Source organism: Flagellimonas nanhaiensis (assembly GCF_003382275.1).
Classification (GTDB): domain Bacteria; phylum Bacteroidota; class Bacteroidia; order Flavobacteriales; family Flavobacteriaceae; genus Flagellimonas; species Flagellimonas nanhaiensis.
This window is the reverse complement of record NZ_QTJX01000001.1, coordinates 633901-749243: the sequence shown is the minus strand read 5'-3', so window position 1 is coordinate 749243 and position 115343 is coordinate 633901. Positions and strand designations below refer to the sequence as shown.

The window sequence follows — 115343 nt, the reverse complement described above, 5'->3', positions numbered from 1 at the left end:
GGTATGGCCATTTACATGACAAGAAAAACAGGAAACCCCAGCACTGGGCTCTTTGGTCACCCTATGAGGAGTATGGTTGAACCAAGTAGTGGGTGTTGGCCGTAATAGTTCTTTTAAACCCTCCATCTGCTCAGGAGTAATCAAACCATTAAAAATTTCATAGTAATTGGCAATAGTAACCTCCCTGCCATTGGTTACATCTCCCAGCTCTTTATGGGTGGTCAAAAACATAGGTGGTGGAAACTCTGGCAAATATTCAACAGGGTAATCATGGTCCATATCTATTCGGATATGTTCAGGGTGGGCCTGGTTCCAATTATCTGGAAATACCATGTGCGCTGTAGTGGACAATGGGTGCGCCAATGGTTTAAACGGAAACAAGTCCTTTTGTTTTATTTCATTTGCAGAAAGTTTGGCCAACTCTTCATAGGAGCTGAACCCCTTTGGCAATCTGGTTATGGGTCCCTTCATGATTGGTTTTTGGCCACCGGACATGGTCTTCCCTTCATGTATCTCCCCATTGAAATCGTATCGTGAGTCCATATATTTCCTCACGTCCGCCATGAGTTCAGGCTTCTGTTTTTCGTTGAAGGCCAACCATTCATTCCAAGACATCGGAAGCTCAGGAGTCTCAAAAGAACTCTTGCCCTTTCCTCCATATCTCCACAGGTCAAAAGGTGTACGCTCTCCTTTTCCCACATCTGGATAGGGTATCAAAGAATCTATGTGCCCTGAACCTAGATCATAGTCTGGCTCCACATAATCTTCTATGACCACTCCTGGGGACTGTAAAAGATGTAATTGTTTGTTGATTGCCTGAAACCCGAACAGCAGAACGCTGGTGCCAACGGCTAAGATGACCACGTGCTTTTTATTCAATTTCAAATTTTTGGAATTTTAGTTGCTGAAACTTAGCAAAAACAACAACTATTAACCCATGATATATGTCATGGGAAATATCCTTTTATTTTCCTATTGAATAATAGCCCTTATTTGGGATTTCAACTTGATATTTTTTTCTTGAAGCGTTGTTCAAGTGGGGCTCGCGCAGCCATGGATTGTGCCTCTTCAAGATTTTGTAATTGATCTCATAGAGTTTGGCAAAGTCCGCCCAACTGGTCACTGCGGTATCCACCTCAACAGAAAATGTGGGCGCTGTTTTATAAAAATCCGCTTTCTCAACTGCAAAGCCATATTTGTCTGGGTTGGAGAGAATCTCCTTAAGCGCCAAAATCCTAAAAACGTATCGTCCTGTTTCCTGGCCCAACAAAAGATCATAATAATTATCTACTTTTTGGATCTTCATATATTTTTGGATTCCGCCCGGACCCGCATTATAGGATGCAGCAGTAAGCGTCCAAGTACCAAAACGTTTTTTCCATTTTTTTAAATACTCACAAGCGGCTTGGGTTGATTTTTCTATGTGATAGCGTTCATCTACATTGGAATTGACCTCCAGTCCATATTCCCTTCCGGTAGCTTTCATAAAATGCCACATTCCTGCAGCGCCTTTTGGAGATGCAACATCAATAAGTGCACTCTCTGCAACCGCTAAATATTTAAAATCATCTGGAACGCCATTTTTTGCCAGAATTGGTTCAATGATCGGGAAATACTTGTTAGCTCGCTTCATGAGCAACAGCGCATTGGATTGCCAGTAGGTATTCACCAAAAACTCACGATCTACCCTTTCCAATACTTCTGGATCATTAAATGGAACTGGCTCTCCCGCAAAATTTAAATCTTCCGGAATTTCAATTGGGCTGATTTGATAACCGTCAGCAACACTTTTATCCGATTTTTCTGTTTCGGCCACCGCTGGTTCCGTGTCCTTTGCTTCAGTCTGAACGGCAAAAATCAAGGTGCTTACAACTGCTACCAATCCTATTCCCGCCAAGATATTTTTCAAGTGTTTCATGCCAATTCTTTTAAGTAAAGTATTATAAAGATACTATATACAACTCCCCTATTCCAAAATAATTGCCGGAAGGTTTTCATTGAACCACCTGGCCCTATGTATGATCATGGTATGGGTGCCATTAGGCACCTTGATGCAATCTTTGATATTTCCTATTGGGAAAACCGCATCTTTTTCTCCATGGATGTGTACTAAACCCTTAGGAGGCACATCTTGTTTCCAGTTTACTATCTTATCCAGGGCCCAATCAATATAGACCTTATCCCTGATGGAGAGATATTTTTCATAAAGCTCCAATCGTTTCACCACGCTTTCTCCAAAAGCATATTTGGCAAGAAGCTCTACATTATTCACCAAGCTAGTAGGCAATAATTTATGTGCTTTGGTGTATTTGGCAAACAGCATTCTCTTGGGCATCTCAGCGTGCCTTTTCACTGAGGACACCACAATCAGTTTTGTTGTGGGGATATGTTTTGCCATTTCCTGAATCAACATTGCCCCAAAAGAAACACCCAACAATACAGGTCTTTCATGGGTGATATAAGCACACATTTCTTGGGCATAGGCTTCTAATGTCATCCCTTTTTTAGGAACAAACCATTCCAGCTTATGAATTTCAAATTGTTCCTTTGGAAATTTCAGCCCATCAAAAATTGACGAGTTGGCTGCCATTCCCGGCATAAGGTAGACATGGGTTTTATGGTCGGGCATTTCTCACCGAATAACGATTAGCGCTAGGAAATTAACGATTTTTTGACTAATTTTGTGTCCCTTTTTGCAAATAGCCCCGCCATTTTATGACAGTTTAGAAAGGGGATTTAACGATTACCGGTTCGGTAATTACATGGAGTCAATTTAAAACAAAACTATATGACAGAAATGGAAATCAATGACAATAGTTTCCTACGACAGTTCGAAACTAAGGTCAATGGCCATCTAGCCAAAATTGAATATTCTTCCCAAGAACGCAAAGTATTTTTGACCAAATTGGTAATTCCAGAAGAAATTGACAAAGAAGGTTTTAAAGAAACTTTTATCAAAGCCGTTTTGCACGAGATTCAAGAAAAAAACCTAAGGGTTGTACCTACTAGTCCGCACATTGCAGGTTTTTTGAGAAAGAACAGACAGTACAAGGAGATGTTGCCCGTTGGTATCCGTATCTAGTCGGTCAACAAAACAAAATTTAGAAACCTTCCATTTTTGGGAGGTTTTTTTATGCCATAATATTATCGGGGACAAACTCGAAGCGTACCAGCCCATCTTCATCAATAGATGAGAGCGTTACCTTGTGTAACGTATTCACCAAATCCGGATTCCAGGGAGCTTTTACCTTTACATAGTTTTCGGTGAAACCATGAATGTAGCCAGATTTGTTCTCACCTTCGAACAAAACGGTTCTCTCACTACCCAACTGACTTTCATAAAAGGCCCGTCTTTTTTTAACGGATAGCCCTCGGAGCATCTTACTTCTTTTACTCCTAATATTTTTTGGAACCGGACTGCCCATTTCAGCAGCTAAAGTATTGTCCCGTTCAGAATAGGTAAATACATGCAAATACGAAATATCCAACTCATTTAGGAAATGATAGGTCTCCAAAAAGTGCTCATCGGTCTCCCCTGGAAAGCCCACAATAACATCTACACCTATACAGGCGTGCGGCATGGTTTCCTTTATTCTTTTTACTCGGTCAACATAGAGATTGGTCAAATACCTACGTCTCATCTGCTTCAAAATTTCATCGCTCCCACTTTGCAGCGGAATATGAAAATGAGGTACAAAAGCCGTGCTTTCAGCTACAAAATCTATGGTCTCGTTTTTCAACAAGTTAGGTTCTATGGAAGAGATACGAAGCCTATGGATGCCTTCAACGGTATCCAACGCCTTGACCAAATCAAGAAAGGTATGCTCATGTTTTTTGTTTCCAAATTCACCCTTACCGTAGTCTCCAATATTGACCCCGGTAAGCACAATCTCCTTGATATCTTTTGAAGCTATTTCCCGAGCATTGTGCAATACATTCTCCAAGGTATCACTTCGTGATATACCCCGTGCCAATGGAATGGTGCAGTAAGTACACTTGTAATCACATCCATCTTGGACCTTTAAAAAAGCACGCGTACGATCTCCTATGGCGTAGCTTCCTACGTAAAAATCGGCATCTTCAATTTCACAGGAATGGACCTCTCCTTTATCATTTTTAGACAGGTCATTCAAGTAATCGGTCAGCTTAAACTTTTCGGTAGCACCCAATACCAAATCGACCCCATCCACGGCAGCCAATTCTTCTGGCTTCAGTTGAGCATAACATCCAATGGCAGCCACAAAAGCTTCGGGATTGTTTTTTTGGGCTTGTTTGACAATGGTTTTAAACCGCTTATCAGCATTTTCTGTAACGGAACAAGTGTTGATCACATAAATATCCGCTTTCTGGGAAAAGTCCACCCGCTCAAAATCCTCTTTTTCAAAACTTCGTGCTATGGTAGAAGTTTCGGAGAAATTGAGTTTGCAGCCCAGGGTATAAAATGCAACTTTCTTGTTCATGACCAACCTTGCTAAAAAGGGGTGCAAAGATAATGATTTGCTGGGAGTTGGAATCCAAAGGAGGCTCTACTCCTTTTTAATAATTCCTCCATTTTTTGGTCAACGCAAATACGTGGTCCAAGATGTTTTTTTCCTTTTCATCAAAAGTGAAACCTCTTCGTTCCATCATTGCAGTAGCAGCTTCATAAGCTTTTTTGGGCAAATAGGTGGTAAACCCAGATGCACCTCCCCAACTAAAAGCAGGCACAAAGTTTCTTGGGTAACCACTACCAAAAATATTGGCACTGACCCCAACTACAGTCCCAGTGTTGAACATCGCATTTATACCACATTTGCTATGGTCCCCCATCATTAAACCACAAAATTGGAGTCCGGTTTTTGCAAAACCTTCGGTTTTATAGCTCCACAAACGCACGGGGGCATAATTGTTCTTCATGTTTGAGGTATTGGTGTCCGCTCCCATATTACACCACTCTCCCAATACCGAGTTACCCAAAAACCCGTCATGACCTTTGTTGGAATAAGCGAACAACACCGAATTGTTCACTTCCCCTCCCAACTTGCAATAAGGTCCGGCCGTGGTGGGGCCATAAATTTTGGAACCCATTTTAAGAATGGCATTATTACAAAGGGCAAAGCCACCTCGAATGATACAACCTTCCATGACCTCGGCATCTTTTCCAATATAAATTGGGCCGGTAGAAGCATTTAATATACTGAACTCTACTTTAGCCCCTTCCTCCAAGAAAATATTCTCTGGATTGGCCACTTGGTTGGTTTTGGAAATAGCTTGACTTTTCCTTCCAGAGGTCAATAGATCAAAATCAGCTTGAAGGGCCTGTCCATTTTTGGAAAAAATATCCCAGGTGTTTTCCACGGTAAAAAGCTCTCCTTTAAAGGATACGGACCTATAATCTGAAAGACTGAACAGTTGCTCCGGGTCGCTTGTGGCATAGGCCAGGGGCACTCCATTAGAAACCAAGGCCTCGCCCAGTTTCAAAGAAGTGATTGAGTTGACCAACTCCTGAGTGGGCAAATAGCATGCATGTATAATGAGGTTTTCCTTTTCAATTTTTAATGGAAACTTTTCATAAAGGTAGTCCTGGGTCTTACTACTTATGGAAGCGCTCAACCATTTTTCCCATTTCTCCCTAATGGTCAAAATCCCAATACGAATATCGGCAACAGGCCGAGTAAATGTAAAAGGTAAGAGGGACTCACGTTGATTTCCATCAGAAAGGATATAGTTCATGGATATGGTTTTGTGTGATGTAAAAATAAAAAACGCCCCTGAAAACCATCAGGAGCGTTAGTATTATTTCGTTAAAAAGACTGACCTACTCGGCCTTCTTCTCTTCTTTACTGAATTTCTTGTACTTGTTCTTGAACTTATCAATCCTACCAGCAGTATCAACCAATTTGGTCTTACCTGTATAATATGGATGTGAAGTTCTTGAAATTTCCAACTTTACCAAAGGATACTCAACACCATCTACAGTGATAGTTTCTTTTGCTTCGGCAGTAGATTTAGTGATAAAGACATCATCATTGGACATGTCTTTGAAAGCCACTAATCTATAATTCTCTGGATGTATATCTTTTCTCATCGTCTTAAATGCTTGATCTCAGATTTTTCGAGGTGCAAATTTAATGATTTCTTTTTTATCAACAACTTAAAAATCGTAAAAAAGAAAAAACTACTTTTAGCTGTAACAAAAGGACGCTACTTTTTACTTATATAGCACAATCAACACTAAAAATTTGACAAATGGAAGAACAACAACCTAAAACTGGTAAATTTTCCTTGAATTATGGCCTCATACTTGGACTTGTGTCCGTTGCGTTTGGGGTAATGCTCTACACCCAGGATTTGCACACTTCGCAAAGTCCTGCACTTATGGTAATCGGTATTGTACTGGCTGCTGTGGTAACTTTCTTGGCAATAGCCGCATTTAAAAAGGCCAATGGTGGGTATTTAACCCTTGGCCAGGCATTAAAGATTGGGGCAGGTATTGCCTTGATTGCTGGTATTGTGGGTATTCTCTACAATTTTGTACTAGTTAACTACATTGATCCAGATGCTCCTTCCAAAATTATGGATGCCCGACTGACCCCTGCCCTTGAAAGTGGACAGATTACCCAACAGCAGTTCGACATGCAAAAGGAACAGAGTATAAAATTCTGGTGGATGGGTTATCCCGTTATCTTGATCATCAACATCTTGATTGGTCTTGTTTTGGGATTGGTTACCGGACTTATCCTAAAAAAGGCAAAGCCTGCCTACTAATACAAAAAATGCTACTTTTGAAAGGAATTCCAGAGACCAGCAATGCAGATTTCCATTGTAATTCCTTTGCTTAACGAGCAAGAATCCTTAAAAGAACTCCATGATTGGATTGTAAAAGTTATGCAATCCAATCATTTTTTATATGAAATCATCTTTATAGATGACGGAAGTACAGACCACTCTTGGGAGACCATTTCTGAACTTTCAAAGAGCAACGCCAATATCAAGGCGATTCGGTTCTTGAAAAATTATGGGAAATCGCAGGCCCTTCACGCGGGTTTTAAAGCTGCCCAAGGTGAAGTTGTAATTACCATGGATGCCGATTTGCAGGATAACCCGGAGGAAATCCCTGAACTTTATCAAATGATCATGGAAGGTGGACAACACGTCGTTTCGGGATGGAAAAAGAAACGCTACGATTCCGTCATCACCAAAAACATTCCTTCAAAATTGTTTAACTGGGCCGCCCGAAAAACTTCAGGTGTAAAATTGAATGATTTTAATTGCGGACTCAAGGCTTTTAATAAAGAAGTCATCAAGAATATTGAAGTTTCTGGTGAAATGCACCGCTATATCCCTGTGCTCGCCAAAAACGCCGGGTTCTCCAAAATCACAGAAAAAGTAGTGCAGCATCAGGCCAGGAAATATGGTAGCACCAAGTTTGGAGCGGAACGTTTCATCAATGGTTTTCTGGATTTGATCACCATCTGGTTCGTATCAAAGTTCGGACGTCAACCTATGCATTTATTTGGCGCCCTGGGGGTTGTTATGTTTATAGTTGGTTTTGGGTTTTCCTTATATCTAGGAATCGATAAACTATTCTTGAATCCCACTGGTCGATTAATTACGGAAAGACCACAATTCTTCATTGCCTTGACCGCAATGATTATCGGTACTCAGCTTTTCCTGGCTGGATTTCTGGGTGAAATCATGGTTCGTTCTCGGAAAAATGACACCCGGTATTCCATCTCCAATAAAATTAACCTTTAAGCAGGAGCCAACCTATAATCTTTGTAATTTTGGACTCCAAAACAAACACTGATCTATGGATTCCATACTTGCTACAGCCCAATCCTGGTTAACAGATTTTTTTGATGCAGATACCAAAAAAGAAGTTCAGGACCTAATAGATAATAATACAGAAGAGCTTAAAGAGCGTTTCTATAAAGATTTGGAATTTGGCACTGGTGGTATGCGCGGTGTCATGGGAGTTGGCACCAATAGAATCAACAAGTACACTTTGGGGAAAAATACCCAGGGATTAAGCAATTATCTTAAAAAAACATATCCAGGAGAAGAAATCAAGGTTGTGATAGCTTATGATTGCAGACACAATTCTGATACATTGGCCAAAACCGTTTCTGAAGTATTTTCCGCCAATGGAATCAAGGTTTTTTTGTTTTCCGAACTCCGTACTACCCCAGAGCTTTCGTTTTCGGTTCGACATTTAGGGTGCCATGCCGGAATAGTTTTGACCGCTTCACACAATCCTCCAGAATATAACGGATACAAAGTCTATTGGACAGATGGTGGTCAAATAGTTCCTCCCCAAGACGGAGAAATCATAGCAGAGATCAATGCGCTTTCCTTTGAGGATATCAATTTTAATGCAGACAACAATCTTATTCAGTTGATTGATAAAGATGTGGATGAAATCTTCTTTGATGCTTCGGTAGACCGTGGGAACTTCAACGCTAAGAACAAGGACAACTTCAGTATTGTGTTTACCTCATTGCACGGTACTTCAATAACGGCAATACCAGAGGTATTGAAACGTGCCGGATACAAAAATGTTACCATAATTGAGGAGCAAGCAAAGCCAGATGGTGCGTTCCCAACTGTGGAATCTCCAAATCCGGAGGAACCAGAAGCCCTGGCCATGGCCATTGCAAAAGCAGAGGAAATTGGGGCGGATATGGTTGTGGGAACCGACCCTGACAGTGATCGTTTGGGAATTGCAGTCCGTAATCTAGAAGGAGAAATGGAATTGCTCAACGGTAACCAGACCATGGTATTAATGACGAAGTTCCTTCTAGACCAACATCAAAAACAAGGATTTCAAGGCAACGAGTTTATAGCCTCCACTATTGTTTCTACCCCAATGATGCAAGAGTTGGGCAAAGCTTATGGAGTAGAGTATAAAAACGCATTGACCGGTTTTAAATGGATCGGTAAGATGATCAAAGACTTTTCTGACTCAAAATTCATTGGTGGTGGTGAAGAAAGTTTCGGCTTCATGGTCGGTGACTTTGTCCGTGATAAAGATGCGGTAACCTCCACCCTTTTAGCCTGTGAAATAGCTACTGATGCAAAGGCCAATGGAAGCTCCTTTTACCAAGAATTGATAAACTGCTATGTACAGTTTGGTTTTTACAAGGAAAAATTGATTTCCCTTACCAAAAAAGGAATCAGTGGAGCCGAAGAAATCAAGCAAATGCTAAAAGACTTCAAGGACAATCCTGTGGATTCGGTACAGGGCTCAAAAGTTTTATGGATTGAGGATTATAACACTTCCGTGGCCAAAAATGTGCAAACCGGTGAGGAAAAACCAATAGACCTCCCTAAATCCAACGTACTTATCTATGAAACCGAGGATGGCACTCGAATTGCCGCTAGGCCCAGTGGTACGGAGCCCAAGGTCAAGTTTTACATCAGCACAAATGCCCAACTTGAGAAAGCGGAGGATTATAAATCCGTAAATTCGCAATTGGAAGCCAAATTGGAAGGTATCCAATCTGAATTGAATTTGTAGGTGAATGAATTATTTTAAAAAAATTCTCCGATTTGCGGCACCGTATCGCAAATATGGAGCGTTGAATATTTTTTTCAACATTCTGTACGCCCTTTTTAGTGCACTGTCCTTTGCAGCGCTCATTCCCATGTTGGACGTACTTTTTAAGCCTGAGGAAAAGGTCTATGTGGAGCCTACCTATGAAGGAATCTCAAATATTAAGGACTACCTAAAAGATTATATCAGCTACCGGGTGACGGATTATTCAGGTGGAGATGACATGAAAGGGCTTGTGCTTGTAATTGCCTTGGTATTGGTGCTGTTTCTTTTAAAAAACATATTCAATTATCTGGCCATGTACTTCATAACCTTTTTACGAAATGGAGTGCTAAAGGACGTTAGAAATAGAATGTACGAGAAGATTGTGCATTTGCCTGTATCTTATTTTTCAGAAAAAAGAAAAGGAGATGTTATAGCCCGTATCACCTCAGATGTATTGGAAATTCAACACTCTTTTCTCTCCATTCTGGAGCTGATCGTTCGTGAGCCGTTAACCATTTTGTTCACCATTTTAGTCATGTTTGGAATAAGCACCAAACTCACCATCTTCGTTTTTGTCTTTATCCCGGTTGCCGGAATGATCATTAGCCGAATTGGAAAATCGCTTAAGCGTAAATCAGACAGGGTGCAGAAAGAACAAGGGGAATTCCTTTCTATTGTTGAGGAGACCTTGGGTGGATTGCGAGTAATAAAAGCCTTTAATGCGGAATCCAAGTTTTTCAAAACCTTTAAAAATTCCACTTCCCGGTTCTTTAAGTTTTCAAATTCTTTGTTGAACCGACAAAATCTTGCCTCTCCAACAGGGGAGTTCCTGGGAATTCTGGTCATTGGGGTCCTTCTGTGGTTTGGGGGTAAAATGGTATTGGTGGACAAGACCCTGGATGCTTCCTCTTTTATTGCCTATATGGGACTTGCCTATAACATCCTTACACCGGCCAAAGCCATCAGTAAAGCATCTTATGGGGTGCGAAAAGGAAATGCTGCCGCAGAACGTGTCTTGGAAGTACTGGAGTCTGAAAATCCTATAAAGGATGCCGTAGACGCGCATGAAAAAAGTGATTTCATCACAGGTATCAATCTTAGAAACGTAAGCTTTAAATACGAGGAAGATTATGTACTCCAAGACTTCAACCTAAAGGTTGAAAAAGGACATACTGTAGCATTGGTGGGCCAATCTGGTAGTGGAAAAAGTACGATTGCCAACCTTGTGACCCGTTTTTATGATGTGAACGAAGGAGAGATTCTAATTGATGGTGTGAACATCAAAGACATTTCAAAAAAATCCCTACGTGGACTCATGGGCTTGGTAACCCAGGACTCCATTTTGTTCAATGATTCTGTAAAGAACAACATTGCCCTTGGGAAAGAAGACGCTTCGGAGGAAGAAATTATAGCCGCAGCCAAGGTGGCCAATGCCCATGATTTCATTATGGAGCTTCCCAATGGTTATGACACCAATATTGGAGACAGTGGGAACAAACTAAGCGGAGGACAGAAACAAAGACTTTCCATTGCCAGAGCAGTACTGAAAAATCCACCTATCATGATTCTTGACGAAGCAACTTCAGCCTTGGATACAGAAAGTGAGCGTTTGGTACAGGACGCCTTGGAAAAAATGATGCAGAACAGGACCTCCCTCGTTATTGCACACCGACTTTCCACCATTCAAAATGCAGATTCCATTGTGGTATTGAAAAAGGGTAAGATTGTAGAGCAAGGTACCCATGAAGAGCTTATGAAATCCAAAAAAGGATACAAAAAGCTGGTTGAAATGCAGTCTTTTTCCATCTAATTAAACCTTTTACCCTTACCTTAGTCTTAGCACCAAATTGTTAGGACAATTGATTGCTGAGGAAACCTTAGTCAACAAGCTAAAGCAGAAAAAAAGCCAAGCCAAAGCCTTTGAAGTATTGGTCAATACTTACAAAGAACGCTTGTATTGGCATATTCGGAGAATAGTTTTGGACCATGATGATGCTGACGATGTGCTTCAGAATACTTTTATTAAAGTATACAGGAACATTGATGGTTTTAAGGGCGATAGTAAATTATACTCATGGATGTACCGCATTGCCACAAATGAATCTCTGACTTTTTTGAAACAAAAATCAAAAAAGTTGGGGGTAAGCGATGAAGAGCTGAAGAACAGTATGGTCGAAAATTTGCAATCCGACGTGTATTTCGAAGGCACAGAAATACAACTCAAACTGCAAAAGGCGTTGGCCACACTTCCAGACAAGCAAAAATTGGTGTTCAGTATGAAGTATTTTCAAGAAATGAAGTACGATGAAATTTCAGAAGTATTGGAAACCTCGGTAGGAGCCCTAAAAGCTTCCTATCATTTGGCGGTAAAGAAAATTGAAACGTATCTTAAGGACGGTTAAACCTTTGGGCAGATTAATGGTCAAACCTAAACAATGAAAAAGGACAAAGAAAATAATTTCAAAACCCCTGAAGGTTACTTTGATAGTTTCCATGACCGGCTCATGGACAAAATCAAACAAGAGGAAGCCGCTGCCGGGGAATCCATCATCCCCAAAACAGATGGTTTTACTGTACCTGAAGCATATTTTTCCAACCTGACGGATGATGTTCTTTCCAAAACAATTAGCAGTGAAAAAGGCAAGGTTGTTCAACTCAAACCCTATAGAAAATTCTTCTATGGCGCTGCAGCCGCAGCTGCGGTGTTGTTTTTGGTCTTTGTCCCAAACTGGACCACCGAACCCCAAATTGGCTTTGAGGATTTGGCCCACACCGAAATCGATGATTATTTTGATACTGCCCAACTGGATATGAGCAGCTATGAAATAGCGGAAGCTGTGTCTTTGGAAGATATTGAACTAAGCGATGTCATGGATGACAACTTGGAAGTGGAAAATATTTTGGACTATTTGGACGAAAATGTAGAAGATATTGAAGAATTAAATTTAGATTACAGTGATTATGAATAAAAACCGACTCATAATATTACTGGCTTTTTTATTAGGAACCACCTGGTTTTATGCCCAAGGCCCCGCAAGGGAAAGAATAAAGACACTAAAAGTGGCCTTTATTACTGAAAGGATTGGATTGACCAGCCAAGAAGCCCAATCGTTTTGGCCCATCTATAACGAACATGAAGAAAAGTTGGAAGCTATCAGAAGAAAGGAACGGCATGAGCGAATATCTTTCGCTGATAACCTCTCCAATAATGAAGCTTCAGACCTTTTGGATAGATTGATTGCCTTGCAAACCGAGAAACACGAAGCAAATAGATTTTTTCTTTCAAAGATTAGAAAAGTACTCTCTCCCAACAAGACCTTGTTGCTGTTAAAAGCCGAAGAGGATTTCAAAAAACGATTGCTACAACAATATCGAAAACGAAAGGGAGGAGGATAATCACCTAAGTACTTAAAAAATTAGAGGGACCATGAGTCCCTCATTTTTTTGATTAAACCTTTTGGAAAAACTAAGGTCATAGATTCAAATCTAAAAACTACGACTATGAATCTATTGAAGCCCCTACCCTTCCTGTTTGCAATTATCACTTTATCCTGTTCATCCGATGACGGAACCCTGACCAGTGATGATTTAGATATTGAAAACAACGTTGAAGACATAGATTGTTCCAATATTTCCAGTGTTTTCTCCATCAATTTGAATCCAGAGGGATGCGCTGTGGATATTCAGACCCAACTGGGTACTGTTTCACAATATAGCGAGACCATTTTAGGAGATATTAGAACCATTTCAATCAACGGTGTGGCAAACCACTTGGTGGGTGAATTCCCAAATGGTGGGAATCCAAATACCATTTCAGAGGGCTCAGAAACATACACCATGACCACAGACCCTCAATTGGCAACCAATATCACCAGCGGCCAAGGACACACCTTTGGTGTGCTCTTCTCAGGAGTTGCCGTTGACCCTTATACCGCTGAATTTTTTGTGGGCTCCACCGGAACAATGAATATGGAATGGAACATTACTGCGTTACAATCCACCACCGCTTTGGGATTGGATTGCAACAATGCCCACGTACAGCCCACTGGAAGATACCATTATCACGGAACGCCGTCCAACTATCTCGACGGACTAAGTGCTAATGGCACCGAAATGGTCAAAGTGGGTTACGCAGGAGATGGTTTCCCAATTTATTATAAATATGGCTATGCTGATGACGGTAGTACCATTACAGCAATGGAAAGTGGTTATCAACTTAAAACGGAAGCCAGAGGCGGTGATGGTATATCAGCACCGAATGGATGCCCCGATGGTTATTATTTTCAGGATTATGAATATGTAGAGGGTATTTCCGAGCTTGATGAATGCAATGGAAGGTTTGGTAAAACCCCAGAATCTGATAACGAATATTACTACGTAATCACCGATAACTTCCCCTCTTCACCTCTGTGTTTTTCGGGTACCCCAAATCAAAGTTTTAGAATTGGAGGATAATGGTTATGAAAAAATTTCACATCACATTGGCACTTTGGGCCCTAGCTATGGGTATGGCATTTGCACACAACACAGATGAGATAAGCTACTTCATAAAATTGGACTCCAAGGAATTGATCATCCACTTGACTCCAAAATCCGCAGTGGACCTTTTAAAAAATATACACCCCCGATTAAACGAATCTACCACAATCAATCTTCTGGAGTATTCCGATGACTTTGAAATATATTTCAATGATAGACTGGATTTAACCATTTCAGAAGTACCTGCTAGATTTGAACTTATCGACTTAGACTTAGCGAGTCATGATGCTTCTTTCCGTTTTAAACTGGAAAATATTCCTAAACATCCTAAAATCTATCAAATTAAGGTTGAGAGTTTCTTGGACATTTACCAAAAAGGCAAAAACTATGTGTTTCTATCTGCAAATGGACAGAAACATCGCTATGTGCTCAACAACCAGAAAACTGAAGTACACGGAGCTTTTAAAAACATATCAAATCAAGATTCAAACCAAGGTAAAACAGCACTATACCTAAGTTTGGCTTTCGCCTCTTTATCCATAGGGTTTACCATTTATCGAAAAGCCAACTTTGGATTAAACCATTATCCAAAACCCAAGTCTTAAAAGTACAAATCCATAAAAATCTACATTATGAAAGCATTGAAGACAATATTGGTTACCATCGCACTAGTAGGAAGCATTGTAGCAGCAAGTGCACAAAAAACAGTGGTGCGTATATATCCAAAACATGGAACCGTGGTGGCCACCATTTCTAAACCTCGGGTGGTGGTTCATAAAAAGACAAATTTCTACGTTTCCGATGGTATTTGGTACAAGGCACGAGGCAGAAAATATGTGGTATGTGCTGCACCAGTGGGCTTTAAAGTAAGAACATTACCAAGAGCCCACAGAGTGGTCTACGTAAAAGGAAGAAAGTTTTATAAATATCGTGGCGTGTGGTACAAGAAAAGAGGAAGAAATTTTGTAGTGGTAACAGTATAAGATTTAGTCTATAGTTGGTTTGGTTAGTTGTTGAAAAAGAAAGCGGCATGTTATTGTCGCTTTTTTTATGTTTGAATCCCAACTTAGCTATTCTGTTAATCCCCGCCATATAAGCACCTATAAGTGTTTGCCATTGTTATTTTTATCACAGGATAAGGGCATTGACTCCATAAAATCATAATCAGCTTTTTTTGAAAAGGTTGTTCAAGAATCATCCTTTCTCCATGAATTTATATGGTTTGAAGTAAATTAGACCCATGGCAAAAAGAAGAGATTTCATTAAAAAAACGACATTGGCCGCAGCTGCACTGGGAATCACCACAAAATCCATTGCACAGACCGAAACTTATCCTCAACAGACCCTTAAACCTAAACGTCTTCAAAAAGGCAGTATGGTAGGATTGGTGGCCCCTGGTTACGCCTTCTCTCCAGAAACGTTTACAAAGAGCATTCAAACCCTATCTAGTTTGGGCATGAAGCCATATTATACAGACAGGGTCTTAAATCAGAAAGGATATTTGAGCAATACCGATGAGGAAAGGGCGGCAGATTTGATGCACATGTTCAGCAACCCCAAGGTAGATGCCATTTTCTGTATTCGTGGTGGGTATGGCTGTACCCGTATTTTGGATATGCTCGACTATGATATTATTGCCCAAAACCCTAAAATATTGATTGGCTATAGCGACATAACCGCACTTTTACAGGCATTCTATGTGAAGTTAGGCTTAGTAGGTTTTCATGGGGCAATGGGTCCCGAACCCAAATCGTATGCCTACAAACAAATGAAGAGGATGTTGATGAAGCCATGGAAGAACAAGGCCCTTAAGAATTATGAATTTGACCAAGAGATCCAAAAAAATCCAGTTTTTGAACGATATGTCATCACTCCGGGCAAAACTTCGGGAAAATTGGTCGGGGGCAACCTTTCACTCATGGCAGCCATGACCGGCACCACGTATGATATTGATTACACCAATTGTTTGGTATGTATTGAAGATGTGGGCGAAGCTCCATATCGGATTGACAGGATGCTCACCCAATTGTTGTCCACCAAAACATTTAAGAACGCAGCGGGCATTATTTTTGGAGTTTGCAAAGGATGTGATAAAAAAGAAGGTTCAGATTCTTTTTCATTGAAAGAAGTAATCATGGATCGGATAGCTCCGATGAACATCCCCGCGGTATATGGTATGAGCTTCGGACACCTAAAAGAGAATTTTACCTTTCCAATAGGGATTAAAGCCTCTTTGGACGCCACTTCTTTTACATTGGAACTCAATGAGGAGCCACTTACGTAATCATTTAAAGGTAAGCCTCGCGATGCGGTTCTTCCCTGCTGCATAGGCAATCGAGTCATTCAAAAATCGTATCGTATAAAAAGGTTCATCGCTCAGTTTTTTCCATTGATGTCCTCCATCTCCAGAATATGAAATTCCAGTAAAGCCAACAGCGACCAATCCTTCACCTTCAGAATTAGGAACAAACTGCACGCAACTTTTGTAGTTAGGTTCTTGCCCATCCGCAATCAATTTCCAGGTCTTTCCTCCATCATGTGTACTAATTTTGTTTGCCTTGTTCAATTCTGGCTGGGTATAATCTCCTCCAATGGCAAAGCCAATGTCCTCATCATAAAAGTGAAGCGAATAAATCCCCTGAGCTGCTTCCTTACTAATAATCGGGGTGTCAACCACACTCCAGCTTGCCCCTTTATTGCCCGTATGATAAATTCTACCCTCGGTCGTACCAATCCAGGCTTCGTCACCTATTACAGCTATATTGCTGTTACTTGCGGCAAAAGCACCTTCACCTTCAATACCTTTCGGTAAATCAGAACACGGGACCTTTTCCCAGGTTTTGCCACCGTCCCTGGTAATAATCATGGAGAGACATCCATCGACGGTATCACCCACAGCAATTCCTTCCAAATCATTCCAAAAAGTAAGCGAATCATAAAAAACTCCCTCCCCCTCTTCTTTATACACCAATTCCATGGTTCCATTTTCACCCGTTTTATATAAAAGTGCCGGACTTTCAATGGAAAGCATGAAAAAATCCTCAGAAATCTTTCCAACAGCACGAAATTGAGGCGTAATGGAATCGTATTGTTGAACATTGGCCCGAATCTTATGATTTGTAACATCCACAGTTCCGTAGATTCCTTTGCTACCTGCAAAAGCAAGGGTTCTACTATCCAAAAATGTAATGGCCCTTATACTAACGGAATCTTCATAAACCGGAAGCACGGTTACCTTTTCAAATTGTTGCTGACGTTTTTGGTCGGCACATGAAATAAAAACTATGGTCAATAAAAGAAGAATGAAAATTCGCATCGCATTTATTTTCCTTAAAAGTAAGCAGAAATGATACCTTTGCAACCTGATTTTTTATCATGCGTTTACACCGAAATCTTGTTTTTGCCGTAATAGATGCCCTGAACCTTATTTTCAATGAAGGAGAATATGCCGATAAGGTGATTGAAAAAATATTGCGGTATGATAAACGATGGGGAGCAAGGGATCGTGGTTTTATTGCCGAAACTACTTATGATATAGTTCGCTGGAAGCGTTTATATACTGAAATTGCAGAAGCACATGAGCCCTATTCAAGACCACATTTGTTTAGATTATTTGGGGTTTGGTGCGTGTTAAGAGGAATTAGAATTCCAGACTGGAAGCAGCTGGAAGGTACTCCCCAACGGCGCATAAAAGGTAGGTTTGATGAACTTTCCAAAATCAGAAAATACAGAGAGTCCATTCCCGATTGGTTGGATGAATTGGGAGAGAAAGCCCTGGGCGGTTCTCTTTGGACAAGGGAAATCGCCGCATTGAATCAACAGGCAGAGGTCATCCTTCGTGCCAACACCCTCAAAATCCAGAAAAAACAACTGCAAGCGCTGCTTTCTGATGAAGGCATTGAAACTGAAACCTTGAAAGGGTATCCGGACGCCCTCAAATTGAAAGAACGAAAAAATGTTTTCACTACCAAGACCTTCAAGGACGGTCTTTTTGAAGTCCAGGACGCTTCATCCCAACTAGTGGCTCCATTTTTGGAAGTACAACCTGGGCAACGTGTGGTGGATGCCTGCGCTGGGGCCGGTGGAAAGACCCTGCATTTGGCTGCTCAAATGGAAAACAAGGGCCAACTCATCGCCATGGACATCTATGAAAGTAAGTTGAAGAAGCTCAAGGTACGTGCCAGGCGAAATGGGGTGCACAATATGGAAACCCGGGTAATTGAAAATACCAAGGTAATCAAGAAATTGCACAGCAAGGCTGATCGTGTTTTGTTAGATGCACCATGCTCCGGACTTGGGGTTATTCGACGAAACCCTGACAGTAAATGGAAGCTTCAACCTGAATTCTTGGAACGTATCAAAGGAGTTCAACGTGATATTCTAAGAGACTATTCAAAAATGGTAAAGCCGGGCGGAAAATTGGTTTATGCCACCTGTTCCATCCTTCCAGAGGAAAATTCTGAACAGGTTCAGCATTTTTTAGCTTCAGAGGCTGGCCACGAATTCACTTTTGTAAAAGAACAAAGTATCCTCTCATCACAAAGTGGTTTTGATGGGTTCTACATGGCTTTGATGGAAAAGTCCAACTAATTATTTGATTTATGTAACTTTGGGCATGCAAAAAAAGGTGTCCTTAGAAGAGTTTTATCAATCTGCCCATCGCTACGTGCCAGAAAGCGTAAAGTCGGGAATAGGACATTTCAATGTATTTAAGTTGGATGAGTTTGCCGGTCCCAAACCCAAACCCATGCCGTTTAACCGCAGGGATTATTTTAAAATTAGTTTGGTGAAGGGACAAAGCCGGGTTCATTATGCTGACAAAGTGGTTCATGTGGAAAAACAAGCCATTGTTTTCTCCAATCCACAAATTCCTTATAACTGGGAACGGATTGATGAACAGTTGACAGGTTATTTCTGCGTTTTTACAGATACTTTCTTTCATCAGTTTGGCGACTTGACACAATATCCCGTTTTTCAACCCAACGGTAACTTGGTCTTTCAACTGACTGACGAACAAATGGAAGGGATTGTTCCCATTTTCCAAAAAATGTTTGTTGAAATCGATTCTGATTACACCTTTAAATATGATGTTCTGCGCAACATGGTATTTGAATTGATTCATGCAGCATTGAAAATGCAGCCCGCTAACATTTCGGAAAACACACATTCCAACGCCTCAGAACGTATTTCTGGTTTATTCATGGAACTATTGGAGCGTCAATTCCCCATAGAAAGTCCAATGCAACGCATGCAGCTGCGGTCAGCATCCGATTTTGCCCATCAACTTAGCGTTCACGTGAATCACTTAAATCGTGCCTTAAAGGAGACCATGGGCAAGAACACCTCTGGAATGATTACTGAGCGAGTTGTACAGGAAGCTAAAATATTATTGCGCCACACTAATTGGAACGTTTCGGAGATTGCCAATTCCCTAGGTTTCGAGGAAACCGCCCATTTCTCCAATTTCTTTAAGAAACATACCAGCCACTCCCCTATCGCTTTCCGGAAAATAGAAATTATTTGATTTTTACAATTCTTTGATTCCTCTGCGCAAACTATTTGCCAGAATCCCCAAGAACTTTGTGGTGTTGAATTTTTAAAAAGAAAAACATCATGAACAGAAAGAAAATAGCATTGGTTACCGGAGGTAGTCGTGGTTTGGGAAAAGATATGGCCATTAACTTGGCAAAAAAGGGGTTGGATGTGGTAATCACCTATAATTCCAACAAAGAAGCTGCCGAGGGGACCGTTAATGAAATCAAATCTCACGGAGGCCATGGATTAGCACTTCAGTTGGATTCCAGGGATGTAGCTTCCTTCTCTAATTTCAAAAACGAACTGATAAAGCAATTAAATGATGAATTGGACACCTCAACCTTCGATTTTTTAATCAACAATGCCGGGTTTGGATACAACGGTTCCGTTTCAGAAACTACCGAAGAGGCTTTTGATGACTTAATGAATGTACACTTTAAGGGGGTCTATTTTTTGACACAAGTCTTGTTGAACACCTTAAATGATGGTGGCGGAATAGTAAATATTTCTAGCGGACTGGCTCGATTCTCTTTTCCTGGGTACTCAGCCTATGCCTGCATGAAGGGAGCAATTGAGGTCTACACGCGTTACCTGGCCAAGGAGTTGGGAGAGAGGAAAATCAAAGCCAATACTGTTGCTCCTGGAGCCATTAATACGGACTTTAACAAAGATCGGTTTGAACAAGCACCCCAAATTGTGGATATGATCGCTTCCCTTACAGCTTTGGGTAGAGTTGGTGAAAGTGAGGATATCGGTTCAGTGGTTGCATTCCTATGTACTGATGAGGCAGCCTGGATCAACGCTCAACGTATTGAAGCTTCTGGTGGTATGTTTGTTTAAATGATTATCCCTAAAACCAAAAACAATTTGTAATAACGTACATTTGGGTGATTAGATTTCAATTTCTTTTCAATCATCCACTTGATGAAACTATTATTTACCAACCTTCTATCCATTATTCTTTTGTTAGTTCATGGGTTTAGCATAGCCCAATCAACGGAAAGACCCTCATTCGAAGCAGGGCGATTGACAGAACGTATATATTTGGATGGTATGTTGGATGAAGCCAACTGGCAGTCGGCGCCAAAATTGGATTCTTTCAAAACCACCGTTCCAGAAGAGGGTGGGGTACCTTCGCAACGTACAACGGTACAGGTATTGGTAGATGCAAAAATGGTGTACATTGGGATTGTATGTGAAGATTCAAATCCTGGGGAGATTATCCGCTTTTCCAAAATAAGGGATGCTGATATTTCAGAGGAGGATCATGTGAAATTGGTCATTGACCCATTTTTAGATGGTCAATCCGGTTACATTTTTGCCGTAAATTCCTTGGCAGCCCGTTACGACGCTCTGGTATCGAACAGAGGTGAAGATGAAAATGAGGATTGGGATGCTGTTTGGGATGCAAAAACACAAATTACGGAGAACGGATGGTCCGCGGAGATTGTAATTCCCATCCAGAGCATATCATTTAAAAAAGGCCTGGACAAATGGGGTTTCAATATAGAACGGCGAATACAACGGAATCAAGAAACCATTCGTTGGGCCAATGTGAAACGTGATCAATGGTTGATTCAAACCAGTAGGGCCGGTCTTGTTACCGGGCTTCCTGATTTTAATTACGGGCTTGGGCTCAACGTGCGTCCCTCTCTTGTGGGAGAACTCAATAAAATTGGACCTGAAGGTGCAACAGTTTTTGACCCCGATATCAGCCTAGACGCAAGTCAGCGAATAGGTCCCAACGTGGTGGCCACTTTTACGGTGAATACAGACTTTGCGGAAACTGAAGTAGATACGCGCCAGACCAACCTTACTCGTTTTCCCCTATTCTTTCCTGAGAAAAGAACATTTTTCTTAGAAGGCTCGGACATTTTTGAATTTGGCTTTGGAACAGGAAGAAGTACGGTCATTCCATTCTTTAGTAGAAGAATTGGACTTAGGAATAATGTTCAGATACCCATTATTGCAGGGACAAAATTGAACGGAAGAATTGGTAAGACGGCATTTGGAGGTCTCGGTATTCGAACAGATTCCTATGAACTCGAGGGGCAACCTTATGACGCCACCAATATGGGGGTGGTCAGATTAAGAAGAAATGTTCTCAAAGAAAGTACCATAGGCCTTATAGCTTCTTCCGGTGATCCTTTGGGTCGTGAAGATAGCTGGATGACCGGTGCCGATTTCACTTATCAAACTACCAGTTTCAATGGCGATAAGAATTTTTTGGTAGGTGGTTGGGTAATGTTGGCCAACAGAGCTGATTTAACTGATGATCGTTCGGCCGTTGGTTTTAAGGTGGATTATCCCAATGATCGATGGGACATTGCGGCCACCTATGCTCGTATTGGTGAACAATTTGACCCTTCCTTAGGGTTTGTACCAAGAAAAGGAGTGCATTTTTCACGTTTTGGGGCCACTTTTGCCCCCAGACCCAAGATACCTTGGCTTCGACAGATGTTCCATCAATTCTTTGTTACCTATGTCGAAAATATTTCTGGACCTTGGCAGTCCTACAGTGTATTCACCGCACCTATCAATTGGCGGTTGGAAAGCGGTGACCGCGTTGAGGCCAATGTTCGTCCAGTAGGCGAAAACATTCTGGAGCCTTTTGATATTGCAGAGAATGTGACCATTCCAGTAGGCGAGTATAATTTTATGCGCTATCGTTTAGAAGCTGAATTTGCTGCCAAACGTAGGGTAAGTGGAATGGCCACCTGGTGGTTTGGAAGTTTTTATGATGGTACTTTGGACGAGTTTGAGTTAAGCCTGAACTGGAATCCCAGTGCACTTTTGGGTTTTGAATTCAGTGGTGTACGAAATGTGGGGCGATTGCCCTTCGGAGACTTCGATCAAACCTTGGCCGGACTGCGAGTGCGATTCAATGTAACGTCTAACTTACAATTGAACAGTTATCTTCAATACGATACGGATAGCAGGGTTTTGGGCCTAAATGCTCGAATTCATTGGATTTTCTCCCCCTTGGGCGACGTTTTTTTAGTGTTTAACAACAACTCCCTTAATCCTATGAGTCAACCGTGGGAACTGCAAAACAGGCAGATTTTGCTAAAGGTCAGGTATAATTTTAGATTGTGAGGGATCAAACTTGGAGCCATTATTTATAATCTTGGACAAGAAGATTATTCTCTATCAACAATCGTAGTTAAAAACTCATTTTTTACGTATTACAAATTCCACCTCAAAATCGTAAATTTGCACTTTCTTAAACCGCTCAACGCACAAACTGTATGATCCATTTTTTTGGGGACAAGGCGACCAAGGTTTTTGCCGTCCAGACCACTGAAGAAATTACCCAAGAAGACAACAAAAAACTAACGTGGTTGTTTGGCAACCAACCTAAAATACAAGCGGCGTCCCTGGACGCCTTTTTTGTTGGGCCGCGTGCAGCTATGATCACTCCCTGGAGTACCAACGCTACAGAGATTACCCAAAATATGGGAATCACTGGAATTCTTAGAATTGAGGAATACCATGCTGTTTCTGAGGACTTTTTGGATTTTGATCCTATGCTCACCCAAAAATATCAAAGCCTGGACCAAGATATCTTTACTATCAATATTGTTCCTGAAGCCATTCAGGAGATTGATGATATTGCTGCCTACAACCTAAAGGAAGGGTTGGCATTAAACGATGAAGAAGTTGAATATTTAGAAAACCTATCCAAAAAACTGAATCGTAAATTGACCGACTCTGAAGTATTTGGGTTCAGTCAGGTAAACTCAGAGCACTGTCGCCACAAAATATTCAATGGTACTTTTATCATTGATGGGAAAGAGATGCCCTCGTCCCTATTTAAGCTCATTAAAAAGACTTCTCAGGAAAATCCCAACGATATTGTTTCTGCCTACAAAGACAATGTGGCTTTCATCAAGGGTCCTAAAGCAGTACAATTCGCTCCAAAAAGTGCCGATGTTCCTGATTTTTATGAAGAAAAAGAATTCGATTCTGTACTCTCCTTAAAAGCAGAGACACACAATTTCCCAACCACTGTGGAACCCTTCAATGGCGCTGCCACAGGTTCTGGAGGAGAAATTCGAGATCGTTTGGCCGGTGGAAAGGGCTCATTGCCCTTGGCAGGAACCGCGGTGTATATGACTTCCTATTCTCGTCTGGAAGAAAACCGTCCATGGGAAAAAGGAATGAATGAACGGGAGTGGTTGTATCAAACTCCCATGGATATTTTGATCAAGGCTTCCAACGGAGCTTCCGATTTTGGGAACAAATTTGGACAACCTTTGATTGCTGGCTCCGTACTTACCTTTGAACATGAAGAAGAAGCAAGACGGCTGGGCTTTGACAAGGTAATCATGTTGGCCGGAGGCATAGGTTATGGTAAAACAGATCAGGCTTTAAAGGATACTCCCAAAAAAGGAGACAGAATAGTCATTCTAGGTGGAGATAATTATCGTATTGGAATGGGCGGTGCCGCAGTTTCCAGTGCAGATACTGGGGAGTTTAGCTCTGCTATTGAGCTGAATGCTGTTCAACGTTCTAATCCTGAGATGCAAAAACGGGCTTCCAATGCCATCCGTGGACTAGTTGAAAGTCATGACAACCCCATTGTTTCAATTCACGATCATGGTGCGGGCGGACACCTCAACTGTCTATCTGAGTTGGTGGAAGAAACCGGAGGTAACATTAATACGGACAAACTGCCCATCGGAGACCCCACCCTTTCTAAAAAAGAGCTGATCGGAAACGAATCCCAAGAACGTATGGGGCTCGTTATAGGAGAAAAGGATATGGACCTGTTGGAACGGGTAGCCGCCCGGGAGAGATCTCCCATGTACAATGTAGGAGATGTGACAGGCGACCATAAATTCACATTTGAATCCAAATCAACTGGAGAAAAACCTATGGATTTGGAGCTTTCGGATATGTTTGGGAGCTCTCCCAAAACTATCATGGATGACACTTCAGTAGACAGAAAATACGAAACACTATCCTACTCTTTGGAGCATTTTCATGATTATCTGGAGCAGGTATTGCAATTGGAAGCCGTCGCTTGCAAAGATTGGCTTACCAATAAAGTTGACCGTTGCGTTGGAGGTCATGTGGCCAAACAACAGTGTGCTGGCCCCTTACAATTGCCTTTGAACAACTGCGGGGTAATGTCCCTGGATTTTAAAGGTAAAGAAGGAATAGCCACTAGTATTGGGCACTCCCCTATTTCGGGCTTGATCGATCCAGTGGCCGGAAGTCGTAATAGCGTAGCTGAAGCATTGACCAACATGGTCTGGGCTCCACTTAAAGATGGTTTGAAGTCTGTTTCCCTTTCTGCAAACTGGATGTGGCCCTGCCGAAATGAAGGTGAAGATGCTAGATTGTACGAAGCTGTGGAAGCACTGTCCGAATTTGCCATTGCTTTGGGCATCAATGTACCCACGGGCAAAGACTCGCTCTCCATGAAGCAGAAATACAAGGATGGGGAAGTGCTTTCTCCAGGGACTGTAATAGTTTCTGCCGCCGCCAATTGTGATGAAATCACCAAGGTTGTGGAGCCTGTTCTGCAAAAAGATGGTGGGGATATTTTTTATATCAACCTTTCCAAAGATGAACATAAACTAGGAGGAAGTTCCTTTGCACAAATCCTAAACGGAATTGGAAATGAAGCTCCTTCGGTGTTGGATGCAGAATATGTTAAGACGGTGTTCAATACCCTTCAAAAGCTTATTAAGGAAGACCAAATTCTAGCCGGGCACGATGTAGCTTCTGGGGGATTGATCACGACCCTGTTGGAACTCTGCTTTGCAGATAATGATTTGGGAGCCAATTTAGATTTGTCCGGTTTAGGAGAATCAGACAGTATTAAGCTTCTTTTTTCTGAAAACGCCGGACTGGTTCTTCAAGCCAAGGATGATTCCATTGAAGAAGCTTTTGAAAAAGCTGGAATTGATGCAAAACGAATCGGAACGGTTACTTCGGAAAACAACTTGCAGATTAAAAATAACGGTATTGAAATCGGATTGAATATTGCTTCGCTCCGTGACACTTGGTTCAAGACCTCTTATCTCTTGGATGACAAGCAAACCGCCAATGGTTTAGCCAAAGACCGCTATGAAAACTACAAGAATCAACCCCTGCAGTACAGTTTTCCAGAAAGCTTTACCGGCGAATTACCTAAAGTTCCTGCTGTTGGAAGTAGACCTAAGGCTGCCATCTTGCGTGAGAAAGGAAGCAATTCGGAACGGGAAATGGCCAATGCCATGTTCTTGGCCGGCTTTGATGTGAAAGATGTCCATATGACCGACCTCATCACAGGACGCGAAACTCTGGAGGGCATTCAATTTATCGGAGCCGTAGGCGGGTTTTCCAACTCTGATGTGTTGGGAAGTGCCAAAGGCTGGGCCGGAGCATTCAAGTATAATGAAAAAGCCAACAAGGCCCTTAAGAACTTTTTTGCCAGACCCGATACGCTATCCGTAGGTATTTGTAATGGCTGCCAATTGTTCATGGAGCTGGACCTTATCAATCCGGAGCATGATACCCATGGTAGAATGACCTACAATGATTCTGGAAAGCACGAGAGTAATTTCACTTCGGTAAAAATCCAAGAGAACAACTCCGTGATGCTATCAAATATGGCGGGAACCACCCTAGGGGTATGGATTTCCAATGGCGAGGGTAAATTTAGCCTTCCTCATGGTGAAGATCATTATAATATTGTAGCACATTATGGTTATGATGGATATCCTGCAAGTCCCAATGGCAGTGATTACAATACAGCCATGCTTTGCGATAAAACAGGTAGACATTTGGTGACCATGCCGCATATTGAGCGTTCTACTTTTCCATGGAATTGGGCGCACTATCCAAAGGATAGACAAGATGCGGTTTCTCCATGGCTTCAAGCTTTTGTGAATGCCAAAAAATGGATAGAGAACTATAACTCGTAAACTGACAACATAAAACGGCCTTGAAATTCAAGGCCGTTTTTCATTCATTTTGTCTGTACTCTAAGTCTTATTTCATTAGAATACGTCCACTCCAAATTCGTTTACTACTGCTTTCCAGACGGTATAGGTATAAACCGGCATCCAATCCTTTCCTATCAATCTGAATACTATTTTGACCCATTTGAACATTGCCAGTAATTGCATGGGAACCTATGGCCCTACCATTGATATCGAACAATTGAAAAGTGAACTCACCTCCCATTTCATCATAGAAGTACAAGCTAGTGGTTGTTGTCACCGGATTTGGACTTACGACGGAACGGTTTAAGTTCTGATCAATAAATTTGGCCGGTTTACTGGTATTGGTGAATTCCACTGAACTCAGTTCCATGGCTTTTTGCTCAGCAATTCCACTGGCTTTAAGATTGAACTGTATCACCTTCAAATTTGAGAAATCCGTACTGGCTCCATCACTATTTCGAAACAATTCATGATCTAGATAAAAAATTTCTGATTCTTCATTGATGGCTACCTCATGGGTGTAAAACGAACCATCTCCTTTAATCAATTGAATTTCCAAGGTTCCTGTTCCAGAGGCGGTAAAAACCAGATTATTGTAGTCGGACAGGTTCACGGCGGCAAATCTTGGACTTAACGCCCGGTAAACGCCCACATAAGAATCTGTGGTTGCCTTTAGACTGATGTTTCTTTCAATAGGATAACCGTCTCCATAATATGTCTCATCACTCGCCAATACTTCGTATTGTGTGATTTGTGTCCCCGCTTGACTATCGTCTAACCCCCAAGGAGCATCGGCCACAAACAAATCATCAGGAGTGTCACCATTTTCGTTGGAAATCCGGAAACCAAAATCAAAGATATTTCCCGTTTCCACCTTTACTGAGTCAATATAGCCGTCAATCACCGATTCTAAACCAACAAATTGGGAATCGCTTGTTTCACTTCGCTTAAGACCGCCTTCCAAACGGATGTATTCTGTTTTGTTGTTGTTCACCACGTTCATGTACACTGCACCGCGTTCATATTTAGCCGACTTCACGAACACTGGTGGTGGCGTGGATGTTTTATAGTCCACAATCGGAGCACTTGCCTCCAATAAGTTCAAAATCTCATCTGCCAACTTTAAAAGATTGTCCACAGAATTGGACCAAATCTGGAAGTTATAGTAGGATGTATTGGGCGAGTACGCATCAATGTTCCAATGCGATTCCACTACAAAACCATTCTGTTCGTTTAACCTAGCGGAGAAACTCAGGGCAAATTCCTTGGTGCCATCCGCTTGCTTAATAATCGACCTAATAAAATCCTTTTCCCTAAGCTGTAATGTGGACACGGACAACAATTGTGCTCCCAAGAAACGATCGCAGATAAACTTACTGTGTTCATACACCTGTTCCTCCGTCTTAATAATCATTAAAGCGCTCATGGTTTCCGTTCCATTCAAATAATCTACTGCGTAGATATCACTTGCATTGGTTAAATTCAACAAGTCTTCTGGAGCTGATTCTATGGTACTGCTCTCCCCTATGATTCCAAGTGGAACAAGGGCGTTCAATTCGATTGCGGAAGGTGAATAAGCCCCTTTTCTCAAGTAGTTACTGGTTTTCTTGACTCTTTTTGCACTGAGAGCATCAAATTTATAGTTATCCTTTGCTCTTTTATAGTTTCTCTTACTAATCAAGTTGCCCAGACGGTCATTACTTTCCAATCCACCATCATTTCCGCTGGAAGTCAATTCAATTACAGGACAGGAGGCAACACCGGAACACGAAGGATCATCACAATCCACAAGACCGTCCCCGTCATCATCCAAACCATTTATACAATCTTCCTGTGGAACTGGTGCGGAAGGACAACGGGCGCCATCATTACTGGCAGAAGCTGGTCCAAAAGCAAAAACATTGGAGTTCATTTCTCCACTAACTATATTTTGAACGGCTCGAATTACGTAAACCGTCCCGGTTTGATTGGCAGAAACATAAAAGTTACCGTCTACATCAAAATACACAGCGCCATAGGTGTAGTTGTTTCCGGATAAAATAGGTACTACTCCCAGGCTTTCAACATTTCCGGTCTCTACTTCGATTCGATATAAAACATTGGTTTTCTTTTCTACAGTGTACAACATATTATCTGCAGCATTAAAAGCCCAATCGTGAATATTGATGCTCTTGCTCAACGTAGTACTACCCATATATTGCAAATAGTTGGGTGACTCTGGATTTAAATCCACATGATGATAGGTAGAATTCCCTGATCTGAAATAATACTGCCCAAAAAGGTCAATATCCCCAACGTAATTGTTGTTGGTGACCGGAATTTCTGGAATTGTATAAACATCTGTTTCAAAGTTCTTTCCAATTCTTACAATGGTTTTAGGATTACCGGATACATAGCCCCAGAGAAAACCATCAGCAGAGTTATACGCAGCACCATTAATGGAACTTGACAAAATATCCTCCTTGACCAAATAAGAACTCCCTGAGGCCAAATCAATGGCATAAATATCATTGTACTGAAAAAGGTAGGCATTGTAGGTACAATCAAAAGGTTCAGACTGTGCATGAAGAATCCCCGCTGAAGGATGGGTCCCCACAATCAAAAAAGCAGTCAAAATTGTTATTAGATGGTAAAAGTGTTTCATGGTTTTAATATTTGAGACGGGTACAAAATTAAAGTTGAGCTGGAGGCATCTTCTTATTCCTATCTAAAACCAAAAAATGTGTCGACGAATAGAGATTTACTTTAGATGGATGGTTTTGAGCTCAATGGCTCATTCATATAAGCAATTGAATGTGAATTTTTCAGTTTGATAGGGCCTTTGTTAGGGATATCATTTTAAAATCCCGCTCGCTTTCCCTATTTTGCAATTTCTTTACAGAAACTTACTATGCAAAAAGTTACCCGATTATTTGATTTTCCTTATTATCAATTGAAACACCTCCCCCTTGAAAAGTCATTGGTAACCAAACACAATGGCGCTTGGGTAGCAACTTCAACGCAGGAATATATTGATAAGGCCAACGCCGTGAGCAGGGCTCTGCTCAGATTGGGCGTAAAACCTAATGACAAGGTTGCCATAATTTCCATGACCAACAGAACAGAATGGAACATTATGGATATTGGCGTGCTTCAAATTGGAGCCCAAACAGTACCTATTTATCCCACCATCTCAGAAGAAGATTATGAATATGTTCTCAATCATTCTGAAGCCAAATATTGTTTTGTATCGTGTGGCGAAGTCTTGGACAAGGTTTTGGCCATCAGTACTAAACTCAAAAAACTAAAGGACATCTATTCCTTTGACGACCTAGGCAATTGTAAGAATTGGAAAGAGGTCCTGGATATGGGAACAGATGCATCCAATCAGGACGAAGTAGAAAAGCTAAAGGACGCCGTACAACCCGAAAGTCTTGCTACGTTAATCTATACTTCAGGAACAACAGGAAGACCAAAAGGGGTTATGTTGTCCCATGACAATATTGTTTCAAATGTGATTTCCAGTGAAAAAAGGGTGCCTTTTGAATCAGGGGGTAGCGCCTTGAGCTTCCTTCCTGTATGCCACATTTTTGAACGAATGATACTATATCTCTATCAATATTGTGGTATAGAAATCCATTTTGCGGAGGGATTGGACAAAATCAGCGATAACGTAAAAGAGGTCAAACCCAATGTAATGACAGTGGTTCCCCGATTGCTGGAAAAAGTCTATGATGCCATCATTGCCAAAGGTGGATTGCTCACTGGAGTAAAGAAGAAACTTTTCTTTTGGGCGGTTGAACTTGGGTTGAAATATGAGCCCTATGGAAAAAATGGATGGTGGTATGAAAAGCGTTTGGCTATTGCTCGAAAATTAATCTTCAGTAAATGGCAAGAAGGTCTTGGCGGGAATCTGTCCGTGATGGTATCCGGAAGTGCCGCGCTGCAAGCCAGATTGGCCCGGGTATTTGCCGCTGCAGGAATGCCGGTAATGGAGGGCTACGGACTTACCGAAACTTCCCCGGTTATTTCAGTAAACGATGCCCGCAACAAAGGATGGAAAATCGGTACAGTTGGACGCATTATTGAAGGTGTTGAGGTGAAGATTGCTGATGATGGCGAAATTCTGTGTAAGGGTCCCAACATTATGATGGGCTACTACAAAGACCCGGAAAAAACTGCTGAGGTGATGACAGGTGATTACTTTCACACTGGAGATATTGGAGAAGTTGATTCCGAAGGCTTCCTAAAGATTACCGATCGTAAAAAGGAAATGTTCAAGACTTCTGGAGGTAAATATGTAGCACCACAATTGTTGGAAAACCGTTTTAAACAATCCCGTTTCATAGAACAGATCATGGTCGTGGGTGAAGGCGAAAAAATGCCGGCAGCCCTTATACAACCTAATTTTGAGTTCTTACATGAATGGGCAAACAGACATGAAGTCACTATTGGAGCAAACTCGGATATCATTTTAAATGATAAAGTAATTGCCCGTATCCAACAAGAAGTGGACGCCGCCAATGAAGAGTTCGCCAAATGGGAAAAAGTAAAGCAGTTTAGATTAACACCCGATGTCTGGAGCGTGGACGATGGTCACTTGACCCCTACCATGAAACTTCGCCGAAAAATAATTCGGGAGAAGTACCAAAAGCTCTACGATGACATTTATAGGCGTTGAAAAATACTTTCATAAAAAGGGCACCAAGATTGGTGCCCTTTTTGTTATTCTATACCCCAGCATTTACTATTTAACAAAAATGGAATTTACCTCAGCAGACCCATTATCACCGCTGAACTTATAGATCAACTCATTGTTTTTATATACTTTGCCTTCTTTAATGTTACCATTAAATTCGGACCCTCCAACATATAAATCGCTTTGGAAACCAAAAACAGACCTTCCATACGAGGTGCCATTGCCCTCGTTAAAAGTGTAATACTCCTGACCGTTCTCCCATACTTTACCTATACCGCTGGCAAGTCCGGTTGTATAGATATCACCAGTCTCCCCATTAATAGCCATTGAATAAAATTTATTTGCCAGCCCTCCTTCAAACAATGAATATATTTCCTGTCCATTTTTCCAAATAAATCCTATTTGTTCCTCTATCTCAGTAAAACTACTATATCCGGCTACATAGACATCATCGTTCCCATAGACATCAATTGACCTTGCATAGGTATCTGCATGAATACCTTCAGTATCTCCTTTCATACTATATAGTTCTCCACCATTTGACCAAACTTTGGCGACATCTCTATTGGTATCCGTATCTTTCTCTGTACCAGTATAAATAACATCTCCATCAACCCATAGGTCATACGCCTCAGATTCATTTTCATTTAAATATAACTGAGTTCCATTCTTAGTTATCAATGCATGCTTGTCACTATTTTCATCTTCCATATAGCCCGCAGTGAATACATCTCCATTGGAGTCTACAAATATTGAACTTACAGAAACATCAAATGCGTCATCTATACTATAGAGCTCTTCCCCATTTTTCCAGACCATGCCGACATACTTGCCATTACCATTGTCCCAAATTCTTCCTCCAATGAACACATCCCCTTCCTCAGATACAAAAACAGAACTTGCTCGGGACTCAGTGCTACCATCAGTAAGCTCAACAGGCTCTCCATTTTTCCAGCATATAGCGTTATAATCATCTTTACTCCCTGCGGCATATACATTTGGGTTCACCGTAACGGTGCAAGTGGCCGAATTTTCCATAACCTTAGCAGTGATTGTAGCGGAACCTGCTCCCACAGCGGTTACCTTACCATTTTCATCAACCGTAAGAACTGTTTCGTCATCTGAGCTCCATTCAACCGTATTATCTCCTGCCCCCGTGAGAACAAGTGTCTCACTTTCAAAAGTGAACAACTCCAATGTACTCTTATCAAGCTCAATATTTATGATTTCTGTAACCGTAAAATCTTTAGTGCTAGTTGCCGTGTTATCCCCTACCTTAACCGTAATCTTCCCGGTGGTGGCACCATTTGGCACACTGGTGATGATCTGAGTGGCACTTGCACTCGTCACCACTGCCGTTACTCCATTGAATTTTACCAAATTGCCACTGGTAGTAGTGGCAAAGTTGGTTCCGGTAATGGTGACCAATGTGTTCTCTACTCCCAATTCCGGCGAAAAGCTTTCAATGGTTGGGGAATTGCTTTCCGAAGGTTTGTCATCATCCTTGCTGCAGGCCAAGACCATGAGTCCAAGCCCCAGGCACATAAAAAAGTAACTGAGATATTTTTTCATCATATAAAGTTTTACCACTAGTTTATAACAAGGTACCCGGATAGAAGGTTCCCATTTGATAGATGTCCCATTTCAATTGACCAATTCTAGTATATCCATAATAATTTTTGATCATCCCTTTAAATTTATTATGCATGCATAATAAATTTTGCTATATTTGAACACCTCAACCTATGTTCATGAAAGATTTGACGATAGACTATGCGCTCCGGGCCACTTGGCAGGCAGTTATCAAAATGTACAACGAAGAAGCTAAAAACTATGGACTTACCATGGCCATTGGTTTTACCTTGTTGAGCATTGATCCCAAAAAAGGCACTCCCAGTACAGCTCTAGGTCCAAAAATGGGAATGGAAGCCACCAGCCTCTCGCGGATTCTAAAGAACATTGAAGAACGAGGTTATATTCAACGGAAACCCAATCCAAAAGATGGAAGAGGTGTCTTAATCCATCTAACCGCATTAGGATTGGAAAAAAGAAAGGATTCCAAAGATGTGGTACTACGATTCAACGATGTGGTTCGGGAACACGTTTCCGAAGAGGACTTAGTAGGTTTTTATAAAACCGCTGATGTTATCAACAAACTCATTTCAGACAAAAAAATATATATCAAAACAACTAATTAATTGTATTTCATAAATGAAAAGGCATATCAATAAAGTTGCCGTTGTCGGTTCCGGTATTATGGGAAGTGGCATTGCCTGTCACTTTGCCAATATTGGGGTCGAGGTTTTACTGCTGGATATTGTTCCAAGGGAACTCAATGAAAAAGAAAAGGCCAAAGGACTTACCCTTGAGGACAAAGTGGTCAGAAACCGCTTGGTGAACGATTCCCTGACTGCAGCTTTAAAATCAAAACCCTCTCCTATCTACCACAAGAAATTTGCGAGTCGCATTGCAACTGGAAACTTGGACGATGATATCTCTAAGGTAAGCAAGGTTGATTGGATCATTGAGGTGGTCGTGGAGCGTTTGGACATCAAAAAACAAGTGTTCGAAAATCTGGACAAACACCGAACTCCTGGAACATTGATTACTTCCAACACTTCTGGGATTCCCATTAAATTTATGAGTGAAGGAAGAAGTGAGGATTTCCAAAAACATTTTTGCGGAACGCACTTTTTTAATCCTGCTAGATATTTAAAGTTATTCGAGATCATCCCTGGTCCAAATACATCTAAAGATGTACTGGACTTTTTGAACGGGTACGGAGAGCAATATTTAGGGAAGACGTCAGTAGTTGCTAAGGACACCCCTGCATTTATTGGTAACCGAATAGGAATTTTCAGCATTCAAAGTCTGTTTCATGCCGTAAAGGATTTGGGTATGACCGTGGAAGAAGTGGACAAGCTCACCGGGCCGGTAATCGGTAGACCAAAGTCTGCTACTTTCCGCACAGTGGATGTTGTTGGTTTGGACACTTTGGTGCATGTTGCCAATGGAATTAGTGAGAATTGCAAGGACGATGAGCGCCATGAATTATTCCAACTCCCTGATTTCATCAATACCATGATGGAAAATAAATGGCTGGGTAGCAAATCCGGACAAGGATTCTATAAAAAAGTCAAAGGAGACAATGGAAAAAGTGAAATCCTGACTTTGGATTTGGACACCATGGATTATCGTTCCAAGAAAAGCGCCAAATTCGCCACTTTGGAGTTGACAAAGACCATTGACAAGGTCATTGACCGTTTTTCAGTATTGACTGCCGGAAAGGACAAAGCCGGGGAATTTTACAGGAAGAGTTTTGGAGCTTTATTTGCCTATGTTACCCATCGTATTCCAGAAATTACGGATGAACTCTATAAAATAGATGATGCCATGAAGGCCGGATTTGGCTGGGAACACGGTCCATTTCAAATTTGGGATGCTGTTGGTTTGGAAAAAGGATTGGAGTTCATCAAAGCGGAAGGATTGGAAGTCGCTTCTTGGGTTACAGAAATGAAAGATGCTGGAATTGACACCTTCTATTCCGTAAAAGATGGGGCTACCTATTTTTATGACATCCCTAAAAAGGCCATGGAAAAGGTACCAGGACAAGATGCCTTTATCATCCTGGACAACATCAGAAAATCCAATGAAGTCTTCAAAAATAGTGGCGTGGTCATTGAAGATTTGGGCGATGGAATCCTTAACGTGGAATTCCAGTCCAAAATGAACACCATTGGTGGAGATGTTTTGGCCGGACTCAACAAAGGAATTGATTTAGCCGAAAAAGATTTTCAAGGTTTGGTTGTAGGTAACCAAGCTGCCAATTTCTCAGTGGGCGCCAATATCGGAATGATTTTCATGATGTCTGTGGAACAGGAATATGATGAGCTCAACATGGCCATTAAATATTTCCAAGACACGATGATGCGCATGCGTTATTCGTCAATTCCAACCATTTCTGCCCCACACGGCATGTGTTTGGGCGGAGGATGCGAATTGTCCATGCATGCCGATAAAGTTGTGGCCGCTGCCGAAACCTATATAGGTTTAGTGGAGTTTGGAGTCGGTGTGATTCCAGGTGGTGGTGGCTCCAAGGAAATGGCGCTTCGTGCTTCAGATACCTTCAGAAAAAATGATGTGGAGCTCAACGTGCTTCAAGAATATTTCTTGACCATTGGGATGGCAAAAGTATCCACTTCGGCCTATGAAGCTTTTGATTTAGGCATCCTTCAAAAAGGAAAAGATGTAGTGGTTGTCAATAAAGACCGACAAATAGCTACAGCGAAGGCACATGCTAAATTAATGGCAGAAGCTGGGTACACCAAACCACCTAAAAGAAAGGACGTCAAAGTATTGGGCAAACAAGCATTGGGCATGTTCCTAGTAGGGACTGATTCCATGGAAGCTGGGCAATATATTTCGGAACATGATAAAAAAATGGCCAATAAACTGGCCTACGTTATGGCAGGTGGAGATTTGTCCGAAGCCAGTTACGTTACCGAGCAATATCTATTGGATTTGGAAAGGGAAGCATTCCTTTCACTATGTACAGAAAGAAAAACATTGGAACGTATCCAACATATGTTGAAAACAGGTAAACCACTTCGCAACTAGGTTACCATAGAATTGAGACATTAGACATAAGTAGTTAGACATGCATAAAGTAGATGATTTAAAAATATGGCAAAAATCAATTGAATTGACCAAAGCTATTTATCTGCTTGTCTCTGAGTTGCCAAAGGATGAACAGTATGGGTTAATATCGCAAATGAAGAGATGTTCAATCTCAATACCATCAAATATTGCTGAGGGAGCAGGTAGAAATTCCCAAAAAGAATTCAAACACTTTTTAAGCATTGCAAATGGTTCAACCTATGAGTTACAGACCCAACTGATTTTGTCCATGGAATTAAATCTAATTAAAAAAGAAAGAGTACAAACCTTAATTGAGTTGTGTGTTGAAATTCAAAAAATGAATTATAGTCTTCAAAAGTCATTAATGAAAACTGAACTAACTACTCAATACTAAAATCTAGCATCTATTTCAAAATGAAAACAGCATATATCGTAAAAGCATACAGAACTGCAGTAGGAAAAGCTCCTCGAGGCCTGTTCAGATTCAAAAGACCAGACGAACTGGCAGCAGAGACCATTGAGCACATGATGAAGGAAGTACCTCAATTGGACAAAAAGCGCATTGATGATGTCATCGTCGGAAATGCCATGCCAGAAGCCGAACAAGGACTGAACATGGCTAGATTAATTTCTCTCATGGGATTGAACATCGAAGATGTTCCCGGCGTAACCGTTAACCGTTATTGCGCGTCTGGATTGGAGACCATTGGAATCGCAACTGCAAAAATTCAATCTGGAATGGCCGATTGTATTATCGCTGGAGGTTCAGAAAGTATGAGCTTCATTCCAATGGGAGGTTATAAGCCCACCCCCGATTATGCTACGGCCAAAGAAGGTCACGAAGATTATTATTGGGGAATGGGATTAACTGCTGAAGCAGTGGCAAAACAATTCAAGGTTTCCAGGGAAGATCAGGATGTTTTCGCCTACAATTCCCATATGAAAGCCTTAAAAGCCTTGGAAGAAGATAGATTTCAAGAGCAGATTGTTCCCATCGAGGTTGAACACACCTTTGTAAATCCGTCAGGAAAAAAGGAGACCAAAACCTATACGGTAAACAAGGATGAAGGACCAAGAAAAGGCACCAATATTCCTACTTTGAACAAATTGAGGCCTGTTTTTGCCGCTGATGGCAGCGTAACCGCAGGAAACTCTTCCCAAATGAGTGATGGTGCGGCTTTTGTTCTTGTAATGAGCGAGGAAATGGTAAAAGAATTGAACCTTGAACCTATTGCCCGCTTGGTGAACTATGCGGCTGCTGGCGTTGAACCTAGAATAATGGGAATCGGTCCGGTAAAAGCCATCCCAAAAGCACTGAAGCAAGCCGGAATGAAACAAAATGACATTGAACTTATTGAACTGAACGAAGCCTTTGCTTCGCAATCACTAGCGGTGATGCGCGAACTGGATTTGAACCAGGACATTGTTAATGTAAATGGAGGTGCCATTGCTTTGGGACACCCTTTAGGGTGTACTGGAGCAAAATTGTCCGTGCAACTTTTTGATGAGATGCGTAAACGTGACATGAAAGGCAAATACGGAATGGTAACCATGTGCGTCGGAACAGGACAGGGCGCAGCTGGTATTTATGAATTTTTAAACTAAATGAGATATAAGAATTCAGTATTGAGATATGAGATATTCTTTAAAAAAATCTGAACTCAATACTCACTACTAATTACTAAACACTTAACATTATGAGTACCGAAACCCTAAATAAAGATATACTTCGAGGTGGTCAGTTTTTGGTAAAAGAAACCAATTGCGAAGACGTATTTACCCTGGAGGACCTCAATGAGGAGCAAAAGATGATGCGCGAAAGCACCAAGGAATATGTAGACCGTGAACTTTGGGCGCATTGGGAACGTTTTGAGAAAAAGGATTATGCTTATACCGAAGAGTGCATGCGCAAAGCCGGTGAACTTGGTCTTCTTAGTGTAGCAGTACCAGAAGCCTACGGTGGAATGGGAATGGGTTTTGTGTCCACCATGCTGGTATGCGACTACATTTCTGGTGCAACCGGTTCTTTTAGTACAGCATTTGGTGCACATACAGGAATCGGAACGATGCCCATTACTTTGTACGGTACAGAGGAGCAAAAGCAAAAGTATGTTCCCAAATTGGCCTCTGGTGAATGGTTCGGTGCCTATTGTTTGACAGAACCAGGAGCTGGCTCTGATGCTAATTCAGGAAAAACCAAAGCCGTTTTGTCTAAAGATGGAAAGCATTACAATATCACCGGGCAAAAAATGTGGATTTCCAATGCGGGATTCTGCAACCTCTTTATTGTTTTTGCGCGAATCGAAGACGACAAAAACATTACTGGGTTCATTGTAGAAAATGACCCAGAGAACGGCATCACCCTAGGTGATGAGGAAAAGAAATTGGGTATTCACTCCTCCTCTACCCGACAAGTTTTCTTCAATGAGACCAAAGTTCCTGTTGAAAACATGCTTTCTGAAAGGGGCAACGGGTTCAAGATTGCCATGAACGCCCTGAATGTGGGTAGGATAAAGCTGGCCGCCGCCTGTTTGGAAGCACAAAGGAGGGTAATAACCGAGGCAACCAAATATGCAAACGAACGCATTCAGTTCAAGACCCCGATTATGAACTTTGGGGCCATAAAGGCAAAAATTGCGGATATGACCACCAATGCGTATGTGGATGAATCGGCCTGCTATCGCGCAGCAAAAAATATTGAGGATAGAATTGCTATTCGTGAATCCGAGGGCAATTCGCATCAAGAAGCAGAGCTTAAAGGTGTTGAAGAATATGCCATTGAGTGTTCCATCCTGAAAGTGGCGGTTTCAGAACATGTACAGGACACCACAGATGAGGGAATCCAGATTTTTGGTGGAATGGGCTTTAGTGCAGATACACCCATGGAATCTGCCTGGAGGGATGCCCGTATCGCTAGGATCTATGAGGGAACCAATGAAATCAACCGAATGTTGGCCGTGGGTATGTTGGTCAAAAAAGCCATGAAAGGCCATGTGGACCTTCTAGGGCCTGCCACAGCAGTAGGTGAGGAATTAATGGGAATTCCTTCTTTTGACACACCTGATTTTTCTGAACTTTTCTCTGAAGAAAAGGATTTAGTGGCCCGCTTGAAAAAAGTCTTCCTAATGGTTGCTGGAAGTGCTGTTCAAAAGTTTGGTCCGGATTTGGAAAATCACCAGATGCTATTAATGTCGGCAGCAGATATCTTGATTCAGATTTACTTGGCCGAATCTGCCATTCTTCGTACAGAAAAAAATGCAAAACGTTTCGGTGAAGAAGCTCAGGTCTCTCAAATAGCCATGTCCAAATTAAATTTGTACAGAGCGGTAGATATCATCAACCAAAAAGGAAAAGAAGCGATTGTTTCCTTTGCTGAGGGAGATGAACAACGAATGATGCTCATGGGGCTTAAGCGTTTTACGAAATACACAAACCAACCCAATGTCGTGGCACTACGCACACAAATTGCAGATAAAGTAGCCGCGGATAACGGGTATACCTTTGACTAATTCAAATAATGCTGAGACGAAGCTGATTTGGAAACCGCTCCTTTTAGGAGCGGTTTTTTTTATAGTTTGACTCCAACCGAGACTACAAATCTCTTCAAATTGTTGGGGCTATCCAAGTCGTTACGTAAAATACTACCCCCTACAAAATATGTTGTGTTTAGATAATATTTTTGGTCTATTGAAAGTCCAACCCCTCCGAAACCTCCAAAATTGAAGGAACGAATCTCGTACACCGATCTGCGAAACTCAGAATTAGGATTGAAGTTTTTTGTAGTATTATGGTCCAAAGTGGCGCCAAACTGCATAAAAACACTAAGGTTATTGCTAAAAAACATATAGTGCCTTCCACCAAAATTATTTACAATTTGGCTTAGCTCAATGTCCCCTACCTCTAGCTCCACATTGTTTAAAGTTGTTTTCCCTTTTGCCTTATATGAAGCATACTGAGAAGATAAAAATACGGACCATTTGTTGTTACCAAAAGGTAAAATAGCTTCGAGTTCAAGCCCTACGGTAGGGCTAACCTTATTTTCAAAATCAATGTCTCTAATAGAACTTGGGTCGAAACCGTAGTTGGCAACTCCTCCAAATACAATCAAACCTAATTTTGTTTTGGTTTTGAAAGACGCTTTGTCAATCTCCTTTCCTTCATGCAAGGGATCAACACATTTGTTATAGGACAAAATATATGAAACCAGGGATTTTCGTGTATATGCTGTTTTCTGGATATCCTCAACGGTACCACAGTTCAGATGTTCCAACAATTGTCTGCGATAGATATTGTTTTCTTTTATATCGTTGGAATTCACCCTGATATATTGCTTATAGAGCAATATGATAGGGGTTTGCTTGTCCTCTGTTGTAAATAGTACAAAGTTTCGCTCATTTTCATCGTAATACTCATAAAGCGAAGCTTTTCCAGTAATAATCTCTTTTACAAAAACTTCGCGGTCCACCAACTTGGGAGTTGCCTCAATTCCTTTGTCCGTAGTCAAAGCAGTGGTAATGGGGAACTCGCCAGAGACCCGGTGATAATACGGCCCGTTATATACCTGAAATCCTTTGGAGTTTTCAACACTAAAAGACCTCTCATCTCCATTTTCATTCAATTTGTATTGAATCTCCTTAGGGTTGTTGAGCCACCTTAAATTTTTGATAAGGCATTCTACCTTATTGTTTTGATTATCTATAAAATATCCTTTTTCAAATTTTGTTTGGGAAAACATCCCGAGTGTAGAAAATAAAAGTACAAGTGAGGTTAGTTTTTTCATGTAGTTGGCATTTTTATACAATTGCCTAAAATAGCCAATTCTACATCTAATGAGTCACAAACGCGCACCTTTTTTACGAAAATTCCTTCACCTTGAACGGCAATTCTCTTTGCATCAAATCAGCGTACATTGAGAGACACAATCCAAGGTTTCCATAGGAGTTGTAGTTTTCAAGGATAAATTTTGAAGCCTTGATCAGAGCACATAACTTTATCCTATGGATAAGACATTACTTCACTCTCTATACAACAGTCACCGTTTTAAAACCGAAGGATATAAAATCGTAGACCTGCTAGCCAACCATCTGGAAGGCACTATCTCTGGTAAAAATGAAAAAACAATCAATTGGAACAGTCCGGAGAACGAGCTCGATTTTTGGAAGGATTTTCTTCAAAATGGAACAAAAGATGACTTTTATTCTGAAGTCCTGAAAAGAACCACCCATACGCATAATCCAAAATACGTCGGGCACCAAGTAGCTCCCCCAGCTCCCATAACAGCTCTTACTGCAATGATTGGTTCTATGCTGAACAACGGCATGGCCGTCTATGAGATGGGCATGGCCCCAACCGGTATCGAACGCACCGTAACCGATTTGTTGGCAAAAAAAATAGGATATCACAACAAGTCTAGAGGAATTTTGACCTCAGGAGGAACCTTGGCCAATCTTACGGCCCTATTGTCTGCTAGAAAAGCCGTTGCCGAAGAAGATGTGTGGAACAATGGCTACACCCAACCCCTAGGTATCATGGTGAGCGAAGAGGCCCATTACTGCATAGAAAGGGCTGCCAAGATCATGGGTTTAGGTGAACAGGGGATCATCAAAATCCCGGTGACGAATGGGTATGCCATGGATACTTCAAAATTGGAAGAATACTATCAGGGAGCTTTAGACAGAGGCACCAAGGTATTTGCCATAGTTGGAAGCGCACCTTCAACGGCTACCGGTATTTATGATGATCTAGAGGCGATTGGAGACTTTGCCAAAAAAAAGAAACTTTGGTTTCATGTTGACGGAGCGCATGGTGGAGCTGCCATTTTTTCTAAAAAATATAGCCACCTATTAAATGGAATTGCCAACTCCGATTCTGTAGTGATAGATGGCCATAAAATGATGATGATGCCCATAATCACCACAGCTTTAATCTACAAGGATGGGAGGCATTCACACACTACATTTACTCAACAGGCTGATTACCTATTGACCAATGTGGATGAAGAAGACTGGTACAATGGGGGAAAAAGAACCTTTGAATGCACCAAATCCATGATGAGCTTACATTGGTACATTCTCCTTAAGTTTTATGGTGAAGAGGTTTTTAACCAAAACGTAACGACGCTGTTCGATCTTGCCAAGGGTTTTGCACACCTGCTCAAGACAGATTCTGACTTTGAGCTGGCCATAGAACCAGTATCTAACATTCTATGCTTTAGATATTTGGCTCCAAATCTTTCCTTGGAGCAACTGAACACACTTAACCAATCGATAAGACAGGAGTTGTTGGAAGATGGCGAATTTTATTTGGTTCAGACCAAACTAAAAGGTGTCCATTATTTACGGACCACCCTGATGAACCCTTTTACCACAATGGAACATTTATCTATGCTCTTGAAGAAAATCAAAACCATTGGGGAAAAACATTTATCAACCAAAATCAGCCAATAGATTCCAAAATCTTTTCCTCGCTCTTCTTTTTAGAAAAATTGATAGCACATTCTATTAGCGCCAAATGGGAATACGCCTGCGGGAAGTTGCCCAACAACCGTTTGGTTTTAAAGTCGATATCCTCACTAAAAAGACCTAGATGATTACTGTAGCTCAGCAAACGCTCAAAATAGGCTAATGCCTTTTCTTCTTCCCCTATTTTAAAGAGGCTGTTGATGAACCAAAAAGTACAAATGGTGAAGGATGATGAAGGTAGTCCAAAATCATCTTCATTCTTATACCGATACAACAAGCCATCATTGCTAAGGTTTTCCTCAATGGCTCGTACCGTACTAACATATTTGGGGTCCTTAGCATGGATAAAGCCGTAAGACTCCATAAGAAGCACGGATGCATCCAAATGTTTAGAACCATAAGATTGCACAAATGCATTGATCTCACTGTTCCAAGCATTCTCATGGATATCCTTTTTAATTTCTTGTTCCAGAGCGGTCCATTTTTCAATCTTTCGGTGTTTCCCGAACATTTTGGCCACCTTAATGGCTCGATCCAGAGCTACCCAGCATAGCACCTTTGAGAAGGTGAAATGTCGATCCTCTCCACGGAATTCCCAAATACCTTTATCTGGTTCCATCCAGTGTTTTCCTACTATCCACACAATACCTTTGGTAATGCTCCACAATTCTTCTCCATTTTCAATATCGTTGCTAAACTTGGCCAATTGCTCATAGATAACATCCATTAAGATGCCATAGATATCATTCTGACGTTGTTTATAAGCCGCATTACCTATTCTTACAGGTTTGGAACCTTTATAACCTTCCAGATGGTCCAAAGTATGTTCCGTAAGGGTCTTTTCCTTGTTGATGCCATACATGATTTGAAGTTTCTCATCCTTGTCTGGCATCAAATCAATTATGAATTGCAAATAGCGCTTTGCAGAGTTTTTATGTCCAAGTTCAGAAACCACCTTGATTACCATGGAGGCATCTCGAATCCAGCAGAACCGATAGTCCCAATTTCGTACCTCCCCAATGGTCTCTGGCAAGGATGTTGTAGCCGCCGCCAACACTGCTCCGGTTCTGTCATAGGTCAACATTTTTAGGGTTATTGCGCTACGGATGATCTCGTTGTTGAATTGTCGGTATGTAGGGGTTTTGTCCACCCAGTCCAACCAGTAAACCTTTGTCCTTTCAAGTTCCAAGGCCATTTTGTTCGTAGTAGGCTTCAGAATCTTTTCGTTATAGCAAATGGAGAAAAACCCATCCTCTTTAAGAACTATCTCCCCTCCATCCATAACCGTGTTCTTGTTAAAAGATGTGTAGAGAAATAAGGTGTCAAACTTTGATTTTTTGGTAAGGCTGACCACAAAATTTGCCTTTACGTGATGGTCGGTTTGTCCTAGACCATATTCAAGTTTGGGATTATAAATGGCCCTGAATCTTGGTGCTCCGGAAATATGCTTCACATAGCGTACAATTTCGGGGGGAGCATTGTATTTTCCATTGTTGAGTTTAAGATGTCGTGGCATAAAATCATGAACCTCAAAGATGTCTTCGTCCTTGGCGTACCGCGTAACCAATATAGCCGTGTTCTTATGATAATGCTGATGAATGGAATAGTCTTCCTCCACTTTTATTTCAAAGCTTCCTCCATTGTTTTCATCCAATAATTTTGCAAATACCGAAGTAGAATCAAATTGTGGCAAACAGCACCAGTCCAAAGAACCGGTTTTTGATATTAAGGCCGCACTTCTACAATTACCGATAATTCCATAATCCAAGTTCTCCATAAATCAAATATCCATAAAAGGTTTTCAATCAATTGGTTTTGCGCCCGAATTTCACGAATTTTAAAAAAACTTAAAAGTAAAACCCTTTAAAAGCATTCTTTTATGGGCAAAACTATCATAATCTCAAATAGACTACCCATTCAATTGCAAATTAGCAATGGAAATATCGATGCCATACCAAGTGTTGGCGGTTTGGCTACGGGAATGAAATCAGTGCACAGTGGTAATGAAAGCCTGTGGGTGGGTTGGTCCGGACTTACCCAAGAGGATACCCCTCCCGAGCTTGAGAAGGATATTGATGAAGCCCTCGAAAAGAATGGCTGTGCAAAGGTCAATTTATCGGCAGAAGAGGTGGAAGGGTTCTATTTCGGATTTAGCAATAGAACCATATGGCCGTTGTTCCATTATTTCTTGGAGTACTCTGAATTTGAACTTGATTTTTGGAATACATATCGGGAAGTAAACAGAAAATTTGCCGATGCAATCATAGAAAAATCAAGTGAAGATGACGTTATCTGGGTGCACGATTATCAGCTCATGCTGGTACCACAAATGGTACGCGAAAAAAGACCAAATACTTCCATTGGTTTCTTTCTACATATTCCGTTTCCCTCTTATGAAATTTTCAGGACACTACCTTGGCGTGAAGAAGTTTTGCAAGGTCTTTTGGGCTCTGACCTTATCGGTTTCCATACCTATGATTACGAGCGGCATTTTTTGAGTTCCGTAAGAAGACTTCTGGGGTTGGAGGTGAGTTTCAATGACATTTATTTGGACAACCGTGTGATTAAGGTAGATTCTTTTCCCATGGGCATTGATTACAAAAAGTTCAAGACCGCAGCTCAGGACCATGAGCAGAACAAGAATACCCATAAAAGCGATCTTCAAAAAAGACTCGATAGCCATAAAGCATCTGCCCCGGACACCAAATTGATTTTGTCCATCGACCGCTTGGATTACAGTAAGGGCATCGCAAAAAGAATAAACGCATTTGAGTACTTTCTCAACAAATACCCTGAATACAAGGAAAAGGTTAGGCTCATCATACTTGCAGTTCCCTCTAGGTCCAACGTGCCCCAGTACCAATTGCTCAAGAGAGAAATCGATGAACTTGTGGGCCGAATAAACGGAGAATTGGCAACCGTAAACTGGACTCCTATCTGGTACTTTTATCGCTCTTTGCCATTTGAAAACCTCATAGACCTATATACATCTAGTGACATTGCCTGGCTTACACCTTTGCGGGACGGAATGAACTTGGTAGCCAAAGAATATATTGCCACAAGAACGGATAAGACCGGAGTGTTGATCTTAAGTGAAATGGCCGGTTCTGCTTATGAAATGAATGAAGCCTTGTTGATCAATCCCAATAATTTTGAAGAACAGGCCGATACCCTGAAAAGGGCCATAACCATGCCCGAAGAAGAGCAGAAATCTCGCAACACCTTTCTTCAAAATAGGCTGGAACGCTATAATGTGGAGGTATGGGCCAATGAATTTATGAACGCCCTAAAACAAAAAAAGGAAGGTGGGGACGACTTTATCTCCCAAAAACTATCCAAGGATATTTTGCAGGACATTGATAAAAAATACACCAAAGCCAAAAAACGTCTACTGTTCCTAGACTACGATGGTACCCTGGTAGGATTTCACAAAGACCCTCAAAAAGCGTCACCCGATGACGAACTCTACAGTCTTTTGGACCAACTGCAACAACAAGAAAACACTACCCTATTTTTGATAAGTGGACGTGATAAACAGACTTTTGGAAGATGGTTTCTTCCAAAAAAGTACAACATGATCGTGGAACATGGGGTGTGGATTTCTACTGACGGAGATGATTTCAAATTGCTGGAAAAAGTAAAAGACGAATGGATGGAGAAAATAAGACCCGTTTTGGAATCTTTTGTGGACAGGACACCTGGGTCGTTTGTTGAAGAAAAAAATTATTCCCTGGCGTGGCATTACCGGAATACCGACCCCGACTTTGGTGAAAAAAGAGCCAATGAACTGAACACCGTACTCACCAGCCTTATTGGCAATGATGACATTAGTGTACTCAATGGAAACAAAGTAATGGAGGTTAAAAGCAGCAATGTTAACAAAGGTAGGGCTGCCGTAAGAATGTTAGGAGAAGATAGTTATGATTTTGTTATGGCCATTGGAGATGACTGGACCGACGAATTCATGTTCCAGGAACTCCCGGACTCTGCCATTACCATAAAAGTCGGTCTCAAAAAAACCCAGGCCAAATACCATGTGGAAAACACAAAAAGGGTTCGTGAACTTTTAAAACGCTTTGCCTAACCATGACACATCGGCTATTCTTTCTTTTTTGGTTCCTTGGAACCACGCTATTAATTGGACAAACAAATACAGAGGTCTATCTTTTTGATTTGGACATCCAAAATGGTGAACCCACACTTTCAAATCCAAAAAACATCTCAAACAACGAAGGGTATGACAATCAGCCTTCATTTTGGGACGATAACACACTGTTGTTTTCTTCGACTCGCGCTGGTCAAACAGATATTCTGAAGTTCAACATCAATAAGGGAAGTACCTCTTCTTGGATTTCTGACACCCCTTCTGGAAGCGAATATTCCCCATTGAGAATTCCCGAAAAAAATGCAGTTTCAGCTATTAGATTGGACTTGGATGGGCTACAACTACTTTATGAATATGACCTCCGCACGGGAGATTCCAAACCATTGGCAGAATTGAAAATTGGATACCATGTTTGGTACAATGACCACATTCTGGTTTCATCGGTATTGAAGGAAAACAGGTTGGATTTGGTGGTAAGCAATCTCAAGGACAATACCCATCGTACCTTGGAAAAAAATGTAGGAAGGTCGCTTCACAAAATTCCCGGAACCGATTTAATCAGTTTTATCAGTAAGGAAAACAATATTTGGCAGGTAAAGTCAATTGATCCCATTTCCGGAGATTCCGAAAGAATTGCGAACACGTATAACAATGAAGAGGATATATGTTGGTTGAATGAAAGCGTAATTTTAACTGGCTCCGGCAAATCCCTTTTTATGTTTGACGTGGAATCTGGCGTAGCCTGGGAACAAGTAATGCGATTTGAACAGGAAGAAATCAATAATATCACCAGAATCGCTGTAAATTCAAGCCATACCAGATTGGCATTTGTAGCGGATGAATCACCAAAGGTGATTGTCCAGAAACAATTGGATGCCTATAACGCAAGAGATATTGACGCATTCATGGATACTTACTCGGATGATATAAAACTATACAATTTTCCCAACGACTTAATCTCCGAAGGAAAAGATAAAATGAGAGAGCAATACGAATCCTTTTTTGAGACTACTCCAGACCTTCATTGCCAGATAAAGAATCGTATTGTTATTGGAAATAAGGTTATTGACGAAGAATTTGTCACTATCAATGGTGCTCAAATTAATGCTGTGGCCGTTTATGAGGTCCAAAATGGAAAAATAATCAAGGTTACTTTTATAGATTGACCCGATTTGCTACTTTAAAGAAATCAAAACCCTTAAACTATGAAGCATACTATTCTTAGTATTTTATTTTTAACATTGTCCATTACTGTTGGTAGGACACAGACCGAATATGCCAATCCCTCCATATCCATTGGAATAATTGTTTCAGATATCGAAACCTCTTTGGACTTTTATACCAAAATCATGGGAATGAAGGAAACAGGAGGTTTTAGTATTGATGAAACCTTCGGTAAAAGATCTGGATTGAGCGGTGGCACTCCTTTTGATGTGAAAATAATGAAAGTAGTGGACGACCCCAATGCCACAGAATTGAAACTGGTTGCCTTCGGCAATGAAAAAACCGCTCCGGACAAACATATCCAAGATCGGAATGGAATGCAATACACCACTTATTTCATAAAGTCAACAGATAAAATCCTAAAGCGATTAAAAGAGAACAATGTTCCATTACTTGGTGAAACTCCAATAAATTTGTCCGATGGAAGAACTTTTATTCTTTTTCAGGATCCAGACGGAGTATTTATAGAAGTTATTGGCAACTAAATCTTATACATGAAGAAATTTTACGCTTTTTTGGTGATATCATTGTTCACCGCCACTCTATTTTCTCAAACCGAAAGCCGATTATACGAAATTATAGAAGCTGTATCTGCTGACAGAATTGAAAAAGATGTCACTACTTTGGTCAGTTTTGGTACCAGGCACACACTGAGTGACACAATCTCACAAACACGGGGTATTGGTGCCGCAAGAAGATGGATCAAATCCAAGTTCGATAAGATTTCCTCCGATTGCAACAATTGTCTTGATGTATTTTATCAAAAAGACCTTGTAAAAAAAGGTGATGGAAGACGAATAGTAAAAGACGTTTGGGTGGTCAACGTACTAGCGGTTCAAAGAGGAACCAAGTTCCCGAACAGGTTTATCATTATGAGTGGGGATATCGATTCACGCGTAAGTGACCCCAATAACTTTACTTCCGATTCTCCAGGGGCCAATGACAATGCCAGTGGTATGGCCGGTGCAATTGAAGCTGCAAGGGTACTTTCCAAATATCAATTTGAAAGTAGCATTATCTACGTTGGACTTTCCGGGGAAGAGCAAGGACTTTATGGCGGTAAGGGATTGGCAGCATATGCCAAGGAAAAAGGTTGGGATATTGTTGGGGTTCTAAATAATGATATGATTGGAAATATAAAAGGAGTGGATGGAGTTATCAGCAATCGCGATTTCCGAATATTCTCCGAGCCGGTGCCTCCCACCGAAACTGAAGACCAAAGAAGAGCTAGACGATTTTATGGTGGAGAAGTAGATGGAATTTCGCGCCAACTTGCCAGATATGTCCATAAAACCACAAAAACCTATATGCCCGAGATGAACCCGATGCTCATTTATCGTTTAGATAGATTTGGTCGTGGTGGTCATCACAGACCATTTAATGATGCTGGTTTTGCCGGCATTAGAATCATGGAGGCACATGAAAACTATACCCAACAGCATCAAGATATCCGTGTAGAAGATGGAATCGCCTACGGCGATGTTCTGGAACATGTGAATTTTGATTACGCCAAAAAACTTACCGCGGTCAATGCCATTTCCCTTGCTTCAATTGCTTGGGCTCCCCCTGCCCCATCAACTGTTGAAATTGGTGGAATCGTTGAGCCTTCGGCTAAATTAAAATGGAATAAAGTGGATGGAGCCACGGGTTATAAAATCTATTGGAGGGATACCACCTCACCAACTTGGGACCACTATAAATATGTTGGTGATGTAACCGAGCACACCTTGCACGGCATTGTAATAGACAATTACCTTTTTGGGGTAGCTTCCGTTGGCAAAGATGGTCATGAAAGCCCTGTGGTCTTTCCTAACAAAGTATTTAGATAGTCATGAAGTATTTAGTTATAGCTATATTTTTATTCGGGACCTTGGTTGCCTCGGCCCAAAACTTTACACGACAAGATTCGCTCCGGGGAAGTATCACCCCTGAACGTGAATGGTGGGATTTGAATTACTATGATTTAAACCTAAAGGTTCAACCGGACAAGGAGTTTATTGCAGGGTACAATATCATTCGATACAAAGTATTGGAAGAAAATGATGTTATTCAAATAGACCTTCAAGAACCTCTTAAAATTGATGCTGTCTCACAGGATAAAGAAGATTTGGACTTTACTTCGGAGGGAGCCGCACACTTTATCCACCTCAAGAAAAAACAAATTCCCGGAGAGTTCAATGAACTGTACGTACAATACTCTGGAAAACCAAGAAAGGCAATTAGGGCTCCCTGGGATGGAGGTTTTTCTTGGAAGCAAGATAAAAACGGCAACCCATTTGTGGCTACTTCCTGTCAAGGTTTGGGAGCTAGTGTATGGTGGCCAAACAAGGACCATATGTATGATGAAGTTGATAGCATGCGAATCCGTATCGATGTGCCAAAAGATCTTTTTGGCGTTGCAAATGGTAGGCTAAGGGATTCATATTCTTATGGCGACTATACCAATTACGAATGGTTTGTAGCCAACCCAATCAACAACTACGGGGTAAATGTGAATATTGGAAACTATGTTCACTTTGGTGAAAAATATAAAGGTGAAAAAGGAACATTGGACTTGGACTACTATGTTTTGCCCGAAAATCTGGAAAAGGCCAAGGAACAGTTTAAACAAGTCCCCATGATGCTGGATGCCTTTGAGCACTGGTTTGGTCCCTATCCCTTTTATGAAGATAGTTTTAAGTTGGTGGAAGTTCCCTATTTGGGTATGGAGCACCAAAGTTCGGTCACTTACGGAAACGGCTACCAAAATGGTTATTTAGGAAGGGACCTATCTGGTACTGGATGGGGGCTAAAGTTTGATTTCATCATCATTCATGAAGCGGGCCACGAATGGTTTGCCAACAACATAACTTACAAAGACATAGCCGATATGTGGATTCATGAAGGGTTTACCGCTTATTCTGAAAACCTCTACTTGGACTACCATTTTGGCTCCGAAGCTTCGGCCGATTATGTGATTGGAACCCGTAAAAACATTCAGAACGACCGACCAATTATTGGTCCCTACGATGTCAATCAAAGTGGTTCTGGCGATATGTATTATAAAGGTGCCAATATTCTGCATACGCTTCGTCAATTGATTGAAGATGATAAAAAATGGAGGCAAATACTTCGCAAAATGAACAAAACATTTTATCATCAAACCGTTACCTCCCAGCAAATAGAGCAGTTTTTGAGCACGGAGACGGAAAAAGACCTCTCCGCTTTCTTCAATCAATACCTACGAACAACCAAAATACCCATACTAGAGTATAAGTTTGATGGAGAAAACATCGATTATCGATATGTGGATGTAGTTGAAGATTTTGATATGCCAATCCGGATTTTTGCAGATGACAAGGAAATTTGGCTCTTTCCTGAAAAGAATTCAGAATGGAAAACAGAATCCATAAAAGGAAAAGAATTGATGGTTGATCGAAACTTTTATATCGAAACCAAGGCGTTGAAATGAAAGTAAAAGTTGGCGTTGTACAGGATAGCCCTGTCTTTTTTGATAAACAAAAGACCTTGGACAAGTTGGAAAATATCGTAGTGGCTCATGCTGCCCAAGGATGTCAACTTTTGGTTTTTCCTGAGTCTTTTGTGCCCGGGTACCCCAGGGGTTTCGATTTTGGTGCTAAAATTGGAAGCCGGACCGCTGATGGAAAAGCACTTTATGCCCAATATCATGCCAATAGTGTTTCCTTGGACGGCAAGGACATACACCGTCTCATAGAAATCTCAAAAACCAATGGTGTTTATCTCGTGATTGGCATAACCGAAAAGCAAGAGCAAAACGGCAGTCTATACTGCAGCATGGTTTACATATCCCCTACGGATGGCCTCCTTGGGGTACACCGCAAAATAAAACCTACGGGTACAGAACGTGTTGTTTGGGCCGAGGCAGACGGTGGGTCCTTGGTCACTTTTCATACCCAAATTGGAAAGTTGGGCGGTTTAATCTGCTGGGAAAACTATATGCCCCTGGCACGAATGGCCATGTACCAAAAAGCAGTGGAAATCTATATAGCTCCTACGGCAGATTCCCGACCAGAATGGACCACTACTATGCAACAAATTGCGTTGGAAGGAAGGTGTTTTGTATTGGGGTGCAATCAATATTTTGCCAAAACTATGTATCCAGATAAATACCAAGCTCTTTTGAGCGATGACCCGGAAGAAATTTGCCCAGGTGGTAGCATCATCGTTTCACCTCAAGGGAAAATAATTGCAGGGCCTCTGTTTGGAGAAGCAGGTGTATTGACAGCGGAGTTGGATTTACAGGATGTTATCAAAGGTAAAATGGATTTTGATGTTACTGGGCACTACGCTCGAAACGATATCTTCACATTTGAAGTAGCCAATCAACCCGACATCAAAAAAGAAAAGAACATACCCTAATGGTGAACCTACAGCCAACCTTGGAAAACGATTTGGTGCTTGTCAGACCAATTCAAGTTTCAGATTTTGAAGCTCTTTACCAAGTAGCTAAAGACCCCATGATTTGGAAACTTCATCAAAACCCTGATAGATGGGAACTGGAGGTTTTCAAAGATTTTTTTAAAGGAGCTATGGACTCTAAAGGTGCATTTGTTATTATTGATAAGGCTACGCAAACAATCATTGGAAGTTCCAGGTTCAAAAAACCAGACAATTCGGATGAGGCCATCGAAATTGGTTGGACCTTTCTTTCCAGAAACTATTGGGGAGGTGTCTATAACAAATCCTTTAAATCGTTGATGATAGCATACGCGTTCAAACATTTCGATTACATTCTATTTCATGTAGATCAACATAACTATCGATCACAAAAAGCGGTCGAGAAGCTAGGTGGCCGACTGCTGGACAAAAAAGGAAGCCTTGGTCATTTGCATACCTCTGAAGAAACGGGTCTTACCTTTATTTTGATGAAGACAGAAACCGCATAGCCAAAAACCAAAGATTAAATGAGGGCAGCCATTTTTGAAAAATTCCAAGGGAAAATATCAGTTCAAAACGTTCCTGACCCCAAGCCAAAAGATGACGGTGTGGTCCTGAAAGTTACCGCTACCGGCTTGTGCAGAAGTGATTGGCACGGTTGGATGGGACACGACCAAGATATTGTATTACCCCACGTTCCTGGGCATGAACTGGCAGGTGTCATTGTTGAAAAAGGAAAAAAAGTCAAGAATTTTTCTGTTGGGGACCGGGTAACCGTACCTTTTGTTTGCGGTTGCGGAACCTGTGAGCAATGTAATACCAATAACCATCAGGTATGCGATCACCAGTCACAGCCCGGTTTTACACATTGGGGTTCTTTTGCCGAATATGTTGCACTAGATTACGCAGATACCAATCTGGTAAAACTACCTGATAACATTTCAGATGTTACGGCAGCAACCCTAGGCTGCCGATTTATAACCTCTTATCGTGCGGTAGTAGCTCAAGGTGGGGTCAAAAAAGCTACCACTCTGGCCATACATGGCTGCGGTGGTGTTGGTCTTTCTGCCATTATGATTGGCAAAGCTTTAGGTGCAAATATCATTGCGGTGGATATCAATCCAGACAACTTAAAACTGGCAAAAGAGTTAGGAGCCAGCATGACGGTCAATCCTTTAAATGAAAATGTGGTTGAAACGATAAAAGAATATTCTAAAGGAGGTGTAGAAGTTTCCGTGGATGCACTGGGGAGCCAAGAAACCTGTTTCAACTCTATTGCCAATCTCAAAAAAAGAGGACGTCATGTTCAAGTGGGATTGGTAACCGGTGACCACATTCATCCCAAAATACCTATGGACAAGGTAATTGCCAACGAGCTGGAAATTGTGGGCAGTCATGGCATGCAGGCACATAAATATCCTGAAATGCTAAATTTGATTCAGCAAGGAAAGTTACAGCCTGATAAGCTAATCCATCAAACCATATCCTTGGAAGATGCCACTACCCTACTGCCTAAAATGAACGAATTCAATCATACCGGGGTTCTGGTCATAGATTCTTTTTAAACCAATGTACCGATTAGTGAAATAGCGTCATTATCACTAAATTTCGGAAGAACAATCCACACCTAGTTATGAGACTTTCATCTGTTTTTACAATTTTTTCAATATGCTCGGCACTTTTGGTCGGTGCTGATGCTGTAGGTCAAAAACTCAACCAAAAACAACTAAAAGATGCCGCAGAGAAATATGCTGTGGGTTCATTCCCCCTATTAAAGGAGTTATTGAGCATACCCAATGATGCCTTTTATCCAGATGATATTGAAAAAAATGTGAAATGGTGCGAGCAATCTTTTTCGGCAAGAGGTTTTACCACAACAAGAATTGAAACCAAGACAGTTCCCCTGCTTTTAGCAGAACGAAAGCACAAAAAAGCTAAAAAGACTGTTCTTATCTATTTACAAATTGATGGGCAACCTGTAGATTCAACCAGATGGTTCCAGGAAAGCCCCTATATTCCAACACTCAAGAAAAAAAGTGAATCAGGGGATTGGGAAACCGTTTCATGGAATTCAATTACCAATTACGAAGATGATTGGCGGGTTTTTGCTAGATCAGCAAGTGATGCTAAAGGACCTGTTGCCATGTTTTTAGCTGCATTGGATGCTTCAAAAGAACTGGGTATAGAACCTAATTACAACATCAAGGTCATCATGGACTTTGAGGAAGAATTAGGTTCTCCACAACTTCCGCAGGCGGTAACCTCAAATGCCGAACTCTTAAAAGCAGATATGCTCATCATTTTTGATGGACCACGGCATATTACCAATAAACCTACACTTACTTTTGGAGCACGTGGTATAGCTACCCTCCAATTGACAACGTACGGCCCCGCTGTTCCGCAACATAGTGGGCATTTTGGAAACTATGCACCTAATCCGGCATTACGCCTTTCCAAACTTTTGGCTTCCATGAAAGATGATCCTGGCCGAGTGACCATTGAGGGGTTCTACGATGGCATTTCAATTGATGCAGAAACAAAAAAAGTATTAAAAGCCGTACCCGATGATGAAAATCAGATTAAAAATCGGTTACAAATTGCCGAAACAGATAAAGTAGGAAGCTTTTACCAAGAAGCTATTCAATACCCATCTTTGAATATCAGAGGAATGCAATCTGGATGGATCAATGAAAAAGTACGCACCATTGTTCCAGGTTGGGCAAGGGCAGAAATTGATGTGCGTTTGGTGTTGGAGTCAGACCCTGACCGTTTGATGGAGCTCATTAAAAATCATATCAGCAAGCAGGGTTATCATGTTCTCGACAGGGAACCCAGCAAGGAAGAGCGCTTGAAGTATGCAAAAATTGCAACGCTCACCCATGAAATCTCCTACCAATCTTTCAGGACAGATTTTAATTCTGAAGTGGGACTATGGTTGACCCGGGCCCTTAAAAATGCCTTTGGTGAAGATCCAATACGAATCCGAATGAGTGGAGGTTCCATCCCCATATCACCTTTTGTTACTACGCTTGATATTCCTGCCGTAACAGTACCCACAGTTAATCGGGATAATAACCAACACAGTCCCAATGAAAATCTGCGATTGGGAAATTATAAGGAGGGCATACAAACTATGATCGCCATTTTGGCCGAAAAGCTATAACCCTGGTTATGCCCGAACTCAAAGAACATTATTTCAAAAATGACAAAGAGTGGCGCCAATGGCTGCATAAAAACCATAACAGCTCTGAAGGGGTCTATCTCATTTTTTATAAAGTAGCGCACGAAAACGAAAGCATGCGCTGGGAAGAGGCAGTACGTGTTGCTTTGTGTTATGGTTGGATAGATAGCACTGTAAAAAGTCTGGGCGATGGGAAACGCAGGCAATATTTCTGCCCCAGAAAACCGAAAAGTGTTTGGAGCAAGGTGAATAAAGATCATATCAAGGAATTGGCGGAACTCGGGCTAATGCACCAAAGTGGATTGGATTCCATTGAGGTGGCCAAGCAAAATGGTTCTTGGATCGCTCTTGATGATGTAGAAAACGGGGTTATTCCGCCCGATCTTCAAAAAGCATTCAAAAGCAATAAAAAGGCCTTGGAAAATTTTGAGGGTTTTTCCAGAAGCCAACGAAAAAGTTACCTGTACTGGTTAAATCAAGCCAAACGTGAAGAAACTAGACAAAAACGGATCGCAGAAATTATTGACTGCTGTAAAAACAATATAAAATCTAGGAGCACAAGATAAAACCCAAAGGGTTTATAACGAGCTCTTCCCGTATAGTCTCAAATAAATCCAGGCCGTAATTCCTCCTATGAACGCAAAACTGCTCAACATCAAAAAGACATGTTGATGCCCTAACTCCCCAGGATTTTGATCCAGAAGATAACCGTAAGCTGGTCCTGCAAAAATATCCGGGGTGTACCCAATCAATGAAATGAGTCCCACAGCCGTGCCTGTCAACGCCAAGGGAATTTTCCCTAAGCGCATCACGCCAAAATACAAAGCCCTACAGGAGTACACTCCTACTCCAATGACAATCACCGACATAAAAAATAGTAAGCCCGTGCTTGGGGCAATGATTCCGGACGCAAAAAGCAACCCCCCAATGAAGGTGAGGAAAAATCCAAATAGTAGTAACAATGTTATTCTAAGTCGGTCTGCGATCAACCCCAAAACTATACCGGTCGTAGGGCGCAAGAATTGCAACAACGTACCTACTTTAGCTGAAGTTACCTGATTGTAGAGCATTACTTCTTCCGCATACTGCGAAACAACGTCGGTAATCTTGTACCCTACATAGGCACAAAGGATAATGATCATCAACAACCAAACTGATGGCAACCGAAGTACCTGCTTCATCTCAATCCAGGACACCCGTTCCAATTGTACATTATCTGTATCTCTTCCGGACTTCATAAAAAACCATACCAGAATGCCAATGAAAGTGATGATTGCACAAGAAGCATAGATCAAATAGGCAAAGGTCTGTTTTTTGATTTCCAAGGATATAGTTTGGGCTTCCTCTGCCATGAACGTGGAGAAAATGAATACTCCCAATACCCCGAAAAGTGCTCCCGTGAGTCCTCGGCCTCCATCCAAAAAACCAAAAGCTTTGCCCTGGGCATCTGCTCCGCCCCAAACGCGTGTAGCTTTGATCATAGGTGCCCAAAACAGGAAAATGGTGGTAAATCCCCAATATCCATATAACAATTGAAGTGTCTCAAAGGCTGGATACTGTGCATAAAGGATTCCCCCTGCAGCCGTCATCCATAAGGCAACAGCGATTAATTTTCTGGGAGGGTATTTATCCGCCAAAGGACCTCCAAACAAATAGGACACCATTGCTATGAACCCATAAACCGAAACACCAAGATTATAGTCCAAATTGGACATTTCAAAAACGTCTAAAACCGTTGGTCTGAAAATTCTTGGTACTACAAAAGGAAGTACAAACACCGCTTCACCAGCCAAGATAAGCAGAATGAGATAGTACCAGGGTGCTCTTGTATTTTTCTTGAAACCTATAGCGAATGCCTTTGTTTCAAATCTACGCAAAACAAAACTAATCTTGGGTCACACCTTAACACCTCTTTAAGAAATCCACATAACGTTTTCTTTATCTTTAGGCGACTAATTAACTTCCGAAAATGAAAAAGCTTCTTTTCCTATTGATGCTTTCAGCATCTGTCTCTCTATTGTCCCAAGAAAAAAAAGATGAATCCAAATGGGATGTTGCAAATCCCAAAGGAGATTTCGGCTTTAAAGAACATAGTTTTTCTACCGATGAAGGTACGTGGATGAACCTCGATGTTAGTCCTGATGGCAAAACAATTGTTTTTGACCTTTTGGGAGATATCTACAGCATGCCCATCACCGGAGGAAAAGCAACATCTTTAAGAACCGGAATCCCTTTTGAAGTACAGCCACGTTTTAGTCCGGATGGTTCCAAAATTTCTTTTACCAGTGATGCAGGCGGCGGGGACAACATTTGGGTAATGAATGCTGATGGGTCCAACCCGAAACAAATCACCGAAGAAAAGTTCAGGTTGCTGAACAATGCCAATTGGATGCCCAATGGAAACTACTTAGTGGCCCGGAAACACTACACCTCTGGCCGTTCATTGGGAGCTGGGGAAATTTGGCAATATCATATCACCGGAGGTTCTGGCCTTCAACTCACCAAAAGAAAAAATGACCAGCAAGACGTAAACGAACCTTGCATATCTGCTGATGGAAGGTATTTGTATTATAGTGAAGACATGTACCCAGGTGGATTTTTTCAGTATAACAAAGACCCCAACAAACAGATTTACGTTATAAAGCGCTACGATTTTGAAACTGGGGAAACAATCACCGTTACGGGTGGACCTGGTGGTGCGGCAAGACCCCAAGTCTCAAGAGATGGAAAAATGCTGGCTTTCATCAAAAGAATACGAACCAGAACTGTGCTTTATCTCCACGATTTGGAAACTGGTGAGGAATGGCCAATTTTGGACAACCTCAACAAAGACCAACAAGAAGCCTGGGCAATTTTTGGGGTATATCCCAACTTTAGTTGGATGCCTAACAATAAAGAGATCATATTTTGGAATAAGGGTAAAATCCACAAGATTGATATCAACACCCAACAGGTGACCAACATTCCATTTGAAGTAAACGCCAAGATAAAGATTGCCGAAACCCTTAGGGTAGATTCCCCTGTTGCCCCCGACCAATTTACCGCTAAGGTCATTCGCCATGCAGTTACCTCACCCGATCAAAAAACTCTGGTATTCAATGCTCTTGGCCATCTCTGGTCCAAGAAATTGCCCAATGGAAAACCCAAGCGCTTGACCAAGGGGACAGATTTTGAGTTTGAACCCTCTTTCTCTCCAGATGGAAAAAACATAGTTTTTGTTACCTGGAACGATGAAGAACTGGGGGCTATTTACCAAGTACCTGCCGTTGGTGGAGCCATGAGCAAGCTTACCTCGGAAAAAGGTATCTACCGAACCCCTTCATACAGTTCTAATGGGCAAATGATTACATATAGAAAGGAACCTGGGAACAATGATCAAGGACGAAGTTTTTCAAAAAAGACAGGAGTTTATGCCATGAATGCCAATGGCTCTCAGGTAAAGTGGGTTTCAGACGAAGGTGAATATCCTGTTTTTGCAAAGAATAATCAAAGGATTTTCTATCAAACTGGTGGAACTTATTTTGGCAGTCTAACCAAGGAACTCAAATCAGTAGACCTCAATGGAGAAGACAAAAAAGTCCATGTAAAATCAAAGTACGCCAATCGTCTTGTACCCAGTCCCAATAGCGAGTGGATTGCTTATACCATCTTACATAAGGCGTACATAGCCCCCCTAGTTCTCAATGGAAAGGAAATTGATTTAGATAACAACACCAAATCAGTTCCTGTTTCCCAAATTTCCCGTGATGCCGGAATCAATTTACATTGGTCCCAGGATAGTAAAAAAGTCTTTTGGACTTTGGGCGATGAATACTTTGCAAATGAGGTAAAAGACAGATACACTTTTCTTCCTGGATCACCTGAAAAAGTGGCTAAAATGGACAGTTTGGGCATCAAGGTTGGGTTGGTTCAAAAAACGGACAAGCCTTCTGGTAGAATTGCCTTCACTAATGCCCGCATCATAACAATGGAAGGAGACGAGGTTATTGAAAATGGCACCTTGGTTGTCAATGAAAATCGAATCGAATACCTGGGCAATTCTAGCGAAATCAGTGTTCCTTCCAACGCCAAAGTCTATGATGTTGCAGGGAAGACCATTATGCCCGGAATTGTGGACGCCCATGCACACATAGGTGGTTTCCGCTATGGACTGACCACCCAAAAGCACTGGCAACTCTATGCCAATCTGGCCTTCGGGGTTACTACATCACATGACCCCTCAGCAAATACGGAATCCATTTTCGCCATGTCCGAATTAATCAAAAACGGAACCATGGTGGGACCAAGACTGTATTCCACCGGAATCATTCTTTATGGTGCCGATGGAGATTTTAAAGCGGTCATCAACAATCTGGATGATGCACGATCTGCAATCCGAAGAACAAAAGCTTTTGGTGCTAAATCTGTAAAAAGTTACAATCAGCCAAGACGAGACCAACGCCAACAGGTGATTCAGGCTGCTAGAGAACTGGGTATCAATGTTGTGCCTGAAGGTGGTTCAACATTCTACCATAACATGTCCATGATCATGGACGGACATACCGGAGTGGAACATAATATTCCTGTTGCCCCGGTTTACAAGGACATTTTTGAACTATGGACGACCAGTAATTCTGGCTATACCCCTACCCTTGTAGTCAATTATGGAGGTATGAACGGTGAATATTGGTTCTATCAAAAAGATAAGATTTGGGAGAATGAAAAACTACTAAAATACACTCCAAGGGGCTTGGTCGATTCCCGTTCACGTTATCGCACCATGATTCCGGATGAAGAATATGAAAATGGCCATATTTTGGTCTCCAAAACCGCTACCGCATTGGCCAACAAAGGGGTCAAGGTGAATTTGGGTGCACACGGCCAATTACAAGGTTTGGGAGCACACTGGGAGCTATGGTTATTACACCAAGGTGGGTTGACCAACATGCAAGCACTGAAAGCGGCCACAATCAATGGAGCGCAATATATAGGAGCTGGCAATGATATCGGTTCGCTCAAAGTGGGTAAACTTGCGGACTTAATAGTTCTTGATAAAAATCCTTTGGATGACATCCGCAACACCGAAACCGTTCGATTTACTATGGTGAATGGAAGGTTGTTTGATACGGAAACCATGAACGAAATTGGAAATACCGAAGTCCAAAGAAGTAAATTCTGGTGGGAAAACAATAAATACAATGCTGCCTTCCCCTGGCACGAAGAAGCTCAAAGCTTTACAAGACCAGGCTGTGGTTGCCATATTGGACACAATTAATAACTAAAATAACAAGCTAATCCAACTCTAAAAAATGAAGAAACTTTTATTCCTTTTTGCTGTAACGCTACTCTCTGGTTTAAATGCCCAAGAATTTAGCATGGAAATGATGCAGGACATGAAACCCAGAAACATTGGTCCCGCTGGAATGAGCGGACGTGTCACTGCCATTGATGTTGTCCTCTCCAATCCTGATGTGATGTATGTGGGCACAGCTTCCGGAGGATTGTGGAAATCAACATCTGGAGGCATCAAATGGGAACCTATTTTCGATAAAGAAGTTACTGCTTCCATTGGAGCGGTGGCTATTCAACAATCCAACCCCTCTGTAATTTGGGTAGGAACCGGTGAAGGTAACCCAAGAAATAGTCTGAATGGAGGTTACGGAATCTACAAATCCCTTGATGGTGGTAAGAGCTGGAAATCCATGGGATTGGAAAAAACAAGACACATCCATAGAGTTATCATCGATCCTACCAATCCTGATGTAGTCTATGTAGGTGCCATTGGGTCTCCGTGGGGAGAGCATCCCGAAAGAGGTGTGTTTAAAACCACAGATGGCGGTAAAACTTGGGAGAAAATACTTTTTACCAATAACAAGACTGGAATAGCTGACTTGGTTATGGATCCCACAAATCCAAACAAACTAATTGCTGCCATGTGGGAACACAAAAGAGATCCTTGGTTCTTTAAATCCGGAGGAGCTGGAAGTGGCCTGCATATTACACATGACGGAGGTACCACGTGGAAAAAAATAACCGCTGAAGACGGATTGCCCAAAGGAGATTTGGGAAGAATTGGAATTGCCATTGCCAGAAACAAGCCAAACGTAGTCTATGCCCTGGTTGAGGCCAAGAAAAATGCCTTGTACAAATCTGAAGATGGAGGTTTCAAATGGGAAAAGGTCAATGACAAAAATGATATTGGCAATCGCCCATTTTACTATTCTGAAATCTATGTAGATCCAGAAAACGAAAATCGAGTATATTCTATCTACACTTATGTGAATTCCTCCGAAGATGGTGGAAAAAACTTTACCCAGTTGATGCCTGCCTACCAAGTGGACAATGGGGTACACCCTGATCACCATGCCTGGTGGATACATCCAGAGAATGGTCAATTTATGATCGATGGAAATGATGGGGGCTTGAACATTACCAAAGATGGAGGAAAGACCTGGCGTTTTATTGGTAATCTACCCGTAGCGCAGTTTTATCATATCAGCATTGACAATGAATATCCTTACAACGTCTACGGAGGAATGCAAGATAATGGTTCCTGGAGAGGACCTGCTTATGTTTGGCGTGATCAAGGTATCAGAAACAGCTACTGGCAGGAAATTGCTTTTGGCGATGGGTTTGATGTTGTTCCAGATTTGGACAACAGCCAGTTTGGCTATGCTATGAGCCAACAAGGCTTTGTAAGAAGATACGATTGGAAAACTGGTAACAACTATACGGTTCGCCCTACCCCTCCAGATGCAGACACCAAACTAAGGTTCAACTGGAACGCTGGAATTGGGCAAGACCCTTTTGATAACAGCACGGTTTACTTCGGAAGTCAATTTGTACATAAATCATCAGATAAAGGATTGACGTGGGAGGTGATTTCTCCAGATTTGACAACAAACGACAAAGAAAAACAGAAGCAAAGTGAAAGTGGAGGCCTTACCATGGATGCCACCGGAGCAGAAAACCATTGTACTATTCTGGTAGTGGAACCTTCAACTGTTGAAAGAGATATGTTATGGGTAGGTACCGATGATGGAAGGGTACATTATACTCAAAACGGAGGTGTATCTTGGACAGAGGTTACCAATAACATTAAAGGGCTGCCAAAAGGTAGCTGGATTCCACAAATAAAAGCCTCTAAAAGGAATAAAGGCGAGGCCCTGCTAATCGCAAATGATTACCGTAGGTTCAACTACACTCCATATGCTTACAGGACCAGGGATTATGGAAAAACCTGGACCCGTATTGTAGATCAAACCGATGTAGAAAGCTATACACTTTCAATCGTGGAGGACTCTGAAAACCCAAATTTGATGTTTTTAGGAACAGATGATGGGCTTTATGTTTCCTTTGATGCAGGTAGCAAATGGAATAAATGGAACAAAGGGTTCCCAACGGTATCCACTAAAGATCTCGCCATTCATCCAAGGGAGAATGACCTCATTATAGGCACTTTTGGCCGAGCTGCTTGGGTTTTGGATGATATTAGACCGTTACGGGCGTTGGCGCAAGATATGTCTGTCCTGCAGAAAGAAATCAGTTTGTTTAAAAGTCCAGATGCCTATTTGGCCGCCTACCAACAACCCACAGGAACCCGTTTTGGAGGGGATGCCCTGTATAACGCCGAAAACAGAGAATTTGGAGCCATGATCACCTATTATCTTAAAGATGGTGTAGACAATTCAAAAAAGGATGGAGAAGATAAGGATGCTGAAAAAGATAGTAAGGCGAAAAGTAAAGACTCCATCCATTTCAAGTTCTATGACGGAGATAGATTGATTCGGACCCTAAAGTACAAGGCTCCAAAAAAAGCAGGGTTCCATCGAGTTTACTGGGATTTGGATGAAAAAGGCCCGGACAGACCAGCTAGAACAATAAGTAAGAACAACAACGAGCCTGGCGGTATTTCAGTGAAACCTGGAAGCTATAAAGTAAAAGTTCATTTTGGAGATTTTGCGGATTCTACCAATGTGGTTGTGAAAACCGATCCAAGATTACAAGTATCCACAACATCTATCAATGAGGTGTATACCAGTGGCAAGAAATTGGATGGGTTTACACAAAAAGCGGCCGATGCAGTAAAGCAGTTGGTAGAAAGCAAGGAACTCGCCAAAAAGTTTCAAAAAGAATTAAAGGACCTGGATAAAGAAAAGTACAAAGATCAAATAGATTCTTCTAAAGAAATGGTCAAGGCTATTGATTCCGTAATAGCACTTTATATTGGTAAAGAAGATAAACGTCAAGGTATCACCCGAAACCCGGAAACTTCTGTAATGAGACGGATCAATACAGCACGTTTTTATGTAGAAAGCCGAAAAACTGGTATCACTTCAACGGAAAGCAGACTGATTCAATTCACCGAAAACGAATTGAAATCAGCATTGGATAAAACAAATTCCTTTTTTAGCGAAAAGTGGAAACCTTATCAAACATCAATAGAAGCACTACAACTTTCACCCTTTAAAAAAACAGAAACTTTTAGTTTAGATTAATGAAGAGAATTTGGATTTTATTTTTGGTGACCTTATTGGTTCAGGTAAAGTTAAGTGCCCAAAACCCAGGCGAGGACGATTGGGGAGCATGGTACATGTATTTTGGAACCAATAAGGTTGCTGAAAAGTTCAGCATACATACCGAAGCGCAGTTCCGTTTTTATGAGACAACGAGCAATTTTAACCAGTTACTGCTTCGTACCGGCTTAAACTACCATATCAACCCCAATGCCATTGCTACGATGGGATATGGGTTCATAAAAACGGACAATACCTTTGGAGAGCCTTTTGCGGCCAGAGATTCTAGGGAACATCGGATTTTTGAGCAGTTTATTCTAAAGAATAAGGTCTGGGAGTTTCTTTTTGAACACCGGTATAGATTGGAACAACGTTTTCTTAATTTTGGTAATTCAACCGACACACAGCACAGGGCTCGTTATCGAATTCAGGTAACTCTCCCCCTGACGGATACCTTTTTTCTCAATTTTTACGATGAATTGTTCATCAATTTACAAGATGACCTTTTTGGGCAAAATCGATTGTACGGAGCTTTGGGTGTTCACATTACCGAAAACAGTAGTGTCCAGTTTGGCTATTTGAGAAATCAGTTCACCAATTCTGTTTTTGATCGCTTGCAGATAGGATTCTTCTATAATCCCGACTTAAGGGGTATCTTTAAGAAAAACAAGGGAGCTGCGGCATCGGACAAAAATTAGCATATTTGATTTGATGGCTCATTTCCCTAAAACAACTAATAGGGATGAGTCTTCAAAAAGTAAATTTCAAAAATAAAAATGGGGAAAACCTGGTAGGAAGATTAGAGCTTCCAGCAGACAGGCATCCCCATAATTTTGCAATTTTTGCGCACTGTTTTACCTGTACCAAAAACCTTTTGGCCGTTAAGAATATTAGCAAAGCCCTTACTGCAAATGGTTTTGCCGTACTACGGTTCGATTTTACCGGTTTAGGTGAGAGTGAAGGTGATTTTTCTGATACCAATTTCTCCGGAAATGTGGAAGATCTTGTGGCTGCGGCAGATTTCCTAAAGGAAAACTATTCTGCTCCTACTCTATTGATCGGGCACTCATTGGGAGGTGCGGCTGCAATTTTTGCTGCTCAGGATATTCCGTCGATTAGTGCCGTTGCGACTATCGGGGCACCTTCTAATCCTGTACATGTAAAACACTTGTTGCAAAGTGGACTGGACGAAATCCAATCCAAAGGTGAAGCTGTGGTAAACTTGGGTGGGCGGGATTTCAAGATAAAACAGCAGTTTATACAAGACCTTCAGGAACAATCCTTGCCCAAGGTTGCCAAAAATTTGAGAAAACCATTGCTCATTCTCCATTCTCCTCAGGACATAACGGTAGAAATCAAAAATGCTGAAGAGATCTACGTAGCTGCCCATCACCCCAAGAGTTTTGTTTCATTGGATGGGGCAGATCATTTGTTGTCCAACAAAAAAGACTCGGCATATGTTGGGGAAGTCATCTCAGGATGGGCCAAGCGGTATCTGTTAGTCCCGGAGAAGGTAGATTCATCTCTTAGCACCAAACATCAGGTCATTGCAAGTTTAGATGGTGAGGATGGCTATACAACACAAATGAAGGTCGGAAACCACCATATGATTGCTGATGAACCGGAAAGCTTTGGAGGAAGTGACTTTGGTCCCTCTCCTTATGAATTTTTATCGGCTGGATTGTCCGCATGTACGGTTATGACGATTCAAATGTACGCTCGACGCAAAGGCTGGCCTGTGGACAATGTGGAAGTACATACCTCATACGATAAATCGCATGCAGAGGATTGCCAAAATTGCGAAGAAGACAGTGCAAAAATTGACACGTTTCACAGAGAAATTAAGCTGACCGGGAATCTTGATGAAAAGCAAAAGAAAAGAATCATGCAGATTGCGGACAAATGCCCCGTTCACAAAACCTTGCATAGTGAAGTACAGGTTTTGAACAAATTGGTTGACTAAACTTTTACAAACGCATGTGTAGAATGTCAAAATAGTCCAGTTCCAGTTCCAAAGCGGCCCTATGAATTTGCCGTAGGGATTTCACATAACTATGTTGGTCTATATAACCTCGAAACCTGTCCTTTTTTAAACGTTGATATCCTTTGCAAAAAGTTTTTCGCTTGTTGCAATACACCAAAAAGTTATAATAGTTAGATATCATGTAAGAAAATTCGCTCTTTTTCAGCAGGTTACTAATAAATTCTTTAACATGATAACGGAGTAAAAAGGTGATCAGTATTTTTTAACTGAAAAACAGGAACTAATGAAATCTTCTTGAAAACGTAAAACGGTTGTGGTCTCAGCGAATAATGAGTAACTTAGGCCAAAACAAAAAATCATCAGCATGAAAAAAGTAATTGTATTGCCTTTAGCCATTGTTCTTATAACTGCATTTAGTTGTAAAAAGGCCAAAAAGGAAGCAAAACAAGAAGAAACCAAACAGGTATACACCATAGTTGAAGACTCAACCGATATCCGTTTTACAGCATACAAAACCACAGAAAAGAAACCCGTTGGAGGTACTTTCACCAAGATTAGTTACGACTATACTTCTTCAGAAACTGCAATGGAGACGTTGAATGGACTTGAATTTTCCATTCCGGTCAGTAGTCTTTTTACCAATGACACCACGAATACTAGAGATCCTAAAATTCTGCATTTCTTTTTTGGGGTAATGGAGAATACAGAGCTAATCAGTGGTGTCCTCCAGTTTGATGAAAATCAGAACTGTTCTGCAAAACTCACTATGAACGGTGTTTCAGCAGAACTTCCTATGGAATATGAAATGGCCAATGACAGCCACTTTACTTTTTCGGGCACTATGGATTTAACCAAATGGAATGCCTTGGAAGCTTTGGCTTCCTTAAACAAAGCGTGCTTTGACTTGCATACTGGTCCAGATGGAGTTAGTAAAACCTGGGAAGATGTAGCTGTTAAAGCTTCTATCCTTTTAGAAAAGAAATAATCAATATCACTTAAGATATTCAATTTTAAAGCTCCAAATTCTGGAGCTTTTTTTATCTCCAATTTAAAAACGTAACCAGTTACATAATTTAATTATATTTGCGTAACCAATTACACATTGTCATGGATAACGACTTTTTAACCGAATTGGGGCACCTAGGTTTCACGGCACGCATTAAAAGATTAAATGAAAGAATTGTATCAAGCACCGTATCGCATTATGCAAAGTTGGACCTAGAGATAGAGCCCAACTGGCATGTAATCTTTATGTTGTTGAAACAGCGAAAAAAACTCACGGTTACAGAAATAGCGAGTATTCTAGGTTTTTCCCACCCTGCGATGATCAAGATTACCAAAAAAATGAAAACCAAAGGTTTTCTTGAAACCTTTAAGGACACCAAGGATGGTAGAAGAACTTTGATTCAACTTTCTGAAAAAGGGAAAAGACTTCTTCCTGTTTTTGAAGAGGAATGGAATCGGATACGTGAAATTCTAAAAGAATTTGTGTCAGATGATTTTCTTACAAGCCTGGATATTCTAGAGAACAAGTTTTTTTCAGAAAGCTTTTTGGAGAGGTATCAAGCTCGATTTGGTCCAAACCAATTTTCCATAAGAAATGCGAAGCCTTCAGAATTTAAACAAATAGGTCGCTTGATGATAGATGTTTACTCGGGTCTGGAAGGCTTTCCAAAAGCAGACGAACAGCCTGCCTATTATCAAACCCTGGCCAATATTGGGGATTTTACTAAGAACCCGAGTACAGAACTCTTGGTGGCCGTATCCCCAGAAGAAAAAGTTCTTGGAGCTGTATTGTTTTTTAACGATATGCAATTCTACGGCTCCGGTGGAACAGCTCCCAAAGAAAAGAATGCATCTGGATTTAGGTTATTGGCGGTCTCAGATGCTTCTCGTGGTATGGGTCTTGGAAAGGCACTGAGTAAAGCTTGTATTGAAAAAACCATTGAAAATGGCCATGATCAAGTTATTATTCACAGTACCAAATTCATGAAGGTTGCCTGGAAAATGTATAAAACACTTGGATTTGAACGTTCGGAAGATTTGGACTTTAAGCAGGGTGCTTTGCCCGTTTATGGATTCAGATTAAAACTGAAAACGCATAAATAAAAAAGAACGGCTTGGTTTCCCAAGCCGTTCCCTCATCAAATAACCTTAAAACCCATCCTAGAGTTTTACACCTACACCAAATCCAAAAATCCATGGATTGATGTCAACATCTGCAGTTACAGTCGCGCCAAGTGCTGTAGTTGCATTTACTGTGGCATCGGTGTTCAAGAATAGTTTTTTGACGTCAAAGTTCAAGAACCATTTGTCATTGAGCATGAAATCAAAACCACCCTGAAGTGCAAAACCTAAGGCAGTATCGTAATCTACGTCGTCTGCCACTGGACCTTCATCTACTCCGTAGAAAAGTGTAAGATTTACCCCTGCACCCAAATAAGGCACAAAATCTCCACCCGTGAAGTGATATTGACCAGTTAATGTGGGAGGAAGTAGCCATACATGGCCCAAATCGATGTCCCCAGCAGCTGTTCCAACTGCTTCCACATCATGTTTTGTGGTTGCCAATATCAATTCCAGCGACCAATTTTCATTGAAGAAGTAAGAAATGTCAAATTCAGGCACAAATGCGGTGGAAATAGATACATCACCGCCAATTGCCTCAATGTCAGCACTCTCATCTGGGGTTACAACAATTCCTCTTAAGCGGAATTGCCATTTGCTTCCGTCATTATTAGCCGGGGCATCCTGTGCGGTTGCCAAGTTCATGAGCCCCATCAAGGCTGCCATTACAAAAATTACCGTTTTTCTCATTGTGTACTTTTTTTTGATTGAACAAAACTACCATGAGCAATTTTCAAGGAATATGACGTTTATCATTGGATAGAAAATTAAAACCAAAATTTTTTGTCGTTTTTGGCTATAAAAACCAGTCCTATTAAGCAATAAATCAGCTATTTATAGCAAAAAAGTATTTTTCATAAATCCTTAGTTTCGGTCTGTTTTTAGCCACATTTTTTCCCTACTTCAAACACGAATAACATCTTTTTTAAGGTGTGATATATTGAACAAAAAAGTTGATATAAAAGCGCTTTATAGTTCTTGTTAATGTTAGAATTTGTTTTACTTTGAACAGAAAACAGAACCCAATGAACCCTTCTGCTTCTGGATGGATCAGTAAGTTTGGACATTTGGTGGAGAAAGAAACCTCCCACTTTCCAGACTTCGAAAGCTTATATCGTGAGCTCAAAGCAAACGGGTTCATATATGGAATCCATTTAGAAATACCTTCTTTTATTAATGTAGAATATTCGCTGACCGAAGACGAGGTTGCCAAAATCAACCTGCTTACGGCACTCTATTTCACTTTTCAATTTGAAAGAGAAAAACCTGATTTTTCGAATTTTGTAAACACTGTTTTCGATTATTATCAATCCCTGGAAGTGGGGAAAATCTCATTTCTGAACAAAATACTCAGTGGTTCTCACACGGAATCCCAGCTGGAAAAATTAATAGATTCAAGGATTTACCTGGGAGGAAATGCATTCAACCGGGCGTTTGGCAATAGCATCACCAATTCATTGTTATATGTGGACATCCTTATTTTCAGGACTTATCTGCAAAACCCAAAGGTCATTATAGAACATGCCCAACTTCTGGAGTATGTTACCATGAACATCGTTTATCAAGCCTTAAATTCCAAAGAAACACACGAGAACGATGCCAAACTGATTCAACTTTTGGCAGCTTCATTGACTTACGTTAATTTGGATGAAGCTAACTTTGAGGGAACCTATTTGGATATTTTACGGCAAAATTTCACTTCATGTGAAAAGGATTATTTTTTAGATATGGCCTGTTTAACTTTGTGGGAAGATAAATCTATTGACCATACCGAAACGGACTATATTTTTGCCCTAGGAAATGATCTTGAAAAGTCAAATGAAGAGGTGAAATCGTCTCTAAAATTTGTCCAAGATTTCTTCGAAAAAAATGCTTCCAAAGTCTCCTATCTAAATGACAAAAATCTGGCCGTCCAATTCTATGAGGGCATGTCCAAAAATGTGAGCAAATTGATTTTGCGAAATAGCAAAAGGCTTAAAAAAGAGTTGGCAGAAAGCAGGGAATTGATGACACTCTTATCTAAGTCTACCGTAAAAGAACTTAGCCCAAGTGAGCGGAAAAAAGTACAGAATCAATTGATTGATGTTTTTAAAAGTATACCTTCTTTGGCCATTTTTATGTTACCTGGAGGAGCAGTTCTTTTGCCAATTTTTATCAAACTGATTCCAAAATTACTACCTTCGGCTTTTGACGAGAACCGTATTGAAGAATCTTAGCGTTTTTTAGCAGAAAAACCAACTATAAGGAAAACTTATAGCTATTTTTTAATTGGTTTACATTATTGAAATCCAATATTTTATAGTCTTTTATTCCAACCACAACTTAAAGTCTCTGACACGCTCCCTACTAACCACGATTTCTTGCTCATCAAAGCGTTTCATCTTGATTTGAAGCCGTGAATTTGTGTATGAAATAATGTCATTGATGTGGTTTAGGTTCACATAGAATTTTCTACTTACTCTAAAAAAGGTTTCGGGAGAAAGTTCTGTTTCCAGCTGCTCCAACGTTGTGTCCAATAAATAATTTCTTCCCTCGGAAGTTGCGGCATACGTTCCTTTGTTCTCACTATAAAAACATTCCACATCATCGGCATTGACAATTTTTAAATGTTGCCCAACTTTGACCGTAAATCTTTTTTTGTACTCGCGCTCCAGCGGGTTCACTAATAGCTTTTTTATGTCGTTAAAATCTACCGAAATATTCTGCGTTTCCATCTTCAAATCGCGGTACTTATTTACTGCTCTCTCCAGGTCCTCATCATCGATTGGTTTTAACAGGTAATCTATGCTGTTCAACTTGAAGGCCTGAAGTGCATATTCATCAAAAGCAGTGGTAAAAATTATTGCGCTTTTTACTTCGACCATGTCGAAAATTTCAAAAGAAAGACCATCGGACAATTGAATGTCCAAAAAGATTAAATCTGGATGGGGATTGTTTTGGAACCACTCGATGGACTCATCCACGGAGTGGAGCATGGTGGACACCTTAACATTCAACTCGGAAAGCAATCTATTCAGTCTTCTTGCAGCTGGTTTTTCGTCCTCAATAATTATTACGTTCATTTTTTTGCTTTATCTAAGTGCCTTTTCGGTCAATTTTGGGTTCAACGCTAAAATCTTACTTATATCTGTACTTGTCCATTTCACTTTTGTCGCGCTCCATATATTTTCTAATCTGCCTTTCTTCCCATTGCTTTAGGTAAGGAAGTTTGTTTCGATACAAGTAAATAGCATGAAGAGCAAGGATTATTCCCCATATCAGCACATTAATATCCACCCAATCATAGTAGTAAGACTCAAACTGAAACTCTTCTGGGATATAAGGATTCAATATCTGGCTTTTTAGCAAGTAAAATAAGCCGTTTATAATAACAAAAACCTTGATGTGCCTATAAAAGTCTTTCAGTTCCTTGACCCTTTTCCGAGCTTTTTCATATTTAATACCGTCACTTCCCATAGCCTCTACTTATACTTTTTGGCCTCTTCTTTGTCTTTATCAATGTATTTTTGAATCTGGCGCTCCTCCCATTTTCTTCCGAACATAGGATTAAATCCGAAAACCTTGGCTGCATGAAACCCTAATCCCAATCCCCAACCAAACAAGGTGACAAAATGTGGCCACTGCCAAAAATAATCGGTTCTAAGGTAAATATTCACCAAAATAAAGACATTGACCACTACATATACGGCCATATGGATATAGAAACCTTTAAGCTCTTCAACCCGTTTCTTGGCCCTTTCTAATTTATCCGGTTCAAATTCCATAACTACCTCCATTTTTTTGTTTTATCATCTTCTTGCATGAACTCCTTTATCTTACGCTCTTCCCAATCCTTTCCAAAAAATGGATTGAGATGAAAGGTTCCTATGGCATGAAAAACCAAGCCAATACCCCATCCAAATGCAGCCCAGAGGAACCACATGTAGCTAAAGCCGTTAGTCCAGTAATTTATAAGTGCCAGGATGGATATGACCATAATGTACGACCACAGGTTGGCATAGAACTTTTTAAGCTCATCTACTCGCTCCTTGGCCCTAATATATCTGCTATCTTTTTCTTTGTTCTCCATGACGTATGTGTTGATTGGTTGTGTATTTAAATATACTGATTCGTTAGAACTCATTGCTATCCATAAATTGTTTGATCTTACGCTCTTCCCAGTCCCTTCCTAAAAAGTGGATATATCCATAAACATGAAGCCAATGCCCGACAAGTCCTATACCCCATCCAATTGCGGGAAAAATGACCCATGGATAACTACTTGTTCTATAATTTATAAATACCAAAAAAGGAATTACCAGAAAGTAGGTCATCAAATTGGAATAAAAAGATTTTATGCACTCTACTCTTTCCTTTGCCTTTCTATATTTATACTTTTTTAAATCTTCCATTGTTCTACTGTTCAATTTCTATTGTTTTGTTTTATAGGACAAACTTCGTAAGATTAGATCGCCGCTGAAAAAATGGATTCGCGAACTGTAATTTTTTAGGGATGAATTGTGAATTGGGTTGGCCAATTAATGCTCAACCCATCACAAAATCTTAGTATAATTTTTGAATTATGATTCTGATAAAGGAACAGATTAGAAATCCTCCTTATCCATGAGCTCCTGAATCTTGCGTTCTTCCCAACGCTTGCCCCAAAGTGGATTGTAACCATAGGCCTCCATTCCATGGGCCAGCACTCCAAACCCCCAGCCCAATGTTGGGAAAAATGCCCATAAAAAGTCTGTAGTACGGAAATTAAGCCACCATAAAAACGGTATTACAATACAGTAGGCCGTTAAATTGCTGTAGAAATCTTTGATGCCCTTGACCCTTTCCTTGGCCTTCAGGTATCTCTTTTCCTCTAAAAAGGTTTGCTGGACTTCCATTACCGAAACCTGCTTGGTTAGCATAGGTAGAGCTACACTAAAGTCCGACGCGGTTTTGTCAATAACCACTTCCCTATCCGTTAGAATATTATATCGCTGTCTAATATTTTGAAGTCCAACCCCACTGCTCTTTTTGACAACTTGTTTCTCTTGAAGATTATTTTGGACCACCAATGAACCGTTTTCCTCAAACACTTTAATGTGTAAAGGTTTTGAAGCTGTTACCACATTATGCTTCACGGCATTCTCTAAAAGCAGTTGCAATGATAATGGGACAATCTTAGCTTCTGATATGGAGCAGTTTTCAGGAATTTCAAAAACTATGCTATCCTCAAACCGCATCTTTAACAACCTAACATAGGTGCGTGCAAAATTGAGCTCTTCATCCACGGTCACTAAATCCTTGTTCTTCTGTTCCAAGACATAGCGATACACTTTGGACAGCGAAGTAGTGAACTTTTGTGCCTGATCTGGGTCCTCATCAATTAAACTGGTGAGTACATTTAGGCTGTTGAACAAAAAATGGGGGTCCAGTTGGTTTTTTAATGCATCAAACCGGGCGGAGGCAGAACCTGCAATTATCTTTTGCTCTTTTACCTTTTTTTCTTGCCAATGCTTGTAAAAATAAAAGGCATGAAAGAAAATGGAAATCACAACGGTAATCAGCAATGCAATAGCGTAATAAATGAGCCTTTCCCCTGCAATAAACTCTTCCCAACTCTCTCCTTCAAAACCAAGGCTTATCGTAACCCTAATCCAGAAAATGGCCAACATGGTGAGTATAATCGCGCCTAATCCGCTGATAGCTATGCGATACTTCGCAAAGCGTTTCCACACCACCTTGTGATTTAGATAATCATAATAGGCACTATTGACGAATGTCAAAACCAACGAATAAAAGATAGTATACCCAACCTCTTGCAGCAGTCTGTCATCAAATCTTACGGGTTTCCCGGAAAGTGCCTCAAGACCTTTAAAAATTCCAGAGATAACCAGACCTATTGATACTGCGATCAACAACAATCTGCCAATATACCTTAATGTGTTTTTCATTCACTGCATTGCTTGTGGACCATTTCAGCCCGTTCTTTTCCCCAGGAAGGATAAAATGGAGTTTCCTGGCTAAAATTAGCAAAAAGTTCCAAGGCCCTTTCAATATCCTTGCAATAAGGAGTAGTATCCTTTCCAAAGTATCTGGCACTTCCCATATCCCATTCTGCCTTTGAAAAGACCACCCTTGGGTTATCTGGAGCCAATTCCAGCGCTTTTTGATACAGCTGAACATTCTTTCCTGATAGTGTCATTCCGTAAGTAGCCCCATCAAAAGCAATCCAAGCGGTATTGATCAAAGCTTCTTGTACTAAAAGTTCCGGATTGTCGGGAGAAATGGCTTTTGCCAAATCCAAAAACTCTTTGGCCTTTTCCAATTGCCCGGTCAACTTCTCAATGTCTTTTTCTCCAAAGGAAATAACAGTATTTATTTGGGAAACATAATAATGTGGCAACCAATTGTCCTGCTCAGCCATTGCAATACGCTCAAACAAATTGGAGGCCTCAACCACTTTTTGGTCCTGCCATAGTTGGAATGCTTTTTCCATTCCCTTGGTGTATTGGTCCTGCGCATTTACAATTGAAGCCCCGAGTACCAAAACAGCTATCATCAATTTTTTCATGATTGTTCGTCTTTATTTAGGTTAATATGGCCACAAAAATCCCTTCTAACCAGGAAAGACTAAAGAAGAGATTACCGAACTGTTCATTTTGAGGGATGAGTTGTAGACACAAAAAAGCCCGATGACCTAAAGGTCATCGGGCACGAAGGAAAAAATTGGTTGGTTATTGGTTGTCGTAATCCATATAAATGGCTCTTTCAAAAGCCTTCCAGTGCTCATCCGTCATTCTACCAGGAGTAAACAGGCAAATTCCTGTTGCTCCATTCACCATAGACTCTTTAATAGCCTCTTCTATTTCTTCGGGCAGCAATCCATGATTTTCAGGGTCTTTTTCGCTACCCTTTTTTTCTGGATTTGGGCAAATGAACAATCCACTGTACACTGGAGCATTGTTCTTCGCATTTTCCACCTCTTCCTTGACCATTTCGCCAACCCATTTGGGGCCTTTTAAATAAAAATCATTGTAGTTCATAGGGTAAATGGCATCCAAGTTCCATTTTCCCCAGTCCTGCCTAACTATTTTTTTGGCTATTGATGGTCCAGGAAAAACGGCTGCATTTATTTTTTTGTTCTTGTCATGGGCCACTTCGGCCAAACGATTTACAATGTCAGTAATCAAATCATATCGGAACTGTTTCCATTCAGCTACTTGTGAAGGATCCTCAACTTCGTTAATATCAATACCTGTTTTATTTTTGAAATTGGAAGTACATTGATCACAGTAGCAATAGTCAAACTGCAGATATTCCCGATCCATTACTAATCCGTACTTTTCCCAAAGTCCTCGGGCAAGAATCACATCTGGAAAACGGATGTAATCCAAATGCACTCCATCCACCTCCTCTAGTTCCGCAACACTTCCATACAAATCTGCCAAAAAATCGTAGACGCCTTCCTTGCTTGGGCAAAGGAAGGTGTAATGTGGTACATAGGCAGGTTTTTCAAAGGCTGATTCACCACGGCCGTTCACGGCGTACCATTCTTTTTTCAGTTTAGGGTTTTCTCCCTGCACCATGGTCGGAATCCAAGTGTGGAACTCCATTCCAGCCTCCTTTACCAATTTACCCACACGCTTATAAGTGTTGGGGTCATGGCCTCCGTTGTACATTAAGCCATCAATTCCCTTTTGTTTGAAATCTTTGAACTCATCCAACAATTCTTGATCTGTAGCATCGCCAGGGCCACCTGTCCATGCATATACAGGAATCTTGTGTTGTTCTTTACATCCAACAATAAAAATCATTGTAGCTAGAACCAGAAGAAAACTTCGCATTTAGTATTTTTTTGAATCTGGAATTTAGAAAATCTTTTTTGACTTATCCCTGAAACTTAGACGAACGACAACTGAGGTCAAACCAACACAATTTTACCTGGTCCGATCAAATAAAATTTCCATTGGTGCAACCTTCCATTTTTTGACCTGTCCTTAGGTGGAACAAATCAAAATGATTTGAAGAAACCATTAAATCAAAAAACAAATGAGGAAAAAAAATGCGAAACATCAGCTCGTTTATGTCATGATAGGACTTTGCTTCCTAATGGGCTTGCTGTCAGCTAATGCCCAGAACAATTTTACGGTCAGCGGAACACTAAGGGACCAAATAAACGGAGAGACCCTTTTTGGCGCTTCAATTTATTTAAAAGGAACCACAATAGGTGCTGTCACCAATGAGTATGGATTTTATTCCATTAGTGCTCCGGCCGGAAACTACACCCTGGTGTTTTCATATATGGGATACAAGGAAAACTCCATGGAAATCAACCTAAACAGTGATCAAAAAATTGATATGGAACTCGAGGAATTCTCCACACAACTTGAAGAAGTGGAAGTTGTAGCAGAAGAGCCAGAACGGGCAATCCTGAGAAAACCTGAAATGAGCATTTCAAAATTGAACATTAAAACGGTAAAACAAATGCCAGTGGTTTTGGGTGAAGTGGATATCATTAAATCCTTGCAGGTGCTACCTGGCGTTAACAAAAATGGAGAAGGCTCCAGCGGATTTCATGTGCGAGGAGGTGCCGTTGACCAGAATTTGGTCTTATTGGATGAAGCTATTATCTATAATACTTCACATTTATTGGGCTTTTTCTCGGTTTTTAATGCAGATGCCGTAAAAGACTTGAAACTGTACAAGGGAGGTATCCCTGCCAAATTTGGGGGAAGAGTTTCTTCCGTTTTGGATGTAAGACAAAAGGATGGCAACAGCAAAGATTTTGCGCTTACCGGAGGTATTGGAATAATTTCGAGCCGTTTGGCAGCTGAGGGGCCAATGTTTTCCGATAAAGGATCTTTTCTAGTGGCCGGAAGGGGTTCTTACGCCCATCTTCTTTTAAAAATGGCCGGGGAAGATAATTTAGCCAGTTTCTATGACCTCAACCTAAAGACCAATTACAGTCTCAACAAAAACAACAGACTCTTTCTTTCAGGATATTTTGGCCGAGATATCTTTGATATTGGGGGGTCTTTTAGCAGTAGTTATGGAAATGCATCAGGAAACTTAAGATGGAACCATATTTTTAACGACCGTCTCTTTTCAAATCTATCCCTTATCTATAGTAATTACGATTATGAATTGGGAATAGAGGATTTTGAATTTGATTGGATATCCTCCATTCAAAACTACCATGCTAAGTACGATCTTAAGTACTATTTCAATGATGCCTTTAAGCTGGATTTTGGGGTAAGTACCATCAAATACGTATTTGACCCAGGTCAAATAAAGCCCACAGGGCCAAATTCTGCAATCAATGAACTTCAACTGGACAAAAAAAGGGCATTGGAAAGTGCACTTTATGTAAGTGCAGAACACAAACTGACCGATAGGCTCAGCATGCAATATGGGCTTCGATTTAGCCATTTTAATAGAATGGGAGGGCAACCGCTATCGGAATATTTGGATGATAGACCTCTGGTTTACAACGAAAGCTTGCGACTTTACGAAAGGACGGACCCCATTGGAGAGACCGACTTCAAAAAAAGTGAAAGCATTGAAACGTTCAGCAACTTTGAACCGCGCTTGTCCTTGGCCTATCAACTCAATGATGACTCTTCCGTAAAAATGGGCTACACTCGTGCTGCTCAGTATATCCATTTGTTGTCCAACACCTCTTCGGTTACTCCAATTGATGTTTGGACGCCAAGTGGTAAGTACATAAAACCTCAACTCTCTGACCAATATGCATTAGGTTACTTCAGAAATTTCAGGGACAAGGTTTTTTCCATGGAAGTTGAGGCCTTTTACAAAACCGTAGACAATAGAATCGACTATATAGATGGGTCTGACCTTATTGGAAACAACACCATTGAAAGAGAGATTTTGAATGGAGAGTCCAGGGCGTATGGGGTTGAGCTCCTACTTCGTAAGAATGAGGGAGCTCTGACTGGTTGGGTTGCCTATACCCTATCCAAAGCAGAACAACGAACCTTTGGAGGAAATGCCGGAGGACCAGGTATCAACAACGGAAATTGGTACCGCACACCTTTTGACAGAACCCATGATGTCTCTATAACGGGAGCCTATAGATTAAACGATAAATGGAGCTTCGGCGCCAATGCAATCTTTCAAACTGGCCGTCCGGTTACCTATCCCAACGGACAATATCAATATGAAGGCATCTCGGTAGCGAGCTACTCTGATCGTAATGCAGATCGCTTACCTACTTACCATAGATTGGACGTTTCAGCGACCTACAGACCCAATAAAAGACCAGACAAAAAATGGAAAGGCGAATGGGTTTTTGGCATTTACAACGTGTACAATAGAAAAAATGCCGCTTCCATTTCATTTGGGCAGAACTTTGAGACCGGTGCCAATGAAGCCACTCGTACCGCCATCTTTGGAATGGTTCCTTCAGTAACGTATAATTTCAAATTTTAAACTAATGAAAACCAAATATATTTTCGCTCTTTTTACACTGCTGGCCATAACCGTGTCCTGCACCGATGTTGTTGATGTGGAAGTCCCTGAAGGGCCAACACGTCTAACTATTGAAGCCTCTTTGGATTGGGAACGGGGAACTTCGGGGAATACTCAAACTATTCTGTTGAGCACTTCTACCCCATTTTTCAATGATGAAAAGTTCGTCCCCGCTACTGGAGCCATTGTTAGGGTAACCAATACAGATAACGGAACCGAGTTTGTTTTTGATGACCAAAACAATGGTAGGTATACCACCTCTGATTTCATTCCCATTATTGGAAACACCTATTCTTTGGAAATTCAATACGAAGGGGAACGATATACGGCCACTGAAACTCTTTATCCGGTAAGTGAAATCACAGAAATCACACAATCAACGGAGGATGGTGAAGACGATGAAGCCCTAGAGGTGAATGTATCCTTTTTGGACCCGGCAGATATAGAGAACTACTATTTCTTGCGCATGCAAAGAAGAGAAGACCTATTCCCGGAGCTATTTTATATAAAGGATGAATTTATTGATGGAAATGAGTTCACCATTTACTATGAAAAGATTGATGATGAAGAGGACAATTCCGAAGAATTTAAACCAGGAGATATCGTAGATATTTCCTTTATGGGAATCTCAAAACAATACCATGACTATCTCAGGTTATTGATTGAGCAATATGAGAGCGCAGGAGAGCCATTCAGTCCACCGCCAGTGCCTTTGATAGGCAACTGTATAAACGAAGATAACCCGGATAACACCCCTTACGGATACTTCAGGGTTACCGAAAAGATTACGGACACTTATACATTCCAATAAAAATTGTAAAAATTCTTAGAGCCATTCCTATCCATTATTTGGGTTGGGGATGGTTCTATCTTTTCATACCTCTTCCAAATGGTTAGGAAACCAGCAATTCAGTTGTAAGAAAACTATCCTAAACTTAGCTTTTAAAGGGATTAATTTGATTTTTAAACCCTTAATTACCAGATTTTTACTATATTATATAACTGAGGATTCAAAAATTTCCGTCCCTTATCATCTTCAGTTGTTCCCCTCCATTTAAAATAGACCCTTACTTGCAGTTGAGGTTGTTCCATGTTGTTTGAAATTTAGCAAGTTGTTGCCCTAGGATTTCAAAACCAATCATATCGTATTTACTTAAAGACGAATCGACCTTTACTGCCTCCGGCAGAGACTTCTTTTACCAATCAAGTAATCTAAAAAATCAACTAACAATGAAAAAAAACATTCTAAAATGTACAGTAGTTCTGTTGCTTCTGGCTGCCTGTCAACAAGGCCCTGTAAGATACACACAGAATTCCCCAGAGATTGAAACCATCAAAAAATTGATTGACAACTATGATAATAAGGCCTACGGAACCAGCATGTATGCTGATACCTCCAAAACTTATTACAACACCAAGGATAACCCCATGTCAGCCGTTGAGACCATGGAGTATCACAAGGAAGCGGAGAACGTTTATTCTTCACGAGGATTTGAGGATGAACACCAAGAGTTTGAAATGGTGGTTACCGATGATGGTGAAACCTGGGTCAATTGTTGGCTGGATTGGAAAGGTTCCTTAGCTGCCAATGGAAAAGAAATGACAATTCCTGTCCATCTTACTTTTCAATTTGTAGAGGGCAAAATTGTAAGGGAACATGGGTACTGGGATCCTTCCCAAATTGTATTGGAACTACAAAAAATTGCGGCTGAGGCCAAAATGGCCGAAACTGAACAAACCGAATAAACTAAACTTTAAAAACTATAAAAATGAAAAAAGCACTGTTAATCTTATTACTGCTACCATTATTGATCATGGGGCAAGAAACACCTCAAGCACCCATATTTATGAATGTGATGTTGACACCACATCCTCAAAAAATAGAAGCTTTTGAAGCGGGAGTAGCCGCGCACAACAAAAAGTATCATACCGAAGGCGCAGGACAAGTAAGCGTCTTTTGGGTGGCAAGTGGAAAAAACTCGGGAAAATATATCTGGAGTATGGGGCCTACAGCCTGGGCTGCCCTGGACGCGGTAAATAACTATGATGAGGCTCATACCAACGACTGGAATACGAACGTAGCTGCCAATGCACTGCCTGAAATGGAAACCACCTATTGGAAAAATCATCCACCACTTTCCAACTTCAGCAAAAATTTTGGCCTAAAAAACCTTTCAATCTTTATGATTGACATTAAGCGTTTTAAGGAAATGGAGTTTATGGAGGTACTTGATCGAGTCTATAAAGTTTTCCATACAAAAGATCCAGAGCATCAATGGGGTGTTTATTTTAATGAGCTTTCCAACAATGAAGGACAAGATTTTGTCTGGGTAGACTTTTTTGATAAAACTGCCTGGATGGGTCGTGAGGACAAGTTTGTTCAATGGTACGAAGAAGTGCATGGCTCAGGAAGTTTCCCTGCCTTCCTCAAGGACTTTGAATCCGTAACAAACAGCAACAATGAAGAATTGTGGGTATTTAGAAAAGATTTGAGTGGAGCAAGTGGTGATGTCCAGCCAAGAAATTAGCAACCTAAGTCAACCAATCAATTATTTTGAAGCCCCTTAATTAAGGGGCTTTTTTTAGGAAAAACCCTATAAAAATTCTTCTAGTCCATTCTAATTGTTGCAGTTCATCGAAAAAAAAGTAAAAACCCTCAGATTTGGTGATATTTTTTTCACCTTTCCTCATTATCAGCATATTACACATAAACCCCCATACTATGAAGACTAAATTAATTACAGTTGTATTGAGTCTTTTTACTCTTTTGTTTCTCAGTTGCTCAGAGGATAGTGCAAATGAAAAGACAGAAACAGGCAGACTTTCAGTGCAACTCACGGATGCACCTTTCCCTTTTGATCTTGTGGCCGAAGCCAATGTAACCATTTTTAAAGTGGAGGCTAGAACTGTTGAAAATGATGACGACGAGGATTCTGATGAAAATAATTCATCTGATGACATGGAAGATAATTCCTCTTCCCCATATGTTACCTTGATGGAAGAAGAAGTGGATGTCAATTTATTGGATTTGATCAACGGAAATACAATGGATCTGGCTGACGCCGAAGTACCTGTAGGCACTTATGACTTAATCAGGGTGTATGTAAAAGGAGTAAATGTGGTCCTCACAGATGGAAGAAGTTTTGATTTAAAAGTACCCAGCGGTGAACAAACCGGAATCAAGGTATTTATTGATCCTCCCTTGACTGTTGCTGGAGGATTGTCCTCTGATTTGCTTTTGGATTTTGATGTAAGTAGATCATTTGTCCCAAAGGGCAATATCAATTCGGTTAATGGTATCAATGGTTTTAACTTTAAACCTGTAATAAAGGCCAGTAATCTTTCAACTGCGGGCACTTTGCAAGGAAACGTTTCAACTACCCAGGAGGAAGTACAGGTCGCTTTGGAAAATGCCCAGGTTTCCATAATGGATAACGAGGAAAACCCTGTTACTTCTGGAGTAACGGATAGCGAAGGTAATTACACGGTTATGGGACTTGAGGCAGGCACCTACAAAGTTTTTGCTTCCTTAAATGGATATGTCAACAGTGATACTTTGGATGTGGAGATAATCACCGCTAACAAGACCGTTCAGGACTTTACTTTGGAACTCGAAGAATAATGGAATCAAATTATGGAATACAAATTGAAGCGGGATCTTTCCCGCTTTTTTTATTATTCAGATACTAAAAAGATTTCTTTTTCTTAGCGAGGGCATTCATATCTTTGGTAGATTCAATTTGTTTTGCCAATTCTTACAAATATGTACATTCCACATTATTACAAAAACGAAAATCTATCCGAGGTCAAAGATTTTATAAGACAAAATAGCTTTGGCATTTTGGTCAACCTGTTGGACGGCAAACCCTGGGCCACACATATTCCTTTGGAACTGGATGTTGATTCCGAAGGTAAAGAGGTACTTACTGGTCATATCGCCAAAGCCAATCCTCAATGGAAATCGTTTTCAGATACTTCTGAGGTGCTATGTGTTTTTAATGGACCGCATGCGTATGTTTCCTCTTCGTGGTACAAAGAAGAAGAGGTGCCTACATGGAATTACATTGCAGTCCATGTTTACGGGAAACTCAAAATCCTGAATGAGGAGGAAACCATGGAGATTCTCCACAAACTTGTAGAAAAGTACGAGAAGGGCTCAAAAAATCCCGTTTCACTTAATGAAATGTCTCCGAAGACATTGCAACAAGTAAAAGGGGTAGTTGGATTCCAAATAGCTATCTCGGACATCCAAGCCGCCTATAAACTCTCGCAGACACGACCAGAAGACCATCCAAAAATCATATCCGAACTCTCTGAAAGAGACAGTTCAAGTCAAACGATTTCTCAAATAATGAACGGTGAAGAACCTTAGTCTTAACTATTCATTATCCTGATATATGGTATTGGCCCAATTGGAGTATCTTGGATTCTCCACATGCATGATCCAAATATCGCCGGAATATTTTCCCTTCATTTTGGAACGATACGCAGCATAGGCATCTTCGTTTGCTTGATATTTGGCCAGATAAACATAGTTTAAACCATTGTCCGGATTCTTAAAATACCTTGCATCGAGGCCTTTTGACTTGAGTTCAGCCAAAAAGCTCTTCAAGTATCTTTCGTTCCTAAAGACGTTTGCCACTATGTAATGTCCTTTGCCCACACCATCTAATTTGATGTATTTTTCAATGGGTTTGTAGGCGCCACCTGTAAATGTTCCTTTAGGTTTGGGAGCGGTAATTTCCTTTTTAACGGTATTGGAATTATCCGCCAGGCGTTGTGTTTCAATGGATCCATAGACGGAATCTAAATCTTCATTTTTCGCCAAATACAATTTCTGGGCCTTGGCTTCAATATCTGGAGTTTCTTCGTTGTTATGTCGTTTTACCATGCGCATCACCATTTCAAACCGTTTTTCAAGATCGCGCTCCCGGTTTCTTTCCATGGAATCCATCTTAAAGATCAGTTCATTGATTACTGCGTAGTTTTCACGTTGTTGGGATTTTAACAGCTCAATCTGCTCCTCCCAAAATGCCAACTCTTCCTTGTTTGTAGGACGAAGGGCTGTTTGAGCATCCAGCTTGTTCTTTTTCGATTTTTTCTTGGTCTTTTTAGTATCCGCAACAAATGTTCCTTCCAAAGGTTTCTGTTTTTGCTCATCATTAGATGCCACAACATTTCTGGAGAGCATAGGAACAAAAGAATACGCAATGGATATTTCATGCGTCACACCCAAATTGGTAAGGTTATTATTGATATTTTTCTCGAAGTTATATCCAAAGGAAAGTCTACGGTTAAGGTTGAACCCGGTACCAGCAGAAGCTCCATAGAATTGATCGTAACCACCCTGAATCCACCCCAGTCGTGGTAGGTCTAGAATAAGGCCTCCTCCAAAAATGGGTTCTTGATCAGCTTCAAATCTAGCCCTTGCCAAAGGCAATAGGCGTCCATCTTCCAAAATTCCAGCTCCATTTTTGAACTCGTGCGCAAACTGAACGTGACCTGAAAAGGTCTTCTGGTTCAGCTCGGTAAGCGATTTACCTGTTCTAATATTGTAATCCATTAGATTCTGGGCAAATACGCCAAAATCAAACTTCCCGACAGATAGATTGAGTCCGGGCTGAAAGGAAATAATAGAACTCTGTGAAGCATCATTCAATATGGGGTCATCTTCCAAAGCAACCGCCCTATCAGGGTCAAAATTACTTACATAATAAGGTATATTGACTCCAAAGCTGAGGCTACTTTTTTGCCCTAACTGGATACCATGCGAATAATTGGCCATAATACCTAGATTGGAGATTACTCCTTCCTGTTGGTTATATAGGCTTATTCCCATTCCAATTCTATCGTTCAGTCTACCACTATAGCTGAGAAAATAGTTTTGGTTGTTATCATTAAAATTGGCGCTTTGGCTCCTGTGGAAAAGATTAACATAGGATTTGTCTTCCCTAACCGCTGAAAAAGTGGGGTTAATCAAAAATCGATTAAACTTCAACAGATTTTGAAAAGGAACATCATAACTGACATAAGGATTGCTTTCCTGCGCGTGTACTCCAGTGTTTAGGAGAAGGAAAGACAATACTAGATAAAACCAGCATCTAAAATAAAATCCAAAGGTATTCTTTAGGAAAAACAGTAGTTTTGCTTCCATAGCCGAGTAGTGTTTGTAGGTTAATTGACCCGTGGGGGACAGGGTTATGTTTTTTAAGTAGTCTCATTGCAAGATTTGGGAGCTTGTAAGAGTTTTACTATTAATCTATTATCAATATTACACTTTTTCTCGGTAAATTGCCAATTTTCTCGTTAAACCGCTCATTTTATCTACAAATTGGATCTTTTTGGCTTGAAAAAAGATGATGAACAAGCTTTAAAATTTTAATGAGTTTAAAAAATTCCTACAAACTCTTCTTCATTTCCACTAATTTTACTTAATAAAATTCACTCTATTTTAATGATTACTGACACTCTGGAAATAGTACCGTACTCTGAACAATATCGCTCCGCATTTAAACGCCTCAATGAGGAATGGATCGTAAAGTATTTTAAGATGGAAGAAATGGACCGAATTTCATTGAATAATCCAAAGCAATATATTTTGGATAGAGGTGGTTACATTGCTGTTGCTTTGATCCAATCCGAACCAGTGGGTGTTTGCGCTTTAATCCCAAGCTCCCACGAAGAGTTTGATTTTGAACTGGCCAAAATGGGCGTTTCTCCAAAAGCCCAAGGTAAGGGTGTTGGTAAATTACTTGGACAACATATTATTGACCAAGCCAAAAAAATGGGAGGAAAAAAATTATATCTGGAAAGTAATAGGGTTCTCACTCCGGCCATCAATCTTTACCGTAAACTAGGATTCGTAGAAATCCAAGGGGCCAAATCTCCTTATGAGCGAAGTGATATTCAGATGGAGCTACAATTAGACTAATTAATATCCCGAAGTGGCTAAAAAATAATGAGACTACCGCATATTTTTTTATATCTCATTAAAAATGAGTAAATTAAAAGGTTAACTCAATAAAACAAAAGCCATGGGAACAGTTAAGAATTTGAACAAGTGGGCCAATGCCCACACCTATTACCCCATTGATCTTATTCGAGTGGCACTCGGTGTATTCCTTTTCATAAAGGGAGTTGAGTTTATGAGCAATCATGAACAAATGTCCGCTCTGACCCGGCCTTTTCAGGACATGCCCGGAGGGATGATTATTTTGCATTACATAGCTCCTGCTCATTTTGTTGGAGGTTTCCTTCTTGTTGTCGGCCTACTCACCCGCTGGGTGGCGTTGGCTCAATTGCCCATTTTAATCGGTGCGGTGTTGACCAATTTTCTTGGAGAAATGAATTCAACCAACCTGATTCTCTCTTCAGTTACGCTTTTGGCCTGTTTGTTCTTTATGATCTATGGGTCCGGGAAGCATTCTGCCGATTATTATTTAAAGATGCAACAATAGAACATTATAGATTGTCCAACTGGTTGCTCTTGCCATCCGAGCTAATGGTCCAGAAAAAGCCGACAAAGAAAAAACTGTCCGCTGCGGGAGTAATCGCCCTGCGGTCGAACACTCCATCTACATTGGGCGAATTTGCGTATTGGTAGTTATTGACATTGTTGAATCCAAGAACATTGTTTACAGAAAAGTACAGGATTTTCTGTTGATCTATCAGATAGGCCCAATTGAAACTTAAATTGTTGAAGGATTTTGTTTTCTCGGCCATGAATTCAGCTGAATTTGGATTGTTGTACGGTCTTCCGGATGCAAAAGAATAGGACAATCCTACCTGCGAGCGCAGCTTATCCACCCAGTATTTTGTTACCAACGAAAAATTGTGCTTTGGAGCAAAATTAGGAGTGGCACGTTGACTAAAATCCTGATAATCCCTTTCTGTGTCCAAATAAGAATATGAAATCCAATAATCCAGATACTCAATGCTTTTATTGTCTCTCCAAAATACATCCAATCCCGCTGCGTAACCACTACCAGAGTTGTTGAAACTCGAATCAAACTGGGGAAATTGGGTGTTGTACTTTATCAAATTATCATAATCCTTGTAATACGCCTCTGCTCTAAAAGTCTTTCCATTGTTCAGATACTGATAGTTGGCTATATAATGGGAGGTCTTCTCAGGTAAAACCATTACATCGTATTTTATGACATCCGAAATCGGGTTCTGATAAAAATCCCCATATGCCAATGAAAACTGCCCATATTCACCAGGTTTGTATGCCAGTGAAACCCGTGGAGAAACCTTGAAGTCGTTCAAAAGAGTGCTGTACTCGCCTCTTGCTCCCAACTTCATTGCAAATTCATTGCTCAGAAAGATATCGGTTTCCGCAAATCCGGCCCACAAACGCTCATCATATCCGCTATTAAAAGTCTGTTCATTTTGGGCGGATAACGTATCCTCGTAATCCGTAACAAAAAGCTCGGCACCTAAGTTGAGATTAAGCCTGCTACTGAAATTTTTTCTAGCCTTCACCTTAAGGTGGGATGCCGTTTCCTTAGTTTCTACAGTGTCATCCAATAAACCTACGTCATTTATGTCCCAGGAAATAGATGCACCCGAAGTTACGCTCCAATCATTATCAAAATAGTACTTGTACGAAGCATTGAAATAGAGGTTGTTGTTGGTCAACTTAAATGGTACATATTCCTCAAAATTAATGTCCTCTTGTTCTATATCCAGACTGGCAAGATTGAACCCTGTGTACAGTTTAAACATACTTTGGTCTCCCTTGCTCCGAAAAACCGCTTCTCCAGAAACAGATTCATATGGACTGTTCCATCTCACCCCTTGGGTGGAAGGTATCAAAGCCTCGTACGGAGCCAGATTAATGTATGAGGTATTTATGCTAAGAGATTGGTCTCCCCAAATTTTGGTATGCCCCAAACCGCCACCTACGGACATCATGGAAATATCCGTTTTTTCTTGATCAGGAACATCGGTGGTATTCAATAGAAGCACGCTGGAAAGTGCTTGTCCGTACTCTGCCGAATAACCCCCCGTGCTGAATGTGATTCCTTTAAAAAGGAATGGAGAAAAACGACCACGGGTTGGAATATTGTTGGCTGTAGCATTAAAAGGTTGAAACACTCGCAAGCCGTCAATAAAGACTTGGGTCTCCCCTGCTGAGCCTCCTCTTACAAACAGACGGCCATCCTCACTGACTGTAGTGGTGCCCGGTAGCGTTTGCAAAGCACCCACAAAATCTCCCGCAGCACCTGCAGTGGTAACAATATCCAACGGTTTTAGGACCGATACTTTGGAATTGTCCCCTGCCTCAAATGTCCCGGCCGTTAATGTAACTCCAGATAAGGCGTTGATGGATTCCATCAAGGCTATCTCAAGGTTTTTGAAATAACTGACGTCACCTACTTCATAATGAGGTTCGTAAGACAATATGGAAACCACTAAAGCTTGCGTGCCTGTTTCCATGGTTTCAAAACTAAAGGCGCCATTTTCATCCGTTGAAGCACCATCGTAGGTGCCTTCAAGGTATACATTGGCGCCAACTATAGGGTTGTTTTTTCCATCGGTCACCTTGCCTGTAACGGTGGTCTGCGAATGGGCAAGATTAAAGCATAAAAGTAAAATGGCTACGAGTGTTTGGTTTTTCATGACTGTTCGATTTCCTTTTTTGATGGCCCAAAATTGTATTTAACAGCCGAAGCTTGCCAAAAGGAAATACCCAATCGTAGAATTTTGGCGATGAATTGAAAAAGGAAATTTGGCAAAACAGTTCAGCCCTAAAAATCCACATTTCGGTAAGTGCAAATTTGTAAACCCTTCATCCTGATGGAATTTTGAGCCAACAACATCAAAAACATTCATTATGAAAACTATTGCACTCACATTATCATTATTTCTTACAAGTCTAATAGGTTTAGCACAAGAACAATCAGGAATTAAAATTGAAGTCAGCATCGACAACATTACCAGTGACGAAGGAAAAGTAATGGTAAGCCTTCATACAGGTGACACTTTTATGAAAGGGCCAGGTATAAAAAATTTACAAAGCTCTATTGAAAATGGAAAGGTTTCATTTGTATTTGAAAATGTAACTCCAGGTACTTATGCCATCATGGCCTTGCATGACAAGAATGAAAATAATAGGATGGATTTTGAAGAAAACGGAATGCCTAAAGAAAGTTATGGTGTCTCCAACAATGATATGTCATTTGGTCCACCTTCATTTGATGGTGCCAAGTTTACCGTGGACAATGAGGATATGGAGTTTCAAATTAGATTCTAGTAAAAATAATTCATCAATCAAGGAAAGGCTTGCCAGTGGCAAGCCTTTTATATTCCAAAAGGTTATTTACAACCATTTGACATAAATAAAATTGATGGTTTTTCATACTTTTATATCTCAGATTTATAGTAGATGACCATTACACAATTGCAATATGTGCTCGCCGTAGCCGAGCACAAAAATTTTACCCTAGCCGCCGAAAAAAGTTATGTAACCCAACCTACCTTGAGCATGCAGGTGCAAAAACTTGAGGACGAATTGGATGTACTGATATTTGATCGGAGCAAAAAACCCATTTCCATAACCGAAGTAGGAAAAAAAATCGTGGCCCAAGCAAAAAACATTGTTGCCGAAGCTGAACGCATCAAAGATATTGTGGACCAGGATAAAGGATTTATCGGAGGGGACTATACTTTGGGAATCATACCTACTGTAATGCCTACGTTACTACCCATGTTCTTGGGGACATTTATAAAAAAATACCCTAAGGTGAATCTCATAATCAAGGAACAACCCACGGATACCATGATCCGCAACATTTTGGACGGGCATTTGGATGCTGGTATTGCGGCAACTCCTTTGGAAATAGAATTCATAAAGGAACGCCCTTTGTATTATGAGCCCTTTGTGGGCTATGTTCCCAATAATCATCGCTTAACTTCAGAAACACAGCTTACTACTGCACATTTGGATGTGAATGACATTCTCCTTTTACAAGATGGGCACTGTTTTAGAGATGGAGTAATCAATCTGTGCAAGGCCTCAAAAAATATGGAAGATGAACCGTTCAAGATTGAAAGCGGTAGCTTTGAAACATTGATCAGCCTATCCGACGAAGGCATGGGAATGACTCTTTTGCCCTATCTAAACACCCTACATCTGGAAAAAAGCAAGCAGCAATTTCTAAAACCGTTTGAGAGTCCATCGCCAGCTCGCGAAATAAGTTTGATCTATCACAAGAGCGAGCTCAAAATTCAGATAACCGAGGCAATTAGAGAAGTAATATCCAGTATTGTCCGTGGAGCAATAGCATTTCAGGATGTAAAAATCATAAGCCCTTTGGCCAAAAAATGAAAGTTTGGGGCAAAAAAAAGAGCCGCATAAGCGGCTCCTGTTGTTATTAAGCTTTTAAAAGTAATAGTGATGGTTGCAACTCCGGCTTATCTACAATATAGTACTGAAGCCAGATTTTAAGTTCTTCAATTTCACTTGGCAATAGCCTGGAAACCGCTTTCTTCAATTCTTTCGCGAAGAGTTTAGCATCAAAACTCACCTTTTGAAGGATTGTCTTGGTGTAATCTAACATTGCTCTGGGCATAGAAAATTTGCTTATTTTGAATTGGTTGTGCACCTAAGTTAAGAAAAAACAGGTTTGAATGTTCGATGAGGCGGTTAAAAATTGGATAAATTCGTGTTAAAATCGATAAAAGGTTATATGAGCTATCGTCCGGATGTTACTTCCAAATATTTGATAATCAAAATATTATTAATCCTATTCCTCCTTCAAGGATGTTCTCCTTTGCGAAAATCATTGGATTCCAACCTACACAATTCCGCTTTTCAAAATTCTTTACATGGTTTGGTAGTATTGGATGCAGATACCAAGAAAACTATCTATGACCATAACGGTGCGGTCTATTTTACTCCTGCAAGTAATGTGAAAATTGCTACATTTTACTCCTGCACCCAATTGATTCCAAAGCATGTCCCCTCTCTTAAATATTTGGTAGACCAAGACACTCTTTATATAGAAGGTACTGGTGACCCAACCTGGCTCCATCCTTATTTTCACGACACCACGACAATTGATTGGCTGAAAAAGCAACAACAAATTGCATTATACTTGAACAATACCGAAGAAACAAGATATGGTCCAGGATGGGCCTGGGAAGATTTTGACACCTACTTCTCCCCAGAAAAAGGCTCCTTACCTCTATATGGAAATGTGGTTTCCATTGCTCATACTGATAGCTTAAAGGTACTTCCTCGTTATTTCAAGGATGCTGTTGCTGTACAAGACCATACAAAGTATAGAGATGAATTTTTCAATCGGTTCTACATAGCCCCCATGGAAGAGGACACATTGGAGGTTCCGTTCATCACCGACCAGAAACTCACTAAGGAATTATTAGAACAAATCCTGGATAAGAAAATAACCATCACTGATGAATTTCCGTCCGGCACCAAAAAAATCAGGTATGGTATGGAAACAGATTCCATTTACAAACAAATGCTTTTGGAAAGCGACAATTTTTTGGCAGAACAGCTAATGATGATGGCTTCATCCGTCTTATCGGACACCTTGGGTACAAAGCGAGTCATAACCCATTCGCTGGAGAACAGTCTAAAGGACCTGCAACATGAGCCCCGCTGGGTCGATGGGTCGGGTCTGTCCCGTTACAACTTGTTTACTCCAAGATCCATGGTAGAGATTCTTCAAAAACTATATATTGAAATTCCTCAAGACCACTTGTTTGCTATCCTCCCCATGTGGGATTCCTCTGGAACAGTAGAGAAATGGCAAGATCCCGACACTGCACCTTTTGTTTTTGCCAAATCTGGGTCCTTGGGAAATAATTACAATCTGAGTGGTTACGTGCTCACCAAATCCGGAAAACTGCTCATCTTTAGTTTTATGAACAATCATTTTAGGGTGCCTACCTCCAAAATTAGAGACGAGATTTATTCCACCCTTAAAAAACTTCATGAAGATTATTGACCAAACAAACGGCTTATTTGGGCGTGCAGTAACAACATGATGGTCTTGGCATCTTTTATTTCTCCTGTTTTTACCATTTCCAAGGCTTTTTGAAACTCCATTTCCAAAACCTCAATGTTTTCGGTTTCATCCGCTGCGCCACCACCTTCACTAACTTTCATGGTATCCTCATAATGCCCAATAAAGAAATAGAGAATCTCGGTCACGGAGCCAGGGGACATATATGCTTCAAACACCTTTTCAACGTTATCTATTTGATATCCGGTTTCTTCCTCCACTTCCATTTTAATGGTTTCTTCGGCATTTCCCTTTTCCAAGAGTCCAGCGCAGGCCTCTATCATCATGCCATCCGAGTTGCCATTTAAATAAGTGGGCATTCTAAACTGGCGGGTCAACACTACGGTTCTCTTTTCTTTATTATATAATAAGATTGTGGCACCGTTACCACGATCGTAGGCTTCCCGGTACTGGGTCTCCCATTCTCCATCTTCACGTTGGTACTCAAAAGTGATTTTATTTAAGGTATACCAGTTATCTGATAACAACTCTTTTTCAAGGTTTCTTACTTTTCCGAATTTCATATTAAGGATTAAACGGTTGCGGCATTGTTCAAATATCGGCGGAAAGGAAGCATTTCCAAGTACACCTGTTTGATTTTTTCTTCAAAATTGTCCTGAAAGACCTCATTTCTATCAAACTGATGCACCACAGCAAAGGTTTTGTTTTTGAGAAGTTCGATATAGGGGTGGTCATTGGAGAAACCCTTGGGAGCATTGGTCAATTTTTCATCTTCGTAAAGATTTCCGAAGGTTTTTTTAAAGGATGGTGTGTCCAAAATTTGTTGCAACTCTTCTCCATTGTAATCAATTCCATCCCGAATGCTACGCAACGTTTTGGATTCGGGGCGCCAAAAACCACCGGCCAATAGGCATTGTTTTATTCCAATCTCAATATAAAAATCCGCGGATTTGGGAGCCTTGTCCAAACCCGCACCAAAATGGTCCTTATAAATGGGCTTATGGGGGTGGAACATCAAGTTGTTATTGATTCTATTTATTCCCTTTTTGCCCGGAGTGGGGTAATAATCGTCGTGCAGTTGGGCCATGGTATAATCCAACTCGTCCAACCACAGCACAAATTCATTTCGAAGGGATTTGTACCATTTTCGATTGGCATCCATCCATTCTTTGGAATTGTTCTGCTGAAGTTTATCCAGAAAATTGAAAAGGTCTTGAAAATTCATAGTGCGAACATATAAAAATCGCACTTAAAAACGTCCATGCATCAAAACCGATTATCTCCCATCACGATATCTCCCAAGCCGCCAAGGATGCTTCCTTCTCCTTTATCCTTGCCTCCTCTTGGAATAGCTGCGAGCACCCGACCGGCCAATCGGCTAAATGGTAACGACTGGATATAAACGGTTCCTGGTCCTCGTAATGTTGCAAAGAACAGTCCTTCACCACCAAAAATGGTATTCTTTATCCCTCCAACAAACTCAATATTGTAATCCACAGTATGCGAAAAACCAACTATACAGCCCGTGTCCACTTTTAAGACTTCCCCGGGAGCCAGTTCCTTTTTGGCCAAAGTCCCCCCTGCATGTACAAAGGCTAATCCGTCTCCTTCCAGTTTTTGCATAATAAAGCCCTCACCTCCAAAAAGTCCTCTTCCCAAACGCTTGGAGAATTCAATACCCACGGAAACCCCTTTAGCAGCGCAGAGAAAAGCATCTTTCTGACAGATGAACTTCCCTCCTTTTTCCGAGAGATCTATAGGAACTATTTTACCAGGATAAGGGGAAGCAAAGCTTACCTGTTTTTTATCCTGACTTATATTGAGAAAAGCAGTCATAAAGAGACTTTCACCCGTGAGCAATCGTTTTCCTGCTGAGAACAGTTTACCCAGTACCCCGGAATCTTGATTGGACCCATCGCCAAAAATGGTATCCATTTGGATATCCGTGTCCATCATCATAAAACTTCCAGCCTCGGCCACTACGGCTTCTTGTGGGTCAAGTTCAATCTCCACATATTGCATTTCCTCTCCGTAGATTTCATAGTCTATTTCGTGTGCGTTCATTTTTTTGTTTTTTGATTTTATACTCTAATAAGTTGGTCGATACAATTTTTTGTTACAGTTGTTCTCACAAAAGAAAAAAGCAGCTCTAAGAGCTGCTTTTTTAACTTGGTTAAACCATTGTCTTGGCTTAAGAATTGTCATCAACGTCAGCATCAGGAGCATTTTTCTTTACGGATGCAATTCCATTTTCCATGGCAGAGGTAGAGCTGTACATTTCACTCTTTCCAATTACTTGTCCATTGGAAGCTTTAAGATTGAAGTAAGGGCTACCATCCTTGGCCGTTTTACGCTCAAAACGATCATCATTCTGAGAATTGGTCCTTACGGATTCGATGCCATTTTCGCAAGCCGACTTGCTGTTGTACTGTTCACTGGTTAGGATTACCTGGCCATTTCCTGCTTTGAGGTTGAACATTGTTTTGCCAGAATTTGTTGTTTTAATTTCAAATTTTCCCATGTGTTTAGTTTTCTTATAAATATATCTAGTTAATGATGAATTTACTAAAAAATTGCAATCCCCTAAAGATATAAACTTTAGGCCTTAAGTCGAATGGTCCATTCAAAATTAAATGTAGAAACTTCAACCCCATCTTCATTTACTCCTATGGATTTCATCCAGAAGGTCTGCCCCTCCCCTGTTGCAATTGTATCTTGAATGGCCTTTGAAATCAAATGGCCATCCTCACAAGTAAAAGTAATCCTGCCTGTGGCCTTTTTGGTAAAAGTGGCTTTGTTGTTGGCCACCAGCATGGATATTTTCTTTCCACTTTTTTGAATTTCATTGATGACCATAGCTCCTGTACTCAGCTCGGCTGCCATCCCTTGAACTGCCCAAAACATGGAATTAAAAGGATTTTGATTGAACCATCTGTGCTTTACTGAGGTAACCGCTTTATTTTCATCAATATACTTGAGGCGTACCCCGCACCACCATGCAGAAGGGAGTTTAAAAAAGGAGAAACTGTTGAATTTACTAGCATTCAGAGCCATATCTTACTAATTGTTGGTCTAAAAATAGGTAAAAACAGGTAATTCACAATTGTTAAATTTATGTTAATTTACAGTACTTTGTTTTGCATAGTACCATCTTTTGGACATATATTTGCATCGTAAGCTAGTAGGTAAACCTATATTACATCAAAATCATCAATTAAAAATGGCAACAACTTTAACCAAACACGAAAGGAATTTATCGGCACTGATACATGCCTCCACCTTTTCAAAATATTTTATTCCCTTTGGGAACTTTATACTTCCATTAATCTTATGGACGGCCAACAAAAGGGAGCATGAATTTGTGGACTATAATGGTAAGCAGGCGCTCAATTTTCAAATTAGCATGTTATTGTACTCCATTGTAGCGGGACTTATCAGTATTCCTTTTTTCTTTGGATTTGCTCCTGAAATCTTTGATTGGGATTTTTGGGGAATCCACAAGCTGAACGATCTAAACAACCTGAGCATACATATAAACAGTGACGATTTTAGGTTTGGTCGGTTTTTCTGGCCAGCGGGTATCACCGGAGTATTGCAGGTAGCCATTGGCGTAGTAAACGTAGTCTATACCATTTTGGCAACAATAAGAACCAATGAAGGACAGACGTTTAAATATCCATTTACAATAAAATTCATCAAATAAAACAGAGAATACGGGTTTATTCATCAATCAAAAAACAAAAGATCATCAATCAATCAACAAACAACCATCAATCAAAAAACGTTTCCACTCCCCTGCTCATCACAGGGGAACATTGGAAACAAAAAACGAACAGTTAATCAGTTGCCGAACCTGGTTCGGCGCAAAATAAGAACCATGAAATTATGAACATAGAAAACACAAAAGCACAAATGCGCAAAGGGGTTCTTGAGTATTGCATTCTTTCCATATTAAGCAGTAAGGATAAGTATGCCTCAGAAATTCTTGAAGCCCTTAAAGACGCAAAGATGCTGGTGGTGGAAGGAACCATTTATCCTCTTCTCACGAGGTTGAAAAATGCAGGACTCCTTAACTATCGTTGGGAAGAGTCCACCTCAGGGCCACCTCGCAAATATTACGCGCTTACCGAAACAGGAAAGTTGTTCCTCAATGAGCTCAACGGCACCTGGGATGAACTTAGAAACGCAGTCAACTTGGTAACCAACACGAAATAAGAATCAGAAAATGAACAAGACAGTAAACATAAATTTAGCTAACACGCTCTTCCATATAGACGATACTGCTTTTAACAAGCTCAAACGTTATCTGGAATCTATTAAACGATCCTTCTCAGGGACCGCAGGGAGCGAAGAGATCATTGCCGACATTGAGGCGAGGATAGCCGAACTCTTTTTGGAGAAGATGGAAAATGAACGCCAAGTCATTACCCAAAAAGAAGTGGATGAAGTCATCAATGTTATGGGGCAACCCGAAGATTATATGGTGGATGAGGACATTTTTGAGGACGAACCTAGAAAAAGTCAGACCCAAACCACCAGTAAAACCAAAAAGTTATACAGGGATATCGATGAAAAGTACATTGGAGGTGTTTGTTCCGGTCTGGAGCACTATCTCGGTATAGATGCCCTTTGGATTCGATTAATCTTTATTCTTTTGGCCGTATTTACCGGATTTGGACTCATTGCCTACATCCTTCTATGGATTTTGGTTCCCGAAGCCGCTACCACCTCGCAAAAATTGGACATGCGGGGAGAGCCTATCAACATCAGCAATATAGAACGCAAAGTTAAAGAGGGGTTTGATGATGTTGCAGACAAGGTAAAAAGTGTTGACTACGAAAAAGTGGGCAACAAGGTCAAAAGCGGCTCCAAGACCTTTTTTGATACCATAGGGGACATTATCATGTTCTTTTTTAAGATCATTGGAAAGTTCATCGGTATTCTATTGATTATTATAGGTGCATCTACCCTAATTGGGTTGTTCATTGCCCTATTCACTGTAGGACTTTTTGATGCGGTGCACTTCCCTGGGGTCGATTTCTACGAAATCGTGAACACCACAGGAGCGCCTGTATGGCTGGTCTCACTCTTAGTGTTCTTTACCGTTGGCATCCCATTTTTCTTTCTCCTTTATTTAGGACTCAAGATTCTGGTGAACAACCTAAAATCAATCGGAAATATTGCCAAGTTTTCCCTTCTAGGGCTTTGGTTGATTTCCATAGGAGTATTGTTTGCCCTAGGAGTGCGTCAAGCCGCAGAATTTACCAATGTTGGTAGTGTACATGTTAAAGAAGAGATGACGCTCGAAAATCCGTCGGATACTTTGGTCATCAAGGTGAAAGATTCTGATTTTGACCGTAACATGGAGAATATGCATTTTGGACGAATGGTATTTACCTACGATGAGAATGATGAAAGAATACTGATTTCTGATGATATCCGTATCAAACTCAGAAAATCTGAAGATTCCATCATTAAAATCGATGTTAGAAAAGATGCTCATGGTAGCACTACCTTAGAAGCTAGGGACAGGGCAAAAGAAATCAACTATGCTTATACCATAAGTGGCAATGAAATAATTTTTGATGAACATTTCACCACGGACCCTTCCAATAAAGTGAGAGATCAGGAAATTAGATCAACTATCTATGTTCCCCAAGGCAGTATTGTACGATTTGACGAATCCGCCACCGGACATATAGGGAGCGGAATTCGTAATGATCGAGACTATTATAGAAGTAGGATCATTGGGCATACCTGGATTATGGACGAGGATGGAGAACTTAAGTGCCAAGACTGTCCTGAGGAGGAAGTCGAGGACGAAGAGGAAGAAGGTGGTAAAATAATCATCAATGAAGATGGTCTTAACATCGATGTTAAAGATCGGAACGATTCCTTTGAAATGAAAATCGATGAAGACGGTATAAAAATAAAAGCGGGAGAGAATAAAGACAATTGAGCCTCAATTTTCAACAGTTGGGTAACTATAACTATATAAAAAACAACATAAACACGAATTTTAATCAATCATTAAAAAAACAATCATGACAACACTAGCTAGAATCGCAATCGCAGTATTTTTTGCCATTTTCGCCTCATCCTGTATGATGGACATCAATTTTGGAAAAGGAAAAAGAGGAAATGGTGAAGTAGTTGAAGAAAGTAGAACTGTTACGGAAGACTTCACTGTAGTTTCTGCATCAGAAGGACTGGATGTATTTGTAACGCAAGACAGGGATTTTAAAATTACCGTTGAAGCAGATGAAAACATCATCGATTTAATAGGTACCGATATCAGAGATGGCAAACTTAAAATACATGCCATAGAGAACATAGGACGTGCTACCAAAAAAATCTACGTGTCATTACCCGAGATTTCAGCACTGAAAAGTTCAAGTGGTGCGGATTTAATCGTACAAAACGTGGTGGAAGCCGAAAAGATAGAACTGGATGCCAGTAGTGGGGCTGATCTACATTTGGAGCTGGTAGCCAAAGAAGTTGAAGCAGATGCCAGCAGCGGTTCCGGCATAAAAATATCCGGTTCAGCAGATATGCTCTATGCTGATGCAAGTAGCGGGGCTGATATTAGAGCTAGCGACCTAATGGTCAAAAAGTGTAATGCCGACGCTAGTAGCGGTGCCGATATCTCCGTAAATGTATCTGAATCCCTAATAGCAGATGCTAGTAGCGGTGCCGATATTTCATATACCGGTGAAGCAAGCGTTCAAAAGAAAAAGTCAGTTTCAGGAAGCGTTCATAAATATTAGACTGACCGTATAAGGAAAACTTTATCCAAATAGACCAAACCAATTAAACTTGGCCCAGCATTAGCTGGGCTTTTTTTATTATTATTCTTAAATACTTAGGAATATGTCAGTTGAAATAATTATTCATTGATTATTTGTTAAAAAATAGCTATCTTTTATGTGAAAACAAAACTATAACTCAAAACACGCCACAATGAAAAAAATTTTTGGATTGGTTTTGTTGCTGTTGGTTCTGATTTCCGCTACGGAACAAACTTCACACAAACCAGAAAACATGCATTCCATTGAGGGAACTTGGGAGCTTCAAAGTTTTTATAACTATGACGATGGCATTAATATCTCAGATACTGTAGCCAAGGCTGAAGGATACCGGCAGGTTAAAATGTACTATAATGGTAAAATCATGTGGAGCAGGCATTCTCCCCAGGATTCTTTGGAATGGTTTGGGTATGGAAGGTATCGGATTACTTCTGATTCACTCATAGAAACCTTGGAATATGGTTCCACTTCAATGATGCGGGCACTTGATACCCTTAGGGTATTTACGTTTGAACTGGAACTTACTGATGAAACCTACAGTCAAATCAGTTTTGATGAAGAAGGGAACAGAACATTCTCTGAAAACTACAAGCGCATAGATTAATTGAATTAGCACTCCACAAAAAAGGGCAGCTCTTATAGAGCTGCCCTTTTTTATTTTAGTTTGTTGATCCAGATTTATCCAGCAACTGTTTCTTTGCTTTCAACTGTAGCAAGATATCGTTCTGCATCCAGCGCCGCCATACATCCAGTACCCGCCGCGGTTACAGCTTGTCTATATTCCTTGTCCTGTACATCTCCGCTGGCAAATACCCCGGGCTTGTTAGTCTTAGTGGACTTGCCATGGGTAATGACATAACCTGTTTCGTCCATTTCCAATTGTCCCTTGAATATATCGGTATTCGGCTTGTGGCCAATCGCGATGAAAAGCCCAGTAATAGCTATATCTTCCTTTTCTCCGGTTTTGTTGTTCACCATTCTTAAACCTTCAACAACTTGGTCCCCCAGTACTTCATCCACCTCGGTATTATACCTTACCTCAATGTTTTCCAAACTGTTGACCCTATGTTGCATGGCCTTGGATGCCCTCATATGATCTTTTCTTATCAACATGGTTACCTTTTTACAGATATTGGCCAAGTAGGACGCCTCTTCCGCAGCAGTATCTCCACCACCCACTATGGCAACCTCCTGTCCTTTGTAAAAGAAACCATCGCACACTGCACAGGCAGAAACACCTCCGCCTCTTAGTCTTTGCTCACTAGGGATATTAAGGTATTTGGCTGACGCACCTGTTGAAATAATTACAGTTTCCGCCTCTATCAATTTAGAATCATCTACGGTAATTTTATGGATACCTCCTGCTTCATCACTAAAATCCACCGCAGTTACCATCCCTACTCTAACTTCGGTTCCAAAACGTTCAGCTTGTTGTTGAAGTTGTACCATCATGGTAGGTCCATCAATTCCTTCAGGGTAGCCAGGAAAATTGTCTACCTCCGTAGTTGTGGTCAACTGCCCCCCAGGTTCCATACCTGTGTACATAACTGGTTTTAAGTCTGCTCTGGCTGCATAAATAGCTGCAGTATACCCTGCAGGACCAGATCCAATAATCAATGTTTTAATTCTTTCCACTTGTTCTGACATAACAAAAAATCTTCCTCAAATAGGTTATGATACAAAAGTAGGTTTTTTGTTCAGAAACTTACACTAAGGGTATTGGGAGTTGGATTTAACTTTTACAAAAGATGTGAACATGGAGCATAATCATAAGATACAATGCTGATGTGTCACAAAAAAGAGCTGGGGCACAGCTCTTTCTTTATTCAAGTAGGTTAAGTTAATGGAAACGTGTTTAAACCGTTACAACCAAGGGGCTCAACCTCAAAACCCCCTGGCGCAACGTAAACCTCTTTGGAACAAGACTTATAGGCGAAGTTCACGGTAAGTAAGCTACAACTACATCATCTTATCTTTAGGAGGTTTGTATTTTTAGCTCCTTATGAGTATGGTTTCTTGTAAGCAAACATACTGTGGATTTGCATGAAGGATGGTCGCCAATTAATCAATGGGCGATTTCTGTTAACGGATAGCCGTTTTGGATCAATATTTGAGAAATGAAGAAAAATTACGACCCTAGAAGGAATCATAAAAATGGAAAACCACAAAAGCTAAAAAAATCTTGTTTGATAGCTTTTGTAATTGGGAAGTGAAGAATTGGGACGGGTTTAGAATTTCAATTTTTCATTTTTGTCCCATAGGCCCCAATAGGCACCTACATCACCTTCGGCTCCAACTTTCCACGGTTCATCAAACGATGAGAAGTAGAAAATTTCAATATCATCCTCCTTGGCCCATTTCTGGGTATTGATAAAATACTTGAGTGAATTTTCGTAGGACGGATAAGCTCCTTCCAGATTGGTTCCCTTGCTTGGCCAGCCTGTCTCGGATATAATGACTTTCTTTCCTTTTCCGGCCTTGAGCGCTCCATTGTACATATCCTTCATGTACAGTAAGGAATAATCCAGATCACACCCTTCCCAAAAGGGATAGCAGTTGGCCAGTATCACGTCGCAGGCTTCGGTAATCCTAGGTCGCTCTACAAATTCATAGTATGCGTCCACGTACCCAACAGTGGTTTCCGGAATGGCATCCTTGACCAAATAAATGAAGTCCAAGAGTTCTTCTTCGGTTAAATCACCCCTGTACATCACCTCATTCCCAACGGCTGCCAAGTCCACATGTCCTTCGTTGGCCAAAGAAATCAATCCCGCAACTTCTCGCTCATTGATTTTTGAATCATTGCCGAGCCAAGCTCCGACTAAGGTCTTGATACCATATTCCTTTGCAATTTTTGGAATTAGTTCATTGCCATCTGTACATGAGAAAGACCTTATCCATTGGGTATAAGGTTTAATGATTTCCATTCTTCGGCGAATTTGCTCCTCAGTAATCTGATCTCCGGGCTTTTGACCTTCTCCATAGGTACTAAAGCAAAGACCGTGCATGCCATTGTTCAAAACCTCTTTGCTCAACTTTTTGAGCTCCCTTACTGATTTGCCGTCATATTCAAGAGCAGCCAATGATAAAAATTTCTCTTTTCTCCCTGAAGACATGTTGTTTGTTGTTGGTTGTTCGTATTTGTTCTAAGTTACTAAAGTTTTCCGCTGTGCTTTCTCTTTATACTTTAAGCGCACGGAAGCCTAGAAAACCCCCCTGCAGTTTTTCCTTGTATAAATCACCAAGCGTTCCACCTCTTTGGCTCCAGCGGGCATTTCCGCCAATTGCAATCCAGGATAATCATCTACTTCTTTCCATTTTGCTATAGTAGCACTGAAAAATGATGAAGCTGAAGCATCTGTCTCATAAATGATCAAGTCATAGGGTTCACCCAAATCACCTCCGAAACGGGTAACTACTTGCCACTCTCCATCTCTTTTATAAGATGTATTTGTGTGGTCGGATTGCGGATAATATCTATCATCGGTTGGCCTAATAATCACCCATATATCTTTCTTATGCCCTTTGGGATAAACCCCCATGGTCAAAATGCGACAATCCACCGAATCTTTGTCTATGGGAGAAACAACTTTTACGGTTTCAACGGGTCCTTCAATCTTTAACTTGTTTCCTATGGAGACTTGCTCCATTTGGGTATTGTAGTTGATAAGCTCAGAGGAATAGCTCCCGTATATAATCATAAGTACTCCGATGATTCCAAAGGACAGCACCAGTTTACTGCTAAGAATTCCCTTGTCTGATTTTCCCTTTATATTGCCCAAAATGGCAATCAGAACTAGCAAAACCCCTATTGATAGAATTATAATTTTTGTTGACATCGTATTATCTTTTTCTGTTTATCTTCTTGTACATTATAATACTCCTCTTCTTTCTTCGAGTTGCGCTTTAATTTCTTTCGCCCTTTCTTCGGATAGGCTATATTTCCACATCACCCAAATGGCCAATGCAGCTGTGACGACCGGAATGATGATATCTGCAATTCTCAGTTTGGTCAAGGTATCTGTTGTTTGGGTGGCCGCATTTCCATCGAATCCGATCACCTTTAATACAAGACCTCCCAGAACTAGTGCCAATCCTTGTCCTAGTTTTACCACCCACCAGTACAAGGCTCCAAAAGTACCCTCCTTCCTGGGCATACCGTTAAGAAGTTCATCCAGGTCACAGACATCAGCGGTCATACTCATCATCAATGTGAACAAGCTTCCTAAACCAAATGACATTAATGGAATTGGAATAAAAGAAAGCCAAATATTATCGGGAGTAAATGCCCACCATTTCAGCAAATATCCAACAATGGACAGCGCGGTTGAAATGATAAAAGCTTTCTTTTTTCCCCATTTTGTGGCCATCGCCGATACAATCGGAATCACCAAAAATGCCGAAACAAATGCCCCAATGGAGCTAAACCAAGCCGGCCAAGTTGAAGTGGCTTCATAACTACCATTAAAAATGTAAAAAACAAAAATGAAAAAACTAAAGGATGCCACAATTTGGTAACCATTGAACACCAAAAAAGTAGCGCCACACAATTTCATAAAAGGTTTGTTCTTTACGGCCTCTTTTATACTGCCGAACAAGTCCTTTAAATTACTAAATATGCTGGTAAGGGTTAACTTTCTCCTATTTCCCATATGGGAAGCATCTATTCCTCTACAAAAAATCGCAGGCAAAAGTCCTAGTAGCAAACAAGCCACTCCAACATAAATTGCCATGGTGCGTACACCTTCCGCTTGATTGCTAAAAATATCAGGATCGGCAATGATTACCCAAAACCAAGGTACAATTACCCAGGCCAACAGACCAACAGTTTGTGAAAATGCCATTAAACGCGTCCTTTCGTTATAATCAGAGGTCATTTCGTAGCCCAAACCAACCAAAGGAGTGGCAAACATGGTATTTCCGATAAGAAAAACCATGGACATAATCAGGAAATACCAGAAATTATAGTCTGAAGAGTTGTTTTCATCAAGTTGCCAAAGCAGAACAAATGTAATGGCACTTATGATACCCCCAACAAAAATATAGGGTCGCCTTCTGCCCCATTTGGAGCTGGTGTTGTCCGAAATGAATCCCATAATAGGATCGGTAATTGCATCAAAAAATCGAGGCAATCCACCTAACAGTCCTGCCAAGAAAGGATCCATACCAAAAGCGGTCAGTAAGAAGAACATAAAGAACCCCAAGGCTCCAGGGTACAGGTTCAAAACCAAATGTCCTGCTCCAAAAGCGGCTTTCTGCCCTAATGGGACTATATCTGTTTTGATAGTTTTTACGTTTGACATAATGGGTTGATTTTAGTTACACATTATTGATTAGTTGTATCTTATATCGACATGGATTCTAATCCATGTAGTTATTATCAGTGAACAGCTTGCTCCTTTTTCAAGGGTGGAGTCAAGACATCTTCCATCAATGCCTCTATCTCCCCATTATATGTTTTACCGATTGGGTTTCCATTCCGTGTCAAGCCTTCAAAAATTCCATTGTCCACCATATCCCATAGGGCATATTTTGCTTGTCCCTCTAAGGTAAATAAACCAAAGTGGTTCTCTGAACCATTTTTGTTCTGAGCGTCTTTCCACTTTTCGTTAAAGGCCTCAAAATAGAAGCAAGATATTCCCTCACTATTGGTCCATTCCCTAATATGCTTATGATATAGTGCTTCCTTAAATTCATCCGTAGCCTTGGAGCCCTTTGGTCCGTACTGCCCACTGGATATGGTTGCCCATCCAGTTTCACCGATATGAACAGGCTTATCCACTCCCAAACTTTTGACATAATTCGACACAGAGTCGTATTGTGACATAGCAAAAGCTTTGGCCCTAAGCATGGCCGCTTCAATCTTTCCCATGTCCGAAAGTTCCTCTTCATCCTCTGGAATCCACCAAAACTCTGGGTTGTAATGGGTATTATGATAGGCATAGGTGTGCATGGAAATATAATCAACGGCCTTTACCAACTTTTCCAAATCTTCGGTATGGTAACTGGACTCTCCCCCTCCCCATGAAGCAAAATCATCCGAACTGGTTATCCAAAGGTCCTTGGACAATTCTCCTTCTTTCTTTAACTCTTGAAGATGGTTCACCCACTTAAGGATCACCCAGGGTTGCACATAATAACTTGTTGCCCATTTTACCATGGCCTCATTGCCCACAGCAAGAATTTTCACGATATCCGGATATTCATTCGCCAAAGCCACGGCCCTGGCTATTTCTCCTTCGTTTTTTTCACTTTCTGAATAATGGTCCGGCTCCAGGCCTGTCCATGCATTTTTACAGTCGATCCACGCACCCAACATCACGTACATCTCAAATTCTGGGTCTTCTGTTTTAAGTTGGCGTATTGCCTTGAGCAAATTTGAAGCTTGGTCCAATTGTACATTGTAGGTTCTTACTATTTTGATTCCCATTGCAGAAAGAATCCTCATATCCTCTTTAAGCTCATCAATGCTGGGTTGTATCTCTCTGGTAACCTTTCTATATCCTCCATAAGAAATTGCCAGATAATCTGGATTGCCTAAAATATCCTTAGCTGTCACTTGTTTTTGTATTTGGGATTGATGTGTTTGCTTTTTGTCATTTGACTCCTTACACGAATTGCAAACGACCAAGGCCATTGCAATCACTGTAAATGTTATAATCGATTTCATAGTGTTCACTTTTTGTCCTCATCTTAATTTCTTTTCACTGATATTTACATTGATCAAACTGATTTCTCCTGTTCTTTCAAATATTTTCTTGCTTGTTGATTCATCCAACCACAAGTCTTTAAAAAATAATGAAGAGCTATCTTCTTGGACAACCTCCAGACCTTCTTCATCGGATATTTTATAGACTATCGGGGTTTGGCAGTAGGTAAAACAAAGTGAATCTTTTTTCAACTCAATTGTTCTTTGTTCCGAGTTGATATGCACATAGCCAAAGGTCTTGGGAACAGTCAAAAATTCCTCTTTTCGAAGAAGACACGGATTAAAGTACAGTCTCTTTTCTTTTACAAAAACCCCAAGTTCTCCAAACCTACTTAAAATATCCTCCTTTACCTGACCAGTCATACCGGGTTGTTGCGCTCCTTTGCCCTTTGGAGTATGAGAATAAGGGTCGGTTGGAAATGCACCATAAAGCGATGGTGATTTGTGTACCCCGATACCCTCGTCGATTTCATAAAAATGTTCCAGAAGTCGCCCTACGATTTCCTCATTTTCTCCTTCTTCGATTGCTTTTAGACAGCATTCCTGAACTGCCAATAAAAGTTTGGATACCATATGCCAGTAAATGGAACCAAGTCCTTCATAACCATAAAAGGTTCCAGATCTGCCCGTAAAGGACTTATGATCGAATATATCTTCAAAAACTTGTAGAACTTTTTCTTTATCATCAGCCAGTTGCTCCGCATATTTTGTTTCTGAAAGCCTCGCGAGGGCATTTTCCAAATCTTTGCCGTTTTTAAAGTTCCCATTGAAATGGACATCACCTGTAATGTCCTTCTCTACTATAAGTAGATTGCCATCGGTTAACAATTGCTGAAACAATCCTATACTTTCCAAGGAATCTTTAGGTATTTTGTTCTTTTCCATGAACAATGGCAATTCCTTCTCTGGATAGAGCAGATAGCTATATTGGTCTGGCCTGAATAGATTGCTTGCCTTTAGGCCATCTAATACTTGAACGGCTTGTCTAGAGTTCAAATAGCCCGAACTCAGCACGGCAACTTGACCTTCCAACATTTCACTTAAGTGAGCAATGGAAACTTCATGGTCATTTTCCACATGCATCAAGTTATATGCATGATACATGCCATCATTCCTTTTATTGCATTCAATGGAATGTTCCAAAAATTGCAGGCTTAGACCAACAAACTGATTGAGTGCCTCTCGGGATACAAACTCCTTTTCGCCAGAAAATTGATTCGTGTAAATACGCAGTCGATACTCACTTCCTGATTGACCAAGGGCATCCATAATTTGTTTGCGAAGCTTGTCATCAATCTTTTCAGAAAGCTTTGATCCATGTTTGTGGAAAGTTTCGGAAATATCATTGAAAAACTTGGCCAGTTCTGAAGAAATCTTCACCTCAGTAAAGCTCGAAGTCCCTAAAACCTGCTGAAAAAACTTCAGGAACCTTCTCAAGTAATATAATGTCACCATGGAAACTCCATTACCCACCAGAGCATTGTTGGCATCGTTCCATTCAGGACGCTGGGTATTCATCCAAATACCGGCTTCTGGAATAAAGTTTGATAGTTTTGACAGCACAGTGGCCAAAATCTTTTCTATAAAATTGACCCTATGAATAGTATCATTGCTATCGCAAAGCAAAGCTCCATCAGCTCCAATTTCATCTCTTTTATTTCGAATTTTGGCATCAGTATCATGATCAAAATCAATGGTATCCTTTGGATTCTTAAGAACATCTTGGTAGCTCTTGATTCTGTATGGAACATCGGCATAAACAAACACGCTCTCATCAAAATAGCATTCCAATTTTCCTGGTTTGTGGTTTTCCAAAAATTCTAAAAACTTCAAGAGATAGATAATCTGATGATCTCCCCAATATCCAATATAGGACCATGGATCATCGGGTTCAATAATTTCCCAATCAAAGCCATCTTTCGTAATCCTGTAGGGGTTATAGCCGTCAAATGTGCTTGCATTTAGGAATTTAAAGATCATACCATCCACATATTCAGGATAGGAATGTGCCAAGGCTTCCCAATTTTGATAGATATCCCTCCAGTTTCCCTCGTAGTCCAAAATTTTAGAACCATCCTCATCTCGTAGGTTTATGGAGAATCGGTTCCACGGCCTACTGGGATCCCCATGCCTTCTACTAAACTTTAGTGGCATATATTCCACACAAAGCCGTTTGAAATCAGCATCACCGCTCCCATCCGCTATTTCATTTATCGTAGCTATCGAAAAACTGTCCGGAAGCTTTTGAATAATCTCTTTTGAGTCCTCATAGATTGCTTTGTTGGCCTTGGATAGATAATTGGAGAAATCCCACTTTTCAATAACATAGTTATCGTCAAAGATTCCACCCCTCATGATATTAAAAAGGGTATTGGAAAAATGTCTGGTATCTCGAAGCTCATCTTGGGACATTTGCAATCCATCCGACGCAGCAACCAACTGCACCAAGTTTTGCGTTCCTTTTTCAATATCCTGTTTTACCTGTTTGGATAAATTTTCATCTTGCTGTATTTGTTTGGCAATTCTGATGATGCTTGAATGATTCTGATTAACGTTGGCCACAAACATCCATTCTTTTTCTTCCTTGGGTTTTAAATCGATTTCGGATTGAATAAAATATGCACCCTTTTCTGCTTTGATATCATATTCCGGTTGAATTGCAACCCCGTTTCTAAAATTTGATAGTTGAAGTGAAGAAAGAAGACGTTTTCCATCTTCCAAACCAAAAGACCATACTGTATTTGCCTTCAACGCCTCGCTAGGTTCGGCTTTATCTACGATAATGGCACTAAGGGCATAGATTCCGAGACCAGAATCCTTGAGAAGTTCGGACCTTTTATAGGCATCAACCAAATTGCTCTGTCTGTTCTGAAGATCGCTACCAACTCCATATGGTAAAATATTCTGGATTCCATCTAAAACCGAAATATTCACCTGATCATATGAATGATTTATAAGTGTGCAATTCCGGACAAATCCATAAACATCACTTGAACTCCACTCATACCTGAACGAAAGTCCCAGATCATGGTTTACTTCTTCAAACAGAATCTTATTACCATAGATGCTTTTATAAAGATTTCTTGTTAATCGATACAGCCCTTCCATTCTATCGGAAAATGGTTCCCATAGGTTTTCCGTGCCAGCTTTACGAACCCTGAATATGGTTTTGCTTCCTGTAATCTCTGTTGATTCCGCGATTTTGTCGTCCGTGTAATACGGAAAAAGAGCATATTCTGTATTTTTTCTTCCCGCAGTAAGCCCTCCGTTACTTGAAACAAACATCCAGTGGTCAGAATCACTAACAATACTCATGAAAAAAGCACGCAACGCATCGCTATTGGAAATCTTAAAGTAAAGTTCATTTCCAATCTCCACAAATTCCATTTCCTTTTTCTCCTTAAAAATACTCTGCATAAAGACTGCTAAATCGATTTGATTATTGGGTCGAACACGTCAGACATCCAGACCGACGTGTTCAACTACCATCAATTTTCTAATTCATCATATTATTCTTAACCAATTAAGAACAACGTCGTTTAACTATTAGATTTCCGTCACTACAACATCATCTATGAGCACCTCGCCTGCGCAAGTACCCGCTCCACCACACGTAGCTTGGATAAGTAGGGATATACCCTCTTCAATATTGGCATCGGTTGTGAACGTACCTGTATACGTCTGCCAAACATCAACGGTACTTACGTCAGTAGCGTTACCTAGATCATGTGCGACAGCAGGGTCTGTTGTAAATTCCGAGAATGCCAATACTTGCAATATTGCACCATCTACAAAGGCCGTTGTAATTTTATATCTAAATGTCACTTGAACACCTTGATTGCCAGCTATAGTTCCTGCAAATCGTTCTTGTTTAATGTTAGGTACTTGAGCAGGACCCGAGGTTAATCTTGCCGAATATGTGCCTGTATTTGCATCAGTGCCGATAACAGTTACTGCTCCACCCCCATCATTTAGTTGCCAGCAGGCACCATCTCCTGAATTCGCTTCAAAACCGCCATTTGATAATAGTTCACCACTTGGAGGTGCTGGGCAACCTCCACCGCCACCACCAGCAGCTCTATAGAAATAGATATTGTCCAGGTAGATGTCATGCGGGTCCGTGTTTGCACTACCGTCCCCATTGAACTGACCATCGAACTTCATTTGGATCACACTGTCCCAGGTCATCCCCGTGAAGTCACCAATCGGAAGGTCCACACTGTTCCATGATCCAGGGGTCAACGGTACCTCCACAAGTACCTCGCCCGCTCCGGTGCCGCTGTTAATGGGGCTGACCTTTACCTGACGGTCCGTACCGCTGGGCACCCAGATGTCCACATGGAGGAACTCCATTGAAGAGGCGTCCTGGGCGTTGCCCGAAAAGTCCGTCCCCTGGTAGTTGAAGGTCGGGTAGGCCAGGGCCAGATTGCCATCGCCCGGGTCATAGTCCGTGTTGACGAACGCCAATCCCGACTGTCCCCAATCGGGGTTATAGTTGATTCCTGTGATGTTCATATAGCTTCCACCATAAATGGAGATCACGTCCGCAGCGTCCCTAGCCGGAGGTACAGGTGCCGAGGTCGTGGGTGCGCTGCCGCCACTGCTGGGCTCCCTATAGAAATAGATGTTGTCCAGGTAGATGTCGTGAGGGTCCGTGTTCGCACTGCCGTCCCCGTTGAACTGACCATCGAACTTCATTTGGATCACACTGTCCCAGGTCATCCCCGTAAAGTCGCCAATCGGAAGGTCCACACTGTTCCAAGATCCAGGGGTCAACGGTACCTCCACAAGTACCTCGCCCGCTCCGGTGCCACTGTTGATGGGGCTGACCTTTACCTGACGGTCCGTACCGCTGGGCACCCAGATGTCAACATGGAGGAACTCCATTGAAGAGGCGTCCTGGGCATTGCCCGAAAAGTCCGTCCCCTGGTAGTTGAAAGTCGGGTAGGCCAGGGCAAGGTTGCCATCGCCCGGGTCATAGTCCGTGTTCACGAACGCCAGACCGGACTGTCCCCAATCAGGATTATAGTTGATCCCGGTGATGTTCATATAGCTTCCACCATAAATGGAGATCACGTCAGCCGCGTCCCTAGCCGGGGGTACGGGTGCCGAGGTCGTGGGTGCACTGCCGCCACTGCTGGGCTCCCTATAGAAATAGATGTTGTCCAGGTAGATGTCGTGCGGGTCCGTGTTAGCACTGCCGTCACCATTGAACTGGCCATCAAACTTCAGCTGTACCACCTCGTCCCAGGTCATTCCCGTGAAGTCACCGATCGGAAGGTCCACGCTGTTCCATGATCCAGGGGTCAACGGTACCTCCACAAGTACCTCGCCCGCTCCGGTGCCACTGTTGATGGGGCTGACCTTTACCTGACGGTCCGTACCGCTGGGCACCCAGATGTCAACATGGAGGAACTCCATTGAAGAGGCGTCCTGGGCATTGCCCGAAAAGTCCGTCCCCTGGTAGTTGAAGGTCGGGTAGGCCAGGGCAAGGTTGCCATCGCCCGGGTCATAGTCCGTGTTCACGAACGCCAGACCGGACTGTCCCCAATCGGGGTTATAGTTGATTCCTGTGATGTTCATATAGCTTCCACCATAAATGGAGATCACGTCCGCAGCGTCCCTAGCCGGAGGTACAGGTGCCGATGTGGTCGGTGCGTTTCCTCCTGTTCCCCCACCGCTGTACAACATAAAATCATCAATGAAATATGTTTCTGTAGTGTTGGTGTTCAATTCAAAGAAAAGAATGATTTTATCATATTTATCGCTTTCACTGCTGTCAAAATCAAAGGTCAATTCCTCCCATGCACCAGCTTGGGTAGTTACCGCACCTACTTCCACATTGATATTGGCATCAGCTTTGTCCTCTAGTTTTACCAGCACGTTGGTACCTGCAGTAGGTGCCCAAACCTTGAGCTTGAATCCTGAATTAGCATTGAAATCAAATTTTGAGCTGAATTCAATCTGATTGTTCGCAAACAAGGCACTTCCATTTCGGTCTACCTGACCCACCTGGCATGAAGGGTTCACTGCATTGTCCGTATCAGGGTTTGCAATAGTTGTCATTACCGCATCTGCATCTACAATATTGGCAGTGGGATCAGTTTGGAAAGTTAAATTGAAGTCTCCCGCATCAAGGGATTGTTCGGTTTCCTCGGTGCAAGCAGGTGCAGCGGTCCCCTCTTGGATTACGTCATCAACATAGAAAGTTCCTGCAGTGGTGCCAGGACCATCTACAAACATAGTAAGTCTTGAATAGCTTTCGGATGATGTAAAATCAAATGAAATAAACTCCCATCCTGAACCTCCGTGACTTGCCGTTACCTCTGTAGCTGCTCCGGTACCTTCTTCCAATTTCAACAGAACATCCACAGCGGATTCTGACCAGAAGTTCATTTTGATAGTCTTATCAGTTGTTAAATCAATTGGGGTTCCCAGATTAAAAAAGAATCCTTCAAATTCGGCTCCACTATTGGTAATGGCCCCTACTTTGGAGTTTTTGTCATTAGTTCCAGAAACATCTGGATTGTCAACAATTTCAAATGAAGCTCCATTGAATACCGAGAAATCGTAATTGACATTGCTATCATCGAATGTGATCGGCACCATTACCGGTTGGGGAATGGCTATTGTCAATTGATCTTCAAAAGTACTGGATGCTCCAGATACATTGAAAGCTGTTAAAACAACCGTGTATGTTCCGGAAGTAAAGGTTTTGACCGGGTCAATTTCGGTAGATACCGTACCATCCCCAAAATCCCACTCGTAACTTTGGGCGTTCTCCGATATGTTTATGAAGGATACTGTTCCCGTATCTTCATCAATTGTCTGCGTAAAGGCAGCAACAACCTCAGGAAGGGAACCCCCTTCATCATCTTCTTCACATCCCAAATAGGATATGGCCAACACTATCAAAAAGATGGCTTTAGCTCTGTTCAATAATAGTTTCATTCTAGTATAAATTAGTTTAGTTAATTTTTAATTCTCGTACACTCTTACATAATCCACTAACATGGTTTGTGGAAACTCTGTTTCAGCATTGGGAGAACCTACAAAGGTTCCGCCTACCGCCAAGTTCATTAGAATGTAAAATGGTTTGTTGAACACCCATGTTCCAGGTACATCATCGGGTGTAATTTGATTGTAGAGTACATCATCCACATAAAAATTGATGTATTCCGGACCCCACTCAATTCCAAACACGTGGAAACCTGTATCGAAACGGTCGTTCTCCAAAATGTATTCCTTGGAAATGGATTCACCCGCGGAATAACCTGGTCCGTGCACCGTACCAATGAGCACTGTTGGGTTCTGACCTCGATATTCCATGATGTCAATCTCCCCGGCTCCTGGCCATGGATTTTCATCAATATCGGCGCCCAACATCCAAAATGCAGGCCAAATTCCTTGTCCGTATGGTAGCCTAATGCGGGCTTCAAAACGGCCATATTGTTGTTCAAACTTATCTTTTGTCAATAGTCTCGCGGATGTATACTGAGAATTTTCAAAAGACTCTTGTCGAGCAGTAATCAACAAAACCCCATTCTCCGCTTTCACATTTTCTGGACGATCGGTGTAGTATTGCAATTCCTGATTTCCCCATCCGTTGACTCCGGTTCCTATGTCATAGCTCCATAAAGAGCTATCAGGGGCACCCTCGACATCAAAATTATCCTCCATAACCAAGTTGGTAAACGTAGCCACGGTTTGTGTCTCATCTGTAGAACAAGAAGAAATGCAGCATGCTGCAACCACTACCAAACATTTCTGGAACATAGATCTTATTGATTTAGTTTCACTAGATTTTATATTCATAACTCTATTTTTTTCACTGTTACTAAAAACCTCCATTATTCCGTATAGAAGTAAATGTTGTCAAATATGAAGTTTGGTCCGCCGGTAAGGATGAGTGCCGCCAAGTTGTTTTTCTGGGTTGCAATATCGCCGTCAAGAGCAATTTCAAAAGAGGTCCATTGCCCTACTGCCAACCCAGTCATATCAAACCTAACATCACGATCATCCCCAATGGGAAGTCCCGTATTGACATCGGTTTCAATGGTTTGATTGGCCCCTGCATCCCTGATTTGAATCCCAACCTCGGTTCCTGCTTCCTGAATATATACATCTATATGCAAGAAGGTCAAGCCAGAAGCGTCAACTGTATTATCAAAGATGATTCCGGTGAAATTGTTGTTGGCATAAACCAACACGTCACCGTCAGTAGTAGAGGTAACCGTGGTCTCTGTTGTAGAACCACCAAAACCAGGTGAAAAATTGCTCGAGGTATCGCTGGTATACGCATCACTGAATATGGATTTTACATTAGCTGCCGGTCTGGTTGGAGCTGGTGCTGCTTGAAGCGTTCCACTAGAGGTCACTTCTAAAGAGCCATTTGCCAAAACTCCGGCCAAAATCGCTGTAATATTGGTGGTGCCTTCTCCTAGAATGGATACTTCTCCCAATTCGTTGACCACAGCCACTCCAGAATCGGAAGAGGAAAAATCGAAGTAAGATGGAGCTGCGGCAACCGTTTGGTTCACCCCATTATCCAAATTATAAGTCTGGGAAAGCCCTGTAACCGTAAGGCTAGAGCCCGTAAATGCCAGTTGCGATAAATCCTCACCCGCAAAAATGGCCGGGCTGGGTTGGGCGATGGTACCCAATTTTTCAAATCTAACTTCATCAAACCACAATACGTAGCCTCCCTCATCCCCCTCAAAAGATGCTCCTTCTGCCAACCAAAACATTCCAGTTTCACTGATCAATTTAGAGGCGTCTGGAATAGGAATCACATATTTTTCCCATCGTGTGCTTACCGCCAAGTTGTTGGCAGTTACTTGAAATTTGTTGTTGGTCTCCGCTGAAATACCAAATCCAATAGCATCAATGGTTGCTGCTTGGGACCCTTTGGCATAAAAGGTAAGCGCATCAAAACCTGAAAGGTCTCTAGTAACCGTAGTATTAAACGCAGCCCCAACAAAGCCGTTTCCAAATGCTGGAACATCGAACCTCATTGCGGCATCCCCATCAAAAACATCATTGGTCTCCACTGAAAATGCTTCGGGGTCCGCACCTGCATCCACAAAAGGGAAGTAATCCAATCCTGCTGAAAAGGCATCTATAAAAACATCGCCATTTGCAGGAAACGTAGCAAATTGCACTTCATCCGAAAAATCTCTTTCGCAGCTGGAAAAAACAACAATACCCAGGCAGAGAAAAAGTATGGATGGTAAGCTGATTATATTCTTATTTTTCATTTTTTAGTCTTTTTATTTGCCGATATTGATATGTATATATGTCATGATTTCCCACTCGTTACCATTGTCAAAACCAACTGGGCTTATGATAGGTTGATTGGCAAATTCCAAAGCTTCGTTTGGTGAATACCTTGGAGAAAATTCGTCAAGTGATCTCCAAGTTCCACGGATACCCACTTGAGTACTTGGAAGAATAAACCAATCTGGTTTCCCCAAGGTGGTTGATACATCGAGCATCAATTGTAATGGATACGTCAGGTTGAAATCCCTGTGGTAATCAAAAGGACCCCAATCATTGACCTTTACATGGGTCCGGAATTTCATGTTCTTATATATGGCTCTGATATCCCCGCCAAATCGTTTGATCAATCTTTCACTATCTCCGTTTGCCTGTCCATTTCCATAGTAAAAGCTTCCGATAATCCCTAAATCTGAGTTTACTTTGGAAACCATTCTGGAGTGGATTTCCCATAAGTCTTCAGCGGGAACCGAATTTGGGAAAGCAAAGAAGGTCCTATCGGCATTGAAACCAATATGTGCATCAACGGTTGTAGGAAGGTGACGATACACAAATCCAAGATTCATGGCGAACTTGGCATCCTCTGCTCTATCGTTATCCCACTCGTACATCCAAGTGCCAGGAGTTGGGTCGAAAGTCAAGAGAATCTCACCGGCAGTGGTCTCTCTGTTTCCACGAACGGAAAAGGGATCATCAAGATTGTTCCTTAGACGTCCGGGTGCATTTACGTCGTTGGGCATTGGATCTACCAATGGTTTTTGATAGAGAAAGTTGGGTGCAATCTGGAAATTTCCAGCTGCAACCGTAAATCCGGTCAAGAAATTGGCTTGATTTCCGCTTCCGGTATCTTTTAATTTCCAACCTGTAAATGTCAAGGTTTGGTCCGCTCCACCATTGGCGACAAGTCCCATAACAGCCCCTTGACCGTACCAATTGAACTTACCCCCTTCGTAGGTAAGCTTTACTTTACCACCCCAATTGTCATCTGAGTTTATAACATCTTCATATACGATATAGTTGCCAGGAGTACCTCTTACATCTTGGAACGTACTGCCATTCAAAGGGTTTCCGGCCCAAATACCACCAAGATGGACCCCAAACTTGCCGAACTCTCTTTCAATGGCCAAGGTTGCCCTTTCGGTTGGCCAAAATGGGATTACACCACTTCGTACCTGATTTGCATCCAAGACCCGACGTCCACTTTCGTCAAAGACAATTTCTGTTTTAAAATCGCGGTGGTAAATACCTGTAACGTCGAACTTTCCAATGTGCTTTTTGTATTTAAAGAGCATTGTAGGGTTGGCTCCCCACCACAACTGTGGCCCAATGG

Annotated in this window: 97 protein-coding genes (2 of these 97 only partly in view); 57 read left to right on the top strand and 40 right to left on the bottom strand. The window is 41.1% G+C overall.

The genetic code is table 11. The features are described 5' to 3' along the window. From DX873_RS03435 to DX873_RS03425, 3 genes are all read right to left on the bottom strand, one after another. A protein-coding gene (locus tag DX873_RS03435; RefSeq protein WP_116183798.1) for a cytochrome C crosses the window boundary here: on the bottom strand, nucleotides 1-879 show its 5' portion. It extends 609 nt beyond the left edge of the window; 879 of the gene's 1488 nt are visible here — the first part of the coding sequence; it begins with the start codon at nucleotides 877-879; its stop codon lies off the left edge, out of view. A gap of 85 nt (nucleotides 880-964) precedes the next feature. Continuing rightward, nucleotides 965-1918, bottom strand: coding sequence for a lytic transglycosylase domain-containing protein (locus DX873_RS03430; protein ID WP_116183117.1), 954 nt, complete (start codon nucleotides 1916-1918; stop codon nucleotides 965-967). Between the two features lie 48 nt (nucleotides 1919-1966). Beyond that, on the bottom strand, nucleotides 1967-2629 hold the full coding sequence (locus DX873_RS03425) for an alpha/beta fold hydrolase (protein WP_116183116.1): 663 nt from the start codon (nucleotides 2627-2629) through the stop codon (nucleotides 1967-1969). Between the two features lie 159 nt (nucleotides 2630-2788). Between DX873_RS03425 and DX873_RS03420 the strand changes: the two genes are divergently transcribed. Further along, nucleotides 2789-3082 carry a GNAT family N-acetyltransferase gene (locus tag DX873_RS03420; RefSeq protein ID WP_116183115.1) on the top strand — a complete coding sequence of 98 codons (294 nt, stop codon included), beginning with the start codon at nucleotides 2789-2791 and terminating at the stop codon, nucleotides 3080-3082. A 49-nt stretch (nucleotides 3083-3131) separates the two neighbouring features. Here the strand turns inward: DX873_RS03420 and mtaB are convergent, their stop codons facing one another. From mtaB to DX873_RS03405, 3 genes are all read right to left on the bottom strand, one after another. Next, complete coding sequence (gene mtaB / locus DX873_RS03415) at nucleotides 3132-4460, bottom strand: tRNA (N(6)-L-threonylcarbamoyladenosine(37)-C(2))-methylthiotransferase MtaB (protein WP_116183114.1); 1329 nt, start codon at nucleotides 4458-4460, stop codon at nucleotides 3132-3134. Between the two features lie 76 nt (nucleotides 4461-4536). Continuing rightward, the gene (locus tag DX873_RS03410; protein ID WP_116183113.1) at nucleotides 4537-5712 is read right to left on the bottom strand and encodes a GlmU family protein; all 1176 of its coding nucleotides are present in this window, start codon (nucleotides 5710-5712) and stop codon (nucleotides 4537-4539) included. A gap of 85 nt (nucleotides 5713-5797) precedes the next feature. Further along, the gene (locus tag DX873_RS03405; RefSeq protein ID WP_116183112.1) at nucleotides 5798-6067 is read right to left on the bottom strand and encodes a type B 50S ribosomal protein L31; all 270 of its coding nucleotides are present in this window, start codon (nucleotides 6065-6067) and stop codon (nucleotides 5798-5800) included. A 161-nt stretch (nucleotides 6068-6228) separates the two neighbouring features. Between DX873_RS03405 and DX873_RS03400 the strand changes: the two genes are divergently transcribed. From DX873_RS03400 to DX873_RS03350, 11 genes are all read left to right on the top strand, one after another. Then, entirely contained in the window at nucleotides 6229-6747 is a 519-nt protein-coding gene (locus tag DX873_RS03400; protein WP_116183111.1) for a DUF4199 domain-containing protein, read from the top strand. 42 nt (nucleotides 6748-6789) lie between these two features. Then, nucleotides 6790-7737 (top strand): glycosyltransferase family 2 protein, encoded by a 948-nt coding sequence (locus tag DX873_RS03395; protein ID WP_116183110.1) that lies wholly within the window; start codon nucleotides 6790-6792, stop codon nucleotides 7735-7737. 55 nt (nucleotides 7738-7792) lie between these two features. Continuing rightward, a complete protein-coding gene (locus DX873_RS03390; RefSeq protein WP_116183109.1) occupies nucleotides 7793-9499 on the top strand; it encodes a phospho-sugar mutase in 1707 nt (568 codons plus the stop codon). Nucleotides 9500-9503: 4 nt separating this feature from the next. Next, nucleotides 9504-11330 (top strand): ABC transporter ATP-binding protein, encoded by a 1827-nt coding sequence (locus tag DX873_RS03385; RefSeq protein WP_116183108.1) that lies wholly within the window; start codon nucleotides 9504-9506, stop codon nucleotides 11328-11330. A 49-nt stretch (nucleotides 11331-11379) separates the two neighbouring features. Further along, nucleotides 11380-11922, top strand: a complete 543-nt coding sequence (locus DX873_RS03380; protein ID WP_116183797.1) for an RNA polymerase sigma factor — start codon at nucleotides 11380-11382, stop codon at nucleotides 11920-11922. 33 nt (nucleotides 11923-11955) lie between these two features. After that, nucleotides 11956-12489 (top strand): hypothetical protein, encoded by a 534-nt coding sequence (locus DX873_RS03375; protein ID WP_116183107.1) that lies wholly within the window; start codon nucleotides 11956-11958, stop codon nucleotides 12487-12489. Then, nucleotides 12482-12916, top strand: coding sequence for a Spy/CpxP family protein refolding chaperone (locus DX873_RS03370; protein ID WP_116183106.1), 435 nt, complete (start codon nucleotides 12482-12484; stop codon nucleotides 12914-12916). The genes DX873_RS03375 and DX873_RS03370 overlap by 8 nt, the downstream gene beginning before the upstream one ends. A gap of 105 nt (nucleotides 12917-13021) precedes the next feature. Then, nucleotides 13022-13975 (top strand): YHYH protein, encoded by a 954-nt coding sequence (locus DX873_RS03365; RefSeq protein ID WP_147296596.1) that lies wholly within the window; start codon nucleotides 13022-13024, stop codon nucleotides 13973-13975. A 5-nt stretch (nucleotides 13976-13980) separates the two neighbouring features. Then, on the top strand, nucleotides 13981-14604 hold the full coding sequence (locus DX873_RS03360) for a DUF6702 family protein (protein WP_147296595.1): 624 nt from the start codon (nucleotides 13981-13983) through the stop codon (nucleotides 14602-14604). A 27-nt stretch (nucleotides 14605-14631) separates the two neighbouring features. Next, nucleotides 14632-14982 (top strand): DUF6515 family protein, encoded by a 351-nt coding sequence (locus tag DX873_RS03355; RefSeq protein WP_116183103.1) that lies wholly within the window; start codon nucleotides 14632-14634, stop codon nucleotides 14980-14982. Nucleotides 14983-15239: 257 nt separating this feature from the next. Next, the gene (locus tag DX873_RS03350) at nucleotides 15240-16283 is read left to right on the top strand and encodes a S66 peptidase family protein (RefSeq protein WP_116183102.1); all 1044 of its coding nucleotides are present in this window, start codon (nucleotides 15240-15242) and stop codon (nucleotides 16281-16283) included. Here the strand turns inward: DX873_RS03350 and DX873_RS03345 are convergent, their stop codons facing one another. Then, a complete protein-coding gene (locus DX873_RS03345; protein WP_116183101.1) occupies nucleotides 16284-17315 on the bottom strand; it encodes a WD40/YVTN/BNR-like repeat-containing protein in 1032 nt (343 codons plus the stop codon). It abuts the gene before it with no gap. A gap of 59 nt (nucleotides 17316-17374) precedes the next feature. Between DX873_RS03345 and DX873_RS03340 the strand changes: the two genes are divergently transcribed. From DX873_RS03340 to purL, 5 genes are all read left to right on the top strand, one after another. Then, nucleotides 17375-18589, top strand: a complete 1215-nt coding sequence (locus DX873_RS03340) for an RsmB/NOP family class I SAM-dependent RNA methyltransferase (RefSeq protein WP_116183100.1) — start codon at nucleotides 17375-17377, stop codon at nucleotides 18587-18589. Between the two features lie 25 nt (nucleotides 18590-18614). Next, a complete protein-coding gene (locus tag DX873_RS03335; protein ID WP_116183099.1) occupies nucleotides 18615-19523 on the top strand; it encodes a helix-turn-helix domain-containing protein in 909 nt (302 codons plus the stop codon). An 89-nt stretch (nucleotides 19524-19612) separates the two neighbouring features. Continuing rightward, on the top strand, nucleotides 19613-20374 hold the full coding sequence (locus DX873_RS03330; RefSeq protein WP_116183098.1) for an SDR family NAD(P)-dependent oxidoreductase: 762 nt from the start codon (nucleotides 19613-19615) through the stop codon (nucleotides 20372-20374). Nucleotides 20375-20458: 84 nt separating this feature from the next. Then, nucleotides 20459-22630 carry a carbohydrate binding family 9 domain-containing protein gene (locus DX873_RS03325; protein WP_116183097.1) on the top strand — a complete coding sequence of 724 codons (2172 nt, stop codon included), beginning with the start codon at nucleotides 20459-20461 and terminating at the stop codon, nucleotides 22628-22630. A gap of 152 nt (nucleotides 22631-22782) precedes the next feature. Continuing rightward, nucleotides 22783-26451 (top strand): phosphoribosylformylglycinamidine synthase, encoded by a 3669-nt coding sequence (gene purL, locus DX873_RS03320; RefSeq protein WP_116183096.1) that lies wholly within the window; start codon nucleotides 22783-22785, stop codon nucleotides 26449-26451. 67 nt (nucleotides 26452-26518) lie between these two features. Here the strand turns inward: purL and DX873_RS03315 are convergent, their stop codons facing one another. Beyond that, nucleotides 26519-29116 carry a DUF6923 family protein gene (locus DX873_RS03315; protein WP_116183095.1) on the bottom strand — a complete coding sequence of 866 codons (2598 nt, stop codon included), beginning with the start codon at nucleotides 29114-29116 and terminating at the stop codon, nucleotides 26519-26521. A 246-nt stretch (nucleotides 29117-29362) separates the two neighbouring features. Here DX873_RS03315 and DX873_RS03310 point away from each other — a divergent pair, with 246 nt between their 5' ends. Continuing rightward, nucleotides 29363-31132, top strand: a complete 1770-nt coding sequence (locus DX873_RS03310; RefSeq protein WP_116183094.1) for an AMP-dependent synthetase/ligase — start codon at nucleotides 29363-29365, stop codon at nucleotides 31130-31132. A gap of 66 nt (nucleotides 31133-31198) precedes the next feature. On the opposite strand, the gene DX873_RS03305 is transcribed toward DX873_RS03310, so the two are convergent. Continuing rightward, nucleotides 31199-32722, bottom strand: coding sequence for an IPT/TIG domain-containing protein (locus tag DX873_RS03305; RefSeq protein ID WP_181899422.1), 1524 nt, complete (start codon nucleotides 32720-32722; stop codon nucleotides 31199-31201). A gap of 179 nt (nucleotides 32723-32901) precedes the next feature. On the opposite strand from DX873_RS03305, the gene DX873_RS03300 reads away from it, so the two are divergent. The 5 genes from DX873_RS03300 (at nucleotide 32902) to DX873_RS03280 (ending at nucleotide 39297) form a co-directional block, all read left to right on the top strand. Next, complete coding sequence (locus DX873_RS03300; protein WP_116183796.1) at nucleotides 32902-33348, top strand: MarR family winged helix-turn-helix transcriptional regulator; 447 nt, start codon at nucleotides 32902-32904, stop codon at nucleotides 33346-33348. A gap of 13 nt (nucleotides 33349-33361) precedes the next feature. Beyond that, nucleotides 33362-35767, top strand: a complete 2406-nt coding sequence (locus DX873_RS03295; protein ID WP_116183092.1) for a 3-hydroxyacyl-CoA dehydrogenase/enoyl-CoA hydratase family protein — start codon at nucleotides 33362-33364, stop codon at nucleotides 35765-35767. A 40-nt stretch (nucleotides 35768-35807) separates the two neighbouring features. After that, on the top strand, nucleotides 35808-36182 hold the full coding sequence (locus tag DX873_RS03290; protein WP_116183091.1) for a four helix bundle protein: 375 nt from the start codon (nucleotides 35808-35810) through the stop codon (nucleotides 36180-36182). 20 nt (nucleotides 36183-36202) lie between these two features. Beyond that, nucleotides 36203-37393, top strand: a complete 1191-nt coding sequence (locus tag DX873_RS03285; RefSeq protein WP_116183090.1) for an acetyl-CoA C-acyltransferase — start codon at nucleotides 36203-36205, stop codon at nucleotides 37391-37393. Between the two features lie 92 nt (nucleotides 37394-37485). Beyond that, the gene (locus DX873_RS03280) at nucleotides 37486-39297 is read left to right on the top strand and encodes an acyl-CoA dehydrogenase family protein (protein WP_116183089.1); all 1812 of its coding nucleotides are present in this window, start codon (nucleotides 37486-37488) and stop codon (nucleotides 39295-39297) included. A gap of 59 nt (nucleotides 39298-39356) precedes the next feature. Here DX873_RS03280 and DX873_RS03275 read toward each other — a convergent pair whose 3' ends face one another. After that, a complete protein-coding gene (locus DX873_RS03275; protein ID WP_116183088.1) occupies nucleotides 39357-40568 on the bottom strand; it encodes a hypothetical protein in 1212 nt (403 codons plus the stop codon). A 217-nt stretch (nucleotides 40569-40785) separates the two neighbouring features. On the opposite strand from DX873_RS03275, the gene DX873_RS03270 reads away from it, so the two are divergent. Further along, nucleotides 40786-42234 (top strand): pyridoxal phosphate-dependent decarboxylase family protein, encoded by a 1449-nt coding sequence (locus DX873_RS03270; protein WP_116183087.1) that lies wholly within the window; start codon nucleotides 40786-40788, stop codon nucleotides 42232-42234. Here the strand turns inward: DX873_RS03270 and DX873_RS03265 are convergent. Then, nucleotides 42224-44026, bottom strand: a complete 1803-nt coding sequence (locus tag DX873_RS03265) for a glycoside hydrolase family 15 protein (protein ID WP_116183086.1) — start codon at nucleotides 44024-44026, stop codon at nucleotides 42224-42226. The genes DX873_RS03270 and DX873_RS03265 overlap by 11 nt on opposite strands. Nucleotides 44027-44128: 102 nt before the next feature. Between DX873_RS03265 and DX873_RS03260 the strand changes: the two genes are divergently transcribed. The 10 genes from DX873_RS03260 to DX873_RS03215 all read left to right on the top strand — a co-directional run bounded on the left by DX873_RS03260 (nucleotide 44129) and on the right by DX873_RS03215 (nucleotide 55723). Then, nucleotides 44129-46333, top strand: a complete 2205-nt coding sequence (locus DX873_RS03260; protein WP_116183085.1) for a bifunctional alpha,alpha-trehalose-phosphate synthase (UDP-forming)/trehalose-phosphatase — start codon at nucleotides 44129-44131, stop codon at nucleotides 46331-46333. 2 nt (nucleotides 46334-46335) lie between these two features. Further along, entirely contained in the window at nucleotides 46336-47520 is a 1185-nt protein-coding gene (locus DX873_RS03255) for a nuclear transport factor 2 family protein (protein WP_116183084.1), read from the top strand. A 39-nt stretch (nucleotides 47521-47559) separates the two neighbouring features. Beyond that, nucleotides 47560-48063: a VOC family protein gene (locus tag DX873_RS03250; protein WP_116183083.1), complete on the top strand. Its 504-nt coding sequence runs from the start codon at nucleotides 47560-47562 to the stop codon at nucleotides 48061-48063. Nucleotides 48064-48072: 9 nt separating this feature from the next. Continuing rightward, on the top strand, nucleotides 48073-49407 hold the full coding sequence (locus DX873_RS03245) for a M28 family metallopeptidase (protein WP_116183082.1): 1335 nt from the start codon (nucleotides 48073-48075) through the stop codon (nucleotides 49405-49407). Between the two features lie 2 nt (nucleotides 49408-49409). Further along, on the top strand, nucleotides 49410-51029 hold the full coding sequence (locus tag DX873_RS03240) for a M1 family metallopeptidase (protein WP_116183081.1): 1620 nt from the start codon (nucleotides 49410-49412) through the stop codon (nucleotides 51027-51029). Next, nucleotides 51026-51958, top strand: a complete 933-nt coding sequence (locus tag DX873_RS03235; RefSeq protein WP_116183080.1) for a carbon-nitrogen hydrolase family protein — start codon at nucleotides 51026-51028, stop codon at nucleotides 51956-51958. The genes DX873_RS03240 and DX873_RS03235 overlap by 4 nt, the downstream gene beginning before the upstream one ends. Continuing rightward, a complete protein-coding gene (locus tag DX873_RS03230) occupies nucleotides 51958-52485 on the top strand; it encodes a GNAT family N-acetyltransferase (RefSeq protein WP_116183079.1) in 528 nt (175 codons plus the stop codon). The genes DX873_RS03235 and DX873_RS03230 overlap by 1 nt, the downstream gene beginning before the upstream one ends. An 18-nt stretch (nucleotides 52486-52503) precedes the next feature. Beyond that, complete coding sequence (locus tag DX873_RS03225; protein WP_116183078.1) at nucleotides 52504-53541, top strand: zinc-dependent alcohol dehydrogenase family protein; 1038 nt, start codon at nucleotides 52504-52506, stop codon at nucleotides 53539-53541. A 68-nt stretch (nucleotides 53542-53609) separates the two neighbouring features. Beyond that, entirely contained in the window at nucleotides 53610-55139 is a 1530-nt protein-coding gene (locus DX873_RS03220; protein ID WP_116183077.1) for a M20/M25/M40 family metallo-hydrolase, read from the top strand. Between the two features lie 8 nt (nucleotides 55140-55147). Next, the gene (locus DX873_RS03215; protein ID WP_116183076.1) at nucleotides 55148-55723 is read left to right on the top strand and encodes a YdeI/OmpD-associated family protein; all 576 of its coding nucleotides are present in this window, start codon (nucleotides 55148-55150) and stop codon (nucleotides 55721-55723) included. Between the two features lie 12 nt (nucleotides 55724-55735). Here DX873_RS03215 and DX873_RS03210 read toward each other — a convergent pair whose 3' ends face one another. Next, nucleotides 55736-57034 (bottom strand): MFS transporter, encoded by a 1299-nt coding sequence (locus DX873_RS03210; RefSeq protein ID WP_232520843.1) that lies wholly within the window; start codon nucleotides 57032-57034, stop codon nucleotides 55736-55738. Between the two features lie 92 nt (nucleotides 57035-57126). On the opposite strand from DX873_RS03210, the gene DX873_RS03205 reads away from it, so the two are divergent. From DX873_RS03205 to DX873_RS03190, 4 genes are read left to right on the top strand one after another with little or no spacing between them, the layout of a single operon-like run. Next, a complete protein-coding gene (locus tag DX873_RS03205) occupies nucleotides 57127-60411 on the top strand; it encodes an amidohydrolase family protein (RefSeq protein ID WP_116183075.1) in 3285 nt (1094 codons plus the stop codon). A gap of 34 nt (nucleotides 60412-60445) precedes the next feature. Continuing rightward, nucleotides 60446-63634, top strand: coding sequence for a WD40/YVTN/BNR-like repeat-containing protein (locus DX873_RS03200; RefSeq protein ID WP_116183074.1), 3189 nt, complete (start codon nucleotides 60446-60448; stop codon nucleotides 63632-63634). Beyond that, nucleotides 63634-64350, top strand: coding sequence for a DUF2490 domain-containing protein (locus DX873_RS03195; protein WP_116183073.1), 717 nt, complete (start codon nucleotides 63634-63636; stop codon nucleotides 64348-64350). Before DX873_RS03200 ends, DX873_RS03195 begins: the two co-directional genes overlap by 1 nt. Nucleotides 64351-64394: 44 nt before the next feature. Continuing rightward, a complete protein-coding gene (locus tag DX873_RS03190; RefSeq protein ID WP_116183072.1) occupies nucleotides 64395-65615 on the top strand; it encodes a bifunctional alpha/beta hydrolase/OsmC family protein in 1221 nt (406 codons plus the stop codon). A 4-nt stretch (nucleotides 65616-65619) separates the two neighbouring features. Here DX873_RS03190 and DX873_RS03185 read toward each other — a convergent pair whose 3' ends face one another. Then, a complete protein-coding gene (locus DX873_RS03185) occupies nucleotides 65620-65817 on the bottom strand; it encodes a hypothetical protein (protein WP_116183071.1) in 198 nt (65 codons plus the stop codon). 183 nt (nucleotides 65818-66000) lie between these two features. Here DX873_RS03185 and DX873_RS03180 point away from each other — a divergent pair, with 183 nt between their 5' ends. Together DX873_RS03180 and DX873_RS03175 are read left to right on the top strand one after the other, a co-directional pair. Then, a complete protein-coding gene (locus DX873_RS03180; protein WP_116183070.1) occupies nucleotides 66001-66621 on the top strand; it encodes a YceI family protein in 621 nt (206 codons plus the stop codon). Between the two features lie 122 nt (nucleotides 66622-66743). Beyond that, nucleotides 66744-67745, top strand: a complete 1002-nt coding sequence (locus DX873_RS03175) for a bifunctional helix-turn-helix transcriptional regulator/GNAT family N-acetyltransferase (protein ID WP_116183069.1) — start codon at nucleotides 66744-66746, stop codon at nucleotides 67743-67745. Nucleotides 67746-67802: 57 nt separating this feature from the next. Here DX873_RS03175 and DX873_RS03170 read toward each other — a convergent pair whose 3' ends face one another. Then, nucleotides 67803-68453 carry an OmpW/AlkL family protein gene (locus DX873_RS03170; protein ID WP_116183068.1) on the bottom strand — a complete coding sequence of 217 codons (651 nt, stop codon included), beginning with the start codon at nucleotides 68451-68453 and terminating at the stop codon, nucleotides 67803-67805. 335 nt (nucleotides 68454-68788) lie between these two features. Here DX873_RS03170 and DX873_RS03165 point away from each other — a divergent pair, with 335 nt between their 5' ends. Continuing rightward, nucleotides 68789-69979 carry an LETM1-related biofilm-associated protein gene (locus DX873_RS03165; RefSeq protein WP_116183067.1) on the top strand — a complete coding sequence of 397 codons (1191 nt, stop codon included), beginning with the start codon at nucleotides 68789-68791 and terminating at the stop codon, nucleotides 69977-69979. 90 nt (nucleotides 69980-70069) lie between these two features. Here DX873_RS03165 and DX873_RS03160 read toward each other — a convergent pair whose 3' ends face one another. From DX873_RS03160 to DX873_RS03125, 8 genes are all read right to left on the bottom strand, one after another. Continuing rightward, the gene (locus DX873_RS03160) at nucleotides 70070-70825 is read right to left on the bottom strand and encodes a LytR/AlgR family response regulator transcription factor (RefSeq protein ID WP_116183066.1); all 756 of its coding nucleotides are present in this window, start codon (nucleotides 70823-70825) and stop codon (nucleotides 70070-70072) included. Between the two features lie 55 nt (nucleotides 70826-70880). Then, a complete protein-coding gene (locus tag DX873_RS03155) occupies nucleotides 70881-71219 on the bottom strand; it encodes a 2TM domain-containing protein (RefSeq protein WP_116183065.1) in 339 nt (112 codons plus the stop codon). Between the two features lie 5 nt (nucleotides 71220-71224). Beyond that, complete coding sequence (locus DX873_RS03150) at nucleotides 71225-71539, bottom strand: 2TM domain-containing protein (RefSeq protein WP_232520842.1); 315 nt, start codon at nucleotides 71537-71539, stop codon at nucleotides 71225-71227. Next, nucleotides 71530-71832 (bottom strand): 2TM domain-containing protein, encoded by a 303-nt coding sequence (locus tag DX873_RS03145; protein ID WP_116183064.1) that lies wholly within the window; start codon nucleotides 71830-71832, stop codon nucleotides 71530-71532. Before DX873_RS03145 ends, DX873_RS03150 begins: the two co-directional genes overlap by 10 nt. A gap of 43 nt (nucleotides 71833-71875) precedes the next feature. Further along, the gene (locus DX873_RS03140) at nucleotides 71876-72169 is read right to left on the bottom strand and encodes a 2TM domain-containing protein (protein WP_232520841.1); all 294 of its coding nucleotides are present in this window, start codon (nucleotides 72167-72169) and stop codon (nucleotides 71876-71878) included. A gap of 177 nt (nucleotides 72170-72346) precedes the next feature. Continuing rightward, nucleotides 72347-73690 (bottom strand): 2TM domain-containing protein, encoded by a 1344-nt coding sequence (locus DX873_RS03135; protein WP_116183062.1) that lies wholly within the window; start codon nucleotides 73688-73690, stop codon nucleotides 72347-72349. Continuing rightward, entirely contained in the window at nucleotides 73687-74310 is a 624-nt protein-coding gene (locus tag DX873_RS03130) for a tetratricopeptide repeat protein (protein ID WP_116183061.1), read from the bottom strand. Before DX873_RS03130 ends, DX873_RS03135 begins: the two co-directional genes overlap by 4 nt. 163 nt (nucleotides 74311-74473) lie before the next feature. Continuing rightward, nucleotides 74474-75583 (bottom strand): glycoside hydrolase family protein, encoded by a 1110-nt coding sequence (locus DX873_RS03125; protein ID WP_116183060.1) that lies wholly within the window; start codon nucleotides 75581-75583, stop codon nucleotides 74474-74476. A gap of 205 nt (nucleotides 75584-75788) precedes the next feature. Between DX873_RS03125 and DX873_RS03120 the strand changes: the two genes are divergently transcribed. The 6 genes from DX873_RS03120 (at nucleotide 75789) to DX873_RS03095 (ending at nucleotide 82599) form a co-directional block, all read left to right on the top strand. After that, the gene (locus DX873_RS03120) at nucleotides 75789-78188 is read left to right on the top strand and encodes a TonB-dependent receptor (protein ID WP_417935324.1); all 2400 of its coding nucleotides are present in this window, start codon (nucleotides 75789-75791) and stop codon (nucleotides 78186-78188) included. Nucleotides 78189-78192: 4 nt separating this feature from the next. Next, complete coding sequence (locus tag DX873_RS03115) at nucleotides 78193-79038, top strand: DUF4249 domain-containing protein (protein WP_116183059.1); 846 nt, start codon at nucleotides 78193-78195, stop codon at nucleotides 79036-79038. Between the two features lie 419 nt (nucleotides 79039-79457). Further along, a complete protein-coding gene (locus tag DX873_RS03110; protein WP_116183058.1) occupies nucleotides 79458-79973 on the top strand; it encodes a nuclear transport factor 2 family protein in 516 nt (171 codons plus the stop codon). A 23-nt stretch (nucleotides 79974-79996) separates the two neighbouring features. Beyond that, nucleotides 79997-80755: a hypothetical protein gene (locus tag DX873_RS03105; RefSeq protein WP_116183057.1), complete on the top strand. Its 759-nt coding sequence runs from the start codon at nucleotides 79997-79999 to the stop codon at nucleotides 80753-80755. A gap of 194 nt (nucleotides 80756-80949) precedes the next feature. Next, the gene (locus DX873_RS03100; protein ID WP_116183056.1) at nucleotides 80950-81849 is read left to right on the top strand and encodes a DUF4382 domain-containing protein; all 900 of its coding nucleotides are present in this window, start codon (nucleotides 80950-80952) and stop codon (nucleotides 81847-81849) included. A 141-nt stretch (nucleotides 81850-81990) separates the two neighbouring features. After that, on the top strand, nucleotides 81991-82599 hold the full coding sequence (locus tag DX873_RS03095) for an FMN-binding negative transcriptional regulator (RefSeq protein WP_116183055.1): 609 nt from the start codon (nucleotides 81991-81993) through the stop codon (nucleotides 82597-82599). 6 nt (nucleotides 82600-82605) lie between these two features. Here DX873_RS03095 and DX873_RS03090 read toward each other — a convergent pair whose 3' ends face one another. Next, complete coding sequence (locus tag DX873_RS03090) at nucleotides 82606-84381, bottom strand: PorP/SprF family type IX secretion system membrane protein (protein ID WP_116183054.1); 1776 nt, start codon at nucleotides 84379-84381, stop codon at nucleotides 82606-82608. Nucleotides 84382-84681: 300 nt separating this feature from the next. Here DX873_RS03090 and DX873_RS03085 point away from each other — a divergent pair, with 300 nt between their 5' ends. Further along, complete coding sequence (locus DX873_RS03085) at nucleotides 84682-85158, top strand: GNAT family N-acetyltransferase (RefSeq protein WP_116183053.1); 477 nt, start codon at nucleotides 84682-84684, stop codon at nucleotides 85156-85158. A gap of 103 nt (nucleotides 85159-85261) precedes the next feature. Continuing rightward, nucleotides 85262-85684 (top strand): DoxX family protein, encoded by a 423-nt coding sequence (locus tag DX873_RS03080; RefSeq protein ID WP_116183052.1) that lies wholly within the window; start codon nucleotides 85262-85264, stop codon nucleotides 85682-85684. A 4-nt stretch (nucleotides 85685-85688) separates the two neighbouring features. Here DX873_RS03080 and DX873_RS03075 read toward each other — a convergent pair whose 3' ends face one another. Further along, a complete protein-coding gene (locus tag DX873_RS03075; RefSeq protein WP_116183051.1) occupies nucleotides 85689-87851 on the bottom strand; it encodes a TonB-dependent receptor in 2163 nt (720 codons plus the stop codon). Nucleotides 87852-88065: 214 nt separating this feature from the next. Between DX873_RS03075 and DX873_RS03070 the strand changes: the two genes are divergently transcribed. After that, a complete protein-coding gene (locus tag DX873_RS03070) occupies nucleotides 88066-88485 on the top strand; it encodes a DUF2141 domain-containing protein (protein WP_116183050.1) in 420 nt (139 codons plus the stop codon). 132 nt (nucleotides 88486-88617) lie between these two features. Next, complete coding sequence (locus DX873_RS03065) at nucleotides 88618-89559, top strand: LysR substrate-binding domain-containing protein (RefSeq protein WP_116183049.1); 942 nt, start codon at nucleotides 88618-88620, stop codon at nucleotides 89557-89559. 46 nt (nucleotides 89560-89605) lie between these two features. On the opposite strand, the gene DX873_RS03060 is transcribed toward DX873_RS03065, so the two are convergent. After that, nucleotides 89606-89803, bottom strand: coding sequence for a hypothetical protein (locus DX873_RS03060; RefSeq protein ID WP_116183048.1), 198 nt, complete (start codon nucleotides 89801-89803; stop codon nucleotides 89606-89608). 117 nt (nucleotides 89804-89920) lie between these two features. Here DX873_RS03060 and DX873_RS03055 point away from each other — a divergent pair, with 117 nt between their 5' ends. Then, nucleotides 89921-91204, top strand: a complete 1284-nt coding sequence (locus DX873_RS03055) for a D-alanyl-D-alanine carboxypeptidase (RefSeq protein ID WP_116183047.1) — start codon at nucleotides 89921-89923, stop codon at nucleotides 91202-91204. Here DX873_RS03055 and nudK read toward each other — a convergent pair. The 5 genes from nudK to DX873_RS03030 form a co-directional block, all read right to left on the bottom strand. Beyond that, complete coding sequence (nudK, locus tag DX873_RS03050) at nucleotides 91198-91785, bottom strand: GDP-mannose pyrophosphatase NudK (RefSeq protein ID WP_116183046.1); 588 nt, start codon at nucleotides 91783-91785, stop codon at nucleotides 91198-91200. The genes DX873_RS03055 and nudK overlap by 7 nt on opposite strands. An 8-nt stretch (nucleotides 91786-91793) precedes the next feature. Next, nucleotides 91794-92447, bottom strand: coding sequence for a DUF2461 domain-containing protein (locus DX873_RS03045; protein WP_116183045.1), 654 nt, complete (start codon nucleotides 92445-92447; stop codon nucleotides 91794-91796). 41 nt (nucleotides 92448-92488) lie between these two features. Further along, nucleotides 92489-93286 (bottom strand): TIGR00266 family protein, encoded by a 798-nt coding sequence (locus DX873_RS03040; protein ID WP_116183044.1) that lies wholly within the window; start codon nucleotides 93284-93286, stop codon nucleotides 92489-92491. Between the two features lie 127 nt (nucleotides 93287-93413). Beyond that, nucleotides 93414-93743 (bottom strand): YegP family protein, encoded by a 330-nt coding sequence (locus DX873_RS03035; protein WP_116183043.1) that lies wholly within the window; start codon nucleotides 93741-93743, stop codon nucleotides 93414-93416. A gap of 77 nt (nucleotides 93744-93820) precedes the next feature. Further along, nucleotides 93821-94276 (bottom strand): DUF4442 domain-containing protein, encoded by a 456-nt coding sequence (locus DX873_RS03030; RefSeq protein ID WP_116183042.1) that lies wholly within the window; start codon nucleotides 94274-94276, stop codon nucleotides 93821-93823. A gap of 166 nt (nucleotides 94277-94442) precedes the next feature. Here DX873_RS03030 and DX873_RS03025 point away from each other — a divergent pair, with 166 nt between their 5' ends. From DX873_RS03025 to DX873_RS03005, 5 genes are all read left to right on the top strand, one after another. Beyond that, a complete protein-coding gene (locus tag DX873_RS03025; protein WP_116183041.1) occupies nucleotides 94443-94925 on the top strand; it encodes a DUF4870 domain-containing protein in 483 nt (160 codons plus the stop codon). A gap of 182 nt (nucleotides 94926-95107) precedes the next feature. Continuing rightward, a complete protein-coding gene (locus tag DX873_RS03020) occupies nucleotides 95108-95437 on the top strand; it encodes a PadR family transcriptional regulator (protein WP_116183040.1) in 330 nt (109 codons plus the stop codon). 10 nt (nucleotides 95438-95447) lie between these two features. Next, nucleotides 95448-97181 carry a PspC domain-containing protein gene (locus DX873_RS03015; RefSeq protein ID WP_116183039.1) on the top strand — a complete coding sequence of 578 codons (1734 nt, stop codon included), beginning with the start codon at nucleotides 95448-95450 and terminating at the stop codon, nucleotides 97179-97181. An 85-nt stretch (nucleotides 97182-97266) separates the two neighbouring features. Continuing rightward, nucleotides 97267-97989: a head GIN domain-containing protein gene (locus DX873_RS03010; RefSeq protein WP_116183038.1), complete on the top strand. Its 723-nt coding sequence runs from the start codon at nucleotides 97267-97269 to the stop codon at nucleotides 97987-97989. A gap of 193 nt (nucleotides 97990-98182) precedes the next feature. Further along, on the top strand, nucleotides 98183-98632 hold the full coding sequence (locus DX873_RS03005; protein WP_116183037.1) for a hypothetical protein: 450 nt from the start codon (nucleotides 98183-98185) through the stop codon (nucleotides 98630-98632). A gap of 74 nt (nucleotides 98633-98706) precedes the next feature. Here DX873_RS03005 and trxB read toward each other — a convergent pair whose 3' ends face one another. The 10 genes from trxB to DX873_RS02955 all read right to left on the bottom strand — a co-directional run. Beyond that, nucleotides 98707-99675, bottom strand: a complete 969-nt coding sequence (gene trxB, locus DX873_RS03000; RefSeq protein WP_116183036.1) for a thioredoxin-disulfide reductase — start codon at nucleotides 99673-99675, stop codon at nucleotides 98707-98709. 581 nt (nucleotides 99676-100256) lie between these two features. Then, nucleotides 100257-101144 (bottom strand): glycoside hydrolase family 17 protein, encoded by an 888-nt coding sequence (locus DX873_RS02995; protein ID WP_116183035.1) that lies wholly within the window; start codon nucleotides 101142-101144, stop codon nucleotides 100257-100259. Between the two features lie 87 nt (nucleotides 101145-101231). Continuing rightward, nucleotides 101232-101867, bottom strand: coding sequence for a hypothetical protein (locus tag DX873_RS02990; protein WP_116183034.1), 636 nt, complete (start codon nucleotides 101865-101867; stop codon nucleotides 101232-101234). Between the two features lie 33 nt (nucleotides 101868-101900). Beyond that, nucleotides 101901-103331, bottom strand: a complete 1431-nt coding sequence (locus DX873_RS02985; protein ID WP_116183033.1) for an MFS transporter — start codon at nucleotides 103329-103331, stop codon at nucleotides 101901-101903. Nucleotides 103332-103408: 77 nt separating this feature from the next. Next, on the bottom strand, nucleotides 103409-104698 hold the full coding sequence (locus tag DX873_RS02980) for a glycosyl hydrolase family 17 protein (protein ID WP_116183032.1): 1290 nt from the start codon (nucleotides 104696-104698) through the stop codon (nucleotides 103409-103411). Nucleotides 104699-104716: 18 nt separating this feature from the next. Then, nucleotides 104717-108154 (bottom strand): hypothetical protein, encoded by a 3438-nt coding sequence (locus DX873_RS02975; RefSeq protein WP_116183031.1) that lies wholly within the window; start codon nucleotides 108152-108154, stop codon nucleotides 104717-104719. A gap of 129 nt (nucleotides 108155-108283) precedes the next feature. Continuing rightward, nucleotides 108284-111688: a PKD domain-containing protein gene (locus tag DX873_RS02970; protein WP_116183030.1), complete on the bottom strand. Its 3405-nt coding sequence runs from the start codon at nucleotides 111686-111688 to the stop codon at nucleotides 108284-108286. A 27-nt stretch (nucleotides 111689-111715) separates the two neighbouring features. After that, nucleotides 111716-112552: a glycoside hydrolase family 16 protein gene (locus tag DX873_RS02965; protein ID WP_116183792.1), complete on the bottom strand. Its 837-nt coding sequence runs from the start codon at nucleotides 112550-112552 to the stop codon at nucleotides 111716-111718. A 35-nt stretch (nucleotides 112553-112587) separates the two neighbouring features. Next, nucleotides 112588-113994, bottom strand: a complete 1407-nt coding sequence (locus DX873_RS02960; RefSeq protein WP_116183029.1) for a glycosyl hydrolase family 16 — start codon at nucleotides 113992-113994, stop codon at nucleotides 112588-112590. A 12-nt stretch (nucleotides 113995-114006) separates the two neighbouring features. Then, nucleotides 114007-115343, bottom strand: partial view of a glycoside hydrolase family 2 TIM barrel-domain containing protein gene (locus DX873_RS02955; protein WP_116183028.1) — the 3' end only. 1849 nt of this gene lie beyond the right edge of the window; only the last 1337 of its 3186 coding nucleotides appear in the window; its start codon lies off the right edge, out of view — the gene reads right to left on this strand; it ends in the stop codon at nucleotides 114007-114009.

Bases quoted from the DNA above. Each gene is read 5' to 3' on its own strand.
- DX873_RS03430 (WP_116183117.1), bottom strand. From the start codon at position 1,918: ATGAAACACTTGAAAAATATCTTGGCGGGAATAGGATTGGTAGCAGTT.
- DX873_RS03425 (WP_116183116.1), bottom strand. From the start codon at position 2,629: ATGCCCGACCATAAAACCCATGTCTACCTTATGCCGGGAATGGCAGCC.
- DX873_RS03420 (WP_116183115.1), top strand. From the start codon at position 2,789: ATGACAGAAATGGAAATCAATGACAATAGTTTCCTACGACAGTTCGAA.
- mtaB (WP_116183114.1), bottom strand. From the start codon at position 4,460: ATGAACAAGAAAGTTGCATTTTATACCCTGGGCTGCAAACTCAATTTC.
- DX873_RS03410 (WP_116183113.1), bottom strand. From the start codon at position 5,712: ATGAACTATATCCTTTCTGATGGAAATCAACGTGAGTCCCTCTTACCT.
- DX873_RS03405 (WP_116183112.1), bottom strand. From the start codon at position 6,067: ATGAGAAAAGATATACATCCAGAGAATTATAGATTAGTGGCTTTCAAA.
- DX873_RS03400 (WP_116183111.1), top strand. From the start codon at position 6,229: ATGGAAGAACAACAACCTAAAACTGGTAAATTTTCCTTGAATTATGGC.
- DX873_RS03395 (WP_116183110.1), top strand. From the start codon at position 6,790: ATGCAGATTTCCATTGTAATTCCTTTGCTTAACGAGCAAGAATCCTTA.
- DX873_RS03390 (WP_116183109.1), top strand. From the start codon at position 7,793: ATGGATTCCATACTTGCTACAGCCCAATCCTGGTTAACAGATTTTTTT.
- DX873_RS03385 (WP_116183108.1), top strand. From the start codon at position 9,504: ATGAATTATTTTAAAAAAATTCTCCGATTTGCGGCACCGTATCGCAAA.
- DX873_RS03375 (WP_116183107.1), top strand. From the start codon at position 11,956: ATGAAAAAGGACAAAGAAAATAATTTCAAAACCCCTGAAGGTTACTTT.
- DX873_RS03370 (WP_116183106.1), top strand. From the start codon at position 12,482: ATGAATAAAAACCGACTCATAATATTACTGGCTTTTTTATTAGGAACC.
- DX873_RS03365 (WP_147296596.1), top strand. From the start codon at position 13,022: ATGAATCTATTGAAGCCCCTACCCTTCCTGTTTGCAATTATCACTTTA.
- DX873_RS03360 (WP_147296595.1), top strand. From the start codon at position 13,981: ATGAAAAAATTTCACATCACATTGGCACTTTGGGCCCTAGCTATGGGT.
- DX873_RS03355 (WP_116183103.1), top strand. From the start codon at position 14,632: ATGAAAGCATTGAAGACAATATTGGTTACCATCGCACTAGTAGGAAGC.
- DX873_RS03350 (WP_116183102.1), top strand. From the start codon at position 15,240: ATGGCAAAAAGAAGAGATTTCATTAAAAAAACGACATTGGCCGCAGCT.
- DX873_RS03345 (WP_116183101.1), bottom strand. From the start codon at position 17,315: ATGCGAATTTTCATTCTTCTTTTATTGACCATAGTTTTTATTTCATGT.
- DX873_RS03340 (WP_116183100.1), top strand. From the start codon at position 17,375: ATGCGTTTACACCGAAATCTTGTTTTTGCCGTAATAGATGCCCTGAAC.
- DX873_RS03335 (WP_116183099.1), top strand. From the start codon at position 18,615: ATGCAAAAAAAGGTGTCCTTAGAAGAGTTTTATCAATCTGCCCATCGC.
- DX873_RS03330 (WP_116183098.1), top strand. From the start codon at position 19,613: ATGAACAGAAAGAAAATAGCATTGGTTACCGGAGGTAGTCGTGGTTTG.
- DX873_RS03325 (WP_116183097.1), top strand. From the start codon at position 20,459: ATGAAACTATTATTTACCAACCTTCTATCCATTATTCTTTTGTTAGTT.
- purL (WP_116183096.1), top strand. From the start codon at position 22,783: ATGATCCATTTTTTTGGGGACAAGGCGACCAAGGTTTTTGCCGTCCAG.
- DX873_RS03315 (WP_116183095.1), bottom strand. From the start codon at position 29,116: ATGAAACACTTTTACCATCTAATAACAATTTTGACTGCTTTTTTGATT.
- DX873_RS03310 (WP_116183094.1), top strand. From the start codon at position 29,363: ATGCAAAAAGTTACCCGATTATTTGATTTTCCTTATTATCAATTGAAA.
- DX873_RS03305 (WP_181899422.1), bottom strand. From the start codon at position 32,722: ATGAAAAAATATCTCAGTTACTTTTTTATGTGCCTGGGGCTTGGACTC.
- DX873_RS03300 (WP_116183796.1), top strand. From the start codon at position 32,902: ATGAAAGATTTGACGATAGACTATGCGCTCCGGGCCACTTGGCAGGCA.
- DX873_RS03295 (WP_116183092.1), top strand. From the start codon at position 33,362: ATGAAAAGGCATATCAATAAAGTTGCCGTTGTCGGTTCCGGTATTATG.
- DX873_RS03290 (WP_116183091.1), top strand. From the start codon at position 35,808: ATGCATAAAGTAGATGATTTAAAAATATGGCAAAAATCAATTGAATTG.
- DX873_RS03285 (WP_116183090.1), top strand. From the start codon at position 36,203: ATGAAAACAGCATATATCGTAAAAGCATACAGAACTGCAGTAGGAAAA.
- DX873_RS03280 (WP_116183089.1), top strand. From the start codon at position 37,486: ATGAGTACCGAAACCCTAAATAAAGATATACTTCGAGGTGGTCAGTTT.
- DX873_RS03275 (WP_116183088.1), bottom strand. From the start codon at position 40,568: ATGAAAAAACTAACCTCACTTGTACTTTTATTTTCTACACTCGGGATG.
- DX873_RS03270 (WP_116183087.1), top strand. From the start codon at position 40,786: ATGGATAAGACATTACTTCACTCTCTATACAACAGTCACCGTTTTAAA.
- DX873_RS03265 (WP_116183086.1), bottom strand. From the start codon at position 44,026: ATGGAGAACTTGGATTATGGAATTATCGGTAATTGTAGAAGTGCGGCC.
- DX873_RS03260 (WP_116183085.1), top strand. From the start codon at position 44,129: ATGGGCAAAACTATCATAATCTCAAATAGACTACCCATTCAATTGCAA.
- DX873_RS03255 (WP_116183084.1), top strand. From the start codon at position 46,336: ATGACACATCGGCTATTCTTTCTTTTTTGGTTCCTTGGAACCACGCTA.
- DX873_RS03250 (WP_116183083.1), top strand. From the start codon at position 47,560: ATGAAGCATACTATTCTTAGTATTTTATTTTTAACATTGTCCATTACT.
- DX873_RS03245 (WP_116183082.1), top strand. From the start codon at position 48,073: ATGAAGAAATTTTACGCTTTTTTGGTGATATCATTGTTCACCGCCACT.
- DX873_RS03240 (WP_116183081.1), top strand. From the start codon at position 49,410: ATGAAGTATTTAGTTATAGCTATATTTTTATTCGGGACCTTGGTTGCC.
- DX873_RS03235 (WP_116183080.1), top strand. From the start codon at position 51,026: ATGAAAGTAAAAGTTGGCGTTGTACAGGATAGCCCTGTCTTTTTTGAT.
- DX873_RS03230 (WP_116183079.1), top strand. From the start codon at position 51,958: ATGGTGAACCTACAGCCAACCTTGGAAAACGATTTGGTGCTTGTCAGA.
- DX873_RS03225 (WP_116183078.1), top strand. From the start codon at position 52,504: ATGAGGGCAGCCATTTTTGAAAAATTCCAAGGGAAAATATCAGTTCAA.
- DX873_RS03220 (WP_116183077.1), top strand. From the start codon at position 53,610: ATGAGACTTTCATCTGTTTTTACAATTTTTTCAATATGCTCGGCACTT.
- DX873_RS03215 (WP_116183076.1), top strand. From the start codon at position 55,148: ATGCCCGAACTCAAAGAACATTATTTCAAAAATGACAAAGAGTGGCGC.
- DX873_RS03205 (WP_116183075.1), top strand. From the start codon at position 57,127: ATGAAAAAGCTTCTTTTCCTATTGATGCTTTCAGCATCTGTCTCTCTA.
- DX873_RS03200 (WP_116183074.1), top strand. From the start codon at position 60,446: ATGAAGAAACTTTTATTCCTTTTTGCTGTAACGCTACTCTCTGGTTTA.
- DX873_RS03195 (WP_116183073.1), top strand. From the start codon at position 63,634: ATGAAGAGAATTTGGATTTTATTTTTGGTGACCTTATTGGTTCAGGTA.
- DX873_RS03190 (WP_116183072.1), top strand. From the start codon at position 64,395: ATGAGTCTTCAAAAAGTAAATTTCAAAAATAAAAATGGGGAAAACCTG.
- DX873_RS03185 (WP_116183071.1), bottom strand. From the start codon at position 65,817: ATGATATCTAACTATTATAACTTTTTGGTGTATTGCAACAAGCGAAAA.
- DX873_RS03180 (WP_116183070.1), top strand. From the start codon at position 66,001: ATGAAAAAAGTAATTGTATTGCCTTTAGCCATTGTTCTTATAACTGCA.
- DX873_RS03175 (WP_116183069.1), top strand. From the start codon at position 66,744: ATGGATAACGACTTTTTAACCGAATTGGGGCACCTAGGTTTCACGGCA.
- DX873_RS03170 (WP_116183068.1), bottom strand. From the start codon at position 68,453: ATGAGAAAAACGGTAATTTTTGTAATGGCAGCCTTGATGGGGCTCATG.
- DX873_RS03165 (WP_116183067.1), top strand. From the start codon at position 68,789: ATGAACCCTTCTGCTTCTGGATGGATCAGTAAGTTTGGACATTTGGTG.
- DX873_RS03160 (WP_116183066.1), bottom strand. From the start codon at position 70,825: ATGAACGTAATAATTATTGAGGACGAAAAACCAGCTGCAAGAAGACTG.
- DX873_RS03155 (WP_116183065.1), bottom strand. From the start codon at position 71,219: ATGGGAAGTGACGGTATTAAATATGAAAAAGCTCGGAAAAGGGTCAAG.
- DX873_RS03150 (WP_232520842.1), bottom strand. From the start codon at position 71,539: ATGGAGGTAGTTATGGAATTTGAACCGGATAAATTAGAAAGGGCCAAG.
- DX873_RS03145 (WP_116183064.1), bottom strand. From the start codon at position 71,832: ATGGAGAACAAAGAAAAAGATAGCAGATATATTAGGGCCAAGGAGCGA.
- DX873_RS03135 (WP_116183062.1), bottom strand. From the start codon at position 73,690: ATGAAAAACACATTAAGGTATATTGGCAGATTGTTGTTGATCGCAGTA.
- DX873_RS03130 (WP_116183061.1), bottom strand. From the start codon at position 74,310: ATGAAAAAATTGATGATAGCTGTTTTGGTACTCGGGGCTTCAATTGTA.
- DX873_RS03125 (WP_116183060.1), bottom strand. From the start codon at position 75,583: ATGCGAAGTTTTCTTCTGGTTCTAGCTACAATGATTTTTATTGTTGGA.
- DX873_RS03120 (WP_417935324.1), top strand. From the start codon at position 75,789: ATGAGGAAAAAAAATGCGAAACATCAGCTCGTTTATGTCATGATAGGA.
- DX873_RS03115 (WP_116183059.1), top strand. From the start codon at position 78,193: ATGAAAACCAAATATATTTTCGCTCTTTTTACACTGCTGGCCATAACC.
- DX873_RS03110 (WP_116183058.1), top strand. From the start codon at position 79,458: ATGAAAAAAAACATTCTAAAATGTACAGTAGTTCTGTTGCTTCTGGCT.
- DX873_RS03105 (WP_116183057.1), top strand. From the start codon at position 79,997: ATGAAAAAAGCACTGTTAATCTTATTACTGCTACCATTATTGATCATG.
- DX873_RS03100 (WP_116183056.1), top strand. From the start codon at position 80,950: ATGAAGACTAAATTAATTACAGTTGTATTGAGTCTTTTTACTCTTTTG.
- DX873_RS03095 (WP_116183055.1), top strand. From the start codon at position 81,991: ATGTACATTCCACATTATTACAAAAACGAAAATCTATCCGAGGTCAAA.
- DX873_RS03090 (WP_116183054.1), bottom strand. From the start codon at position 84,381: ATGGAAGCAAAACTACTGTTTTTCCTAAAGAATACCTTTGGATTTTAT.
- DX873_RS03085 (WP_116183053.1), top strand. From the start codon at position 84,682: ATGATTACTGACACTCTGGAAATAGTACCGTACTCTGAACAATATCGC.
- DX873_RS03080 (WP_116183052.1), top strand. From the start codon at position 85,262: ATGGGAACAGTTAAGAATTTGAACAAGTGGGCCAATGCCCACACCTAT.
- DX873_RS03075 (WP_116183051.1), bottom strand. From the start codon at position 87,851: ATGAAAAACCAAACACTCGTAGCCATTTTACTTTTATGCTTTAATCTT.
- DX873_RS03070 (WP_116183050.1), top strand. From the start codon at position 88,066: ATGAAAACTATTGCACTCACATTATCATTATTTCTTACAAGTCTAATA.
- DX873_RS03065 (WP_116183049.1), top strand. From the start codon at position 88,618: ATGACCATTACACAATTGCAATATGTGCTCGCCGTAGCCGAGCACAAA.
- DX873_RS03060 (WP_116183048.1), bottom strand. From the start codon at position 89,803: ATGCCCAGAGCAATGTTAGATTACACCAAGACAATCCTTCAAAAGGTG.
- DX873_RS03055 (WP_116183047.1), top strand. From the start codon at position 89,921: ATGAGCTATCGTCCGGATGTTACTTCCAAATATTTGATAATCAAAATA.
- nudK (WP_116183046.1), bottom strand. From the start codon at position 91,785: ATGAAATTCGGAAAAGTAAGAAACCTTGAAAAAGAGTTGTTATCAGAT.
- DX873_RS03045 (WP_116183045.1), bottom strand. From the start codon at position 92,447: ATGAATTTTCAAGACCTTTTCAATTTTCTGGATAAACTTCAGCAGAAC.
- DX873_RS03040 (WP_116183044.1), bottom strand. From the start codon at position 93,286: ATGAACGCACACGAAATAGACTATGAAATCTACGGAGAGGAAATGCAA.
- DX873_RS03035 (WP_116183043.1), bottom strand. From the start codon at position 93,743: ATGGGAAAATTTGAAATTAAAACAACAAATTCTGGCAAAACAATGTTC.
- DX873_RS03030 (WP_116183042.1), bottom strand. From the start codon at position 94,276: ATGGCTCTGAATGCTAGTAAATTCAACAGTTTCTCCTTTTTTAAACTC.
- DX873_RS03025 (WP_116183041.1), top strand. From the start codon at position 94,443: ATGGCAACAACTTTAACCAAACACGAAAGGAATTTATCGGCACTGATA.
- DX873_RS03020 (WP_116183040.1), top strand. From the start codon at position 95,108: ATGAACATAGAAAACACAAAAGCACAAATGCGCAAAGGGGTTCTTGAG.
- DX873_RS03015 (WP_116183039.1), top strand. From the start codon at position 95,448: ATGAACAAGACAGTAAACATAAATTTAGCTAACACGCTCTTCCATATA.
- DX873_RS03010 (WP_116183038.1), top strand. From the start codon at position 97,267: ATGACAACACTAGCTAGAATCGCAATCGCAGTATTTTTTGCCATTTTC.
- DX873_RS03005 (WP_116183037.1), top strand. From the start codon at position 98,183: ATGAAAAAAATTTTTGGATTGGTTTTGTTGCTGTTGGTTCTGATTTCC.
- trxB (WP_116183036.1), bottom strand. From the start codon at position 99,675: ATGTCAGAACAAGTGGAAAGAATTAAAACATTGATTATTGGATCTGGT.
- DX873_RS02995 (WP_116183035.1), bottom strand. From the start codon at position 101,144: ATGTCTTCAGGGAGAAAAGAGAAATTTTTATCATTGGCTGCTCTTGAA.
- DX873_RS02990 (WP_116183034.1), bottom strand. From the start codon at position 101,867: ATGTCAACAAAAATTATAATTCTATCAATAGGGGTTTTGCTAGTTCTG.
- DX873_RS02985 (WP_116183033.1), bottom strand. From the start codon at position 103,331: ATGTCAAACGTAAAAACTATCAAAACAGATATAGTCCCATTAGGGCAG.
- DX873_RS02980 (WP_116183032.1), bottom strand. From the start codon at position 104,698: ATGAAATCGATTATAACATTTACAGTGATTGCAATGGCCTTGGTCGTT.
- DX873_RS02975 (WP_116183031.1), bottom strand. From the start codon at position 108,154: ATGCAGAGTATTTTTAAGGAGAAAAAGGAAATGGAATTTGTGGAGATT.
- DX873_RS02970 (WP_116183030.1), bottom strand. From the start codon at position 111,688: ATGAAACTATTATTGAACAGAGCTAAAGCCATCTTTTTGATAGTGTTG.
- DX873_RS02965 (WP_116183792.1), bottom strand. From the start codon at position 112,552: ATGAATATAAAATCTAGTGAAACTAAATCAATAAGATCTATGTTCCAG.
- DX873_RS02960 (WP_116183029.1), bottom strand. From the start codon at position 113,994: ATGAAAAATAAGAATATAATCAGCTTACCATCCATACTTTTTCTCTGC.